This is a genomic window from Paraburkholderia sp. 32 (genome assembly GCF_050435345.1).
Taxonomy (GTDB): Bacteria; Pseudomonadota; Gammaproteobacteria; order Burkholderiales; family Burkholderiaceae; genus Paraburkholderia; species Paraburkholderia tuberum.
On sequence record NZ_JBNDKD010000003.1, the window covers coordinates 2,973,702 to 3,088,298 of the forward strand.

The window sequence follows — 114,597 nt, forward strand, 5'->3', positions numbered from 1 at the left end:
GGAGCGGTTTGCACGCCGTCGTGCTCGCCGATTATGAATTTGGCCGCGCGCTGATGGGTTTCGATGCGCGCCGGTCTTCTGAAACGCAGCGCGGCAATGCCACGCTGCGTTTTTTATTGTTCGAACGTTGTGCGAAGCTTTCGCGCGACGAGGTCGACGCATGGCTGACGGCGCGGGACAACGGCGCTCTCGAGCCGTCGGTCGCGGGCACCGCGGACGTGCGCGAGAGCGTCGATCGCGCCGAGTTCCACGCGGCGATCGACGCGATTCACGCCGCCCTGCGCGCGGGCGATTCCTATCAGGTCAACTACACGTACCGCCTCGGCTTCGACGTGTTCGGCTCGCCGCTCGCGTTCTATCGGCGGTTGCGCGCGCGCCAGCCCGTGTCGTTCGGCGCGCTGATCGCGTTGCCGGACGATGCGTGGGTGCTGTCGTGTTCGCCCGAACTGTTCGTCGAAAAGCACGGCCCGACGTTGCGCGCGCGGCCGATGAAGGGCACCGCGCCGCGCTCGCAAGATCCTGCCGTCGACCGGGGTAACGCCGAGTTCCTCGCGACCGATCCGAAGAACCGCGCCGAGAACGTCATGATCGTCGATCTGTTGCGCAACGATCTGTCGCGAGTCGCGCGGATCGGCTCGGTCAGCGTGCCGGCGTTGTTTTCGGTCGAGCCGTATGCGTCGGTGTGGCAGATGACGTCGACTGTCGAGGCGACGTTGCTCGACGGCACCTCGTTCGCGACGATCCTGCGCGCGCTGTTTCCCTGCGGCTCGATTACCGGTGCGCCGAAGCATCGCACGATGCAGTTGATCGACGAACTGGAAAGCACGCCGCGCGGGCTCTATACCGGCGCGATCGGCTGGCTCGATGCGCCGGGCGATGATCACGATTGCGGCGACTTTTGCATGTCGGTCGCGATTCGCACGTTGACGTTGACTGCGTCATCGGCCTCAGACGGTGGCACGAACGGTCTGCGCGGCAGCATGGGCATCGGCGCGGGCATCGTGCTCGATAGCGTGGCCGCCGACGAGCACGAGGAGTGTCGATTGAAAGCACGTTTTCTGATGGGCGCCGAGCCGGGTTTCGAACTGTTCGAAACGATGTTCGCGACGCGGGAAGACGGCGTACGGCACGTCGAGCGGCATCTGCGGCGCTTGTCGTCGAGCGCCGCGACGCTTGGCTTCGGGTTCGACGAAGCGCGCATTCGTGGGGAGATTTCAGCGCGGTGCGCCACGCTCCCGGCGCAGATGCCGCATCGAATGCGGCTTGCCTTGAGCAAGAGCGGGGTGACCCAGATCTCGGCCGCGATACTTGCGCCGTTGGCGGATGCGATCGTTGGTGTTCTGCTCGGCCCCGAAGCGCGGTTCGCGCCGACCCGCGCCGCCGATCCGCTGCTGCGCCACAAGACCACGCGCCGGGCAGACTACGACCGCGGCTGGCGCGACGCCGAAGCGAAGGGCGCCTTCGATACGCTGTTTTTCAACGAACGGGGCGAACTGACCGAAGGCGGCAGGTCGAACGTGTTCGTGAAGCTCGCGGGACAATGGTGGACGCCGCCGCTCGCGTCAGGCGTGCTGCCGGGTGTAATGCGAAGCGTGTTGCTCGACGACGCGTCGGGCTTGCGGGCAGGTGAAAAAGTGCTGACGCGGGCGGATGTGCTGAACGCCGAAGCGCTGCTCGTGTGCAACGCGTTGCGCGGCGCGGTGCCGGCACGGCTTGTTGGTTAGAGCACTGAAAAATACGGGAATGCCGCGCGCTCGCGCGGCAATGAAGCATCAGAACGTGTGCTCGGCACCGGGAAACGTGCCGTCCTTTACCGCCCGCACATACGCCTCGACGGCCGCCTGAATATTCGGCTGTCCCTGCATGAAATCCTTCACGAAGCGCGGTCGCTTGCCAGGAAAAATCCCGAGCATGTCGTGCAGCACCAGCACCTGACCCGAGCAGCCGAGGCCCGCGCCGATACCAATCGTCGGAATGCGCAGCTGCTGCGTGACCTCGCCCGCGAGTTGCGACGGGATCGCTTCCATCACGATCAATTGCGCGCCGGCTTCCTGCACGGCGAGCGAATCGCGCAGCAGCTGGCTTGCGCCCGCTTCGGTCCTGGCCTGCACCTTGAAGCCGCCGAACGCATGCACCGACTGCGGCGTGAGACCCACATGCGCGCACACCGGAATCGAGCGCTCGACCAGAAACCGCACCGTGTCGGCGAGCCATTCGCCGCCTTCGAGCTTGACCATCTGCGCGCCCGCGCGCATCAGTTCGACCGAGCTCCTGAATGCGTCTTCGCGCGTGCCGTAGGTGCCGAACGGCAGGTCCGCGACGATCAGCGCCGACGGCCGCGCGCGCGCGACGCTCGCCGTGTGATACGCGATGTCGGCAAGCGACACCGGCAGCGTGGTCGCCTGGCCTTGCAGGACGTTGCCGAGCGAGTCGCCGATCAGCAGCACGTCGACGCCCGCGCGATCGAGCAGCGCGGCGAAGCTCGCGTCGTAGCAGGTGAGCATGGCGATCTTTTCGCCAGCGTCGCGCATTGCCTGCAGTTTCGGCACGGTGATCGCGCTCCGGCTCGCTTCCTGCAAATAAGTCATGGTCAATCCAGTGAAGAAAATGAACTAGCCGCGCCGCTTACAGCGACGTGGCTTTGACAAAGAATTCCTTGCGGCCGCGCATCGTCTCGATGCGTTCGGCGAGCAGCGCAAGGTCCGCATCGGAGTCGAGCGGATTCAGGTGTTCGGCGTTGACCGTCAGCACGGGCGTGCGGTCGTAGTGGTAGAAGAATTCGTTGTACGCGTCGCACAGCGCGCGCAGATAGGCATCGGAAATCTGCAGCTCCATCGGCACCGCGCGCTTCTGGATGCGCGCGAACAGCACCTCCGGGCTCGCCTGCAGATAAACGACGAAGTCCGGCTCCGGCGCGCTGACGTCGAGCCGCACGGCAAGCGCGCGGTACAACTGCCACTCGTCTTCCTGCAAGGTCAGACGCGCGAAGATGTCGTTTCGCTGCGTGATGAAGTCGGCGATCAGCGGCGTGCCGCTCGCCTGCGCGGCGCTGACTTCCTGCGCCTGCTGCGCGCGTTGCAGCGCGAAGTGCAACTGCACCGGTAGCGCATAGCGCGTGGTGTCGCGATAGAAGCGTTCAAGAAACGGATTGTCTTGCGAGTGTTCGAACAGTTCGTGCATCGACCAGCGTTGCGCGAGGCGCCGCGCGAGTGAGGTTTTGCCGACGCCGATCGGCCCTTCGATCGCGATATAGCCGAACGGCGGGCGCAGTTGCGGCGCGGTGACCGTGAGCGGCGGCGAACTCATTCGCAACGGCCTTTTTCGGCGGAATTGCCGGTCAGCGCATTGAGCATCGGGCACTGGCAGGGCGAATTTACTTTCTCGATGCGCTGATCGCTCACGCTGTCGAGCAGCGCGGCGGCCCGGCCATGCAGCGGAATGACGATCGCCGCGTCGATCTCGACGAGCGGCACCAGCGCAAACGCGCGCTCGACGAGGCGTGGGTGCGGCACGATCAGATCGGCTTCGTCGATCGATTGATCGCCATACAGCAGGATGTCGAGATCGAGCGTGCGCGGCGCATTGCGGAACGGCCGCTCACGGCCGAACTGATGCTCGATCTTGTGGCACAGCGCGAGCAGATGCCGCACGGGGAGCGTCGTTTCCAGCTTCACGACGCAGTTGAAAAAGTCGTCGCCGCCCGCGTCGATCGGGGCAGTGCGATACAGGCTCGATTTGGCGAGCACGGTGATGGTGTGCTGTTGTGCGAGGCACACCACCGCGTCTTTCAGGGTCTGGCGCGCGTCCCCGAGATTCGCGCCGAGGCCAAGATAAGCAACCGTCATGGCATATCTTCCTGCAACTATCGTTTTGACGGCTTTTCCGCGAACGCCGCGTCAGTCTTCGTGCGAGCCTTCGAGGCCCGCGTCGTTGTCCGTGCGTTCGGCGGACGAGCCGCCCTCCACTCCGTCACCTGATTTGCGGCTTCTGGCGCCACCGCGCCGCCGTCGTTTTCTTGGGCTCCGGTCCTTCCCGCCTTGCGTGAGCAATGTCTCGCGCGCGGCGACGTCTCCTTCGATGAACTCCGTCCACCATGCACCGACCGACTCGTCGAGTTCGCCCGATGCGCAGCGCAACAGGAGGAAATCATACCCCGCTCTAAATCTTTGGTGTTCGAGCAGCTTCAGCGCGCTGCGCCCCGAGCGTTTTTCGAGGCGCAGCTGCAGGCCCCAGATCTCGCGCATGTCGGCCGAGAAGCGCTTGTGGATCGCGAGCTTTTCGGTCTGCATGTCGAGCACTTCGTCCATCGCGCGATGCAGCGCGGGCACCGGATACTCGCCTTCGGCCTCGAACTTCTGCCAGCGCTGCTGCACGTCGTGCCACAACAGCGTCGCGAACAGGAAGCCCGGCGACACCGGCTTGCCGGCGAGCACGCGTGCATCTGTGTTAGAGAGTGCCAGAGAAATGAATTTTTCGCCGGTCGGCTGCTCGAGCACGACGTCGAGCAGCGGCAACAGCCCGTGATGCAGGCCTTCCTGGCGCAGCCACTTCAGGCACGCGAGCGCGTGACCCGACAGCATCAGCTTCAGCATTTCGTCGAACAGACGCGCGGCGGGCACGTTGTTGATCAGATCGGCCATTTTCTCGATCGGCGCGCGCGTGGCGTCGTCGATGTCGAAGTCGAGCTTGGCGGCGAAGCGCACGACGCGCAGCATGCGCACCGGATCCTCGCGATAGCGCGTGACCGGGTCGCCGATCATGCGCAACAGGCGCGCGCGCATGTCGGCCATGCCGTTGTGGTAGTCCAGCACCGTTTGTGTGGCCGGATCGTAGTACATCGCGTTGATCGTGAAGTCGCGGCGCGTGGCGTCCTCGTGCTGTTCGCCCCACACGTTGTCGCGCAGCACGCGGCCGCTCGCATCGACCGCGTGGGTGCGGCGGTCGAGCTCGTCGCGCTTCAGACGCTTCGGCGGCGGCGCGTCGGCCGCGGGCGGATCGACCAGCGCGCGGAACGTCGAGGTTTCGATGATTTCCTGGCCGAACTGCACGTGCACGATCTGGAAGCGCCGGCCGATGATGCGCGCGCGGCGGAACAGCTTCTGCACCTGTTCGGGAGTCGCGTCGGTCGCGACGTCGAAGTCTTTCGGCTTGACGCCGAGCAGCAGATCGCGCACCGCGCCGCCGACGATGAACGCACGGAAGCCCGCCTGTTGCAGGCCCTCGGTCACGCGGATCGCATTGCGCGAGATCAGCGTGGGGTCGATGCCGTGCACGTCGTGCGGAATGATGACGGGTACGTCCGGCTCGCGCGGCGCTTGCGCGGCAGCAGCGGCACTTGCGGACTTGCGGCGCGGCCGCGCGGCCGTGCCGGAAGCGGTCGTGCCGGATACGGTCGTGCCGGATACGGACTTGCCGCGCGCCGGCGACTTGCCATTGGCATTGCCGTCGACGCTGGCGGCGGCGGAGAGCGTGTCGTCAGCGGTCGCCGTGTCCTGGCCGAATAGCTTGCGGATGAGTTTCTTGATCACGAGGGTTGGAAGAGTTCGAGGATGCGCCAGCCTTTGGCTTGCGCATGGGCGCGCAACGTGTCGTCCGGATTGGTCGCGATGGGATCGGTGACTTTTTCGAGCAGCGGGATGTCGTTGTGCGAATCGCTATAGAAATAGCTGTGCTCGAAGTCGCTCCAGCTCTTGCCGAGCGACGCGAGCCACATTTCGGTGCGCACGATCTTGCCTTCCTTGTAGCTCGGCGTGCCGGTGGGGCGACCGGTGTAGGCGCCGTGCGGCTCCCCGCCGACGGTCTCCGCCTCGCACGCGATCAGCGTGTCGACGCCGAACGCCTGCGCGATCGGCCGCGTGATGAACTCGTTGGTCGCGGTGACGACGCAGCACAGGTCGCCCGCTTCACGATGCTGTTTCACGAGTTCGAGCGCCACCGGCTGGATGGCCGGCGTGATGACCTCGTGCATGTACTGCGCGTGAAAGTCAGCGAGCTGCGCGCGTGTGTACTTCGCGAGCGGCGTCAGCATGGCGATCAGATAAGCGTGAATGTCGAGCTTGCCGGCCTTGTAGTCGGCGTAAAAGCGATCGTTTTCACGGGCGAAATTTTCGGCGTCGACCATGCCTTTTTTCACCATGAAGCGGCCCCATTCGTGGTCGCTGTCGGTGGGAATGAGCGTGTGGTCGAGATCGAAGAGTGCAAGGTTAGCCATGGGCGCCTATTTTACTTGAAGCGGGAAGAGCGGCGTGTGAACCCGGTGCGGCGGCGGGGTCGGGCGACGCGAGCATCGTGCGCAACAGCGGCAGCGTGACCGCGCGTTTCTGTTCGAGCGAGAAGCGGTCGAGCGCGTCGAGCAGCGCCATCAGGCTCGGCATGTCGCGGCGAAAGTGCGTGAGCAGGTAGGCGGGCACGTCGTCGGCCAGCATGATGCCGCGCTCGCGCGCCGCGCGTTTCAACACCGCGGCCTTCGCGTCGTCGGGCAACGGCGCAAGGTGAAACACCAGTCCCCAGCCGAGGCGCGTGCGCAAATCTTCGCGCACCGTCATGCCGATCGGCGCCGCGTTGCCCGCGGCGACGAGCGCGCTGGTCGGATGCGCGCGCACTTCGTTGAACAGGTTGAACACGGCGATCTGCTGCGCGGCCGACAGCGCGTCGCAGTCGTCGATTGCATAGAGCGCGACGCGCGGATCGAAGCCGAAGGCGGCGAGGCTGCTTTGCGGCCCGGCGAAGCGCGCATGCCCCGGCGGCGCTTCGTGCACGAGCGCCTGCAGCAGGTGCGTGCGGCCGCTGCCGGCTTCGCCCCAGATGTAGAAGGTGCGATCGGCGACCGGTCCGGAGGCGAGCGCGTCGTCGAGCTCACGCAGGCGCGTGACCAGCTCGGCGTTCGCGCCGGCGAAGAAATTGTCGAATGTCGATGGCGGCGGGGTGCCGAGATCGAGCGTCAGTTGACGAAGCACAGTAGGTTAATGCCGAAAATGAGGCTCAGGCCGCGAGTGGCCCGGACCTCGGGGCCTGGAAGGTTGCCAGGCGCTCAGTTGTCGTGAAGCGTGCTCGCCGGGTCGTGAGGCCGCGCGTCGCGAAGCACGGCTGGCGCAATTGCGCGGGTCGGCGGCGCCGGAATCGGGGTGTCGTGTTGCAATGTCGTTTCCAGGATATCGTCGGAACGCGTGAATTCCAGCCAGGGGGCCAGCATCGGGTAAAATCGCATTTTACCGACCTTCGAGCTTTTCCCCATGAATCAACCGAAATCCGCCGAGCATTCAACCGATTCGGCCCAAGGTTTGTCGTATCGCGACGCCGGCGTGGACATCGATGCGGGTGACGCCCTCGTCGACGCCATCAAGCCCTTTGCCAAGAAGACCCTGCGCGACGGCGTGCTGGGCGGCATCGGTGGATTCGGCGCGTTGTTCGAAGTGCCGAAGAAGTACAAGGAACCGGTGCTCGTGTCCGGCACCGACGGCGTCGGCACCAAGCTGCGTCTGGCGTTCCAGTTGAACAAGCACGACACGGTCGGCCAGGATCTGGTCGCGATGAGCGTCAACGACATCCTCGTGCAGGGCGCCGAGCCGCTGTTCTTCCTCGACTATTTCGCCTGCGGCAAGCTCGACGTCGGCACGGCGGCGACCGTCGTGAAGGGCATTGCGCACGGCTGCGAGCTGTCGGGTTGCGCGTTGATCGGCGGCGAAACCGCGGAAATGCCGGGCATGTACCCGGACGGCGAATACGACCTGGCTGGTTTCGCGGTCGGCGCGGTGGAAAAGAGCAAGATCATCGACGGCAGCAAGATCGCGTCGGGCGACGTGGTGCTCGGGCTCGCGTCGAGCGGTATCCATTCGAACGGCTTTTCGCTCGTGCGCAAGATCATCGAGCGTGCCAATCCCGATCTGAACGCGGACTTCGACGGCCGCACGCTCGCCGACGCGCTGATGGCGCCGACGCGCATCTACGTGAAGCCGCTGCTCGCGCTGATGCAGCAGATCGAGGTCAAGGGTATGGCGCACATCACGGGCGGCGGCCTCGTCGAGAACATTCCGCGCGTGCTGCGCGAAGGCCTGACGGCCGAGCTCGACCATAGCGCGTGGCCGCTGCCGCCGCTGTTCTCGTGGCTGCAGAAGCACGGCGGCGTCGCCGATGCGGAAATGCACCGCGTGTTCAACTGCGGTATCGGTATGGCGGTGATCGTGTCGGCCGCGGATGCCGAAGCGGCGATCGGTCTGCTGTCCGCGGCGGGCGAGCAGGTCTGGAAGATCGGCACGGTCCGTGAAAGCGCAGCGGGTGAAGCGCAGACGGTCGTGGTCTAAAGATTGACGCGGGCGGCGTGCCGCAATGGTGCGCCGCGCGGGCTTCGAATCCTTCTTCACATTTCCCGCTTCAAATTCCCGCTTTACGTCCCTCCGATTCCCCCACGCTGATCGGCGCCTCAAACCAGCGTTTCGATCAACTCCACCACCCGCGCCGTCGCGTGCGGATCGCAGCAATCCACCACCTGTCTTTCCGGCATGCTGCGCAGCCACGTGAGCTGCCGCTTGCAGAGTTGCCGCGTCGCGAAGACGCCCTTGTCGCGCATGGTCCGATAGTCGACCGCGCCATCGAGGTATTCCCACACCTGCCGATACCCGACGCAGCGCATCGACGGCATCTCGGGCAGCAGGTCGCCGCGCGCGCGCAGCTTCACCACTTCATCGACGAAACCGTGCGCGAGCATCGAATCGAAGCGCTGCTCGATGCGCGCGTGCAGCACGCCACGCTCGGACGGCTCCAGCGCGACCGGCACGAAGCGTGCCGATGCGGCGTCGTCGGTGCGCGCGGGCGCGGCGAGCAGCGTCGACATCGGCTGGCCGGTCAGCATGAACACTTCCAGCGCGCGCTGGATGCGCTGCGAATCGTTCGGCGCGAGACGCGCGGCCGTGACCGGATCGAGCGCGGCGAGCCGCGCGTGAAGCGCCGGCCAGCCGTCGCGGGCGGCGTCGGCGTCGAGCCTCGCGCGTACTTCGGCATCGGCGGCGGGCAGGTCGTTGAGGCCCTGCGTGAGCGCTTTGTAGTAAAGCATCGTGCCGCCGACCAGCAGCGGCAGCCGCCCGCGCGCATGAATTTCTCCGACGAGCCGCAGCGTATCGGCGCGAAACTGCGCGGCCGAGTACGAGTCGGCCGGATCGACGATATCGATCAGATGATGCGGCGCGACCGCGCGTTCTTCCGCGGTCGGCTTCGCGGTGCCGATGTCCATCTCGCGATAGACGAGCGCCGAGTCGACGCTGATGATTTCGAACGGCCGCCGCGCGGCGAGCGCGAGCGCGGCGGCGGTCTTGCCGGACGCGGTCGGGCCGAGCAGGCACGGGATGGGGGTAGGGTGTGACGTCATGGGCAAGCGGGCGCGCGGCGCAACGGTGTGATCGAAACGCAGCGCCGTTACTGCCCGCGCATGAACAGCCGATCGAGATCGGCCAGCGTCAGCTGATACCAGGTCGGACGCCCGTGGTTGCACTGATCGGCGCGCTCGGTCGCTTCCATCTGGCGCAACAGCGCGTTCATTTCGTCGAGCGTCAGACGCCGGTTCGCGCGCACCGCGTGATGGCACGCGAGCGTGCCGAGCAGTTCGTGCTGACGCTCGGTCAGCACGCGCGAGCCGCCGAATGCATGCAGGTCGGACAGCACCGCGCGCGCAAGCGCTTGCAGGTCGGCGTCCTTCAGCAACGCGGGGACCGCGCGGATCGCGAGCGTGGTCGGCGACAGCACCGCGAGGTCGAAGCCGAGCGCATCGAGCGTATCGCGCTCTTCCTCGACCGTGCCGATTTCGACCGGATCGGCCTGCATCGTCTGCGGGATCAGCAGCGGCTGCACGGCGATCGCGCGGTCGGCGAGCGCGCTCTTGAACTGCTCGTACAGGATGCGCTCGTGTGCCGCATGCATGTCGACGATCACGAGCCCATGGCGGTTCTGCGCGAGCACGTAGATGCCGTGGATCTGGCCGAGCGCGAAGCCGAGCGGCTGGTCGTCGGTGGCGTCGAATGCGGGGGAAGCCGGGCGCGGCGCGAACGGCGCTGCGTCGTATGGCGACGTCGCGTCGGTTGCGGAGTCGCGCGCTTCGAACAGCGACGCGCCTTCGACCCGGCCGGCAAGCGGATCCTTGCGGCCGAACAGCGCGTCGTAACCGGCGAGTGGTTGCGCGACCGGCAGCGTGCCTTGCGTCATGCGTGCCTGGCGCATCCACGTATTGCCAGGCTGCGAGGCGCCCGGGGCGCCGAAGCCGCTGCCGCCGCCAAGGACGCCGCGGTTTCCCGCGCCGAAGCCCGCGCCGCTCGAAAGACCGGCGCCCGCGCCAATGCCGTCGCCTACGCCGCTTGTGACACCCGGCGGCGTCGAACCAGATGAAGCCGGTCCACCGGCCGACGGTTCCAGGTGCGCCGCATGCCCGCCCGCCGTCGTTTCAGGCGACGCGCCCGCGTGCCGCGCGAGCGCGCGCTGCACCGCATGGAACACGAACTGGTGGATCGAGCGCGAATCGCGGAAACGCACCTCGATTTTCGACGGATGTACGTTCACGTCGACGCCTTCGGGCGGCAAATCGAGGAACAGCACGTACGACGGATAACGCTCACCGTGCAGCACGTCTTCATACGCGGCGCGCACCGCGTGCGTGAGCAGCTTGTCACGCACGAAGCGGCCGTTGACGAAGAAATACTGTTGATCGGCGCGACCGCGGCTCGCGGTCGGCAGACCGGCGCAGCCGTAGATCGCAAGCGGACCGGCGGATTCGCCGAGCGGCAGATGGGCGGTCGCGAACGTCTCGCCGAGAATCTTCGCAACCCGCGCGGGCGGCTCGCTCGCGTTCCAATGCTCGACGGCCTTGCCGTTGTGCAGCACCGAGATCGCGACGTCCGGCCGCGCGAGCGCGGCGCGGCGGATCTGTTCAAGACAGTGGCCGAGTTCGGTCTGTTCGCTTTTCAGGAATTTGCGGCGTGCCGGGGTGTTGAAGTACAGCTCGCGGACTTCGATCGTCGTGCCCTGGGTGCCAGCGGCGGGACTCAGCACGCCGGTTTCCGCGTCGATGCGCACCGCGTGCGGCACATCTGCGGTGCGGCTCGTGATGCTCATCTGCGCGACCGACGCGATCGACGCCAGCGCTTCGCCGCGGAACCCGAGCGTCGCGACCGCTTCGAGCTCGGCAAGCGAGCGGATCTTGCTGGTCGCATGGCGCGTCAGGGCGAGCACGAGTTCGTTCTCGGGGATGCCGCAGCCGTCGTCGGTGATCGAGATGCGTTTGACGCCGCCTTCGTCGAGCAGGATGCGCAGCGTCTGCGCGCCCGCGTCGAGCGCATTCTCGAGCAGCTCCTTGACTACCGACGCCGGCCGCTCGACCACTTCGCCTGCGGCGATCTGGCTGATCAATTGATCGGGGAGCGGCTGGATGGCGCGCAACGGACGCGGCACGGGCGCCGCGCGGGAGGCGTCGGAAGGTGCGGCCGCGGCCGCGGTGCCCGCAGGCGTTTCGGAGAATTCGGACATGGCGAAATTATAGCGACTTGGCGCACGCCGCCCGCGCAGACGCCCAACCAGCAGATTTTCATTCGACCCGAGGCACTTTCGGTATCATGTCGCGGTCAATTCGCAGCGGTCGGCCCGCCGCTCGCTGCGCCTGTTGCAGGGTCGCGCGGTGGCCGTTTTCCCTCTACGCATACACTGGTTTAAAAGGACGTTCCTTGGATACGCTGCTACATTTCGCCAATCTTGTCCTGCACATCGACAAGTTTCTCGGAGACTTCATTCAGGTGTACGGTGCCTGGGTCTACGCGGTGCTGTTCGCGATCGTGTTCGCTGAAACGGGGCTCGTGGTGCTGCCGTTTCTGCCGGGCGATTCGCTGCTGTTCATCGGCGGCGCGTTCTGCGCGACCGGGCAGATGCATCTCGGACTGCTGATCCTGTTGCTGCTGGTGGCGGCGGTCTCGGGCAATACGACCAACTATCTGATCGGCCGCGCGATCGGACCGCGCGTATTCAATACGCACATTCCGGTGCTCGAGCGCTTTCTCGATCGCGCCGCGCTGCAGAAGACTCACAACTTCTATGAGAAACACGGCGGCAAGACGATCGTGCTCGCGCGTTTCATCCCGGTCGTGCGGACGTTTGCGCCATTCGTCGCGGGCGCGTCGTCGATGACGTGGAGCCGCTTCCAGATGTTCAACGTCGTCGGCGCGCTGTTGTGGGTGCTGCTGCTGACACTGCTCGGTTATTTCTTCGGCAACATCCCGTTCATCCGTCAGTATCTGAACGTGATCGTGCTGGTCGGTATCGGCGCGGCGATCGTACCGATCGTGCTCGGCGCGCTGTGGAAGATGCTGCGCAAGAATGGCGCGAACGCGAGTACGCGTTGATGACGAGTTGTTTGCGGTATTTCGGGCCTTGAAAACACGAAAGGCGTTGCGAATCTCGCGACGCCTTTTTTCATGCCGCCATGCCGACGACCCGTGTCGGGTGCCCGCGGAGGTTCGATCAGATCAATCGCGCGTGATCGCTCGCGGTGCGAGTGGCGTTTCCGGCGTCGGATAGCCGGCTTCCTTGAAGGTCTGAACGATCGCGCGATTGGTGTCGAAGTAGACCTGCCAGTAGTTCTGGTTGGACGAGTAAGGGCGCACGCACAGCAGCGGTCCTTCTGGCGTGAAGCTCAAGACCTCGATATCCGGCGCGGGGTTTTCGGCCACGTTCGGAATCTTCGCGACGGCGGCTTTCAAACGCGCGATCGCATCGGTCGGATCGACGCCATTGGCGATCTTCGCGGTCAGCTCGACGCGCCGGAACGGCAGCACGCTGTAGTTCGAGATCGTGTCGGAGAAGATCTTGTTGTTGCCGATGATGGTCGTCACGTTGTCCGGCGTCACGATCGTGGTGCCGAACAGGCCCAACTCCGTGACGGTGCCGGTGACGCCCGCGGCCATGACGAAATCGCCGACCTTGAACGGCCGCAGCACCTGCATGAACACGCCGGCCGCGAAATGCGCGAGCAGGCCGCCCCACGCAGTACCGATCGCTAGGCCGAGACCGGCGAGCAACGCGGCGAACGACGTCGTCTGCACACCGAAGATTTCCAGGATCGCGAGGACGAGCAGCAGGTTCAGCAACCCGGCTAGAATCGACGCGAGGTAGTGGGCGAGTGTCGGGTCGACCCGGCCGTTGCGTGCGAGCAGCTTGCGCGACAGGTTGGAGATCAGCCCGATGATCCAGCGGCCGACGAGCCACAGCACGATCGCGCCGATGACCTTGGTGCCGATGTCGATGCCACGGGTCATGATGAATGCACGTACGGTTTCGATATCCAAGATGTTTCCTCGTCATAGGTTGCCATCAACGGATTGAACGACGGTGGTGCCATGACCCACAACGCGCGGTCTTCGGGAGTTATAGCCGACGGCGCCCGCATGCGCAAGGATTGTTCCTGCCCTGCTCGCGGCGGCAACACAGAGATGAAACATGGCGGGGCGTACGTGAAAGGCCGGTCGGGGCGTGCCGGGCTCACATGCGCAGCCGCGATTCGGAGTACGGTGACGTCTGGATGACAACCGCGTCGTCCGGGTCGCTTTTCACGGCGCGCCGGCGCCTCGACATCCGGTGCCACGAGAACGCGATCACGATCGCGAGCGCATACGCGCCAGCACGCTGAAGAAACGACGTCGGCAGGGCGAATTGTCCATAGCGGTTCTGCGCGTCGGCGAACACGACAAACGTCAACAAGCCGTCGAGCACGCACGCGGCCAGCGCGATCACGATGAAAATCGCAGGGCCGCTCAGCGCGGCACCCGACCCGAACCGGTTATACAGTCGACAGGCCATCGATACGATGGCGAACAAGGCGAGGTTCGACAGCAGATCGAACAGAAAGGTGGTCATTATCGGTTCAATGAAAAAGCAATGGGCCGTGGGGTTGCCGGAACGTATGCTGGCGCAAGGTTCAGACATGCTCCGCTGATTCGGCGGCGATCATTGCATATCTTTTCATCTCGATAAATAACCAGAAAAAGCGAAGGTCGTATCGCGCTTTCTTTCGTTTGTTTTTTTATGCAATCGGAATGTGAAAAGTCCTTTGCAAATTTATAGTACTGGGACGGATTCCGTGCGCTGCGCCTCAGAAGCGATAAGCAATGCCGACCTGCAACGTCGGATACCATCGATAAGGCGAGACCTTATCGCGCAGTTGCTGCAATCCGGTGTTGATGATCTGCTGACTCATCTGCGGTCCCGCGGCCTGCGACAATGCCGGCGACAGTGTGTACGAGGTCTTCGGAATGCCGTAGGCGACACCGAGATCCACCACGAGCCCCCAGCCTTTGGCTCTCGGGCGCAAGCCATAGCCGATGCCAAGGTAGGGCATCGCGGTCGGGTATCGGGCGGTCGCCGTCGCGTATTCGCCGGGAAAGGCCGGCGAGGCTTTGCCCTCGAATACGTACATGCCGTTGGTCGGAACCGAGTTGCCGCTGACTTCGTTGTCGGTCAGACGCAGGCCCGCTGTCGCGCGAAAGCCGGTGCCGGCCCACGGAAAGAAATCGCCGTAGAGACCGCCCTGACGCAGCCGTATGCCGTCTTCGTAGCGATTGCCCCCAACCTCGAAGTTGTGCGACAAATTGATCGCGTTGAAGTCCGCGTGCACGCCGAACCACGACGTGACGCTCCACGCCGCGCCAACCCCGATGCCCAGCGTGCCGCCTTGCAGATAGACCTCCTGCGCATGCGACGTTTCGATCAGACACGGCAAAGCCACTACCCAGATTACCTTTCCAGCTTTCATGGGTATCCCCCGAGCGGCGGGGCAGCCCGATCGTTGCGGGACGCGCTCGCCGTTTTGTCGTCTCTTCTTTATTGCTCTGTTTGTCGCGAACGCTCGAAGGCGTCGTGAAGCGATCATGCGAGCAGAGGGCGTAGACGGTCTGTGAGGTGGCGAACCATACGGTCAATGAATGGGGTTGGAGTGCGCGACGATGTCGCCGCGTCGCCATTCAGTTCGAGCGACGGCAGATGTCAATCGCGGAGCCTTGGCGAGGAGCGCCGCCTCGCTTTGGGAGTGGCCGGTCGGTAAGGAAGCTTAGGGAACTGCGCATCGCCGATGACGCTTGCCCACGCCTTCATCCAGCAGGTGGCGAGTGTCTTTTCAGCTTCCGACTCAGCGCGCATAAGGCGGCTCGTGGCAAGACGCAAACGAGCCAACGCATATTCCTTGCGTGTGGATTCCCGACGCAAAAGCGAATGATTCTTCTGCATGCCGGCTACCGAAAAGTCAGCGAGAAGCGTGGCAAATTAAATCGGGCCGCATTGCATCGTACCCGACGAACGACCGCGCGGCGCAAGCGACGGACTGCTGTCGAGTAAGGATTCGCTGGGGCGTTGCGTCGCAACACCTGCCACTGTGGTGAAAACGCCAAATCAACCTTGTTTAATTTTGACAAGTCGCGCCGTGCGTTTATCCGTGCGACGATGAAATCGTCAATGTTCCTGACATGAAGATCCAGTTACGGGGGCTCCATGAGTAGCATTCCGCTTATCTGGGCAGCGGTGCCGCACAACAGCGACGGTGTTGTCTTTCAGATCCGGCTTGGCCGCGGACTTCAGCGTTTTCATGTGTCGCGGCGCGTGCTCGAGGATGTGTTCGAGCTCCAACGAAAAGCGTCCGACGCGCGCCAACTCGAATTCTTCTATGTGCACGAGCAACGCATCCTCGCGCGCGCCAGCGCAAAGCGTGCGACGGCCTGCTCGGCCACCGTTTCACTACGGGCCGTGGATTTCGGCGTGTCGAACGACAGCGAGCGCTGGGCGATGCCGAGCGGCGTCGCGCACGGCCTCATCTAGGCGAACCGATGTTTGACGCGCCGCCGCGATCAACGGGCGGCCGTGCGTCGATGCCGCGCGTCAGCGTGCCTTGAGCTGCGCCTCGAGCACTTCGAACGTACCGGGGATGACCGTCGCGCGCGGATGAGAATTGGCAGCCGTGGCCGGGTCGGCCGCGCCGAACTTCGACGACACCAGATAGATCCGGTGCTGCTGTTCATCGAGCGCCATCGTTTTCGCGCCTTCCAGCGTTGGCATGTTCTGCGCGACCGTGTAATGGTCCGCATCGTCTTCATGCACGATCGTCAGCGTGCCGTCCGCGCCGTTCGAACTGAACGCGAGCTTCAAGGCCGGATCGAAAGCCGCCGCGTCGGGGTGACCCCCTATCAGCACCTCGGCCACGCGACGGCCCGACGTCGTATCGACGATCATCATGCGGTGATTGGCGCAAACCGAAAACAGGCGCTCGCTCGCCGGATCGATCGCGAGTCCGGTCGGCGACTCGCACCGTGCGAGTGGCCAATGCGCCAGCACCGTCGCGGACCGACCGTCCATCTCGACGATCTCGGCGCGATCTTCCACATTGACGAACACGTGCCCGTGGCTGTCCGCCGCGAGCGCCTCCGGCTTGCCGCCCACGCTCATCGTGGCGACCACCTTGCGCGTCGCGACGTCGATTGCGCTGACGCTGCCGTCGTGGCCATTGCTCACGAAGATGCGCCGCAAGGCCGGCACGTAGAGGATGCCGTCCGGGTCGGGGCCCGCGGCCTTGATGCTGTCGACGACCTTGAGGGTGTCGAGATCGACGACGCTCACCGTATTGGCGCGGCCGTTGGTGACGAAGCCGAGCTTGAGGTCCTCCACGAACGCGAAGCCGTGCACGCCGGCGGTGTTGGCGATCTCGCCGACCGGTTTGCCGGTGCGCGTATCGATCACCTGCACGTGCGTGTCGCGGCTGATGAAGAGGTGCTGGCGAACAGCGTCGTACGCCACGTAATCCCAACGCTCGCCGCCTTCGAGGCCATAGCGTTTCGCGATTTCGAATTGATCGGCGTTGGCGCCCGTCGCCGCATGGACGTTCGACAGCGCGAGCAGGGAAGCGACGCCGCCGGCGATCAGGGCGGACAGGATATTTTTCAGTTTCGCGTTGAGTAGATTCATATTAGTACTGCGGATGGATTGGGAAGAGGGACGCCATTCCGGTGGGCGGATGACGTCTCTCGTGCGGTTGGGCGTTAGCGGATCATCATTCGTGGTCGTCGAGTTTGAAGTCGACCCACAATTGCTCCGAGAGCGTTTTGCCCACGAATGCGGACTCGGGTTTCGGATAAGCGGCGTCGCGCACGGCTGCGAGCGCCGCGCGGTCCAGCAGTCCGATACCGCTCGACACCACGACGCTGAGGTCGGACACGACGCCGTCGCGATACCGGAACGCGACGCGTGTGCGGCCCGTCATGCCAGCCATGCGGGCCGACTCGGGATAGCGCAGCGCGGCCTGAATCGCCGCGCGCAGCGCACCCTCGAAGCTTGGCGTAGGCGCGGCTGCAACCGGCGCCGCAGCGGGTGCGGGCGGTTGCGCGGGCTGAGCTGGCGGTTGCGGCGCGGGCGCGGATGGCGGCTCGGTCGGTGTCGCCGCGGGCTGCACCGGCACCGGAGTCGGCACGCGCTTCGGCACCGCGGCCGTCACGGGCTTCGCGGGCGTGTGCGCAGCATGGCGCACGGGTACGACCGGCCGCGCGGGAGGCGGCACGGGCTTCGCAGGCGGCTGCGGCGGTTGCGGCGCGGGAGCCGGTGCCGCCAGCGTCAGCAGCGTTGGCGGCGCTTCATACGATACGGAAGACACCCGGGTCGTATGCGTGAGCAGCGCAATCGTCGCGCCGAGCACCAGCGCTTCTGCGACGAGCGCGATGGCGGCGGCCGGCAATAGGCGCGTTCGTTGCTGCACGATCCCGCAGGCGGGTACGGTTGCCATATCAGTTCGCCACGGGCTGCGCGGCGAGCGCGATTTGCGATACACCCGCGGCGCGGCACGCGTCCATCACCGAGACGAGGTGCTGGATCTGCGCCTGCTTCGAGCCGGCAATCGTCACGACCGTATGCGCGACGTCCGTGCGGGCGGCGAGCAGGGTGGTCAATTGCGCAAGGCTCAGCGTGCGGCCGTCGACCGACAGACTGCCGTCGGTCGCGAGCGTTACCGTGACCTGCGGCGGCGGCAGCGCTTGCGCCGTGGCGCTCGACGGCAGCTGCGAGCGCAGCCCCGCGTTCGGGATCATGTGCAGCGTGATCATGATGAAGAACACCAGTAGAAAGAACATGATGTCGATCATCGGGATGATCTCGATGCGCGCCTTTCGCGCCTCGAAATACTTCATCGTCAGACTCCCTGCGAGGCGAATTTGCCGACCACCGGGCGCGGCACTTCATGCACCGGCTTGAGCGACTCATGCGTTCTGGCCGCAAGCCGATTCACGAGCGCCGCCTTCAGGGTTTCGAGCTGATGGACGACGCCTCTTACGCGGTTGTGCAGACCGTTGAAGAACACGAGGCCGATCATCGCGACGAACAGACCCGAGGCCGTCGCGATCAGTGCCTCGGCCACGCCGCCCGTGACCTGGGTCGGTGCGTTGCCCGGATTCGACAGCACCTGGAACGCGTTGAACATACCGACGATCGTGCCGAACAGACCGAGCAACGGCGCGAGCGTGACGATCGTGTCGAGCACCCACAGGAAGCGGTCGATGTTCGGTGCTTCGCGCATGATCGCTTCGTCGAGACACGCATCGAGCTCATCGCGCGACGTCTGACCGGCAAGCCGGCCGGCGACCTTCAGCAGGCTCGCCATCGGCAGCGCCTGAAACGGTTCGGCGCATGCCGTCAGCGAGGCGGCGTTCAGTTGTTCGAGGCGGTCGACCTGGTCGAGCACCGCGCGGCTGCCGCTCGATGCGCGCTGCAGGAACCACGAGCGCTCGATGATGATCGTCAGGGCAACGAACAGCATGGCGGCAATCACATACAACACGCCACCGGAATTGTTCGCGAGGTGCAGCAGGTTATCGACAGTCATGAAAGAAGCTCCGTTCAGAAATCGGTGGACAGCGTCGCGACGAACGCGCGGCCCGGGATGGTCCAGTAAAGCGGTGTGTTGTCCGCGGCGGTGTAGCCGGCCAGCGCATTGATGCTGGTGCGGTCGAAAAGGTTGTCGATCTGGAAGCCGAGGCGCGTGTCATGCGTCCACGGTGCGAGTCGGGCAAACGTGTATGAGCTGGCGAAGTTGGTGATCGCATAGCCGCCGATCGGCTGGGTGTTGCCGGTATCGCCATACTGATGGCCGACGAACTTCATCAGCAACGAACCGTTGAGCGGCCCGCGTTCGTAGAGCACGCCGGCGGCGGCCGTCGATTGCGGCGCGTTGGGCATCCACGTATTGGTGCTCTTCTGTTTGGCCGAATTGAAGGTCAGATTGCCGTACAGACTGAAGCCGTCGCCGACCGACAAGGTCGCTTCGGTTTCGACGCCCTTGTAGGTCGCGCCACCCGCATTTGAGAAGATCACGTTGTTGCCGACCGTGCGGCTCGTCACCGCGTTGCGGAAGTTGATGTAGTACAGATCGGCGGCGACGGTCAGACGCCCCGTTTTGTACGTCGTGCCGATCTGGTAGTTGTCGGTCTGTTCCGGATCGGGTTGTCCCGAGACGGTCGGATCGTTGACATAGAACACATTCAGGTTCGGCGCGAGAAAGCCCTGCGCGTACTGCGCATACGCGCTCCATTGCGGGGTGATCTGCTGGTGCAGCGTCAACGACGGCAGCACCTTGCCCCACGTGTGGCTGAAATCGAGCGGCTCACCGGTCTTCTGGTTCATCGGCGTATCGATGCTGCGGTTGAACGACACGTACTTGAGTCCCGGCGTAATCGTCAAACCGTTCTGCAGTTGCCAGGCGTATTGCAGATACGGCTGAAACGTCAGCATCGTGTCGTTCATCGTGAAGTTCTGCGAGATGAACGCGAAGTTCAGGGACGAATCGACATTGAAGTTGTCGCGGAAGTTGGACTGGTGCGCGATCCACATGCCGGTCTGCAGCTTGCCGGGACCGAGCTGCCGCTCGAGCGCGAGGACGTCGCCAAACGCGCGGTAGTTGTTGTTCATTTCCTGGCCCGGCACGTTGTTCGGGCCGAAGATCGTGCCGTTTGGCGTTTCACCGTTCGGGTCGAGTCCGTTGAAGCCGTTGTGGTAGTAACCGTACGTATAGAGCTTGTTGTCGATCACCCACTCGGCGACCTTCGTTTTCACGCCGATGTATTCGAAGTCCGTGTTGATCTTGTCGAAGTTGTAGCCGGCATAGGCCTGACTCGTCGGGTCGGCGCCAAGACCGAAGTTGGGACCGAACTGCTGGATCTGCGCGGCCGTCGCGCCGAGCGGCACGTTCTGGTGGATGTTGTTGTAAGTCGCGAACAGCGTGAGCAGCGTGTTGTCGCCGATCGGCTTGTCGAGCTTGAAGTAGACGTTCTGACGGCGCTGGTCCGCGTTGGTCAGATAACCGTCGCTGCTGCTCTGCGCATAGCCGACCATTGCGCGCGCATCGCCCCATTGCTGCAGATAGCCGGTATTGAACTCGGCGCCGGCCTGCCATGTGTCGAAGCTGCCGTACGAGCCGAGCACCGAGAATGCCGGCGATGCCGACGGATCCCTCGACTGCAGGCTGATCGTTCCGCCGAAGGTGGCGAAGCCGATCTGCGAAGCGTCGCCTGGACCGCGGTCGACGACGATATTGCCGAGCACCCGGTTCGAGAAAAACGACGTCGAATGATGGGTGAAGTCGTTGGTATCGCCAAACGGGATGCCGTCGAATGTCACGTTGTACTGACCGTCCTGAAAGCCGCGAATGGACAGACTCTGCGATTCCATCAGGCCGGAGCCGTTCGGAGAAACATTCGACACGCTCGGCGCGATCTGCACGATCTCGCTGTAGTTCGCGGTCGGAGCGGTACTGTTTTCGATGTAGTGCCGGCTGATCACCGACTGCGGTTGGGTTGCGGTGAGCGAGCCTTGCGACGGCGCCTGTGCCGGTGCCGACTGCACGTTGGTGCTGGTGGCCGTGCCGCTGTTCGATGACGAGACGGCCGTGCTTTGCACGGAGCCGAGATCGCCCGAGGTCTGGGCATGCGAGATCTGCGCGCCGGCCGCGCACAGTGTGGCAAGAACGAATTGCGTCAGCGGCTTCTTTCTAAGGGGAAAACTAACCCGTTGCATGGTGCAGCATCCTTTCGCGAGTGGGGCGATGAACTGGTAGTCGAACGAGGCGGGATGCTATCAACCGTCCGTTAATGCGAAGTGATCGGTAACTTACGAATCTAAAGTTGCTATTACGGATGCCCCACAACAGCGCGATCCGCACTGACGCTACGCGATGCGCTCACGTTTGTAAGTTTGTGGACACCGCGCATTCATACGTGCGCACTAGCATCGGCAGCACCGTTCAGGCGGTGAATCACGCCTTTTCTCCTGGCGGCGATAGCGCCGTGCCGCTTCGCTGCAATCTCTCTTCATTTCTCGCACACGATGAAACGCTTGACCTACTTGCCGCTCGCGGCTTCCCTCTTCGTCGCTGCAAGTGCGGCGAGTTACGCCGCACCGTCCGCGGATGCGAGCTATCTCGACGCCCGTAAAATTCCGCTTGGCGTGCTGCTCGCGCCACCTGCCGCCGATGGTTCCGAGCGTCAGCAAGCCGATCTCGATGCCGTGCTGAACGCGCAGCGCAGCCGCACGCCGGAGCAGGTGGCGCGCGCGAAGGCGGACGCCACCAGGTCCGTGTTCCGTTTCGCGGATGTGCTCGGACCGGACTTCAACGAAGCCGGTCTGCCGAAAACCGCTGCGCTGTTCGAAGCCGTCGATCACGATGCCGAGCGGGTCGCAAAAGGCGGCAAGCATTTCTTTAGCCGCGCGCGGCCCTTCATCGTGAGCCGCGACGTGCAACCGATCGTGCCGAAGCGGCCCGGCGACGACTACCACTCGTACCCGAGCGGTCATGCGACCTTCGGCTATCTGTGCGCGATCCTGCTCGCGCAGATGGTCCCCGAGAAGCGCGATGCGCTATTCGCGCGTGGGCGCGAATTCGGCATGAACCGCGTCGTCGACGGCGTCCACTATCCGAGCGATGTCGAAGCGGGTCGCATCGACGGAACGCTCGTCGCGGCGGCGCTGATGGCCAATCCGGATTTTCAGCGCGACTTTGCCGATGCGAAGGCGGAAGTGCGCGCGGCACTGAAGCTCGACTAGTTGCACGTGTGAACGGTTTTCGGCTCCGCCCGGGACGCGTCATGAAGCAGCAACATGACCATGTCATACTCCGCGCCCGCATAGGCGGCCCCCGCTATTGACGTCGCCGTTCATGCGGCGACGCACGACCACAGGAAACGATGTCCTCTTGGAAAGCAGAGCAGCGATCAACTACCCTGCGGGGCGCAGACCCCGCATTCTCGTCGTCGAAGATGACGAGCGTGTGAGGCTCGAAGTGTCCACCGCGCTCGAGGACTACAACTTCGCGGTGGAAAGCGTGCCGAGCGGCCATGCCGGCCTGTTGCGCGCGCTCAACGGCGATTTCGACGCAGTCGTGCTCGACCGGATGCTGCCCGACGTGGATGGTCTGTCGATCCTCTCCACGCTGCGCAACGTCGGCAAAGAGACCCCGGTGCTGATACTGAGCGCGCTTTCGGCGGTCGACGAACGCGTACGCGGCCTGCGCGCCGGCGGCGATGATTACCTGACCAAACCATTCGACAGTCTCGAGCTGACCGCGCGCCTCAATGCGCTGCTGCGCCGCCGCTCTTCTTCGGAGCAACCGCTGGTGCTGAGCGTCGGCGATCTCGTGCTCGATATGGGCACGCATCAGGTCCAGCGCGCGGGCGAGTCGATCGAGTTGAAGCCTCGCGAGTACCAGTTGCTCAGATACCTGATGCTGCATACGGAGCAGCCTGTGACGCGCGCGATGCTGTTCGAGTCGGTCTGGAATTACCGCTTCAATGCGCAGACCAACGTGATCGACATGCATATCGGTCACCTGCGCCGCAAGATCAGTCTGAACGGACGGTTTTCGCTGATGATCCACACGGTTCGAAATGTCGGCTATGTCCTCCGTGCCGGCGACTAGGCGCTGGCTGCGCCTGCCGGCGAACAACGTCACATGGCTGCTGATGGTGTTCATCAGTTGCGCGGTCGTGCTGTTCGCGATGCTCTACTGGATGATGCACACGTATCTGCTGCACGAGGTCGATGAACGGCTGCGCGGAGAAGTGGCCGAGTTCAGCTCGATCGGCCGCGCCGAGGCGATCGCCAATATCGCGGCGCTGAGCCGGCGCGACATCGCGAGCAGCCGGCCCTATGGCGTGTTCGACGAAGAAGGCCGCTGGCTCGCCGGCAATATCCATGCGTTGCCGGCCGAGCGCGAGCGCCGGCCGTACTACTACACGCAAGCAATGGACGACGGGCCGCCGTCGCTGGCCAGTCATTTTCGCGGCATCATCGTGCCGACGCGTAGCGGTCTGCGGGTGGTCGTCGGTCACTCGATCGACGAGATCATTCATTTCGACCATACGCTCGTGAAGATCCTGTGCCTCGGGCTCATGCTGACGATTCTGCTTGCCGTTGGCTGCGGCGCCGCGCTTCACGCGATGTCGAACCGGCGTATCCGCTCGATGAGTCTGACGGCGCGCGAGATCATGGCGGGCCAACTGAACCGGCGTCTGTCGAATCGCGGCACGCATCACGATCTCGATCGTCTGGCGGAAATCGTCAACCTGATGCTCGATGAAATCGAGCGGCTGGTGGCCGAAGTGCGCGGCGTGTGCGCGGGCATCGCGCACGATCTGCGCACGCCGATGACGCATCTGCGCGCGGGCCTCGAACGCGCGCGGCGGCGCTCGCATACCGTCGACGACTACACGAGCGCCGTCGACACCGCGATCGCGCAATCGGACGTCGTGCTGAACCGTTTCACCGCGCTATTGAGGATCGCGGAGGTCGAAGCGGATGTCAGACGCGCGAGCTTCTGCGACGTGTCGCTGGACACCATCCTGCGCGACGTCGCGGAGTTGTACGAGCCGGTCGCGGAGAACCGTCGTTTGTCGGTCGCGGTGCTTGCGTCCGAACCAGTTTTCGCGCGCGGCGACGTGGATCTGCTGTTCGGCGCTATCGAGAATCTGCTCGATAACGCGCTGAAGTTCACGCCCGGTGGCGGCGCGGTGACGCTGCAAGCAACGCTTGAAGCGGGAAGGCCCGTCGTGCAGGTCGCGGATACTGGACCCGGAATCGAGGCAGGTGAGCGCGATGCAGTCCTGCGTCCGTTCTATCGCAGCAGAAACGGGCAGGAGGCGGCGACTTCGGGGCATGGCGTCGGCTTGAGTCTCGTGGCCGCGATCGCGCGGGTGCACGAGGCCGTCGTGGAGATTCACGACAACACGCCAGGCTGCAGGATCGTGTTGCGGTTCAATGCGGGACTGCCGGCGCGTTGAGGCGAGACGGCGATTGCTCGCGACGGATTTTACGTTGGAGCGTGCAAGAAAAAACGACCTGCCGGATGGCAGGTCGTTTCTTTTGAATCTACTAACCCGCTCAGGACTTCGGCACGAGTGCGACGCCGCGCAGCGCCTGGCCATACGGCGCGGTCTGCATCACGGTGAAGCCCTTCGCCGAGCTCACCGTCGAACCGTTGATGCTCACGGTGATCTTGACGAGCTGGTTCGAGTCGGCGCCCGCATCGAACGCGGTGCCGAGGCTGTTGCCGATCGTCGAGGTCACCGCGTAGATCGTGAACGAACCGTCGCTGTTGACCTGGCCCGTGATGTTGCGCAAGCCGTCAGGCGTCGTCGTATAGCTCGCGCCCTTCGTACCGTACGCGCCGGTCGTGTCCGTCACCGTGTAGGCCGTGCCGAGGTTCAGGCCGGTCGTCAGGTTGGCGAGCGGCTTCCACGTGCCGTTCTGGTTCTGATAGACCCACAGGCCGCCGCTGCCGCTCACCTGGTCGCCCGGCGTGCTGTCGCCTTCGTCAGCGACGAACATGATCGACGGATTCGACGCGGGGATCCACATCCCGAACGGATAGACCGTGCCGGTCACCTGGCTAGGCGACGTGAGCGCCGTCAGGTTGGTCGCGAGGGCCGTCGGGAAACCAGGCACGATCGTCGTCGCGGCGTTTTGCGGCAACTTGCCGCCATTGGCGAGCGCACCGGTCGCGCCGACCTGGTACACCGTGTTCACGCCGTTGCCGCCGCTGCCCTTGGAGACATACATCGTGCCGTCCGGGCCGACGAACAGGCCGCGGTAGTTGGCGTCCTTGCCGGTTTTGTCGGCGGCCGTCGCGGGCGTGGTCGGCAGACTCGCGATCGAGAAGCCGAACTGGTCGCCCGTCGAGCTACCGCCCGTGATCGAACCCATCGACGCCAGCGAGCACGCCGTTCCAGCCGGTGCGACCGCGTACGTGCCGGTGCCCGTGCCGGACTGGAATGCGCCGATCACTTGCGTGAACGCGCATTGGCTGCCCGGAGCGATGCTTTGCACGCCGGTGTTCATCGTCAGCATGTCGAGCTGGGCCGTCGTCGGCTTCGGATTCTTGCCCGAATTGCCGGCATTGCCGACGATGTAGTACATGCCGTTGGCGAGCACGGCCGCGCGGCTGTTGTTGCCGGCGTATGCGTTGGTGTTCGTGAACGACAGGCTGTTATCGGCGAAATTCAGCTGCGCGACGGTACGGTAGGTAGGCGTTGCGATGTCGGTATTCGTCGTGTCGACCACGCCCGGCGTATTCGTGTTTGAGATATCGAGCTGGTCGATCGACGCGTTGTAGCCGGTGAAGGTCAGCGATTTCTGATCCAGCGACACGTTCAGCGCGAGCTCCGACTTCGAGGCGAAGCTGGTGGCGAAATTCACGTTGCTTTTCGCGGCCAGCGCGGTGATGTCCAGCGTTTGCGACGGGCTCGTCGCGTTCGGTGCCCACTGGTCCAGATACGCTTCCGACGTCACGCCGAAGTTGGCGTCGTTCGAATCGTTGGTGAATACGTTCGGAAAGCCGCCGGGCGTGACGGCCGTCACGGGCGACGTATTGGTGGTCGTGGGCGTCGCGTTATAAGGCAGCGTGCCGCTCACGACGTACGCCGGATCATAGGCCGTGCGCGAGATCAGCAGGTTGCCAGCCGTGTAGTTGCTGGCGGAAGTCGAGGGCGTCGTCGTCGTGGCCGGGGTGCTGCTCGTGGTGCCTTGCGGCGCGCTCGTGCTCGACGGGTTTTGGGTGCTGCCGCCGCAGCCGTAGATGGCGGAGATCAGAACCGCGATCGGAAGCGCCTTCAGGGTGGTTTGCATTCTGTGTGTTTGAGTAGGGTGGGTGAAATTTTTTGAAAGTTGCAGCCGGTATTGCAAGTCGCGAGGCTACAAACCACCCGTGGCACAAACATGAATCGAAAATTACTAAAAAGATAAGAATGCGCTGGCGCGTTGGCGCGATGTCGTTGCGGGATGCCTGGTGTTTTTTGGCGGCGTTGGAGGGCGGAGGGCAGTGCCTGAACGGAAGGCTACGTTGAGGCGGACGGGAAGAGGCGGCTCGCTTGCCGCACGCGTACCTGTTTGCACACGCGGGCAAAGGAAAAAGAAAAGGGCCGACATGCTTTCGCATGTCAGCCCTCGAATCTTTTGGTAGGCCGTACGGGATTCGAACCTGTGACCAACGGATTAAAAGTCCGCTGCTCTACCAGCTGAGCTAACGACCCAAAAGAGAAGCGAAATTATATCGGCGCACCCATGCCCTGTCAACTCGGCAAGACCGTCGCCCAAAATGAAAAGCCCGGGCATCACTACCCGGGCTTTCCAGCGAGAGGCGCGCGTGGCTATCACTTCGGACACTGCGCGTTACCGCCAACTACATCAAAACGTGATCAATCCGACACCACGATCTACTTGATCTGCGACAGCTTGTTCTGCGCCGACTGCGCGACGTCCGAGCCGGCGTATTGCGCGACGATCTGCTCGAGCGTCTTTTTCGCCGCGGCCTTCTGGCCTTGTTCGAGCTGATTGTTCGCGATCGCGAGCAGCGCTTCCGGTGCACGCGGATGCTGCGGATAGTTCTTCACGACACCTTGCCAGACAGTCGTCGAACCCTTGTAGTCGCGCAGTGCATACAGCGCGTTGCCGAGCCAGTATTGCGCGGTCGGCTGATAGGGGCTGTTCGGATATTTGGAGATGAAGCTGCGGAACGATGCCGCCGCGTTCTTGAAGTCGCCGCTGCGGAATTGCTGTGAAGCCGCGTTGAACGCATCGGTTTCACCCGGCTGCACCTCGCCCTGGACGCCGTCCACCGTCTGTTGCTGCGGCTCGAATTTCTTCAGGCGCGTGTCGAGATCGGTGTAGTAGTCCTTCTGCTGCTTTTGCAGCGTCGTGAGCTGGTTCGCCATGTCCTCGTTCTGTCCGCGCAGCGTCGCGACCTGCTGGTTGAGCTGGTCGAGACGGTTGGACTGATCGAGGATCGTGCGTTGCGCCGCCGATAGCTGGCTCGACAGACTATCGGTCTTCGAGCGCAGATCGAGAATGGCCTGGCGGGCCTGATCGTCGTCGAACATGCCCGCATGGGCGGGCACGGCCATGAGGGCCGTGCCTGCGACGCAGGCCGCTGCGGCAAACCGCAGCCAGGAGAAACGATGCGTCATTCGGCTCACCACCCGTTGACTTACTGTTGATACGCGAGGTCGGCGCGGCGGTTCTGTGCCCACGACGCTTCGTCATGACCCGTTGCCAGCGGCTTTTCCTTGCCGAGGCTCACGGCCTCCATTTGCGAATCCGACACGCCCATCAGCGACAGCGAACGACGCACGGCTTCAGCACGCTTCTGGCCGAGTGCGAGGTTGTATTCGCTGGTGCCGCGCTCGTCGGTGTTGCCCTGGATCAGCACGTGACGCTGCGGGTGGCTCTTCAGATATTGCGCGTGTTGTTGCAGCAGCGGTTGATAGTCATCCTTCACCGAGTAGCTGTCGAAGTCGAAGTAGATGCTGCGCTTCGCGAGCGGGCTGTTCGGATCGTTCAGCGGGTCGACGTTGACCGTCGCGACGTCGTTCGGGTTCGGTTGGGCCGAGCCCGCGCCCTTGTTGGCGTTTTCGTCGAGCTTGACGCCCGAGTGACATGCGGCCAGTGCACCGACCATCACGACGGCGAATGCGAAACGAAGTTTGGACATCATTTGATTACTCTCCTTGTGTTATTGCATCAACGTTATTGCATAAACGGGCCCCAGGACGGCTCGCGTACGCTGCCCCCCTGAACGGACAGGACCTGCCGAGTGCGACCGTCGGTCGATACTGCGGCCAACACGCCACGGCCGTTCACCTGAGTGGCGTAAAGAATGTACTGACCGTTCGCCGCGAAGCTCGGCGATTCGTCATGTGTCGTGTCCGTCAGGCCCGTGGCGGATCCGCCTTGCAGGTCCTGGATGTACAGCTTGAATGCACCGCCGACGCGCGAGATGTAGGCAAGCTCCTTGCCGTCAGGACTCACACGCGGGCTGGTGTTGTAGCTGCCCGTAAACGTGACGCGTTGCGCGCCGCCCGCGCTTTCACCTTGCGCCGGCATCTTGTAGATCTGCGGTGCGCCGCCGCGGTCGCTCGTGAAATAGATCCACTGACCGTCAGGAGAGTAGGTCGGCTCGGTGTCGATCGAGCTGCCTTGCGTCAGACGACGCAGACCGCTGCCGTCCGCGTTGACCGCGAAAATCTGCGTATTGCCGGTACGCGACAGCGCGACGGCGAGCGTGCGGCCATCCGGCGACCACGCCGGCGCACTGTTGTTGCCCTTCTGGTCCGATACGACGATGCGCCGGCCCGTGGGCAGGTCGTGGATATAGACGATCGGCTTCTTCTTCTCGAACGACACGTAAGCGACCTTGGTGCCGTCGGGCGACCAGGCCGGCGAGATGATCGGCTCGGGGCTCGACAGCGCGATGTGCGCGTCCTGACCGTCCGAATCCGAGATCTGCAGCTGGTAGCGGTTGCCCGACTTGATCACATACGACAGGCGCGTGGCGAACACGCCGCGATTGCCCATCAGCTTGGCGTAAATGTAGTCCGCGACCTTGTGCGCGCTCATGCGCAGACCGCTTTCCGGGCTCACCAGCACGAGGCCGCCGAGGCTTTCGCCCTTGACCGTGTCGTACAGCTTGAAGCGCACTTCGTACTGGCCGTTCGGCAGGCGGTTCACGCTGCCCGCGACGAACGCGTTGGCGCCCTTCGCCTTCCATGCGCCGAGGTCGACGGAATCGGTCTCGGACACCGGCGCCGAGCCTGCGTCGATATTCGTGAATTTGCCGCTGCGTTGCAGATCCTGACGCACGATCGTGCTGACCTGCTGCGGGGAGTTCGCTTCATTGGCGAAATTCGCCGTTGCGATCGGAAACTGAGTGGATCCGACGCCCGTCACGAGGACGTTGAGTTGTGCGTTGGCGGCGCCGCCGACGGCGATCAGGCACGTTGCCACGAGTGTTCGCAGGCCTAGCTTGGTCATCAAACTCATGCTGTATGGGTTCCTCAAAACGGTTTTACTTAATACTCGAAGTCAGCAGACAGACCGGAAAACGGCTATTTCGTTCCCGCGCAACGCCGCGCCGGGTGGGGCGCGGCGTTGGCCGCTGGTCGGCTGTCAGCCTGCACATCAAGCCGCCGGACGCAGCGTGATAGTGAAGTAGTCCGGCGTCTTGCCATTGACGTCCCGAGGCATCGGATCGGAGGCTTTCACCGCCCGCAACGCGGCGGCGTCCCACGCGGCGTTGCCGCTGCTGTGGGTAATGTTTGCGCTCAGCTGATTGCCGTCCGGCGAACAACGCACGGCGATCACGGTCTCGAGACCTTCCGTTTCGCCGCCCCAGTTCACATGCTGAAGCACCAGCCGTCGTACCTTGTCCGCGTAACCCGGCGATGCCGCCGTGCCGCCCGAGCCGCTACCCGTTCCGCTCTTGCCCAGTCCGTTGCTGCTCGAACTGCTGCCGCCCACGCCGCCAGCCAGACCCTGCATCTGCGCAAGCCGCGCGCGACGTTCGTTGTCGAGCTGCTTTTTCGCCTGCGCGGCCGCATCGGCTTGCGCCTTGGCCTTCGCCGCTTTCTCCGCCTCAGCCTTCTTCTGCGCTTCTGCCTGAGCCTGCTTTTGCTGCTGCTCCTGCTGTTCTTTCAGTTGCTGTTGCTTCTGCTGCTCGGCGAGCTGCTGTTGCTTGAGCTTCTCGGCCTGCTGCTGTTGCTGCTGTTGCGCCTGCTGCTGCTTGAGCTTCGCGGCCTTCTGCGCCGCGAGTTGGGCCGCCTGTTCGGCCGCCAGCTGTTGCTGCCGCTTCGCTTCCGCTTCCTGCTGCTCTTTCAGCTTCAGCTGGCGCTGCTGTTCGGCCAGTTGGGCCGCGCGAGCCGCTTCCTGCTGCTGACGCTTCTTTTCCTGCAGCGCGATGTCGGCCTGTTCGTCGCGCACGGGCGGAGCAGGGGCGACCGGCGTGGGCGGCGGCGTGACGACGGGACGCGGAATCGCCGAATCCGGCACCTCTGTCCACAGTTCCGCCTGCTCGCCCTCGGGCGTGCTGTTCTGCCATTGGATGCCGCGATACAGGAAGAATCCGAGCAGCGCATGCATCACCAGCGCGAACAGAAAAGCTCGCCCGGTGCCGCGTTCACGCGGCGGCTGAAGCGGGTATTCGGAGTTCTTGCGGATCATTGCGATTTGACGAGCAATCCGACGCGCTTGACGCCCCGAGCCTTCAGATCGGACATCACGTTCATCACGACTTCGTATTTCACGGTTTTGTCGGCGGCGATCACGACGGGCTGATCGGGGTGCGATTGTGCCCGGTCGGCGATGAAACCGTTGAGGCCAGCCTTCGTCATGTCTTCCTGCTGCTGCGCGCCGGAGTCGTCCTTGTACTTGACGCTCATATTGCCGTCCGCGCGGATGTTGACGATGACGGGCGGCGTCTGCTGTTGGGGCGCCGCGCCGCCGACGGTCGGCAGATTGACGATCGACGGCGCGACGAGCGGCGCCGTGACCATGAAGATCACTAGCAGCACGAGCATCACGTCGATGTACGGCACGACGTTGATGTCGGCCATTGCGCGACGCGAGCGCGAGCCGCGCATGCTGGAGGAACGGGAGCCTGCCATCATGGCCTCCTCAGTGTGCCTGGCGCTGCAGGATGTTCGAGAACTCTTCGATGAAGGTTTCGAAACGGATCGCCAGACGGTCGATGTCGTGCGCGTAGCGGTTGTAGGCGACCACGGCCGGAATTGCGGCGAACAGGCCGATCGCGGTGGCGGTCAGGGCCTCGGCGATGCCCGGCGCGACGTTCGCGAGCGTGGCCTGCTGCACGTTGGCGAGGCCGCGGAACGCATTCATGATCCCCCACACCGTGCCGAACAGACCGATATATGGGCTGACCGAACCGACCGACGCGAGGAACGCCAGATTCGCTTCGAGAACGTCCATTTCGCGTTGGAACGCCGCGCGCATCGCGCGCCGGGCGCCGTCGAGAATCGCGCCCGAATCGTTCAGGCGCTTCTCTTTGCCCTTCAGGAATTCCCGCATGCCGGACTCGAAAATCCGCTCGAGCGCGCCGATCCTGTGACGGTTGTTCGCGGCGCTCTGATACAGCGCCTGCAGGTCGCCGCCCGACCAGAAATCACGCTCGAAGCGTTCAGTTTGCGCGCGCGCCCGGCGAATCGCAAACCACTTGCGGAAGATGAAAGTCCAGGAGAGTAGCGACAGCAACAGCAGCAGAGCCATGACGGCCTGGGCCAGCAGGCTCGCGTTGAGTACGAGTGAAACGATCGACAGATCTTGTGTAGTGTTCATAAAGGTTCGTTTTAACGTCCCGGGAAGGGGGCGTCCGGCTGCAAGGCCGCTTCAAGCTTGCCGTGGGCAAAACGGAAGCTTCGGCGGTATCGAAGCCGAACCATGCTTTGTGTTACCTGACCGGTATGAGTTCACTGGCCCCGTAACAACGAGGCTCAGGGATCGTCCGTTGACATGCCGCCGTCGTTCAGTCAGCGCTCTCGCTAGTGCCCGGCCCGTGCCGCAGCGCGGCGAGAACCGACGGCGGGATCGCGGCTGGCCGCAGCGTCGCGCGGTCCACACAGCCAATCCGGACCGAACCGGTGGCAAGCAGCGTGCCTTCGCGCCATGCTTCCTGCACGAAGTCTACCGAAGCTCGGCCAAGACGCTCGATCCGGCTGATAATTTTCACGATGTCGTCGAGTCTGGCCGGAGCCCGGTAATCGACCGCGGTACTGCGCACGATGAAAATCGTGTCGTTTTCTTCCGCAAGCCGGTGCTGGTCGACGCCGCACGCGCGCAGCCATTCGGTGCGAGCGCGTTCGAAAAACTTCAGGTAATTGGCGTAAAACACGATGCCGCCGGCGTCGGTATCTTCGTAGTACACGCGGATGGGCCACGTATAGCCGATTTCCGTGCCTGGCTGGCTGGTCGACATATTCATGCGGCGCATTCTACCGGAACGCACAACCCGGGGTCTGTTTCGAAGTGTGAGTTGCTTGTGGCGGGCGTCGGCGGCGATGGGAGCCGGCTTTGCCGGCCGCCCGCCTTCAAACTCAGCCGCGATGCACGGACAGACCGGCGAACGACTGCGCGACCGGCATCAGCTCGATCGTGTTGATGTTGACGTGGGCTGGGCGCGTGGCGATCCAGTAGATGGAATCGGCGATGTCTTCGGCCGTCAGCGGCTGCACGTTTTCGTAGACCTTGGCGGCCTTGTCGTCGTCGCCGCGATAACGCACGTTCGAGAATTCGGTGCCGCCGCACAGGCCCGGCTCGATGTCGGTCACGCGCAGCGCGGTGCCGGCGAGGTCGGCGCGCAGGTTCAGGCTGAACTGGCGCACGAACGCCTTGGTCGCGCCGTACACGTTGCCGCCCGCGTACGGCCAGCGGCCCGCCACCGAACCCAGATTGAAGATATGCCCGCGGTTGCGCTCGACCATGCCGGGCAACAGCGCATGCGTGACCTGCGCGAGGCCCGTGCAATTGGTCTCGATCATGGTGTTCCATTCATCGAGACTTGCCTTGTGAGCCGGCTCGGTGCCGAGCGCGAGGCCGGCGTTGTTGACGAGCACGTCGATCGCGGCGAAGTCCGCCGGCAGCGAGGCGGGCACGGCTTCGACGGCGGCGCGATCGCGCACGTCGAGCTCGTACGGCAGCAGCGCGTCGCCGAGCTCGTCGGCGAGTGCTTGCAGACGGTCCTTGCGGCGTGCAGTGGCGACGACACGATGGCCGCCCTTGACGAACGAGCGGGCGATGGCGGCGCCGAATCCGGCCGACGCTCCTGTGACAAACACGATCATTGCAGTTCCCTGGTCGGTAAGAGACAAAGGCCCAAAGCCTACTTCCAATGGCACGCTGCGGCAAGGATGCACGAGCCGGATCGGCGGCTGCCGCGGCGGCGCGCAACGGGTGCGCGGCGCGACCGGCGCGCTTTCCTCAGATGGTTGCGCAGCGGGGCCGCCAAACCGTCCGGAGGCCCCGCCAGCGGCCGCCGGAGCACCCGCAAGCCGGTTGCCTATTCGGGCCTCTTCCAATACACTAACGCGCTCGACCCTGCGTGACTGGCGATAGAACCGAGTCGTCCGACTCAGCCGATTCAACCAATCGGGTTCAAGGTGGAACAACCCACCGTGAAGCGCAGGGTGCCGTTTTGCCGTTCGCCTGGGCAGCCGTGAACCGCGCGCATTAATCTGCGCTGACGGTGGCTGGCTCGCCTCGCGTGTGCGGCGACTCTCCACTCGCCACGTCAGGGCAAGCCTCGCCGCCCAAAGCGCTGCGTACCCCGCTGTGTACCCTCTACGCAGGATTCGGCGCACGATCCGGTCAACCTGAAAACACTCAACGGAACCCGTATGTTTGACAGAGCCCAAAGCACCATCGCCAACGTCGATCCTGAACTCTGGAAGGTCATCGAGCAGGAAAACCGCCGTCAGGAAGAGCACATCGAACTGATCGCGTCGGAAAACTACACGAGCCCGGCCGTGATGGCCGCGCAAGGCTCGCAACTCACGAACAAGTACGCCGAAGGGTATCCGGGCAAGCGCTACTACGGCGGCTGTGAATACGTCGACGTTGCCGAGCAGCTGGCGATCGACCGCGTGAAGCAGCTGTTCGGCGCCGAAGCCGCGAACGTGCAGCCGAACTCGGGCTCGCAGGCGAACCAGGGCGTGTTCTTCGCGATGCTCAAGCCGGGCGACACGATCATGGGCATGAGCCTCGCGCACGGCGGCCACCTCACGCACGGCTCGCCGGTCAACATGTCGGGCAAGTGGTTCAATGTGGTCAGCTACGGCCTGAACGAAGCCGAAGACATCGACTACGACGCCGCCGAGAAGCTCGCGCAAGAACACAAGCCGAAGCTGATCGTAGCGGGCGCGTCCGCGTTCGCGCTGCGCATCGATTTCGAACGCATGTCGAAGATCGCGAAGTCGGTCGGCGCGTACTTCATGGTCGACATGGCGCACTACGCCGGTCTGGTCGCCGCGGGCGTTTATCCGAACCCGGTGCCGCACGCCGATTTCGTCACCACCACCACGCACAAGAGCCTGCGCGGCCCGCGCGGCGGCGTGATCCTGATGAAGGCCGAGTTCGAGAAGCCGATCAACTCGGCGATTTTCCCGGGCATCCAGGGCGGTCCGTTGATGCACGTGATCGCCGCGAAGGCCGTCGCGTTCAAGGAAGCGCTTTCGCCGGAATTCAAGGCGTATCAGCAGCAGGTCGTCGAGAACGCGCGTGTGCTTGCTGAAACGCTGGTCAAGCGCGGTCTGCGCATCGTGTCGGGTCGCACCGAAAGCCACGTGATGCTGGTCGACCTGCGCGCGAAGAAGATCACCGGCAAGGCTGCGGAAGCGGCACTCGGCGCGGCGCACATCACGGTCAACAAGAACGCGATCCCGAACGATCCGGAAAAGCCGTTCGTGACCTCGGGTATCCGCCTCGGTTCTCCGGCCATGACCACGCGCGGCTTCGGCGTGAAGGAAGCCGAGCAGGTCGGCAACCTGATCGCCGACGTGCTGGACAACCCGGAAGATGCCGCGACGATCGAGCGCGTGAAGGTTCAGGTCGCCGATCTGACCAAGCGCTTTCCGGTCTACGGCTAAACCATGCATTGCCCCTTCTGCCGCCATGCCGATACGCAAGTCGTCGACTCGCGCGTATCCGAAGACGGCGCGACGATCCGCCGGCGCCGCCGCTGCCCGGCCTGCGACAAGCGTTTCACGACGTATGAGCGGGTCGAGCTGGCGTTGCCGTCGGTCGTCAAGAAGGACGGCACGCGCACGGAATTCGATCGCCGCAAGATCGTCGCGAGCATGCAACTGGCGCTGCGCAAGCGCCCGGTTGCGGTGGACGCGATCGAAGCGGCTGTCGCCCGTATCGAGTATCAGCTGCTCGGCAGCGGCGAGCGCGAGGTGCGTAGCGAGCGCCTCGGCGAACTCGTGATGAACGAGTTGCGCGCGCTCGACACGATCGCTTACGTCCGTTTCGCTTCCGTGTACCGGCGCTTCGAAGACGTCTCCGAATTCGAGGACGTGATCGAGGAATTCCGCCGCGCCTCTTCCCCGCCCAAGCCTTCCCGCAAGCGCTGAGCGCACGCGTGTCGCAGCTGAGCTGCGGTCATTCGCATCCATCGCCTCGCGCATTTCGCGCTTTTTTTCACGCATCGCTTCTCCCGCCTCCGTGATCGATCTTCACGTGCATTGTTGCGCGCGCTAACGTCTGAATGCCACCTGGCCATTCGGACGATGGTCGGCGCGCTCGCAAATCGCTAGATTGGCTGCATCCGTTCGTAACGCTCAGGGATGCAGATGAAATTCCAGGGGATTTGCCGGCCATCGCGCGCCGGTTTCACACTCGTCGAAACGCTGGCGGTGATAGCGCTCGTGATGCTGATGGCCGTGATGGCGGTGCCGTCGTTCGCCGCATGGCATATGCGCGATCAGGTCGACGCGCGCTCGAAGGCGCTGCTGTCCACGTTCGCCTACGCGCGCAGCGAGGCGCTGCGGCGCGGTGCGCGCATCACGGTGTGCCGCGTCGATGCAGCGCGCGTCTGTCTCGCGTCGGGCCAAGCCTGCGCCGGCGGCATCGCCGACTGGGCCTGCGGCTGGGCCGTATTCGCCGAACGTGGCGGCAAGCCGTCGTTGTTGCGCGCGCAGCCGGCGCTCGCGGCGGTGAGCATCGCCGGCGTGCAGACGGATATGACGTTCACGCCGCCGGCTGGGCAACTGATCGGCGCGTTTCGAAGTTTTGATATCGCGCCGCGAAGCCCATCGAAATCGATGCAGGGGAACTCGTGGCGGCGCTGCATCAGTGTCGCTGCAGGAGGTCGCGCGCGGATCTCGGAGGGCGCGTGCGGAGCGACGTCATGAGACAGCCCGCATTCAAGACCGGTTTGCGTGTGCACGCATCGACATGTAATGGCAGCTCGTTGATCGAGGTGATGCTGGCGGTCGCGTTGGTCGCGGTGAGCGCGCTGGGTTTGATCGCGGTTCAGGTGTGGACCGCACGCGAAGCGCGCGCGATGACGCTGCGCGAGAGCGCCGCGTGGATAGCCGACTCGATTGCCGAAGCGACGCGCACGCCTTCCACGGGCGATGTCGCGCTCAATCAATGGCGCACCTGGGCGAGCGTTCTGCTGCCGCACGGCGACGCATCGATTGGCGAGAGCGGCGCGGTCGCGGCGGCGCGCGTGACGTGGGCGTCCGTGCGGGACCGGCCCGCTTTGGGCGATGCGAGCGCCCAGCCGACGGAGCCTTGCGGCGACGTCGATGCACCGGCTGGATCGTCGTGTGTCGCGTTGGCGTTCGCGAAATGAGGCGGCCGCATTGCCCACTCGGTCATACGCTAATCGAATTCCTGATCGCGATGGCGCTCGGGTTGCTCGTGATCGCGGGCGCCGTGTCCCTTTACACGACGCAGCGCAACGCCTTCGTGCAGGCGAGCAACGCGACCCGAATCCGCGAAGCGGGCTTGACCGCGCTGATGCTGATCGGCCAGCAATTGCAGATGGCCGGCTTCGTCCCTGCCGATGTCATTGGCTACAACGCGGCGCCTGCGCTATTCGGCTGCTCGGGCGGTCGTCCGACCGGCGCCGACGACAGCCTCGCTTGCACCGCCTTGAGCACCGGCTCGGATGGCGTCGCGATCCGTTACGTCGCAGACGTCGTATCGACATGGCCATCGTCGAGCGGTCAGGTCACCGACTGTGTCGGACAGGCCGTCAAAAGCAGCGACGCGGTCCTTGGCGATGAGGGCGCGCCGGTGGTCAATCGCTACTTCGCCAACGTCAGCGGCTCGACCGGCGAGCCGGAGCTTTACTGCGTGGGCAGCGGCAACGCGGGGTCCGCGCAGCCGCTGATCGAAGGCGTCGAGCGCGTACGGTTGCGCTACTGGCTGGACGGCGCGGCGGATGCGGTGAATGCGTCGGCCGTGGCGGCGGATCAATGGGCGAACGTCGTTGCGGTCGATGTCTGCGTGCTGGTGCGCGGCGCGGCGCAAGGACAGCGTTCGAAGTACATCGACTGCGATGGCGTGAGTACACTCGGTACCGACCTGCGGCCTCGACAGGTTTTTTCCCGCCGCGTTGCGCTGCGTAATCGCGCGGAGGTGTCGTCGTGATGGATCGCGGCACAGCAACGCAACGCGGCTGCGCGTACGACATATGCGGCGGGCCAGGCGGAACAGCGAAACACTTAGGTAGGCGAAATTGTCAGGGCGGTGCCCGACGGGCGCATCAACGCGGCGTCGTGCTAGCCATCGTGCTGTTGATCTCGGCCATGATGCTCGCCACGTCCGCGATATGGTTCGAAACATCGCTCGCGGCCGCTCGCGCGGCGACCAATGTGCGCGACTATCTGCAGGCTTTCCACGCGGCGGATTCGGCGCTGAGCTGGTGCGAGCGCAACGTGCTATCGGCAAGTGGCGACGCGCGCGATGCGCCGCTCACATCCGGCGAGCCGACTCAATGGAGGCTTGAAACCGCATTCGACGCAGGCGCCATCACGCCTGTGGCGCAATGGCCGGGATCATCGCGCGCGCCGCAATGCCTGATCGAGCCTTGGCGTCTCGCGAGTCGACCCAACGCCAGCGCTTATCTGCTGACCGCGCGCGGCTTCGGGCGGAGCAGCGAGTCGCAGATCTGGTTGCAGATGGAGGTCGTGACCGAAGATGGCGCGATCGAACGTCATTGGCGGCGCGTTGCAGCAAGACCATTCTGAGGAATGCACCGACTGGACACGTATGAAAAGGCCGAACACATCCGCATTCACGCTGCTCGAACTCGTGATCGCGCTCGCGATTGCCGCCACGCTCGCCGCGTTTGCGATCCCTTCGTATCGCAGCCACATTGCGCGCACGCATCGCATCGATGCGGCGTCGGCGTTATATCGGGCTGCGCAATTCGTCGAGGCCGCGGCGAGCGATGGCGTGCCGGCCTTGCCACCGGGTATCGATCAGGCGCCGCAGTTCGGCGCCCCGGTGTATCGCGTGCGCGTGCTGCCCGCGGACGACACGAACGGCGGCTATTCGATCGAAGCGGCGCCCGCGGAAGCGGGCCCGATGCGCGACGACCCGTGCGGCACGTTCACGCTGGATGCGACGGGTCAGCGAGGCAATAGAAACGATGCGAGCGGCGCGATGCCCACGAGCAGCGAATGCTGGAATACCAGTTAGCGGGTGATTGAAGTCCGACACGCGCAACCTTGCGAGCGGGAGGTCCGATAGATCGCTGCCACTCGCAGCGGCCACGACCTCAATAGCCGCTTCGCAACGAATCGTCCTGCGCAGCCGGCGACTGCGCCGTAGCGGAAGCCGCGGCGGCCGCCCGCGCCGCCGCCGACTCGTTCTTCATCTGTTGCCAGATCCGGAACGCTTCCCACGCGCCGAGCGCAAGGCTGCCCCACTTGAGCACGGGCTTAGCGCTCGCGACGACCCTCGCGCGCAGCGGTTTGGCGAGCAACAGCGAAGCGATCGAGCTGATGAACGGGTACTGCTTGAGCAACGCGCCGATCGTGCCCGCGTTGAGCACGCTCGCCTTTGGCCCTTTACCGACGCGCACGCCGCCAAAGCCGGGGATCACGAACCTGAGCCAGCTGAAATGCGCGACGGCCTGGCGCAGTTCGAAGGTGGCCCGTGCAAGCTCGACGCGCTCGACGTCCGCGCGCACGAGCAGCAATTCCTTGCGCAGCGCCCGCAGATGCGGCGCGCTCAGGTCCTTCGACGGATGGCGCTTGTTACGAAAGGCGGTATCAGGACGGGAAGGGCTCATGGCGTGTCGGCGGCAGTGAGGGTGAGGCGATGGATCGGATGCAGACGAACTTTCCCATCAGTCGCGGCTGCGAAACGCTTCGCGATCCTTTTCGAACTCCGCGATGGTCGCTTCGAATATCATCGGCGCGTTGCGCAAACCGCTGCGCGCCTTCAGCGCACAGGCGAGCCCGGCAATCGCGTAGACCGCGGTGATGCCGGCAAGCGCCTGCCATCGGTAGGTGTCCCAGAAGGCAATGGCGACGAGTGCGGTCAACGCGATCAAGGCCATCGTGGCGAGCATCGTCGCGGCAAGACCGAGAAACAGCACGCCGAGCAGGCGGTCTTTTTCCTCGGCGAGTTCGATGCCCACCAGTTCGAGCCGCGTCTGCAGGATCGCAAACACGGAACTGAGAATACGGCGCAACGGGCTGCGTTCTGCGCGCTGCGAGTGTGTTTCGGTCGTCATGGCTGTGGGCGTTGCGCGTGAGGGCCTGGCCGGCGCGTGCGCGCCAGCAGAAGGGGACCGGCGAGGCTCGCGCCGGTCCGCCCGTGTCGCCGGTGCGCCGGACATGCCTGCTCCGGCGGCCTCACCGGCCTTTACTTGCGATTGATCAGCAGACCGACCACCACGCCGATGCCCGCGGCGATGCCGATCGACGCCCACGGATGCTCGTGCACGTAGTCGTCGGTGGCGCGGGCGGCCTTCTTGCCTTTTTCGACGACCACGACCTGAACGTCGGCTGCCTTTTCTTTCGCCTGCTTCAGGCGCGTCAGCGCGGTTTCGCGCAGTTCCGACGCGCGTTCGCCGGTAGCGCTCGCGGCCTGTTTCAGCAGGTCTTCAGCGTCCGCGAGGACGGTTTTGATATCCGACATCAATCTCTCCTTGTTGACTTCCGACATTGACAGCTCCCTTTGTCTCACGCTACGCGTAAATCGTAACCAAAGAAACGGTCGCTGGCGAGCATAGTGCCGGTTGCATGCCGCCGCTGCACGATTCGTTCCCGCCAGCGCGTGGCGTCAAGACACCCGTTTGAGGGCACTCTGCTCCAGACCGGTATCTGGATTGAGTTGATCTGTCCCGCAAAGTTTCCGTCAAACGGGAGAAAATTACAAAAACACATAAAGTACTGACGCGATGTTGGTTCGCCATGTACCACCGCGGCCTTATGCTTTATCGTGACTGGCCGCCGCGGGCACACGCCCGCGACCTTATCCGGATACCTTCCGAAGACCTACAGGAGATGCACTATGAGTCTACGTCTTGGCGACATTGCGCCGGATTTCGAACAGGAGTCGAGCATTGGCCGCATCAGGTTTCACGAGTGGCTCGGCAATAGCTGGGGCGTGCTGTTCTCGCATCCGGCCGACTTCACGCCGGTCTGCACCACCGAGCTGGGCCTGACCGCGAAGCTCGCGGGCGAGTTCGAAAAGCGCAACGTGAAGACGATCGCGTTGTCGGTCGACAGCGCGGAGTCGCACAAGGAGTGGATCAAGGACATCAACGAGACGCAGGCTGCCAACGTCGGTTTTCCGATTCTCGCGGACGGCGATCGCAAGGTCTCCGGGCTGTACGACATGATTCACCCGAACGCGAACGAAACGTTCACGGTGCGCTCGCTGTTCGTCATCGATCCGAACCGGAAGGTGCGTCTGATCATCACGTACCCGGCGAGCACCGGCCGCAACTTCGACGAAGTGCTGCGCGTGATCGATTCGCTGCAACTGACCGACAGTCACTCGGTCGCGACGCCGGGCAACTGGCAGCAGGGCGATGACGTCGTGATCGTGCCGTCGCTGAAGGACGAGGAAGTCATCAAGCAGAAATTCCCGAAGGGCTACAAGGCGTTGCGTCCGTACCTGCGCCTGACGCCGCAGCCGAACCGGTAAGCGGCGCGGCATGAACCAGAAAGCCGGTTCGAAGGAACCGGCTTTTTTGCATTATCGATACACCAGCATCGGAATCAGAAGAACGCCTGAATACCGGTCTGCGCACGGCCGAGGATCAGCGCGTGAACGTCGTGGGTGCCTTCGTAGGTGTTGACGACCTCGAGGTTCACCAGATGACGCGCGACGCCGAACTCGTCCGAAATGCCGTTGCCGCCGAGCATGTCGCGCGCGAGGCGGGCGATGTCGAGCGCTTTGCCGCACGAATTGCGCTTCATGATCGAGGTGATTTCGACCGCGGCCGTGCCTTCGTCCTTCATGCGGCCGAGGCGCAGTACGCCTTGCAGCCCGAGCGTGATTTCGGTCTGCATGTCGGCGAGCTTCTTCTGGATCAGCTGGTTCGCGGCGAGCGGCCGGCCAAATTGCTTGCGATCGAGCACGTACTGACGCGCGATGTGCCAGCACGCTTCGGCCGCGCCGAGCGCGCCCCAGGCGATGCCGTAGCGCGCCGAGTTCAGACACGTGAACGGACCGCGCAGGCCGCTGACACCCGGCATGATGTTCTCTTCCGGCACGAACGCTTCGTCGAGCACGATTTCGCCGGTGATCGAAGCTCGCAGTCCCACCTTGCCGTGGATCGCCGGTGCCGACAGACCCTTCCAGCCCTTCTCGAGAATGAAGCCGCGGATGTTGTCCTCGCCGTCTTCCTCGAGCTTCGCCCACACGACGAAGACGTCGGCGATCGGCGAATTGGTGATCCACATCTTCGAGCCCGACAACGAGTAGCCGCCATCGACCTTCTTCGCGCGCGTGACCATGCCGCCCGGATCGGAGCCGTGGTTCGGCTCGGTCAGGCCGAAGCAGCCGATCCACTCGCCGCGCGCGAGCTTCGGCAGATATTTTTCCTTCTGCGCGTCCGAGCCGAATTCGTAGATCGGCACCATCACCAGTGACGACTGCACCGACATCATCGAGCGATAGCCGGAGTCGACGCGTTCCACTTCACGCGCGATCAGCCCGTACGCGACATAGTTCAGACCGGGGCCGCCGTACTGTTCGGGAATCGTCGGACCGAGCAGGCCAAGCTCGCCCATTTCGCGAAAGATCCCGATATCGGTCTTTTCGTGGCGGAACGCCTCCAGCACGCGCGGCAGCAGCTTGTCCTGCGAGTAAGCCGCAGCGGCATCGCGCACCATACGTTCGTCTTCGGTGAGTTGCTGATCCAGCAGCAACGGGTCTTCCCAGTGAAACTGCGCGGCTACGGCCATGACGTATCTCCTGATTTCTCGCTCAGAACCCGCTTGACTAGAGTTCCGCTTTGCGAAACAATGTTTTGCAAATGACGCCCGAGTGTATCACCCTATGACGCCGCCATCCACTTTCTCCGCTTCGCTCGACGAACGCAAATTCGTCGTCGCCCTTGCTCGCGGGCTGGACCTGTTGCGCGTGTTCCGGCCAGGCGAGACGATGCTCGGCAATCGGGATTTCGTCGAACGCACGGGTTTGCCGAAGGCAACCGTGAACCGGCTCGCCTACACGCTGACCGTGCTCGGCTATCTGCGGCTGGACGAAAGACACGGCAAATATGCGCTCGACGCGGGCGTGCTGTCGCTCGGTTTCGCGCTGCTGTCGGGCACCGACATGCTCGAACTGGCACGCCCGCACCTGCGCAGCCTGGCGCGCGAGGTCGGCGCGGCGGTCTCGCTCGGGTGCCGGGACGGGCTCGACATGGTGTATCTGGAGACGATTCGCAGCGAAACCGCATTGACGCTCGGCCTGGCATCCGGCTCGAAACTGTCGATGCTGACGAGCTCGATGGGCCGCGCCTATCTCGCCGTGCAGCCGCCCGACGCGCGTACCGCGTTACTCGCGGAACTGAAAAAAGCGGCTGGCAGAGTGGGGGCGATGCTCGTCGCCGAAGCCGAACAGGAGATCGCCGCGTTCGCGACCGAGCGATGCTGCTACTCGTTTCGTGCGTGGCATGACGACGTGAACGCAGTCGCGGTGCCGTTTCGCGAGCCGCGCGAAAACCGCTGGCTCGTGCTCAGCTGCAGCGGGCCGGCGTCGTCGATGGGGGAGGAAGTGTTTCGCGAGAATGTCGCGCCGCGCCTGAAGGCGCTCGCGGCGCGGCTGGGGGAGCCGGGCTGAGGTAATGCCGGGGCGCCCCGGCTAACCGGGCCCCCACCGTGTCACGCCGCCCGGTCGTGATAATGCGCGTTGAATAATGGCCCTTGCACGAACCGCACGTCGTACTGCTGTAGCGCGGAGAATTGCGCCTCATCCATCACGCGATTGAAAATCAGCGGCACCCGCAGCCGGCCCGCGTAGCCGACGAGCGGCTTCACGGTCGCGTCGCGCAATGCGGCCGCCGCATCCATCTTGATGAAGTCGAGCCGCGCGGTTTCGGATACCGACAGGATCTGCCCCGCGTTCGACAGATTGCCCGCCACCTTGAACCCATAGTGCTGATAGCTGCGCGTCAGATAGCCCAGGAACGTCTTGTGTGCGACCGCCGCCGCCGGCAACTCGATCACGATGCGCGTCGGACTCAAATTGAACGAGGTCAGCACGCTCGAAAAATGCCGGCCGTGGTCGTACTTCACGCTCTTCAACAGCCTCTCGTGCACCCGCAAAAACAGCAACCCATGCCGCTGCGGGCCGAAGAAGTTGATTGCGTGCAGCGCGCGCGACATGCGGTCTAGCGCGACCAGCTGCTGATCGTCGGCGATGTTGTCGAACGGATCGAACACCTCGAATGGCGGCGCGTCGAGCCGGTGCGTGACCGCCTGAAAGCCGAGTTCATCACCGAAGCGGTCGACCCCTTCCGCGCCGCATGACAGCGACTGCGCAAGCCCGTGCACGCTGATGTCGAAGATCGGCTCGTAGGCACTCGTGAGCTCGATGCCATCGAAATGTGCGAGCGCGATGCCGGCGTGCCCGCCTTGTCCCATTGCCAGATGCTCGCCGAGAAACGGGTGATGAGCGGCGCGGGCGATCAGATCGGGGATGGTCGGCGAAATCATGAAGGCAAATGAAAGGCGACGATGAACGCGCACCGGGCGCGTGGCAGCGCGACGCGATGGCCGCATTCACTGATGGTAGCAGTACGCGCCCTGCGCAGATTAACAAAATGCTCATATCGTTATTGGCCTCACGCTTATCGGCCGGGGCTGAGCGCGGAATGACGAGGTTCGCCGGCGTGTTTCCAAGGGTATACGTTAGTTTCACTATTCATAATTCGTTTTACTATTCGTAAAACACAATTTTAGCCAGCCTGAGGGGACGACCCAATGCTGATCGCGTTGAACTGGTCGAATGCCGCGCTGTTTCATGCGGCGGCGCTGCCGGTGCTGTGCTCGGCGCTGCTGGTGGTCGTGCTCGCCGGTGCGACGCGGCAACCCAGCCGCGCGTCCGAAGCGGAGCCGGCCTGAGCCTGACTGCAAAGATCACGTATCAACCGGGAAAGAATCGGGCAACTCGCGGAGAACCTTGTATGGATACCTCAACACGTACGCCGGCCGACGAACGCCTGCGTCCTGAAATCGAGCCCGGCTATCAGTCGGGTTTCGCGAATGAATTCGCGACCGAGGCATTGCCGGGCGCGCTGCCGACCGGCCGCAATTCGCCGCAACGCGCGGCCTATGGTTTGTATGCCGAACAGATTTCGGGCACGGCGTTTACGGCGCCACGCGGTCACAACCGTCGCTCGTGGCTGTACCGGATTCGTCCGGCGGCCATGCACAAGCCGTTCACGTCGATGCCGTCGGAGCGGCTCGTCGCGAACTTCGCCGAGGTGCCGCCGACGCCGCCGAACCAGCTGCGCTGGGACCCCCTGCCGATGCCCAGCGAACCGACCGATTTCATCGACGGCTGGGTCACGATGGCGGGCAACGGCTCGGCCGAAGCGATGAGCGGTTGCGCGATCCATCTGTACGCGGCGAACCGCTCGATGCACGATCGCTTCTTCTACAGCGCCGACGGCGAACTGCTGATCGTGCCGCAACAGGGGCGCTTGCATATCGCGACCGAAATGGGCCGAGTCGATGTCGAGCCGTTCGAGATCGCGGTGATTCCGCGCGGCGTGCGCTTCGCGGTCAGCCTGCCGGACAGCAGCGCGCGCGGGTATATCTGCGAGAACTTCGGTGCGCTGCTGCGTCTGCCGGAACTGGGGCCGATCGGCTCCAACGGTCTCGCGAATCCGCGCGATTTCCTGACGCCGCACGCCGCATACGAAGACCGCGAAGGCGCATTCGAACTCGTCGCGAAGATGAACGGCAATCTGTGGCGCGCGGACATCGGCCATTCGCCGCTCGACGTGGTCGCATGGCACGGCAACTATGCGCCGTACAAATACGACCTGCGCCGCTTCAACACGATCGGCTCGATCAGCTTCGACCATCCGGATCCGTCGATCTTCCTCGTGCTGCAATCGCAAAGCGACACGCCGGGCGTCGATACGATCGACTTCGTGATCTTCCCGCCGCGCTGGCTCGCCGCCGAAGATACGTTCCGGCCGCCCTGGTTCCATCGCAACGTCGCGAGCGAGTTCATGGGCCTCGTGCATGGCGTCTACGACGCGAAGGCCGAGGGCTTCGTGCCCGGCGGCGCGAGCCTGCACAACTGCATGACGGGCCACGGCCCGGACGCGGACACGTTCGAGAAGGCGTCGCATCTCGATACCTCGGTGCCGAAGAAGGTCGACGACACGATGGCCTTCATGTTCGAGACCCGCACGCTGATCAAGCCGACGCGCTTCGCGCTCGAAACCGCGCAACTGCAGGCGCATTACTACGAGTGCTGGCAAGGCCTCAAGAAACACTTCAATCCGGAGCAACGATGAACGCGGTGAACGATCTCCAGGCGACGCTCGATGCGTCGCGCAAGAGCTGGATCGAGTCGGCCAACGACCCGGCTGGCGACTTCCCGATCCAGAACCTGCCGTTCGGCATTTTCAGCGACCGTGGCAACGACGCGCGTCGCGTGGGCGTCGCGATCGGCGATCGGATCGTCGATCTCGCCGGATTGCAGGCCGCGGGTCTGCTGAACGTGCCGGCGCACAACGTGTTCGCGCGCGATGCGCTGAACGATTTCATCGCGCTTGGCCGCGACGTGTGGCGCAGCGTGCGTATCCAGCTGAGCCAACTGCTCGCGCGCGACACCGCGACGCTGCGCGACGATGCCGCGTTGCGCGCGAAGGTGCTCGTGCGCGCGGCCGATGCGCGTCTGCATCTGCCGGTGCAGATTCCGGGCTACACGGATTTCTATTCATCGAAGGAACACGCGACCAATGTCGGCGCGATGTTCCGCGATCCGAAGAATGCGCTGCTGCCGAACTGGTCGGAGATGCCGATCGGCTACAACGGACGGGCATCGTCGGTGGTCGTGAGCGGGACGCCGGTGCGTCGTCCGAATGGTCAGCTGAAGTTGCCCGACCAGGAGCGTCCGGTGTTCGGCGCGAGCCGCAAGCTCGATATCGAACTGGAGACGGGTTTCATCATCGGCGGCGGCAATGCGCTGGGCGAGCCGATCGCGTGCGAGGACGCGGAGGCGCACATTTTCGGCATGGTGCTGCTGAACGACTGGAGCGCGCGCGACATCCAGCAATGGGAATACGTGCCGCTCGGCCCATTCAATGCGAAGACCTTCGCGACGACGATCTCACCGTGGGTCGTCACGCTCGACGCGCTCGAACCCTTCCGCGTCGCGCAGCCGGTGCAGGAGCCAGAGCCGCTCGCCTATCTGCGGCATCGAGGAAAGCATGCGTTCGACATTCACCTCGAAGTGACATTGCGTGCGCGACCCGCGCGGCAAGCGAGCACGATCGCGCGGACCAACTTCAAATACATGTACTGGACGATGGCGCAGCAGCTCGCGCATCACACGGTGACGGGCTGCAATACGCGGGTGGGCGACCTGATGGGCTCGGGGACGATCAGCGGGCCGACCGAGGATTCGTACGGCAGCCTGCTGGAGCTGACGTGGAACGGCAAGAAGCCGCTGGCGTTGAAGGAGGGCGGCACGCGCACGTTCATCGAGGACGGCGATGAGTTGACGCTCGTCGGCTGGTGCCAGGGCGACGGGTATCGCGTGGGGTTCGGCGCGTGTGCCGCAGAGATTCTGCCGGCGCGAGGGTGAGCGCGCGGCAGTCACGATGAGAGAGGGCCGGCGCGGTATGCCGGCCCTCGTCGTTTGTGCGAGACCTTGGGCATACCGTGTCGCAATGAATCGGCGCGTCGGCCGCTTCACCCACCCAGCAACCCGAATACGGCCACCCCATTCGTCGTGCCGACATACACCTTGCCGTTTGCGATCAATGGTGTGATGAACTTGTTGCCCGTGCCGAACTGATCGCGCGTGCCCATCTGGTTGCTGTTGTACAGCTCGTTGAGCGTGATGGGGTCGAACGCATGCAAGGCCGCGACGGTGCCGTTTTCGGCGGCCCACACGATGCCGTTCGTGGTGCCGTTCGCCGAGATGCTCGGCGTCGTCCCGGGATAGGCGAACGTCATCGCGCTTTGCGCGGTCGGTGTGATCGACAGCTTCGCGTTGGTCACGGTGAACGCCTTCAGATGATCGCCGACCGAGCCGAAATACACGCGCCCGTTGAAATAGGCGGGCATGCCGAACTCGCCGCCGGCCAGCTGCGCGGGAATCTCCTGATAGATGTTGTCGGCCGCCGGGTTGAACTTGCCCATCGAGTCGCGATTCAGCACGTAGATGGTGCTGTCCTTGCCCGCGCCGAGCGTCAGATGCTGTAGGGTGCCACCCGCGTCGGTCAGGTCCGGCAGCACCAGTGCGCCGCCGGAGCCGAGGTCGATGTCGTCGTTGGCCTCCTGCACGACGTTCGTCATCGCGAAGTAGTCGGCCACCGACAGGCCTCCCGCCGTGCCGAGCTTCAGGAACGTATTGCCGAAATCCTTGTTGGCGGGGAAGCCGCTCGACGTCATCGTCGTATCGAACGTGCCGTTGGCATCGAGCAGATAGATCGACGAGCCGTCCGACGCCGGTCCCGCGCCGCTCATCCAGATCGCGCCGCCGATGCCGTTAGGCGTCAGGTTGAGCACGGTGGTCTGCTGCAACGTGTCGGCGCCGTAGCCCATGATCCAGCCCGTATAGCCGCCGTCGTCGCAGTGCGAGGTCCACGTCGTGTAGACCGTGTTGCCGAGCAATAGCAGCCCCGCACGCTCCGCGTACAACGACGTGGTGAACGGCACGACGCCGTTCGTATTACCCGCGCCGCTGCCTGGGTAAGAGGCGGCGACTTCGGCGGGACCGTTCAGCAGCTCGGCGCCGGTCGCGAGGTCGAGCGCGTGAATGCGATGATGGTAGCCGCCGGCCGCGTCCTTCGACATCGCGACGACGTAGATCGTACCGTGCGTGCCGCGCGAACGGTCGATCACCGGTGTCGAGGTGATGCCGATGGTGTTCACGATCTGGCTGCAGCCGAGGTCGTCGCTCGGGGTTTCGCCGGTGCCGAATGTGCGCACCTGCCACAGGGTCGCGCCGGTGTCGGCATCGAATGCGTACACACTGTCGTTCTCGGTCGCGACGTACAGCACGTTGTGCGTGCCGCCCGCGATCGCCAGCGCAGCGACGAATAGCGGCTGCGCGTCGACCTTGCCGTCGACGCTAAAGAAGCCGACCTTGCCGAACGTCGAAGCCGCCACGTTGGCGGGCGTCAGCGTGGTTTCGCCGAGGTTCTGGCCGGTGCGCGCGATGTCGTCGTGATAGGTGAGCACGTCGCGCACGGCTGCCGCCGATGTGCCGCCCATCGAGGTGCCCGAGCCGCTGCCCGAGCCGCCGGTGCTACCGCCGCTCGTGGTGCCACCGCTGGTGGTGCTGCCGCCGCTCGCTGCGGCCGGGGCCGATACGCCGGATGCGCCGCTGCCGCCGGCGCCGACGCTCGCGCCCGTCGGGGCACTGCTGTTTCCGCCTCCGCCGCCTCCACAGTTCGCCGCGACGATCGCGGCTACCGCGATCGCCGTGCCCAACAGGCTGGCACGGAGCAACAGGCGCATCGAGACCATGGCGGACTCCCCGTTGCTTGCGGCGGCGCCACGAAATATGGGCCGTTCGTCGAGTGTCCGCGCAACGTGGGTTGAGATTATCACCCTGCGTATAGATCGTAAAAGCCAGCAATTAGCGTCTATTCGTCAACTCGGCGCCCGCAGCGCGATCCGCCGACGCTCCCACCACGGCGCCGCCAGAAACGCGAGCGCCGCGCAGCCGGATCTGCGTGAGGCGCTTGTCCTCATCGACGCCGATCGCGAGCGCTGACGCAATACCGTACCAGTGAGATACGGTACCCCACGACAGATAAAGGGTGCCGTCGCGAGGCTCGTAACAGACCTCTGGCGCTCCCATGTCGTGCGCATGTCCGTGCGCGTCGAATTCTGACTCGATGCGCGGAGTTTCGTCGGTTGGGTCTGCGAGTTCGGACGTGCGGACGGTCCATCGCTCGGGATTCGTGTAAAAGTCCAATCCGATCAACCGGCGATGCTGATCGACAAGCATCGACAACGTGCCCGCCGTGAGGACATAAGAGGGCGCGCCAATGCGGAAACGCGCATCCAGCAAGTCGCTGAGATTGTTTTGCGGTTCCGGCAGCGAAGCCAAAGGTGGATATTTGACCTCACAGGTCAGCGTGGAGCTTTGTTCATCCCACCGCACGATGGCCGAAACGCCGGTGGCAGGGGGAGTCGTGTAGACGGTGGGATGCTTCATCGAAGAGGTTTATAGGCAAAGTGCAGAACGGTGTAATCGCTCTCTCGAACCATGACTTCGAGCCGGCCAGCTCATCCCGCCACCGCCACCCGCCGCTCGATCGACACCGACCACAACGTCAGCAACAGCGCGCCGAGCGCGGTCGCGACGCCGACCCACGGCAGCGTCGTCAGCGGTGCGCCGGCGCCGATCGCCATGCCGCCGAGCCATGCGCCGGTCGCGTTGCCGAGGTTGAACGCCCCCTGATTCAGCGTCGACGCCAGATTCGGCGCGTGGCTCGCCCGATCGACGATCAGCATCTGCAGCGGCGGCACGATCGCGAATGCGAGCACCCCCCACACGAACACGGTCAGCATCGCCGGAGTGCGCGCGTGCATCGTGCCCGCGAACACGCACAGGATCACGACGATCGCCATCAGGAACGCGACCAGCGAGGGCATCAGCCGCCAGTCCGCGAGCTTGCCGCCGAGCGTGCTGCCGACCGTCAGGCCGAGGCCGAACAAGAGCAGCACCAGGGTGACCGCGTGCGGCGTGAAGCCGGTCACGTCTTCGAGAATCGGCGTGATGTAGGTGAAGGTCGAAAACAGGCTCGCCGACGCGAACACGCTGATACCGAGCACCATCAGCACCTGCGGGTTCTTCAGCACGCTGAATTCGCGCACGAGGCTCGCCTTGTGCATCTCGATCTTCGCGGGCAGGCACACCGCGAGCGCGGCCGCCGCCAGCACGCCGATGCCGGTCACGGCCCAGAAAGTAGCGCGCCAGCCGACCGCCTGGCCGAGCGCGGTGCCGAGCGGCACGCCGAGCACGTTGGCGAGCGTGAGGCCGGTGAACATCAGCGCGATTGCCTGCGCGCGGCGATTCGGCGCGACGAGCCCGGCCGCGACCACCGAGCCGATGCCGAAAAACGCGCCGTGGCAGAACGCGGTGACGATGCGCGCGGCCATCAGCACCGCGTAGCCGGGCGCGATCGCGCACAGCAGATTGCCGACGATGAACACGCCGATCAGGCTCATCAGCGCCTTCTTGCGCGGCATGTTGGCAACCGCGATCGCGACGATCGGCGCGCCGATCGTGACGCCGAGCGCATACGCGGACACCAGCATGCCAGCCGCTGGAATCGACACGGACAGATCGCGCGCGACATCGGGCAACAGGCCCATGATGACGAACTCGGTGGTACCGATTCCAAACGCGGCAACGGCAAGGGCAAGCAGAGGCAATGGCATGGCGATGATGGGGTGTGACGCGTGAAGCGGCGCGAACAACGGGCGCCGGGCGGGCGATTCCGAAGGCGGAAACGCTGTCGCCGGCTAGGGAAAAACAGTAGGGGATTCTACCTAAGTCAAATCTGGCTTGCCGGCTGTCCGGAAAGCTGTTGTTTTTTGTGGAACGCGGCGGCGGGAGCCCGCGCCGCCGGGCGGCGTTCAGCGCCGCGCGAGGTTGCGCCCGAGTGCCGCGCAGCCCGCATCCGTCAGCGCTTCGACCACGTTGCTGCGATCGTCGGGCTTGAAGTCGGCGATCCAGATCACGCGGCAATGTGCGGACGTGTCGGCCACGACCTGCAGCGTCGCATGATGATGCTCGAAGCGCCCGCCGCCCACCGAGTAGGCGAGCCGCATGTGGGCATCGTCGACGGCAATCACGCGTTCCTCGACCACGGTGCCGTCGGCGAAGGTGACCCAGCGCAGGTCGCCTTCCATGCGCGCCGCGATCAGCACGCCCGCGAATACGCGGGCGACCCCGGCGGGATCGCGCAGCGCGGCCCATGCATCGGCCGCGGTGGTTGCCACGGCGATTTCCCGGTAGATCGTCGCCATCGCATTTCATCCTGTTCCGTTTCGGGTAACCCAGGTCTCGTGCGCGCGGGGGTGTCGCGACCGGCGATTGCAAACCTGTCACCGATCGCGCGGCGCCGTTTTATCCGCGATCCGCGTCGAACGTGTCGCCATGACGGCCCGCGCCGGACACAAAGCGCGCCGCGCCCGCCACGCCCTCGGCGAAGACCGCCGCGTAGCCGCCCGCGCCTTCGCGCCGCAATGCCTCGGCGAGATCGTTCAGCGTGCTGTTCTCGAGCGCGGAGCGACGATCGGCGAGCAGCGCCGCCTGCGGAAACGCGGCGAGCTCCGCGGCCAGTTGCTCGGCAGCCGCGCGCGCTTCGCCCTTCGGCACCACGCGGTTGGCGAGCCCGAAGGAAAGCGCCTCGCGCGCATCGACCGCGCGGCCGGTCAGGATCAGATCGAGCGCACGCGACAGACCGATCAGTCGCGGTAGCCGGATCGTGCCGCCGTCGATCAGCGGAATGCCGACACGCCGGCAGAACACGCCGAGCACCGCATCTTCCTCGACGACGCGCAGGTCGCACATCGCGGCAAGCTCGAGCCCACCCGCCACCGCATAGCCGGCGATCGCGGCGATCACCGGCTTGCTGAAATGCATGCGCGTCGGTCCCATTGGACCGGGGCCGCTGCCGTCCGCATGCAACTCGTTGCGGCGCGCGTCGTCGGCAAGCGCGCTGAGGTCCGCACCCGCGCAAAACGTGTCGCCCGCGCCGAACAGCACGGCCGCGCGCCACGCGGGCTCCGCCTCGAAGCGGCTGAACGCGGCGCTCAACGCATCGGCCACCTGGCGATCGACCGCGTTGCGCTGCGCGGGCCTCTCCAGCACGATCGTAGCGACGCCGTTGCCGTCATTCGACTCGATTCGCACATGGTTATTGAAATATTGGTTGGCTATCATCGTTATGTACTTAAGGGTACCTGAAGGTCGCTGCTGGCCTGTTGATCCGGCAGTGTTGCAGCACGCTCATGCAGCGTAATTAATCCGGTGAGTTGTCATGTTTCCATCACATCCGGCTCGTAGCGTTAGCGCTCTATTGATGCGCTGGCGTCCTGTCGCCAGCTTGCCGAGCCTACCTTTGTCCTTGCCTTTGCCCAATTCATCGCCGGCCGCCGCGCCAGCCTGCGCCGGAACGGTGTGGGTCGTGCCGTTGCAGGACCACTCGTGGTACGACCATGTGCGCCTGAAGCGCGTCTTCGTCGCCGACGGCACACGTCACCAGGTCGTGCTCGTCGATCTGCGCAAGCTGCTCGTGTGCGCGGATCGCGACAACACCGATTACGTGCTGAAGCCAGTCGCCGAATGGCACTCGGGTAAGGTCCGCGGCATTCGCGAGTTTCTCGATCCCGACAGCCCGCGCATTCCGCAGATGCCGTACGTGACGATCTCCACGCGTCGCGCGCCGGGATTGCTCGGCTGGGTCGGCATCGAGCGCGAGGGGGTGGTGGCGTTTCGCAACGGCCAGCATCGCGCGCGCTATCTGGCCGAGGCGGGCGCGCGCTGGTGTCCGGTCGAAGTGCACGAGCGCGAGGCGGGATTGCTGCGTGAGCTGTGCGGCGCGGCCGATGATGCCCGCACCGCGATTCGCGCGACCCAATTGGGCAGCGACAGCGACGTCTAACTTTCGTGGTCCGCGGCAATTCGCGTACGCCACGGTTATCACGGCTACCCCGCCTGCACGACGTTGCGCGGCGTGCCCGCCTGCCACGCCGCGATGTTCGCGAGCGTGGTCTGCGCGATCTCGGTCATCGCCTCGCGCGTGAAGAACGCCTGGTGCGCGGTGACGATCACGTTCGGAAACATCAACAGACGCGCGAGCACGTCGTCCTGTAGCGGCAGATTCGAATGATCCTCGAAGAAGATGCCGCCTTCTTCCTCGTACACGTCGAGCCCGAGATGGCCGAGCTGGCCGTCCTTCAACGCGCCGATCAGTGCGTTCGCCTCGACGAGCCCGCCGCGCCCGGTGTTGATCAGCATCGCGCCGCGCTTCATCTTCGCCAGCGCGGCGCGGTCGATCAGGTGATAGGTGTCGGGCAACAGCGGGCAATGCAGACTGACGACGTCCGATTCGGCGAGCAAGGTATCGAGCGGCACGTAGCGCGCGCCGAGCGCGAGCAGTTCGTCGGCCGGCGGCCCCGGATCGTAGGCGAGCACCTGCATGCCGAAGCCCGCCATGATGCGCGCGAACACCCGGCCGATGATGCCCGCGCCGATCACGCCGACCGTCTTGCCATGCAGGTCGAAGCCGAGCAGCCCATGCAGCGAGAAGTCGCCTTCGCGCGTGCGCGCGACCGCGCGCGGCAGGCGCCGGTTCAGCGCGAGAATCAGCCCGGCCGCATGTTCGGCGACCGCGTACGGCGAGTAGGCCGGCACGCGTGCGACCGGCATGCCGAGCCGCTCGGCCGCCGCGAGGTCGACGTGATTGAAGCCCGCCGAGCGCAGCGCGATCATGCGCGTGCCGCCCGCATGAAGCCGTTCGAGCGTGGCGGCGTCGACGCTGTCGTTGACGAACGGGCAGACCACGTCGTAGCCATGCGCGAGGATCGCGGTCTCGCTGTCGAGAGGGGATTCCTGGAAATGCAGTTCATAGCCATGCGCGGCATTGGCCTCGGTGAATGTATCGACGTCGTATTGACGACTGCTGAACAGGATCGTGCGCATATCGGGCTCCTAAGAAGCGTGCTTTAGACGTGTTTTGGAAAGTCGGTTTCTCGCAAAAAATAACATTGACAGGGGTGCCGAACTGCAATATTAAATAACGAGCATTCCGAACAAAGCATGTACAAACATGCTGCAAGAAACTGGCCAGACAGCAGATTATCCTTTTCACGATGTTAGGCGACTTCGCGATGAAAGAGTAACTGTCGAGCGTTCGGGAAATCGTTTCACCGCCGGTATCGCCAGGCGGTGCGTGCGTGCGGGCGGGCGTCCTGGTGCCCCGCTGTGCGGCTCTTCCGGCACCCATCGCGTGGTTCTCCTTTCATAGCTGTGTTTTTCTGCTTCCCGCTATCGGCCATTTGATGTGCCGTGCATCGAGCTTGTTGCGCGCGCGACGTCACCATTGCGTCACCTTCTGTCAGACGGTTTGATTCGGTTTTCGAGCGGTTGGTGTTCTGTTTTTCTTTAATCAACCTGTAAATCGGCGAGCCAACATGATCGGTGAATTGCTGAGATCGCAACCCGAAATCGCGCTTTTCGCGTGTCTCGCCATTGGCTATTTCATTGGCTCGTTTCGTATTGGCCCGATTCAGCTCGGCGGCGTGTGCGGCACGCTGATCGTCGCGCTCGTGCTCGGGCAGAGCGGCGCGCGGATCGCGCCCGATCTGAAGAACATCGCGTTCGCGCTGTTCATCTTCGCGCTCGGCTTTACCGGCGGTCCGCAGTTCTTCGCGAACATCGGGCGCGGCTGGCGCTATGGGGTGCTGTCGCTGATCGAAATCGTCTCGGTGCTGGTGCTGATCATGATCGCGGTCCGCGTGATGCGGCTCGATGTCGGCACCGCGGCCGGGCTGCTCGCCGGCGCGGCGACCGAGTCGGCGGTGATCGGCACCGCGTCCGAGGCGATCGCGAGGCTCGGTCTCGGCGACGCGGCCACGCAGCGTCTGCAGGCCAATATCGTGACCGCTTACAGCGTCAGCTACCTGTTCGGCCTGATCACGATCGTACTGTTTACGAGCCAGTTCGCACCGCTGATGCTGCGCGTCGATCTGCGCGAAGAAGCCGAGCGCGTGTGGCGCAAGCTCGGCGGCGAGGGCGCGTTCAGCGAAGGGCAGAGGGCGGCCGCGCCGGCACTCGTCGGCCGGGCGTTTCGCATCGGCGACGCCGCTGGCCTGACGGTGCGGGGGCTCGAGGAGCAATACGGCTACAACCTGACCGTCGAGCAGATCGAGCGCCACGGCGCGGACCTGCCGGTCGCCATGGAGACGCGGCTCGCGGCCGGCGATGTCGTGCTAGTCGCCGGGCGGCGCGCCGCGGTCGTCGCGGCGTCAGCGAGCCTCGGCGAAGAGGTGCTTGGCGCCGATTTCGGCCAGGTGTTCGCGCAACGGCTCAACGTGGTGCTGACGCGGCCCGACGTCAGCGGGATGACGGTCGCGCAGCTGCGCGCACAGGCGAAGCCGGAAAACGCGCGCGGCGTTTATGTCGCCGCGATCACGCGGCTCGAATCGACGATTCCCGCGCTGCCCGGCACCGAGCTGCATCGCGGCGACGTGCTGACGCTGGTCGGCGCGAAAGCCGACGTCGAGCGCGGTGCGAAGCGGCTCGGCTACGTATTGCCGCCGACCCAGAAGACCGACTTCGTCTATCTCGGCCTCGGCGTGCTGGTCGGTATGGCGATCGGGCGGCTCGGCGGCACGATCGGCGGCGTGACGCTCGCGCTCGGCACGGGCGGCGGCTGTCTGCTGTCGGGGCTGCTGTTCGGCTGGGTGCGCTCGCGCCATCCGCTCGTCGGCTCGCTGCCGTCGGCGGCCGCGCAGATCATCAAGGATTTCGGACTCGCGACGTTCATCGCAGCGGTCGGGCTGTCGGCCGGGCCCGACGCGATCAAGCTCGTGCGCGAATACGGACTCGCGCTGCCGCTCGCCGGCATCCTGATGGTGCTCGTGCCGGGCCTGCTGTCGCTATGGATCGGGCATGCGCTGCTGAAGCTCGAAGCGCCGATGCTGCTTGGCGCGATCGCGGGCCAGCAGTGCAGTACGCCGGCGATCAGCGCGCTCGTTGGCGTGGCCGGCAATTCGACGCCGGTGATCGGCTACACGATCACCTACGCGCTCTCCAACATCCTGTTGCCTTTGATGGGTCCCGTGGTGGTGGGCCTGGCCGGCAAGCTCGGCTAGCCGGACTTGCCGAAGCCGCATGCCGCGCAGCGCTTCGAACCGCGCGGCAAATCAGGCGCTCGCGCGGCACAGGCGCGCGCCGTACTCGTACCGGGTCTCGCCAACGAACCCGGCAACTACTCAGCGAGGGCACGATGGACTGGCTACACAACATCTTTCACAAGTCACCGGAGATGGCGCTGTTCCTATCGCTCGCGGTCGGCTATTTCATCGGGCAGATCAACTTCGGCAAGTTCCAGCTGGGCGGCGTGGGCGGCTCGCTGCTGGCGGCAGTCGTGATCAGCCAGGCGGGCGTGACGGTCGACAACGGTGTGAAGGCGGTGATGTTCGCGGTGTTCATCTACGCGGTCGGCTACGACTCCGGGCCCGGTTTCTTCAATTCACTGAACCGCAAGACGCTGCGTGAGATCGCGATGGCCGTGTTTCTCGCGGTCAGCGCGCTGATCACGGTGGTGGTGTGCGCGAAGCTGTTCCATCTGAACAAGGGGCTCGCGGCCGGGCTCGCGGGCGGCGCGCTCACGCAGTCGGCGATCATCGGCACGGCGGGCGACGCGATCGCGCGGCTCGGCCTGCCCGCCGATCAGGTCAAATCGCTGCAGTCGGACGTCGCGATCGCGTACGCGGTCACCTACGTGTTCGGTTCGCTAGGCGCGATCATCGTATGCGTGAACATCCTGCCGAAGTTCATGGGACAGGGCTTGCGCGAAGCGTCGATCGAGGCGGAGCGCGAGCTGTCGTCGGGTGCGCCGACGCGCGGGCCGGGGCAAGTGTCCGCGCTGCCCGAACTGATCGGGCGCGCGTACCGGATCGACTTCAGCGCCGGCAAGAGCGTGCAGGCGGTCGAGTCGCTGCACGGGGAAGGCCTGACGATCGAGCGCATCAAGCGCGGCGGCCAGCAGATCGAGCCGAAGCCCGACTTCGTGCTGCAACCCGGCGACATCGTGCTCGTCGTGGGCCGACGCGAGGCGGTCGTCGCGTTCGGCGCGAAAGGCAACGAGGTCGGCGAAGCCGAGGACATCGGCGTGGTGATGCAAACGCGCGAGGGCGTGTTCACGCGCAAGGGCATGAATCACACGACGATCGCGGCCGCGCGCCAACTGATCGATCGCGACACGCGGCACGGCGTCTACGTCCAGAGCATCTCGCGCGCCGGGCAGCCGCTGCCGGTGCTGCCCGAAACCGAACTGCAGCACGGCGACGTGATCACCTTCTACGGCTCGCCGAAAGACACCAGGCGCGCGGTCGAAGCCGCCGGCTACGAACTGCCATACAGCAACAAGACCGACTTCATTTACATGGGCGTCGGCCTCGTGATCGGTCTGCTGATCGGGCTGATCGTCGTCAAGGTGGGCGGCGTGCCGCTCACGCTCGGCTCGGGCGGCGGTTGTCTGCTGGCGGGCCTGCTGTTCGGCTGGATGCGCGGCAAGCATCCGATGTACGGCGTGATGCCGTCGGCCGCCTCGCAACTGCTGAAGGACTTCGGGCTCGCCGCGTTCGTCGCGGTGGTCGGTCTGAATTCGGGTCTGCAGGCGGTCGTCACGGTCAAGCAGAGCGGCGTGACCATCTTCCTGCTCGGCGTATTCGTCACGCTGTTCCCGCTGCTGCTGACGATGCTGTTCGGCCGCTACGTACTGCGCTACAACAACGCGGCGCTTCTGGCCGGCGCTCTGTCCGGCTCGCGCAGCGCCAACCCGGCGTTCGGCGGCGTGCTCGACAAGGCCGAAAGCGCGGTGCCGACCGTACCGTTCGCGATCACCTATGCGATCGCGAACGTCGCGCTGACGCTGCTCGGGCCGCTGGTGGTCGGGCTCGTGTAGTGGCTGATTGCACGTTTAGCGCACGTTTGCCGCACTGTTATCGAACGCAGTTCGGTATCGATCTCTATAGCCGGCCGCAACCGGGATCCCTCGCCACGCCGGCGTGTTTCACCTCTTCACTGGAGAACGCATCATGGCAAAAGAGAAGGGCGACAAGAAACGCTCGAGCGTGGACGCGGGTCTTGCCGCGCTGAGCCCGTTCGAACTGAAGGACGAACTGATCAAGGCCGCCGGCGGCGGCGCGGTCGAGCGGGCCGCCAACCTCGCGATGCTGAACGCGGGCCGCGGCAACCCGAACTTTCTCGCGACGATCCCCCGCCACGGCTTCTGGCAACTCGGCCTGTTCGCGATGCGCGAGTCCGAGCGCTCGTTCGCGTACATGCCGGAAGGCGTCGGCGGTTTTCCGCGCCGCGACGGACTCGCAGAGCGCTTCGACCTGTTTCTGCGCGAGAACCGGGGCGTCCCCGGCATCGACTTTCTGCGCGGCGCGGTGTCGTACGTGCGCGATCAGCTCGGGCTGTCCGGGACCGACTTTCTGTATGAGATGTGCGAGGGCATTCTCGCGTCGAATTACCCGGTGCCGGACCGGATGCTGAAGCTGTCGGAAATCATCGTCGGCCAGTATCTGCGCCGCGAGATGATCGGCAAGCATCCGTTCATCGGCGAGTTCGACGTCTTCGCGGTCGAAGGCGGCACCGCGGCGATGACCTACATCTTCAACACGATGCGCGAGAATCACCTGATCAAGGCGGGCGACACGATCGCGCTCGGCATGCCGATCTTCACGCCGTACATTGAGATTCCGCGGCTCAACGACTATCAGCTGAACGTGGTCAATCTCGAAGCCGACGTCGCGAGCGGCTGGCAATACTCGAAGAAGGAGCTCGACAAGCTGCGTGATCCGAAAGTGAAGGCGTTCTTCCTCGTCAATCCGAGCAACCCGCCGTCGGTGAAGATCGACGACGCGAGCCTCGAGCACATCGCCAGCATCGTCAAGGATCGGCCCGATCTGATCCTGCTGACCGACGACGTATACGGCACGTTCGCCGACAACTTCGTTTCGCTGTTCGCGCTCGCGCCAAAGAATACGATCCTCGTCTACTCGTACTCGAAGTATTTCGGCGCGACCGGCTGGCGTCTCGGCGCGGTCGCGACGCATCGCGACAACGTGCTCGACAAGCTGATCGGCGAACTGCCGGCGGACGTGAAGAAGGAGTTGCACCATCGTTACGAGTCGATCACGACCGAGCCCGACAAGCTGAAGTTCATCGACCGGCTCGTGGCCGATAGCCGCACAGTCGCGCTCAATCACACGGCCGGGCTGTCGACACCCCAGCAGGTGCAGATGGTGCTGTTCTCGCTGTTCTCGCTGATGGACACGCCCGACGCGTACAAGAACGCGCTGAAGCGCCTGATCCGTAAGCGCAAGCAGGCTCTGTACGAGGAAGTGGGCATCGCGTTCGAGGACGACGATCCGAACAAGGTCGACTACTACACGATCGTGGACATCGAATTCCTCGGTGAAAGAGCCTTCGGGCGCGAGTTCGTCGACTGGCTGCTGAAGAACACCGAGCCGTCCGAGCTGCTGTTCCGGCTCGCGCGCGAGGCGCGCGTGGTGCTGCTGCCGGGCCGCGGCTTCGGCACGCAGCATCCGTCGGGGCGTGTGTCGCTCGCCAACCTGAACGAGTCGGACTATCGCAAGATCGGTCGCGCGATGCGCAGGCTGATCGAGGACTATGTCGAGCGCTACAACGCGGCAACCGGCAGCAAGCTCGACAAGACAAAGGTGATGAAGTGACTCACGCGCGACCGGCCACGGGCGCCGGTCGCGCTTCGCGGCCCCTACGCTGGCCAAAAAACTTGCGCGATCGCGCGGTTCGGTGAATGATCGGACGAACGGCCTCGAGCGGCGTGCCTGCCGCGAGGCCGTTCGTTCCTTTGCGCTTCACATTCATATACCGATCATGCCGACTTCAACCTCCACTACCGTTGCTTCGTCCGTCCCCTGTCCGATTGTCGAATCGCTCGACGCCATCCTTCCCGAAGAACCGCTGCTGATGATGGGCGCCGGCCCCGTGCCGATTCCCGCCGCGGTCGCGAAGGCCAATGCGATCGTGATCAACCATCTGGGCGGCACGATGGCGAAGGTGGTGAACCAGGTGAAAACGATGGCGCGCTACGTGTTCCAGACGCAGTCGAAGTGGGTGCTCGGCGTCGCGGGACCGGGATCGGGCGCGATGGAGATGGCGATCTCCAATCTCGCGTGGGAAGGCACGCGCATGCTGTGCATCAAGAACGGCTTCTTCAGCGACCGCATGGGCGAAATGGGCCGGCGCGTCGGCGCGCGCGTGAGCATGCTCGAAGTCGCGGACCGCACGGTCGCGAGTCTCGACCAGATCGCCGACGCGCTGCGCCGCGAGCGTCCCGAGGTCGTCACGGTCGTGCAGGGCGAGACCTCGAACACCGTGTGGAATCATCATCTGAAAGACATCGCCGCGCTTGCGAAGGAAGCGGGCGCGCTCGTGATCGTCGACGCGGTCTGCACGCTGAGCACGATGCCGCTCGAAATGGATACCTGGGGCATCGACGCGGTGATCACCGGCGGCCAGAAGGGCTTGTCATCGATTCCGGGCGTGTCGCTGATTGCGTTTTCAGACGCGGCCTGGGCGCGCGTCAAAGGCCGCACGGCGCCCAATACGCACTGGTGCCTCGATGCGTCGCTGGCGGAAAACTTCTGGCACAACGCCGGGTATCACTACACGGCGCCGGTGTCGGGCGTGCTCGCGCTGCACGAGGCGCTGCGGCTCGTCTGCGCGGAGACGCTGGAGAAGCGCTTCGCGCGCCATCTGAAATGCTCGCTCGCGTTGCAACAAGGCGTCACCGCGATGGGCCTGCAACTGTATGCGCCGGAGAATTGCCGCCTGAATTCGGTGGTCGGCATCGACGTGCCGGACGGCCTCAGTCCCGCCGACGTCTGCGCGCATATCTCGCGGCAGCATCAGGTGGAAATCTCCGGCTCGTTCGGTCTGCCGATCGTGCGTATCGGCCAGATGGGCGAACAGTGCCGCGAGCACAACCTGTTTCGCACCGTGCATGCGCTGGGCCGCACGATGGTCGATCTCGGCGTCAACGTCGATCTGCCGGCGGGTGTCGCGGCGCTCGAGCGCGGCTTGAGCGAAGGTAAATAAGCATTTTTCCGATGCGCTACGAATAGCATTCGCAGCGCATATCTTTTGTGCGATCCAGCACTTTATAGTCGCATTAGAAAGTTTTTTCCCGCCATTATTGCGTTGCAATAAATTAATGCTTCGCAACCTTTTTACATAACAATGGCGAAATCTCCGAAACCCTTACGGAATAAGGCTCTGCGCCTTTCTAAAGGGTTTTCTTCCTTTCTTACTTTCTATTGTTCTCTGTGCGCCGGCGCACGTATCGAGATCAGGCCGAAACGTAAAGTAGGTCAAGGCAAGAGCAGCGCAATGCTCACGCTGCGGTAAATCGCAAGACCATGATTCGACACACGGCGCGTGCCAGGACGTGCCTGCCGCGCTCATGCATGCATGCCGCCGGAACCAAGCTTTAACGCCAAAGCGCCCCCGCGAGGCGACAAAAAAGGATTTCTATCCGATTCGATAATTCGATCGCGTGGAGTCTCGAAGACTGTCTTCGAGGGTCCACGCACGTACGAAGCAAGGATATCGACACTATGGCGAGCGCATACGACTCAGGTCAATCGGCAGGGGTTATCGTTGGAGCAGAGTTGAACGGACTGGGGGTGGCGCGATCGCTCGCGCAGGCCCGCGTTCCGGTTATCGCAGTCGATACGAGGACCCGCGCGGCGACGTGGTGCCGACACGTTCATGCGCATCAGGTAAAGAGTTTTGTCGGGAAAATATTCGTTGATGAAATGATCGAACTCGGCAAGCGGTTCGATCGTCTGCCAGTTCTGATTCTGACCGACGAAGACGCGGTGCATGCGGTGTCGGAAAATCGGGCGGCTTTGTCGCACTGGTATCGGTTCCGCCTGCCGGCCGACGACACCGTCAAGATGTTGTCGAGCAAGGCGCGCTTTCACGAATTCGCGCAGCGGCATGGCTTTCCGGTGCCGCGCTCGGTCGTGCTCGACAAGCTTGCCGACATCGAAAGGCTGGCCGAATTGCGCTACCCGTGCGTGCTGAAACCGGACGACAAGCGCAACGTGCTGCGCGGCGAGAAAGAACGCGCGGTGCGCGTCGACATGCTGCAGCATGCACGCGATCGCGCTATCGCGATGCTCGCGACGCCGGGCGGCATCATCGCGCAGGAGTGGATCGAGGGGCCTGACAGCAACATCCACTTCACGCTGTTCTATCGCGGCGCCGACGGCAACATGGTCAGCATGTTCACCGGCCGCAAGGTGTTGAGCTCGCCGCCGGGCGTCGGCAATACCGCGATCTGCGTGGCCGCGCCCGAAGCGCGCGGGACGCTCGAACCGCTGACGCGGCGCTTCGCCGAGCTGGCCGGTTTCGACGGCATGGGCAGCATCGAGTACAAGTGGGACGACAACTACAACGAGTTCGTGATGGTCGAGCCCACGGTCGGCCGCACGGACTGGCAGGAGGAGATCGCGACGCTGTGCGGCGTCAACATTCCGCTTGCCGCGTACCGCCATGAACTCGGCCTGCCATTGCCCGTCGAGCGCCTGAGCCGGCAACCGGTCGCGTGGCGCGCGACGTTTTCCGACCGGCCGCCGCCCGAATTGCTGAGCGAGCGCACGAAAATTTTCGATGGCTATTTCCGCTGGAACGATCCGTTCCCAGCGTTGCAGCACTATGTCGTGATGAATCCGCTGCGACGCATGAAGCGCAGCTGGAAAAAAGCGATCAGGGCGCCCGAGTCGCGTCAGGCCAAAGCCTGACGCTGGCAACGAAGCCGTTCCCCTGGAGACCAGCATGTCTTTGACCGATACCATCATCATTGGCGCGGGGCCCTACGGGTCATCTCTTGCCGCGCATCTGAAGGCCGCCGGCGTGGATCACCAGATCCTCGGGGAACCGATGGGAGCGTGGCGCAACTACATGCCGCCCGGCATGCTGCTGCGCTCCGAGGCTTTCGCGTCGAGCCTGCACGCGCCGCGCAGCGGCTTTACCGTCGAAGACTACTGCCGCCTGAAAGGGCTGCCTTACCAACCGCTCGGCATGGCGCTGACGCTCGAAACCTTCGTCGAGTACGGGCTGTGGTTCCAGTCGAATCTGGTCGGCGAAATCCAGCCGGTCGACGTGCTCGCATTGCGACGCGTCGGCGATCAGTTCCAGCTGTCGCTGAGCGACGGCCGCTCGCTCGCCGCGCGCAGAGTCGTGATCGCGCTCGGCCTGAAGGGCTTCGCGCAAACCCCGCCGGCGCTGCGGGACTTGCCGGCGCAATATGCGTCGCATTCGGAGCTGTATGGGAACCTCGAGTGGGCGCGCGGCAAGGACATTGCGATCGTCGGCGGCGGGCAGTCGGCGCTCGGGCTGTCCGCGCTGCTCAACGAGCTCGGCGCGCGCGCCCATGTGCTGATGCGCGAGAGCAGCGTGGTGTGGCATGAGCGGCCGCACGGCGGTCGCAACATCCTGTCGCGCATCAAGGGGCCCGACGCGGGACTGGGGCGCGGCTGGCGCTCGCTGTTCCTGTCCGAGTTTCCCGGCGTGTTCCACATGCTCGACCCGCGACGCCGCAAGCAGATCATGGAGCACACGTACGGCGCGTCCGGCGCGTGGTGGCTGCACGATCGCGTGGTCGGCAAGGTGCAGATCTCGCATCGCACCGTGGTGCGCTCCGCGGCGGTCGAAAACGACCGCGTCGTACTGAACGTGCTGAGCGATGGCAAGCAAGCGCGGGTGAGCGCCGATCACGTGATCGCCGCGACCGGTTTCAAAACCGACATGCGGCAGCACGCGTTCCTGTCCAAAGATCTGGCCGACGCGATTTCGAATCAGGGCGGCATGCCCGACCTGACGTCGCACTACGAAACGCACGTGCGCGGCCTCTATGTGATCGGACCCGCGTGCGCGCACAGCTTCGGGCCCGTGATGCGCTTCGTCTATGGAACCAAGCACGCGTCGCCGACCGTGGCGCGGCACATTATCGGTTCGTTGAAAGCGGGTGCGCGGCAACGCACGTGGCCCGTCGCCCATGCACCCATGCCGGAGCGCTCAGGTGAATAAGACCCAAGCAACGGGCGCGTCTGCGCGCTCGCACCTGTCCGGCAGCTACCGCGGGCGCCGCATGAAGCGCTACAAGACGCTCGTGAAGGAGATGCTCGCGGGCTTCGTCCTGATTTCGGGTCTCGCGTGGTTCACGCGCAAGGTGCTGTGGCGCGATCGCGTGGCCGTGCTGCTTTATCACGATCCCGATCCGGACACGCTCGACCGTCACCTGACTTATCTCGGCAAGCTGTGCGAGTTCGTGCCGTTGACCGACGTCAGCGCGCCCGGCCGCGGCCGGCCACGCGTGGCGATCACGCTCGACGACGGCCACGCGGGCAACGCGAAGCTGTTGCCGGTGTTCATCAAGCACAACGTGCGCCCGACGATCTTCCTGTGCAGCCGCATCGTCGGACGGTCGCGCAGTCACTGGTGGCTGCATCCGGGCTCGCTGCGCGTCGGCCATGAACGTCTGAAGCGGATGACGAACGACGAGCGCCTCGCCGCGCTGGCGGCCCAAGGCTACCAGCAGGACGGCGATGACCGGCCGACCGGCCTGTCGATCGAAGCGATGCAGGCGATGCGCGAGCACATCGACTTCCAGGCGCATACGCGCTTCCATCCGATCCTCACGCATTGCAGCGACGCTGAAAGCGAGGCCGAAATCCGCGACAGCCGCCATGAGATCGCGGCGCTGCTGCAACAACCGTGCGAGCACTTCGCGTATCCGAACGGCAATTACGGCGAACGCGAAGTGGAGTTCGTGCGGGCCGCCGGCTTCAAAACCGCGCGCACCTGCGACATCGGCTGGAACGATCAGCACACCGATCCGTATCGGCTGCGCACGATCATCATCGACGATGCGGCATCGACGCTGCGCTTCGCGGCGCAATTGAGCGGCATTGCGCTGTTTCTGCGCTATCTGCGCGAGGGTGGAGGCTGGCGCGGCAAGTTTCCGCAGTTTTGAACAGAGGGAGCGCCTGGACGAAGCGATTCGTCCGGGCAACGCCGTCCGGGTTTTTCGCGAGACGGCACGAGGGGCATACGACAGGAGGGGACATGCAGCGCTGCAGGGTACTGGTGATCAACGATTACGCGCACATGGGCGGCGCGGAAGTGGTCTATCAACAATCGGCCGAGCTGTTGGGCACGCTGCCCGGCGTCGAGGTCGAGCGTTTCGACGATAGCCAGTTTTCCGCGCGCTCGACGATGCTGTCGCGCTCCTGGAACACGACCGCCGCGCGCGCGCTCGAAAGGGCGCTGCATCGTTTCCGGCCGCATCGGCTGATGGTGCACAACTACCACAACGTGCTGTCGCCTTCGATTCTCAGCGTGATCGCGCGGCACGAGCGTCAGTTCGGTTATCGCGCGTATCACACCTGCCACGACTATCACCTCGTCTACTACAACCCGTCGCTGCAGTACTTCGACAAGGATAAGCGTCCGATCATTCTGCCGCTCGACGTGCTGCGCACACGCGCGGTCTTCACGTTGCGGCCGACGCCGAAGGGCCTCGTGCACGATCTGATGACGAAGGCGTGGTGGCACGCGGTGCGCGCGGCCTATCAGCCCGCGCGCGTGTTCGACAGGATCTTGTGCCCGAGCCTGTTCATGCAGCAGGCGCTGCATCGCGTCGGCATCGAGAATACGGTCATCGTGCACAATCCGTCGGCGGTGCCGAGCGCGATGCCAATCGTCACGGTGCGTGACAAGGAGCGCTTCAACATCGCGTTCGTCGGACGGATCTCGCCGGAGAAAGGCCTGCTGCAATTTCTGACGCTCTGCGAGGCGACGGGCTTCGAGCGCATCAATTGCATCGGCGTGTACGGCGACGGCCCGGACCGCGCGGCGATCGAGCAGCGCTACGCGTCGCTGATCGCACAGCGCAAGCTGATCCTGTTCGGCACGATGCCGCAGCAGCAGTTGTTTCCCGCCATGCGCGAGTTCGCCGATGCGGTGGTCGTGCCGTCGGTGGGCGCGGAGAACGCGCCCCTTGTCGTGATCGAGGCGGCGATGCTCGGTCTGCCGGTGCTGGTTCGCGACGGCGGCAGCATGGCGGTGACCGCGGAATCGGTCGGCAACAAGATCAAGTTCAAGTTCGAACCGGGCAGCCTGAAACAGGCGCTCGGCGAACTCGCCATTCATCTGGCCGATGAGCACAGAAAGTACGACGTCGAAGAATATCTGCCCGAGCATTACGCGCGGCGTCTGGCTGAAATCATGCACATCGGCGAAAGTTCGACGCACGTCGCGCCGTCGCGCCGTCGCGCGCGCTATGCGGATAATCCGCGTCCGGCGCCCTGAAAATAGTCGGCGCTGATTGTGGCAAACGGCGTGTATATCCGTGCCGTTATCGTCGCTTTAAACACGTGTTTTTTATCGCGTGATTTGTCTGAAGCAATCCTGTAGCAATCGGCTTTTGTGTGCGCTGCCGAACGTTGTAAGGACGGGCTCTCTGAATATTATGATCGCCAAGGAAAGGCATTTTATCGAGCGCTGAAGCGCGTGGCTCGACAGAGTAAACGAAGCCGCGGTGACGGCGCGGAGTTGGCGATGATCGGCTCAATCGGTCGGCGAAAAAGCCAGACTCATCAGAACAAAAGCATGTGCATGTCGTGAGCGTTTGCGTGGAAAAACGGCGGACGAGACGCGGCTAATCGGGGAATCTTCGCGACCGGGCCCGGCAGTCAGTTCAAACCAAACAGGAATGTGGCCGCAAGCGGCCACATCGGCGATACGGGGGGTCCAGACGGTGATGCGCTACAGCTCAGCGCACGCTGTACGGATCGGCGGTCTCGGGAGACGCGTAGGTCTGGTCTGAATTCCACAAATCGCTGCCGTAGGGGTCCGCTGAGTTCTTGCCGCGGACAGGCTGTGCAACGCTTGTACGTTTCTGCTTCGGAAGGCTGTTTTTGGTTTGGGTGTACACGTTGGGCGCGACATAGCGGTTCTTTTTAGCGTACGCGAAATCCGACGAGGAGCCGTAGAGCGTGGTGGAACTGGCCGCATGAGGCGTCATCGCGTCGAGTTGCGAGTGTTTGGCGACATAACTCGGCGCATAAGCCGAAGAGGCGGCGGACACGATGCTCTGGGCGTAACCCACCTGGGCGCTCAGCAAGACGGGCATGACGGCGGCAAGAAGTTTTTTCATTTCGGGATCCGTAAGAAAGCATGTGGTGCGATGTTAGGGAAAAGAGCCGACCTCGCATAGGCGCTGTTACACACAAAGGTAGCCGATGTGGCGTCAATCAGCTACCCCCGTCCGATCGAGGCAGTCAGCTCGCTGGACACAGGCGTGACTGGATGCGGCGAGGTGCCGGTCCCGGCGCCGGGAACAAGTGGCAATCCGTAGAGACTTTGGGAGAACTCGCATGAACCAAAGCAGTGCACCATTCGATAGCCGCAACAACAACAGCGAACATGCGCCGGCAGGCTTCGCGAATTATCTGGATGCGCTGTACGACAATCGCAAGCTGATTGCGATCACGACGGCCATCGCGGTCGCGCTCGGCATCGCTTATTCGGTGTTCTCCCAACCCGTGTATCGCGCGGACATTCTGGTGCAGGTCGAGGAGAACGCGGGTACCTCGTCCAGGAGCGTGATCGGCGACGTGTCCGCGATGTTCGACGTGAAGACCGCGACGTCAGGCGAGGCACAGGTGATCGGCTCGCGCATGGTGGTGGGCCGCGCGGTCGACAAGCTCAATCTCGACATCGAAGCGGCGCCGCGCTACTTCCCGCTGTTCGGCCGCTGGCTCGGCCGTCATTCCGATCATCTGTCGACGCCGGGACCGCATGGCTACGTGTACGGCAACGAGCGCATCACGGTGTCGAAATTCGACGTCCCCGAAGAGCTATTCGACCGTCCGTTCGTGCTGAAGATGGGCGAGGGATCGAGCTACGAGCTGCAATACGGCAAGCTGAAGCTCGAAGGCACGGTCGGCCAACCGCTGAGCGCGACGACCAACTACGGGCCGCTCACGCTCGTCGTCGACCGGATCGAGGCGAATCCCGGCGCGACCTTCGAAGTGCGGCGCCAGTCCGCGCTGACGACGACCGAAAAGCTGCGCAAGGAACTGACGATCTCGGAAAAAGGCAAGGAATCGGACATCCTCGGCGTGTCGCTCGAAGGCAGCGATCCGAAGAAGATCAGCGCGATTCTCGCGACCATCGCTGGCGAATACGTGAGCCAGAACCTGAAGCGCAAATCCGAGGAAGCGGAGCGTTCGATCCGTTTCCTCGAAATACAGCTTCCGGAAATGCGCCAGCAGCTTTCCGCTTCGGAAACGCGCTTCAACGACTTCCGCGCGAAGCATGGCACCGTCGATCTCGGCGAGGAAGCGACCAACCTGCTGCAGCTGTCGGTTCAGGCGCAGACGCGGCTCGCGGAACTTCAACAGAAGCGCAATGAACTGCTGACGCGCTTCACCGACCAGCATCCGGCCGTGCAGTCGGTCAACGCGCAGTTGCATGCGGCGCAACAGGAAGCGAAAGATCTCGCGAGCCGGACGCAATCGCTGCCGCCGCTCGAACAGAACGTGCTGCGCCTGCAGCGCGACGTGCAGGTCGGCACCGAGCTCGATACGTCGCTGCGCAATACGCTCGAACAGCTGAAGCTGATCAAGGCGGGTAAGTCCGGCAACGTGCGCATCGTCGATGGCGCCGTCGCGCCCGATACGCCGGTGCGGCCCAAGCCGCTGCTGATCATCATCGGCGCGCTGATGCTGGGCGTGTTCGTCGGCTCGGTGATCGCGCTCGTGCGTCAGCGTCTGTTCGACGCGATCGACGATCCGTACGAAGTCGAGCTGCGCACCGGTTTGCCGGTCTACGCGAGCGTGCCGTTCAGCCGTCAGGAAGAGCGGTTCGCGCACAGCCGTCGCCGTCCGGAATCGAAGGCGCTCGTGCTTGCGGGCGAAGCGGTGATCGATCCGGCCATCGAAAGTCTGCGTGGCTTTCGCACCGCGCTCGAATTCACGATGACCAAGGCGCGCAACCATATCGTGCTGATCACGGGCCCGACGCCGGGCATCGGCAAGTCGTTCGTGTCGCTGAATCTCGCCGCGGTAATCGGTGCGACCGGCAAGCGCGTCCTGCTGATCGACGGCGACCTGCGTCGCGGCTTCCTGCATCGGCATCTCGGCGGCGATCGCGGTCCTGGCCTCACCGATCTGATCCAGGGCGCGTACCGTCCCGAGGAGCTGATTCGCGCGACCCGTTTCCAGGGTGTCGACTTCATCGCGAGCGGCCGCCAGGTGGCGAGCCCGAGCGACGTGCTGTCGAACACACGGCTCGAAGCGGTGCTGCGCCAGGTCGCGACCGGCTACGACGTCGTGCTGCTCGACGGACCGCCGGTGCTGCTCGCCGCGGATGCGGTCCGGCTCGCCTGCGTGGCAGGTACGACGTTCTTCGTCGCGCGTCAGGGTGTCACGGGCATCGGCGAGCTGCGTGAGTCGGTCCGCCAGATGCAGAAGGTCGGCCTGCCGGTGCGCGGCGTGATCATGAACGGACTGCGGATGCGGCCGGGACGCTACAGCTACGGCTACGGACGCTATCGCTACGCGGCCTACATCTACAAACCGTACGACAGATAAGCCCGGGCGCCTGGTTCGCGACGCGCCCGCGGTGCGGGGCGTAGCGCCCGACTGGACCGATCAGAACACCAACATGGCAATGCGAAGGGATCTTACGGCCGCGCCTGCCGAGCGCATACCGTACAGGCAAGGGACTACCCGGATGAAACAGCTATTTGTCACGCCTTTTCTGCCTCAGAAAAACGCGCCGCAAGCTGGCCACCGTTTGGCCTACGACTACCTGATCAAACTGAGCGCGGAGTCGGAGCTCGACGTGCTGATCGTGTCGCGCGTGCCGGTCGACGAAAAAGCCATCGAGTTCCGCGCGAACGTGCGCAACGTGTACATCCAGTACGTGAGCCGGTTCGACCTGATTCCGTCGTTCCTCGCGAATCCGCTGACTTTTTCACCGCGCCTGTTCTCGCGCTATAAGCCCGCGGTCGGCAAGTTCCTCTGCGAGCTCGTCGACAGGAACCGATACGACACCGTGCGGCTCGAGTTTTCGCAATGCTTTGCGTATGCCCAGAATCTGCGCGAGCGTTTCCACGACCGCGTGAAGATCGTGATGTGCGCGCATGACTTGCAGATCCAGGTCATCTTGCGCGTCAAGTCCATCGAAGGATGGCTGTTCACCCGGCAGACCTTCATGCTCGAGCAGCGTCTGCTGAAGCTGGCCGACAAGGTGCTCGTGCTGTCCAGCAAGGACGCGCAGCTGATCAACGGCCTGTACCCCGGGGTCGGCACGTTGCAGGTCGTGCCGATCTCACTGCCGGCGTTTCTGACGGAAGTGCGGCGCTCGAAAGACACGGTCGAGAAAGGCAATATCCTGTTCTGGGGGGCGATGCAACGCCGTGAAAACGAAGAGGCGCTGCTCAATTTCGTCGACACGATTTTTCTGCCGCTGCGCCGGCGCGGTCTGCAACTGAAGCTGTTCGTGGTCGGCTCCGATCCGAGCGACCGCGTAAAGCGCCTGAATGGCGACGATATTTGCGTGACCGGCTTCGTCGAAAATCCGGGCAAGTACTTCGAGTCCGCCGATATCGGCGTGGTGCCGCTGCTGTCGGGCGCCGGCGTCAAGCTCAAGACGCTCGAAATGCTCGCGGCGAAACTGCCGGTCGTCTCGACGCCGCTCGGCGCGGAAGGCGTCGAGCACGACGGCACCTTGCTCAACGTCTGCGAAATCGATGAGTTCCAGGACGTGATCGAGCGCATCTACCGCGGTGATCCGGTCAACGTCAACGCCTCCGTGGCGTATCAGGCCTGACACCATGATCGCAACCATCGCCTATCTGCTGGCCGTCGTACTGTGTGCCTCGCGCGGCGTGCTCGAGTATCTGATCGGCAAGGACGCCGCCTATCTGATCCAGGTCGGCGGCATCGTCGGGCTGCTCGTGTGGTACATCTCGCCGACGGCGATCGCCGCTTACTTCCGCGACGAAGGACGCCTGTCGTTCGGCTTCCTCGTGGGCATGCTGTTCTCGACCGGGCTGTCGATCGTCGCGACGCTCGCGCTCACCGGTGAGTTCGGGCCGTCCTATCTGTTCGTCTTCATCTTCACGCTGTTCATCTACTTCTACGCGATCTCGAACTATCAGAGGCGCTTCGTGCAGCCGCGGGTCGCCTATGCGGGGCTCGTGCTGATCGCGCTGATCGAGGCGGGTGTCGCGCTCGCGCAGCAGCAGAACGTCTTCCCGATCGATCTGCCCGGCGCGACGTACGGCTTCGACAATCTGCGCGCGCCGTCGCTGACCGGCAGCTATCTGCACTACCCGCTGTTCGTCGCGATTGCCGCGTCGCTGTGCGGCGTCGACTATCTGGTGCGCAAGAACGTGCTGTCGGGCCTCGCGTGCGCGGTGCTCAGCTTCGCGATTTTCTCGGCGCTGTCGCGCAGCGGCATGCTGATCATTCTCGGCACGTTCGGGCTCGCGTTCGTGCAGGCGCCGATCCAGTTCATCACGAGAAACGCGAAACTGATCGTTGCCACCGTGTTCGCGACGATGGCAATCATGATCTTCGGCGTTGCGGTGAGCAGTCAGAACGATAGTGTCGTCAACGTCGGCACCGAACGGATCATAGGCGCGACCGATCTGCAATCGGACGGCAACGACGGCCGCACCGAAGCATGGGAAAAGGCCAAGTCGCTCGTATTGCCGGTCAACGTGATCGCCGGCACGTACTTTGGGCTCGTCACGAACTCGGCACCCGAGCCGGTGAAACAGGAGTTCGGCGTCGTCGAATCGAGCGTGCTGCAGCAGATTCTGAATATCGGCCTGATGGGCGCGATCTTCTATTACGGCGTGCTGATATCGGTGACGAAACTCGCGAGCAGCGCGAGCCGGATTTCGTTGTGCATGTGGGCCGCTTTATTTCAAACGCTCTTCTATCAATCGATCGAAGTGATTCCGTTTGTCTTCATCCTGATGACATTGCCAGTGTTCGATTACGTGGGCGGACCGCGTCCAGACAGCACGTAGCGAACCAGAAGGCAGTGCGCTCCAGATCGTCTGCATCGCGCGGACGAGCAGTGGGTAGTCGGTAGTGCGCGCGAACAGCGCGAAGCAAGGTGCAAGAACCAGAAAGCCGTGTTTGGGGGTAATTCCACGAACACCTGATGTAAAGCAGGAGGTGGGGATGAACCTGAAGGGAATGTTTAGCGTGGTGATCGTCAATTACAACACGCCAAAACTGGTCGGAAATTGCGTGCGCTCCGTGCTAGAACTTTCGATTGCGGATAAGGAGGACATCGTCGTGGTGGACAACGCTTCGCCCGACAATTCGTTTTCCTATCTGAGGGAGACGCTTCCGACGGGAGTGAGGCTCGTCAAAACGTCGATCAATCGCGGCTTCGGAGCCGGCGTCAATTTCGGCATGGTCGGTTGTCTGCGCGAACTCGTGCTCGTGCTGAACCCGGACACCTATTTCGTCGATACATCGCTCGAAAACGCGGTGCAGTTGTTCAGAACGGAGAAGGATGTCGGCCTCGTCGGTCTCGATCTGGTCTATCCGGATGGCGAGCGGCAGTTTTCCGCGCGGCGCTTTTATTCGGTGCTCGACATACTCGGCCGGCGTTCGCCGCTCGGGCGGCTCGGCGCGTTCAAGCGCCGCATCGACAACCACATGATGCGCGAAGCGTGGGCCGCGGGCACGCCGTTCGAGGCCGACTGGGTGCTGGGCACGGGCTTTATCGTGCGGCGCGCGCTATTCGGCGAACTCGGCGGCATGGACGAGCACTTCTTTCTCTATATGGAGGACGTCGATTTTTGCGCGCGCATCTGGCAGGCGGGCTACCGCGTGCTGTGCGTGCCGGGTGCGCGACTCACGCACGAGCATCAGCGTGCGTCGGCGGCGGGCTTCCTGAGCAAGGCGGGGCGCCGGCATATGAACAGCTTGTGGCGTTTCAGCCGCAAGTATCGTGTGCCGCTGTTCAGACCGCCAGGCGTGCAGGGCCTGAGTCGCAGCGCGAAGGCGCGTGCGGTGCCGGTGCCCATGACCGTGGGCGCGCGTCCGGCGGCCGCCGAGCAGGGGCAAAGCATCACGGTGGACTGATGCCTGTCGATGTCTCGACGTGAAAAAGGAACGGAGTAACGCAATGGGGGAAGGCTAGATGAAAACCCGGCGACAGGCGCTCAAGACGTTCCTGCTCGGCGGCCTGGCCGGGGCCAGTGCAAGCACAGCCGATTTGGGCATCGCGCGCGCGACGGGGCACGCGCTGCGCGAGCGCGGCGCGTTCGCGAGTATGGGCAACGGCGCGGGCGACGGCGCCGGCGGCATCCTGCGCGTCGCCGCGTCCGTGCCCGAGCGTGCCGCATCGGAACCGGTTGCACCGAGCTATCTGAAGACGCTCAGCGATATCGTCGCGGGACTCGAGGTCAGCGTCGCGCGCTTCGTCGATCCGCACCGGCTGGCGGCGATCCAGCGCGGCGCGTCCGGTTACGACTGCGGCGCTGAACTCAGGGAAGCGTTCGCGAGCGGTGCGCGCGGGTTGTATCTGCCGCGCGGCATCTGGCGTTACACCGGCGACCTGGCCACCGCGAACGGCTCGAGACTGCGCGGCGACGGCGGCGGCGAATACGTGGTGATCACCGACATCGCGATGGGGGCGACCGTGCTGGAGAGACAGGACTCGGGCGGCCCGAGGTCGGCGGCGCTGACGCTGGGCGACTCGGCGTTCGTCGAGCATGTGCAGGTGCGGCCCGCGCATTACGACAAGGTCATCTACTACCTCGCCAACTATCCGGCGCACACCGGCAACACGGCGATCGGCATCCACTTCGGTACGTCGGCCGGGGCTAGTCGTTGCACGGCGATCGGTTTTTCGCGCGCGGGATACGAACTCGGCGTCACCTCGACGCTCGAGCGCTGCTATGCGTACATGTGCGAGCGCGGCTTCTACGCGACCGAGCACACCGACGGCTCGCTGATCAATTGCATCGGCATGTTCTGCCATACGGCCGGCGCCGATATCGTCGACAACTTCTGGCAGGTGATCGGCGGACGCTGGGAATGGAACGCGCGACACGGCGTGATTCTCGGCGCGGAGTCGCTGATCGTCGGCGCGGTGTTCGATCGCAATGGCTTTGCCGGCGTCTATATGAAGAGCGGCAACTGGGGCAAGGTGGTGAACGGCAATTACTTCTCGCGCAACGGTTGCGGCGGCGACGGCAAGATCGGCCGCTGGAAATTCTCGACGCGCGGCCATCCGTCGTACCTCGATGTGCCGCCCGGTCAGAGTTGCCACATCCAGATCGATTACCAGCAGGCGGCGACGATCGTCGGCAATCGCTACCGTCCCGGCCAGGACGACGAGAACGCCGGCTGCGACGGCCCGCAGTTCGTGTACGGCAGTTCGACCGCGCCGGGCAGCACACCGCTCGACGGCATCACGATTCAGGGCAATTTCGGCGATCGCGCGGGTGACACGATCGTCGGTTACGCCAAGGCGTATCCGGGCGGCGGCGCGATCGCGGGCGGCAAGGACGCGAGCCTCGCGCATGCGCTGAATCTCGGCGTCGGCTACGAACGCGGCGGCGTCGCGGCGGCGCTGCATTGCGGAAACCAGACCGTGTCGCAGGAGACGACGCGCATCGCGATCAACGTGCTGCGCTCGACCTCGGGTCGCGTGGTGTTGCGCGCGGCCACACGCGGCCATGCTCTACTCGCCGAAATCCTGTTCGCAACCGACGCAACCGATGCCAACTACAAGACCGTGGTAAGCAATCTGATCGGCAATGCGGTGAAGAGCGCGGTGTTGAACGCAAATGGCGAAGACGATCGCTACAACAAGATCGATATCGCACTAAGTGAACCTGCTTTCGTGTCGTACTCTGTTTTTTCGACCTGAGTTTTAACCGCCTACTGCAAACAGGACGATTGTGTCGACGAGAAACGTCATCATCGCGCTGTATTCGGTGTACGCACTGAACTACTTGCTGCCGCTCGTTACGTTGCCGTATCTGTCGCACGTACTTGGGCCGGCCGGGTTGGGCGTGATCGGTTACGCGCAATCGATTTCGCAGATTCTTCTCGTCATCGTCGACTTCGGCTTCGGCCTGTCGAGCGCGCGCAAGGTGGCGGTGCACATCGATAACCCGGAGGTCGTGAACCGCATCTACTGGTCGACCACGATCGGCCGCGCGATTCTCGCGTTGCTGTGCTCGCTGGTGCTGGTCGGCTGGGCCTTCGCCGCGCACATGTCGCCGCAGGAGCGCGGTGCGACGCTGCTGGGCTCGCTCGTGATCTGGGGCGGCGTGCTGACGCCCGGCTGCTTCTACGAAGGCACGCAGCGCCTGCCGGTGCTCGCGGGCACGCTGCTCGCGACGCGCGTGGGTCTGCTGATTCCGCTGTTCCTGTTCGTGAGGACTCGCGACGACGTGATGCTCGCGGCCGCTTTGCAATATGCGCCGACCTTCGTGTGCGGCGTGATCCTGATGGGCGCGCTGATCTGGAAGCGCGAGATCCTGCTGAGCGTGCGGGTCAGTTGGGCCGACGTGATGGCCGAGGCGAAAGAGGCGTATCACATCTTTCTCGGTTCGGCGCTGACGTCCGTGTACATGTACGCGAACGTGATCATGCTGCGCATGATCAGCGGCCCGGGCGCGGTCGGCTATTACGTGGCGGCCGAGCGACTCACCAACGCGCTACGCGCGTGCACGGCGCCGGCCATCCAGGCGTTCTTTCCGAAGATCTGCGTCGCTTACGAGCGCAACGACATCGCCTATATCCACAAGGTCAACCGCGGCTTCATGGTCGCGTTCGCGGCGTCGGCGGTGCTGATTCTGGTTGGCTTTACGGTGCTCGGCGAATGGTTCGTCGGACGTTTTCTCGGCGAGGCATTCGGCGAGACGTTCCGCATTTTGCGCATTCTCGTGTTCGTGCCGGCGATCGTCGGCATGACGACGACCCAGGTGATGCTGACGATCATCGCGTCGGGCAATCAGTCGTTGCTGAAGCGGATCTATATCTACGGCGCGCTGTTCCATCTGGTGCAGGCACCGATCAGCATCTACTTCTGGGGCGGTGTCGGCACCGCGTGCTCGGTGGCCGCCACCGAGCTGTTCATGCTGATCGGCGTGTACAACGTGTCGAGCCGAATCAATCACGGCCAGATCGCGGTGCGCGCGCAGACGACGATCAAGCAGGAGATGGCGGCGGAGAGAGATTAGCCGCGAGGATGGACAGCGGGATCGAATGGCCGCGGCGCGCGTCGTGAAGACTTTGCGCGTCGCGGCCTTGTTGCGTCAGCGCCGCGCGTTCGTTGCGCGCGTTCACTGCGAGTGCTTACTGCGAGTGCTTACTGCGAGTGCTTACTGCGCGGTGGACAGACTGGTTACTTTCGCGTTGCGCAGATACAGCACCGTCGACAGCACGACCGCCGCGGCAGCCGCGATCGCGGCAAACAGGAACACCGAGCCGTAACCGAACTCGCCGGCGATATACCCCGCCAGCGGCCCGGTAATGCCGAGCGACAGATCGAGAAACACCGAGTACGCGGACAGCGCTGCGCCGCGGCTCGCCGGCGGCACGAGCCCGACCGCCTCGACGCCGAGCGCCGGAAACACCAGCGCGAAGCCAAAGCCGGTCAGCGCGGCGCCCGCGAGCGCGATATGCGGCTCGGGCGCGAGCCACAGCATCAACAGACCCGCGCATTCGAACGAGAACGACGCGATTGCCACACGAAAGCCGCCGTAGGTCTTGATCGTGTTCGCGAACAGCAGGCGCGCGCCGATGAACAGCGTGCCGAACAGCGTCAGCGACAGCGCCGCATTCGGCCAGTGCTTCGCCGCATAGAACAGCGTGATGAAGGTCGCGATCGAACCGAAGCCGGCCGAGCCGAGCGCGAGACCCATACCGTGCGGCAGCACGCGCGTCAACACGCTGCGATACGACATCCGCTCGCCGTGCACGACCGGCACCGGCGCGATCAGACGCGCGAGGTAATAGCCGAGCCCCGCGAGCGCGATCACCAGAATGCCGAGCGCGGTAAAGCCGATCGAGCGCGAGATCATCACGCCGAGCGGTGCGCCGATCGCGAGTGCGCCGTAGGTCGCGATGCCGTTCCACGAAATCACGCGGGCGTTGTTGGAGGTGCCGACCCGGCCGATTCCCCACAGAATCGCGCCGGTGCCGCACAGACTTTCGCCGAAACCGAGCACGAGCCGGCTGCACACGAGCAGTGCGAGGCTCAGCCCCGGCCAGCGACCGGTCAGCGCGGCGAGCAACAGCAGCACACCGCTCGCGCCGCAGCCGAGCAGACCGATCGACACCGTGCGCTTCGGCCCGAGCGTATCGGCCGAGCGGCCCGCGAGCGGCCGCGACGCGAGCGTCGCGAGGTACTGCACGCTGATCGCCGCGCCGGCCAGCACCGCGCTGTAGCCGAGGTCGCCGTGCACATAACCGGGCAGCACCGCGAGCGGAATACCGATCGCGAGGTAGCAAAGAAAGGTGAAAAAGACGACCGGAATGATCTGCAGGGTCGTCGCAAATTCGCTGCGGGCGGACGCGGAGTCGGTGGACATCGGGAAAACCAGACTTGAATTCGGCGGGAAGGCGTGATTCTCCCATGGAACCGATTCCCTTGCAGGGTTTGCTTAAAAAATGGGGCGAATCAATGGCGGGTTGTGACGTGATAAAGGTCGGTTTTCACGCCGCTAGCGCGAGATTGTTCGGCGAGGCGAGGGGCATGCCAAAATCTGGCATGTCCGCTAAACCGGCAAAAATCGATAAAAACGGCAAAAGCGTCAGATCAACATAAGCGCTGCCGTACGCAAATCCACCTCGATATCGCGCGAACAATATGTCCCCCATGCGATTCGAGCTATGGGTTGCGTTTATTGACGGTGATAGCTTTCAAACCATCGACGCGGCGTGTCCGCGCAAACACGGAACAGACGAGAGCACCGAGACATGACCGAGCCGATTCGTTTCTATCACCGCAACGCGATCCGCGAAATCGAGGACGCGCCCGTCACCCGCACGGTGCTGCAGTATCTGCGCGAGGACGCGCATTGCACCGGCACCAAGGAGGGCTGCGCCGAAGGCGACTGCGGCGCCTGCACGGTCGTGATCGGCGAGCGCAATCCGGCGGGCGGCGTCGAGTTCAAGGCGGTCAACGCCTGCATCCAGTTCGTGCCGACCCTCGACGGCCGCGCGCTCTTCACGGTCGAAGACCTGCGCCAGCCGGACGGCTCGCTGCATCCGGCGCAGCAGGCGATGGTGGACTGCCACGGCTCGCAGTGCGGCTTCTGCACGCCGGGCTTCATCATGTCGATGTGGGCGCTCTACGAGAAGCACGGCCACGAGCATGGCTGCGCGAACCGCACGGTGCCGTCGCGCGAGGCGATCGGCAATGCGCTGACCGGCAACCTGTGCCGCTGCACCGGCTACCGGCCGATCGTCGACGCGGCCGAGCGCATGTTCGACGCGCCCGCGCCGCAAGCGCCAGTCGACGTAAAGGCGCTCGCCGACACGCTCGCGACGCTCGAACGCCGCGACACGTTTCAGTACGAGCACGCGGGCCAGCGCTTCGCCGCGCCGCGCACGGTCGCGGCGCTCGCGCGGATCAAACAGCAGGAACCGGCCGCGCGCCTGCTCGCGGGCAGCACCGACATCGGCCTGTGGGTCACCAAGCAGATGCGCGAGCTCGGCGACCTCGTCTACGTCGGACAGATCGCCGAGCTGCAAAAGCTCGAAACCAATGACGACTGGATCGAGATCGGCGCCGGCGTCAGCGTCGAAAAAGCGTATGCCGAGATCGCGAAGCAGTACCCGGAGCTGACCGAAATGTGGCAGCGCTTCGCGTCGCTGCCGATCCGCAACGCCGGCACGCTCGGCGGCAACATCGCGAACGGCTCGCCGATCGGCGATTCGATGCCGGGGCTGATCGCGCTCGGCGCGCGCGTGATCGTGCGGGGCGGCGACATCGAGCGCGAGATGCCGCTCGAAGACCTGTACCTCGCGTATCAGCAGAAGGACATGGCCGGGCACGAGTTCGTCGTCGGCCTGAAGGTGCCCGCGCGCGGCGGTGCGCGCGCGAACCTGCGGTTTCGTACCTACAAGTTGTCGAAGCGCTTCGATTCGGATATCTCGGCCGTCTGCGCGGCGTTCTCGTTCATCGCCGACGGCGACGCGATCCGCGAGCCGCGCATCGCGTTCGGCGGTATGGCCGCGACGCCGAAGCGCGCGCTCCAGGCCGAAGCCGTGCTGCGCGACGCCGAATGGCACGAGGCGACCGCGCAGGCCGCGATGCTCGCGCTGGGCACCGACTACGCGCCGCTCACCGACATGCGCGCGAGCAGCGACTACCGCCTCGAAGCGGCGAAGAACACGCTGTACCGCTTCTGGCTCGAAACGCGTGCGCATCAGCCGCTGCCGAAGAGCGCGCTCGACGTGCGCGCGGTCGCGCCGGCCGGCGCGAGCGCCTGAGCGCCGCGCGTCCCCGAGGATACGGAGAACACAACCATGAACCAGCAAGCCGAACCGTTCCTGAAAGAGGTCCAGGAACTCGACGACTTCACCCAGGTGCACGTGTCGCGTCCGCACGAGTCCGCGCATCTGCACGTAAGCGGCCGCGCGACCTACACCGACGACATTCCCGAGCTGGCCGGCACGCTGCACGCGGCGCTGGGGCTGTCGTCGAAGGCGCACGCGAAGATCGTCTCGATCGCGCTCGACAAGGTGCGCGCGACGCCCGGCGTCGTCGCGGTCTTCACCGCCGACGACATCCCCGGCGTCAACGACGTCGGCCCGATCGTTCATGGCGACGATCCGATCCTCGCCGACGGCGTCGTGCAATACGTCGGCCAGCCGATGCTGATCGTGGTCGCGACGTCGCACGAGGCGGCGCGGCTCGGCGCACGGCGCGCCGAGGTGGTCTACGAGGAACTGCCGGCGGTGCTGAGCGCGCAGCAGGCGCGCGCCGCGAACCAGTTCGTGCTGCCGCCGATGAAGCTCGCGCGCGGCGACGCCGGCACGAAGATGGCGCGTGCCGCGCATCGCGAGGCCGGTGAGATGTGGCTCGGCGGCCAGGAGCAGTTCTATCTGGAAGGGCAGATCTCGTACGCGGTGCCGAAGGACGACGACGGCATGCACGTCTACTGCTCGACCCAGCATCCGACCGAAATGCAGCACCTCGTCGCGCACACGTTGGGCGTTGCATCGCATAACGTATTGATCGAATGCCGGCGCATGGGTGGCGGTTTCGGCGGCAAGGAATCGCAGTCGGCGCTGTTCGCGTGCTGCGCCGCGCTCGCCGCGTGGAAGCTGCTGTGCCCGGTCAAGCTGCGCCCGGATCGCGACGACGACATGATGGTGACCGGCAAGCGCCACGATTTCCACTACACGTACGAAGTCGGCTACGACGCAGAGGGCGTGATCGAAGGCGTCGCGGTCGACATGACCTCGCGCTGCGGCTTTTCCGCCGACCTGTCGGGTCCGGTGATGACGCGCGCGCTGTGCCACTTCGACAACGCGTACTGGCTGTCGGACGTCTCGATCGACGGCTTCTGCGGCAAGACCAACACGCAGTCGAACACGGCGTTTCGCGGCTTCGGCGGCCCGCAGGGCGCGTTCGCGATCGAGTACATCCTCGACAACGTCGCGCGCTCGTGCGGCATCGATGCGCTCGACGTGCGCCGCCGCAATCTCTACGGCAAGACCGAACGCAACCAGACGCCGTACGGCCAGGTGGTCGAAGACAACGTGATTCACGAGCTGATCGACGAGCTCGAAGCGACCAGCGACTATCGCGCGCGCCGCGAGGAGATCGACGCATTCAACGCGAACAACGAGATCCTGAAGAAGGGCCTGGCACTCACGCCGGTCAAGTTCGGCATCGCGTTCAACGTCACGCACTTCAACCAGGCCGGCGCGCTCGTGCATATCTACACCGACGGCTCGGTGCTCGTGAACCACGGCGGCACCGAAATGGGCCAGGGGCTGAACACGAAGGTCGCGCAGGTCGTCGCGCATGAACTCGGCGTCGGCTTCAACCGGATTCGGGTGACCGCGACCGATACCAGCAAGGTCGCCAATACGTCTGCGACGGCCGCGTCGACCGGGTCCGACCTGAACGGCAAAGCCGCGCAGGACGCCGCGCGCCAGTTGCGCGAGCGGCTCGCCGCGTTCGCGGCCGAGCGCTTCGGCGCGGGCAGCGTGAATCCGCGGGACGTGCGCTTCGCGCATGATCGCGTGATGGTCGGCGAGGTCGCCGTGCGATTCGAGGAAGTGGTCGCGAAGGCTTATCTCGCGCGCATCCAGTTGTGGTCCGACGGCTTCTACGCGACACCGAAGCTCTACTGGGATCAGTCGAAGCTGCAAGGACGGCCGTTCTACTACTACTCGTACGGCGCGGCGGTATCGGAAGTCGTGATCGATACGCTGACCGGCGAAATGCGCGTGCTGCGCGCCGATGCGCTGCACGACGTGGGCGCTTCGCTGAATCCGGCGCTCGACATCGGCCAGGTGGAAGGCGCGTTCATTCAGGGCATGGGCTGGCTCACCACCGAGGAGCTGTGGTGGGACGCGGGCGGCAAGCTGATGACGCACGCGCCCTCGACGTACAAGATCCCGACCGTCAACGACGTGCCGCCGGTTTTTAATGTCAGGCTGTTCAGGAACCGTAACGCGGAGGACAGCATCCATCGTTCGAAGGCGACCGGCGAGCCGCCGCTGCTGCTGCCGTTCTCGGTGTTCTTCGCGGTGCGCGACGCGGTGTCGGCGGTCGGCGGCCATCAGGTCAATCCGCCGCTCAATGCACCCGCGACCAGCGAGGAAATCCTGAAGGCGGTCGGCGCGGTGCGGGCCGCGACGGCGGCCGCGCGGCAGGCGTGATGGCGAGTGGCAAACGAGTTGGGAGCGCAATATGGAAGCACGCCTGAATTATTGTCCGGGCGGGACCGGGTCCGAGCTTGCACCGCGGCCGGCGCCGATGCACATCGTGCTGTTCGGCGCGGGACACGTCGGCCATGCGCTCGCGCATCTGCTTGGCAGCCTGCCGTGCGTGGTCCAGTGGGTCGACGAACGCGACGAGCTGTTCCCCGACGAAACGCCGCCCAACATGCAGGTCGAAGCGACCGACACGCCCGAGGCGATCGTCGACGCGGCGCCGCCCGGCGCGTGGTTTCTGGTGATGACGCACAACCATGCGCTCGATTTTTCGCTGGCCTCGCGCATCATGCGACGGCGTGATTTCAGCTACTTCGGCATGATCGGCTCGAACACGAAGCGCGTGAAGTTCGAGCGGCGACTGCTCGAACGAGGCGTGGAGTTGGAGCGGCTCGCGGAGATGACCTGCCCGATCGGCGTCGAAGGGATCATCGACAAGGCGCCCGCCGCGATCGCGATTGCGGTGTGCGCGCAACTGCTGCGACTGAGGACACGGCAGGCCGCGACGGTTCATGCGTTGGGGCAGGCCGCGAACCACGTCCGCGCAACGAAGCAGATCACGGTTTAGGCCATACGGCGCAACGGGGGCTTGCGCGCGACCAGCTCACCCGACACCTCGGACATCAACGTCCTCAGCCAGCCGATATCGCTCGGCCGATCCGGCTGCGGATGCCACAACTGATAGCAGCGGATGCGCGGAAACGCGATCGGCACGTCGACGACCGCGAGCGGCAACATGCTCGCGTAGTGCATCGCGAAACGCCGCGTCGTCGTGAAGATCAGATCCGATTGCAGAAGCGTCTGCGCGACGAGGCCGAAGTAGGGCAGCGTCGCGACGATGCGCCGGCTCGCCTTCGCCCGCGCGAAGCCGGTATCGATCGCGCCGCCGCGCGCGCCGCTGTAGGGTGTCGGCGCGAGATGCGGCGCGGCCAGATAGGCTTCGCGGGTGAGCGGCTCGTGTGTCAGCGGATGGTCCGCGCGCATCATGCACACGACGGTATCGGCGAACAGGTCGCTGCGCTCGAAGCGCGGATCGGGCTTCGGCCAGTTGCCGATCACCAGATCGAGTTCGCCGGCGTCGAGCGCGGCCGAATGATCGAGCAGCGGCCCCAGCGATTCGATTTCGAGCCGCGCATGCGGCGCCGCTTCGCGAAACCGCGCGATCACGGTCGGCATGAAGAAGTCGTTCAGATAGTCGGGCGCGGCGACGCGAAAAGTGCGGCGCGAGCGGCCCGGGTCGAAATCGCCATGCGGCGTCGCGACGAAATCGACATCGCGCAACACGCGCTGCGCGGCCGCGAGCAGCGACTCGCCGTATTCGGTCGGCACCATGCCCGACTTGCCGCGCACCAGAATCGGATCGCCGAGCGTGTCGCGCAGCTTGCGCAGCGCGGTGCTGATCGCGGGCTGGGTCTGGTTCAGCCGCAACGCGGTCTGCGTGACGCTGCGCTCGACGAGCAGCGTGCGCAGCACGCGCACGAGCCAGATATCGAGTGAGGCGGCGGTGTCGTCCATGATCGAAGCGTGGTGGCGCGGGCGCTGCCGATGAGCTCGCCGCGCGGCGCGCGCGTGGGGTGCGAAAGCTTAACCTTAGGCGCGTTTGCGCTTCGGCGGCATAGCGGGCACGGTATGGCCGGCATCAGCGCGACGCCTGCCGGCGTCGATTCGTTCGGGCCGAAGCCGCAACCAGGGCGCGGCCCGCTGCGGCCGCCGCGTTATGCCGGTGTTGGTTTGTCCGGCAGCCCCCATGGCAGCGAACTGATCCGTTTCACCTCGCGCGATTCGAGCCAGTTCGGCGTGCGCGCGCAGTACAGCACCATCGGCAGCGCGTCCTCGCCCCAGAACAGCTGATCGTTCAGACGAAACGTCGGCACGCCATAGACGCCGAGTTCGACCGCATCGGCGGTATTGCGCTGCAATTGCGCCTGCACGGCTTCGTCCTGGATCAGTTCCGGGCCGTCCGGCTTGCCGACGCGCTCGCACAGCTCGGCGAACGCTTCGTCGCTCGACGGATCGCGCCCCTCGCGCCAGATGAAGCGGAAAATCTCGCGCACGAATTGCACGTCGCCGTTCGCGGCGGTCGCGAGCAGCAGCGGCTTCATCGAATCGAACGGATGGGCGGGCGGCATTTTGTACGGGATACCGAGCTGCTCCGCGCGAAACAGCGCGTGCCGGTACATGAAGGTGCGCTTGGCGGGCACGCTGTACGCGGAGCGCTGGCCCCAGTGGCGATACAGATCGTTCAGCACGACCGGCGTGAACGCGAAGTCGAAGCCGGGCCATTTGTCGTATTGCTCGAGCAACAGGTAGGTGAACGGCGAGACGAAATCGTAAAACCACTGCCGCTGTTGGGCGTCGATGCCAACGGTCATAAATGTCTCCCGGATTGCCTGTGTCGGACGATGCGGACGGTGCGTCCGTTACCTCATCAAAATTGTAGCGATCTTACGCGGTGCGGTCCCGGCTTGCACCGGTCGATATCCCCTGGTGGCGGCCGGTGGGCGTAGGTTCCGGCGGTGTCGTCAGGGGCGCTCAGCCTTTGACTTTATCGGCCGCCTGCTCGTCGGCCTCGTCCAGCCCGCCCCGCGTGTCGCGGCTTTCCGTGAGCCGCCGCCGCACGAAGCCGATGTGCTCGCGCAGCACGTAGAACTGGTCCGCGTACGCGAGCGGCATCTTCATGCCGTTGACCGAGTCTTCGATCGTGTCGAGCCGCTCGATCAGCGACGCGCATTCGGCCGACGCATGTTCGCTGAGCGCGCTGCGCTCGATCGCGATCAGAGAGCCGTACCAGCGATAGATGCGCGATTTGACGCGCCACGCGTACAACCCGGGCACGATGCGCAGCGCCGGCACCAGCAGCACGATCAGCGGCACGATGATCACCAGCAGGCGGTCCGCGAGACTCGCGATCCAGAACGGCAGCGTCCGGTACAGGAAGCTCTTGCCCGACTTGTAGTAGCGCGCGGCGTCGTCGGAAAGCGGGAAGTCGTGCGCGAGCGGGGCGGGGAATTCGCCGGCGCGCTGCATCGTCGTCGCGCCGCCATGCACCTCGCGCGCGGCTTCGATCAGCAGATCGGACAGCGCCGGATGCAGCGAATCGCGCGCGATCAGCTCGGCGGTCGGCGCGACGATGCTGATCGAGTTCGCCGGCAGGTTCTTGCCGAGGTCGAAGGCGCCCATCGGCACCTTCAGCTGCGTCAGGTACGGAAAGCGGCGCGTGTACGCGTCGGCCTGCGAAAAATCGTAGAAGCGCACGTTCTGCGTGCGGTAGAGCTTGCCCATCACGGCCGGCTGCGCCGAGTCGCCCGCGAGGAAGGTCGCGTCGATCGTGCCGTCGATCAGCGCGTCGGCGGCTGCGTCGCCCGTTAGCGGCAGCAGTTGGGTCGGACCGCCCGGCACGATGCCGTTGGCCTTCAGCAGCGCGAGCGCGAGCTCGCGCGTGCCGCTGCCCTCGGGGCCGATCGCGAGGCGTTCGCCCTTGAACCCGGACAGCCAGTCGACGGGGGCGCCGCGGTAGAAGATCGCGAGCGGCACGTAAGCGACGCTGCCGAGCGACATCAGGCTTTTGTCCTTGTCGAGCCCGGCGGGCGCGATGCCGCTCTGCACGAAGCCGACGTCGACGTCCGCGTTCGGGGCCAACAGCCGCTTCAGATTTTCCTGCGAGCCCTGCGAGGCCAGCACGTTCAGCGTAATGCGATTGCGCGCAAGGATCGTCTTGTACTTCTGCGCGGCGATCCAGAAGGTGCTGCCGACGGGACCGGCGCTAATCGTCAGCGTATTCGGCGGGGCGGGTTGGATCAGCCGCACGGCGGCCCAGATTGCGACGATCACGAGCAGCACGAGCGGGCCGAACGAGACCGCCAGGTCGCGCCACGAGATCGCGACAAAACGGGCGACGAGATGGGTAGGGCGGGTGCGGCCGGTGTCAGGCTTCATCGGATCATCTGAAAGCGGCGGTCGATCGGGCTCGAATGCGCGAAGGCGGCTTGGGCGGCGCGCGCCAGCACGCGTCGCGCCGATGGTACCTGAGATTGGCGCGGCCGCGAAACGCGTAGCCGCCCGTCACGCCGACAAACGCGTAACAAATGGTGAGCACCGCGGTGAACGCCGGCATGAGCGCTGGCATGATGCCCGTGCAAATTCTTGCGCGACCACGGAGCGTGTCTGCTCTCTCCGGCACGCATGACGCACCCGCTGTCGGCGCGCCACGCCGCGCGCTAAATCCTTTGCGCTTCTGTGCCGGCTAGATTAAATTGTGCATCGCTACCGCGATCCAACGTTTGCGGCGCGACCCCGGCAAGACGGACAAGAACCGGGTGCGTCGGCGGACGTCGCGGTTTGCCGGTTACCGGTTGCCGGTAATCAGCCTCTCTCGCCTCTTGCACATCGTGTCACAGCCGTTGATGGCCGTCGCTCACGCGCGCGTTCGCGCGATGACGGCCGCCCGTAGTCGTAACAATGCCGCTTGTTCATGCGGTCCAATGTGAAGCCAAGGAGAAGAGAGCTATGAAGACGGTCGGTTTTCTGAAAGCACTGGGTCCGGTGGTGGCGATGGTGGTGGCGTGCAACGTCTACGCCCAAAACGCTCCGGCAACCGATACGGCGTCGGCGGCAGCCGCCGTCAAGGCCGGCAAGGCAGCGAATCACGAACTTGGCCGTAAGGTGCGCCACGCGCTGACGAAGACCCAGGGTCTCGACGTGTCGCACATCGCCGTGCGCGCGCGCGGCGGCGCAGTGACGCTGACCGGCTCGGTGCCGACCCAGGGACAGATCGATGCGGCCGGCGAAGCCGCCAAGGGTGTCGACGGCGTAATGTCAGTGTCGAACAAGCTCAAAGTGGTGCAGCAGTAAGCGGTACGCGTGCGCGCGGCGCCGCAAGGCCCGCGTCGCGCGGTGGTGCGCAGCGGCTTGGGGCATGGGCGCCGTCACCGTCGTCGCGTAGACGGTTTGACGCCGCGCTTGCGTCGCGTCGCGAGGTCTATCTATCAACCTGGAGGCTCTGGCATGATCGCCGGAGCTTTTTTTTTCGCCGCCGGTTTTATGGCGTGGCACTCGCGAGGTTTGCGGGACCGCAGCAATGCGGCTTGCCGCACGCACAGGTCCTGATGGAGGCGCGGCCGTCGCGGATTCGTGCGCTGCGACACATTACCGACGCATCGCGAGGCGTACTGTGATCAAGAGGGAAGGGGGAGCCAAGGTCATGGAAACCACGCTGTTTCGCTATATCGATCTGCCGATCGGCGATCGCGCGGCATTCGAACTGGTGTGCGCGCGACACGGTTTCGCGCCCGCGCATTTCGACATCAGCGCGAGCGTGGCACCCGGTGAGCCGGCGCACGAGCGGGTCGTCACCGTGCGGCGCGGCAGCTGGTCACAGTCGTATTACGACCGCCACGGTCAGTGGGTCAGGCAGTTCGAGGCGGATCTGACCTGCCGGTTTTTCAAATAGACACGGGCTACGGCGTGCGCGCTTGACGCGTCTTCAGCGCCTCACGACAACACCAGCCGCACGCCGACCAGCGTCAGCGTCGCGGCGAGCAGATTGCGCAGCAGCGCGTCCGGCGCGCGCGAGGCCAGATAGCTGCCGATCGCGATGCCGGGCAGCGATCCCACCAGCAGCGACAGCAGCATCGACCAGTCGATCGAGCCGAGCAGCCAATGTCCGGCGCCCGCGAGCAAAGTCAGCGGCACCGCGTGCGCGATGTCGGAGCCGACGATGCGCGTCGTCGGCAGCATCGGATACAGCAGCATCAACACCGTCACGCCAATCGCACCCGCGCCCACCGACGTCAGCGACACCAGCACGCCGAGGGTCGCGCCGGTCAGCATGGTCAGCGCGAGCGTGCGTGCCTGGCTCGGCGCGCGTTGCTTGCGCGCGCCGAGCGCCGCGAGCTGCGGACGGAACACCAGCGCGATCGCGGTAATCAGCAGCGCCGCGCCGAGCACGACCTGGATCAGCCGGCCCGCGCCAGGCGTATCCATTCCATAGCGATGCAGCAGGATCAGCGTGACGGTTGCCGCGGGCACGCTGCCGGCCGCGAGGCGCAGCGTGACCTGCCAGTCGACCGAGCCCTTCAGTCCGTGCACCAGCGTGCCGGTCGCCTTGGTGGCGGCCGCGTACAGCAGGTCGGTGCCGACCGCGGTGGCAGGGTGCACCTTGAACAGCAGGACGAGGATCGGCGTCATCAGCGAGCCGCCGCCGACGCCCGTCAGCCCGACCAGAAAGCCGACGAACAGGCCGGAGACGGAGTACAGCAGATCGATGTGGGGTAGAGCCATTGAACGGAAAGCTGACGCAGCGCGGGTGAAGGGTTGGGGCGGCAAGGCCGGCGTAGGCGCCGGGGCGGATGGGTGCGGCGGCGTGCGGTGCGCTGCACGGCCGCGTCGGCCGGCGCCTCAGCGGCGAAAGGCGCTATTGTCGCAAAACTGCCGCGCCAGCGTGCGGCACTTGTTCAGGGGGGAGCGCGTCGCGGCTGGCAGCGGGCTGCGTTCGGCGTGTACGGCGCTGATGTGCCGCGTGGCGTGTGAGGTGCCGCTCAGAGCGCGCGGCGGATTTCGACGACGCCGAACGCCGCGAGCGTGAAGCCGACCACGCGATCGATCGCGACGCGTAGTCTGCTGCCGATCGCATGACGCGCGAGCGACACCATGGTCACCAGACAGCACCACCACGCGATCGAGCCGGCGAACACACCGCCGACCGTCGTCAGCGCGATGGCCGGCGAGAACGCGCCGCGCGGTGCGAGCGTCGTGAATAGCGCCGCGAACATGATGACGGTCTGCGGATTGGTCAGCGTCAACAGCAGCGCGCTCGCGTACGCACGCAGCGCGCCGGCGCGGCCGATCTGCGCGAGCTTGCCGTTGCCATTGCCATTGCCGTCGGCGGTTTCAGCGGGCGGCTTCTGCAGCAGCGCGCGCACGCCGAGATACAGCAGGAACAGGCCCGCGAGCAGATGCAGCGGGCGGTCGTACGCGAGCATGAACTGCGAAATGCCGACGAGGCCGAGCGCCGCGATCAGCCCGTAGGCCGCGTCGCCGCTGGCGATGCCGAAGCCGATCGCGAGTCCCGCGCGCGGACCGCCGCTCAGCGTTCGGCGGATGCACAACATGCCCATCGGGCCGACCGGCGCGGCAATCGCGAGGCCGACGCCGGCGGCCGTGAAAAACAGACTGGTGGTGGACATGGGCAGGTTCTCGAGCGTTGTTCTGGTTGGGGCGGTCGCCTGCGGGCAGCCGGCGCACCCGCCAGCATAGCCATCCCGAAAATCGCGGGCAAGGGCGGGGATGGGTGAGACTCGACGCGCGATGACTCGCTTCAGCGCATCGGCCGGCATGGCGATGAAAGCTGACATCGCCGCGCTCGCTTACCACGGCTCTTTTGTCAGAAAAACAAAAATGCCGCTCAGTTGCTTAACTGAACGGCATTGCGGCTCAATGCCGCTTTTTTTGTTTGGCCGTGATATCGGGAAAATTCGCCTAAAAATGAGATGGCCAGAGCAATCGTTAATATCTGTCAATGAAGTTTTGTCTCAAATTAAAATCATTGACCGTGCCCCCGTTTAGATGCTTAATTTGCCGGGTGTTTTCTGGAAAATCAAAAGAGGTCGAATGGGACAACAGAAACAGGCAGGTGCCGTGGGCGAGGAAGAGTGCCAAGTTTGTCGTGTCACCTATTCAATATACTCAAACTTCCCGCCAATGCCGTCTGCAATGGCGATGAACGTCGAAACTGGCGAATGGTTTCCGCAGGATAGGCTTCGGTCGTATTCGAACGGTTACGAAATGGCCGACGCCCTGGGTTATGCATGGGCGTGCGATTGCCGCGGTCGCACGGCGGCCTCAGCGCTGACGTCGAAAATTCGCACTCACGACGAGTATTACGTGCTCAAAAAAAGCGATGGCCAACCCCTCGCCAACGTGCGTTACAGAATTGTCGTTGACGGTAAACGGGTGATAACGGGAACCACAAGCCAGAGCGGACACACGGCAGTCTCAAGAGTCAAGTGCAACGTTTAGCTAATCCAGCCTTCTCTAACTCTTTAGCCATTGCTTCCTCGGGGGAGTCCCAGCCGAGCGTCTGGCGAGGCCGCCCGTTAAGCAATTTGGCGATGTCATTGAGTTGGGTCTGCGAGAGCGTCGAAAGGTCTGTGCCCTTTGGCAGAAACTGACGCAGCAAGCCGTTGGTGTTCTCATTGCTGCCGCGCTGCCAGGGCGCATGCGGATCAGCAAACCAGATATCGATATTGAGCCGCCTGGAGAGCTCGACATGGCAGGCCATTTCCGTTCCCCGATCGTAGGTCAGGCTCTCGCGAAGAAAGGCCGGCAACTTCTTCATTTGCCGCGAGAAGCCTTCCAGCGCATTCCTGGCCGTACAGCCATCCATGCGGCACAGAATCACGAAGCGCGTCTTGCGTTCGACCAGCGTGCCCACGGCGGAACGATTAAACGCACCCTTGATGAAGTCGCCCTCCCAGTGCCCCGGCAACAGCCGTTGCTCGATCTGCTCGGGGCGATATTGGATGCGCAAATCCTCGGGAACATAGCTGCCGCCAGCAAGCGTCGTGCGCCGATTTCCGCGCGCCGGTTTTTCTTGGCGCAAGGCTGCGATCATGGCTGGTTTCAGCGAGCCACGTGCATACGTGTAAATGGCAGCATAGACCGTCTCGTGGCTGACGTGCTGACTTGGGTCGTCTGGATACATGGCCCGCAGTTTGGCAGCGATTTGCTGCGGCGACCAGCGCCAGTAGACCAGGTGATCATGCACATGCCGATAAAGCGCGCTGCCTTCGATCAACTTGCGCGGCCGTACGCAGCGCCGACGACGCAGCCGATAGGCCGAGGCCGCCTGCGTCGCACAGTAGCGCGGCGCGTCCACGCTGCAATTACGCGCCAGTTCGCGCGACACCGTCGAAGCGCTGCGCCCCAGCAGCCCCGCAATAGTTCTTATGCTGCCGCCCTTTTGATGTTCGATCATGATCGCCGCGCGTTCTTCCGCACTCAAATGCTTGTAGTTCTTCTTCATCGCAACACCCTACCTCATTCAAGGTGTTGCACTTGGAACTAGAGACTAAGCACTGTGCGCGTAGTTACTCGCGGAACGGCAAGCCTCAAACTTCAATTGGAGAAATAGGAATGCCGGAAAGTCCGGATTGGCTAACGGTTCACGACACCGCGTGTACGAACACAAACCCGGACTCGTGCGTTGAAGTTCGGATTGCAGCGAACCTGTTGTCGTGGAATATTCCAGACAACAGTTACGGTGACAAGTTGCCTATCATTCCCTCATCCTCGCGTGTGATGCACGGAAAGATTCTGTACCGTCTGGCTATCCAGGCCGCAGTGAAAAGTCGTCGAGGAGATTCGGTTTTCGGGCGTGCCCTATCGATCAGGAGCAGCCGTCCGGGCGACACAATACGGATTTCAGGTCCGACCGATTTAGACGGTTGCGCGACGGTTATTCTCGAATCGCGCGAACCCGGGGATTTGACACTCACCGTAGCTGATGAAGATATAACCTCGGTCCCACTGCGTTTGAGGTTCAAGGACGCATGGTACGAGAGCACGTTTCTTATTACGGGGTATCACGTTTGCTTCGAACAGGATTTTACAGGTGAAGTTGTGATTGCTCGCGGAACCAACGATCAACACAAGCGCGATTTTCTCTATGGCGCGCGAGGCGTTGTCATGCAGGGAACCGGTAAAGCATCTAACGGGCGCTATATTCGACCAATACAGGTGAATTCAGGTTGGCATAGAAATAGTCACGGCAATCGCGACTATCTCAACAACCCGGATGGCGTAGCCTTCGCTTACACGGATTCAGTGCAAGGCGCATTCGGACCGGTTACGGAGAATCGTTCGATAGCGGTCGATCCTAACGTCATACCGAAGCACGCTCAAGTCGAAATAGAGATCGTCGGCAGACGCTTCGCCGATGATACTGGCAGCGCGATTACCGGCCATCACATCGACAATTTCGTCGGTGCGGGCGCCGTTGTCCAGTCCGCTTGGGAGCATGGGGCGGTAAACAATACGCAGCGCAAAGTTAAGTATATTGGATGACCGTCGAGGAATAGAGTTATGAGTAAACAACGCTTAGCACATAGACTCAGCGCCGGGTTGTTTTGTACGTTGCTTGTTCCGACTGTCTACGCTGACGGGTCGATTAGCTTCAACGATTACATCGTGCCGATGCTGAAGGATCGCCCCCAATTTAAGGAATTTATACTGCAATCGTTTTCGGTTACGGATACGGGATGGGGGATCCGAATAAATAGTCCGACAATGCCCCATATGGGCGGCGCGCGAATGGGACCATACAGATTCCAGGCTATCTGGCATAGTCCGCGTGGCGACACTCCTGTTACTCTTGTAATTGATACTAAAACGGAGTTTTTTGATCGCCACCGACGGCAAATAACCGGTAGCGATCTACGCGGAACCACTTCGATTACGGAAACGCTGGACTCTATTGAAGTCGAGCCAGCCCAAACACAATAGCTTGCGCATCCTATGACCGCAATCGTTGGCCCGCTTTGTGGGACCTTCCATCTTGTCTTGCCGGAAGACAATCTGCACCTTGGGCAGAGCAGTATCAGTCAACACGCCAGAGAGTTTTTGAAAGGACTTGAGGCGAACAGAACGCGCCATCAATGCAAAAGTGCACGTACCGTTGTTTCAGTACGTGTACGATGCATTGGTGAGTGTTTCTTTTAATGCTGTAGCAGACCATGCTGCGGACGAATTGACGCATCGCGAAAATCAGGTGACTGCCGAAATATTCCGAATTACATAAAAAAGATTTCGCTGTTCATCGAGCTTGCGTCAACGCCGGGAAACGGAGGCTGGAGTGTTCTCTGAAGGTGTATATGATGCGTCCCACTAGAATGCTTGCTGTGCGGCTTATCATGGTTTCGATGTTTAATTTTCTTGATTCAACTGCGCTGAGCAAAACAATTTACTCGGTGCAGTTCGACTACAAAAAAGCAGCGCCATCATCGGTTTATTTTTCTGGAAAATTGCGCGAGGAAATTGACCGTCTTTGCAAGACCGGTGAGCACGCGGCAACCGCCGATATCGCTGCGTGCAGCCACAGGAATTTCGAACAAATTTACGCAGAATTGAATTCCACGATTAAATCGTTGGAAACTGAGTTGAGGAAAGGCGATGTTGATTTGAAGGTCGATAACAATCCTGTTGCATTGCCTTACTTTGAGAAAGGACAAAGGGCATGGGTCGAGTATCGCGACAACCAGTGTTACGCTGAGAGCTATTCATTAGGCGAAGCGTCGGTGCGTTATATGACGTTTTGGGATTGCATGGCGCGCATAACGAAAGGGCGGATAAGCGATCTGAAGAGCACGGAAGACTAACGGAAGGCAACCGCGCCTCAAACAAGTCGCCCCGCTTTGCGGGCTTTCCATTCGAGCGTCAACGTGCTTGTTTCTGCACTGCTTTGCACGGCAAGCCGTGGTTCGAGCCGCACCGCAAGCGACAGAAATCCTCCACGGCCTTCCACGATCAACCATAATTCCCCCCACCCCCAACCCACAAATCCGCTGCGCCGATGTGGCAAATCGATCAGGTGACGCTGCGCTTGTTCATCGCCGTGTGCGAGGAAGGCACGATCGCGCGCGCGGCCGAGCGTGAGTTCATCGCGCCGTCGGCGGTCAGCAAGCGGCTCGCCGATCTCGAAGCGCTCGTCGATGTCGCGTTGCTGTCGCGCAGCCAGCGCGGCGTGCGCGCGACCGCCGCCGGCGAAGCGCTGTTGCGCCACGCGCGGCTCATCATGCGCGGCCACGAACGCCTGCAGGCCGAGCTTAGCGAGTACGCGGCCGGCGCGCGTGGGCATGTGCGCGTGCTCGCCAACGTGTCGTCGATGGTGGAGTTTTTGCCCGAGGCGTTGTCGGCGTTTCTGCAGGCGAATCCGGCGATTCGCGTCGACGTCGAGGAGCGCGTCAGCGCGGACATCGTGCGCGGACTCGAAGAGGGTGTGGCCGATCTGGGCATCTGCCGCGACACGGTGCCGCTCGGCAGTCTCGACACGCTGCCGTATCGCGCCGACCATCTCGCGCTGATCGTGCCGCGCGCGCATCCGCTCGCGGGCGAGGCGCAGATCGGCTTCGAGCAGACGCTCGGGTTCGATCATCTGGGGCTCGCATCGAATGCGTCGGTCAATGCGCTGATGCAGCGCATCGCGCTGGAGAAGGGCAGCGAGTTGAATTACCGCACCTATGTATCGACGTTCGACGCCGCCTATCGCTTCATCCAGGCGGGTCTCGCGGTCGCGATCCTGCCGCGCGAGGCGCTGCCGCGCCATGCGGCCGACGAGTACGGCATCGTCGCCGTGCCGTTGCGCGAGGCTTGGGCCGCGCGGCGCTTCGTGATCTGCATGCGGGATCGCGCGGCGTTGACGCTGGCGGCCGCGCGATTGCTCGAGCATCTGCTGAGCGCCAGATAAGACGGGCGACACGCCTCGTCACCCGCGCCTTCGCCACCTCCCCAGACAAACCCCTAAGCATTTCACCCAGGCGAGCGCCAAAGCCCGCCCCATTGGCCTGAGCGGCCATCGCGAGCGGCGATGGTGTGCTTCGCCAAAGCAGACTTTGCCGCGCGTCGTCACGCGGGCACGCTGTGACCCAGTCAGCGCATCACTTCCATCCAACGGCCTCTGAAGCCCGCGTCCACGACCAGGATTCCAACCAATGAATGAAACCCGCGAGCGCGTCGTCGTGACCGAGGTCGGTCTGCGCGACGGTCTGCAAAGCATTGCCCGCATCATGTCCACCGACGACAAGCGGCGCTGGATCGACGCCGCCTACGCGGCCGGCGTGCGCCACATGGAAGTCGCGTCGTTCGTGCCGGCGAAGCTGCTGCCGCAAATGGCGGACGCCGCCGACGTAGTCGCCCACGCCCGTAGCTACGACGATCTCAGCGTGAGCGCGCTCGTGCCGAACCTGAAGGGCGCGCAGCACGCGCTCGAGGCTGGCGTAGAGCGCATCGTCGCGCCGATTTCGGTGAGCGCCGCGCATAGCGCCGCGAACGTGCGCAAGACACCCGCCGAGATGATCGACGCGTTCGCCGCGATGCGCGAGCTGATCGATGGCGCGCCCCCGGCAGGTGGGCGCCGCGTCGAGTTGATCGCCGGTTTGTCGACGGTGTTCGGCTGCACGCTGCAGGGCGCCGTGCCGTACGCGGATATCGCCGCGATCGCGCGCGCCGCGGTGCAGGCCGGCGCCGACGTGATCGCGCTCGGCGATACGACCGGCGAAGCGACGCCGCGTCAGGTCGGCGAGGTCATCGAGCTGGTGCGCGACGTCGCGGGCGACAGGCTGCGCTCGCTGCATTTCCACGACACGCGCGGCCTCGGGCTCGCCAACACGCTGGTCGCGCTGCAGCACGGGATCCGCGAGTTCGACGCGTCGCTGGCTGGTCTCGGCGGCTGTCCGCATGCGCCGGGCGCAACCGGCAACGTCAATACCGAAGACCTCGTGTTCATGCTTCACAGCATGGGCTACGACACCGGTATCGACATCGCGCGGCTACTCGCATCGCGCGCGGTGCTGGCGCAAGCGCTGCCGGGCGAGCCGCTGTACGGCTATCTCGCGCGAGCGGGATTACCGAAACAGTTCGCGCACGCGCAAGCGGTCGCGCGCGACTCCGCCAGCTACGCCGAATCTTTGCATTGTCTCCATTCTTCCGTTCCGCAGGTGCCGCAATGACTCCGCTTTCCTCCGCTACTTCAGCTTCGTCGTCGACGTCTACGCCGCGGCCGGGCACCTTGCCGCTCGCGGGCATCCGCGTGATCGAGTTGTCGCATATGGTGATGGGTCCGACCTGCGGCATGATTCTCGGCGACCTCGGCGCCGAAGTGATCAAGGTCGAGCCGCCGCGCGGCGACAGCACGCGCCGGCTGCTCGGCACCGGCGCGGGCTTTTTTCGCACCTTCAATCGCAACAAGAAGAGCGTCGCGCTCGATCTCGACAGTGAAGCCGGTCTCGCCGCGCTGAAGCAACTCGTCGATAGCGCCGACGTCTTCGTCGAAAACTTCAAACCCGGCCGCATGGCGAGTCTCGGCCTCGATTACGCGACGCTGCGCGAGCGCAATCCGCGGCTGATTTACGTGTCCCACAAGGGCTTTCTCAATGGTCCGTACGAACATCGTCTGGCGCTCGACGAAGTCGTGCAGATGATGGCGGGCCTCGCGTACATGACCGGTCCGGTGGGCCGTCCGCTACGCGCGGGCAGCTCGGTCAACGACATCATGGGCGGCATGTTCGGCGCGATCGGTGTGCTGGCGGCGCTGCACGAGCGGCACGCGAGCGGCCGCGGCAAGGAGGTGCAGAGCGCGCTGTTCGAGAACTGCGTGCTGCTCTCGGCGCAGCACATGCAGCAGTTCGCGGCGACCGGCATGGCCGCCGCGCCGATGCCCGAGCGCATCAGCGCCTGGGCCGTCTACGACGTGTTTACGCTCGCGCACGGCGAGCAGATGTTCATCGCCGCGACCGGCGACGCGCAGTGGCGCGCGCTGTGCGCGATTCTCGAACGCGACGATCTGCTCGCCGATGCGCGCCTCGCGACCAACAACGACCGCGTGCTCGCGCGCGGCTGGCTGCTGCAGACGCTCGGCGAAAGCCTGAGCCGTCTCGACGGCGCGACGCTCGTGCCGCTGTTCGAGCGCAATCACATTCCGTTCGCGTCGATCACGAAGCCCGAGGAGTTGTTCGACGATCCGCACCTGAACGCGAGCGGCGGCCTGGTGCCGCTGACGCTCGACGACGGCAGCGAAACCGCGATGCCGTTGCTGCCGATTTCGCTCGACGGTGCGCGTCTCGGGCCGCGTCGGCCGATCGCGAAGATCGGCGAGCACACCGTCGAGGTGCTGCGCGAACTCGGGTTCGACGACGCGCGGATCGCGGAGCTCGGCGGTGGCGTGCAATCGCGGGCGCCGCGCGCGGCTGCGTGAGCGTCGTGCCGCGCTTGACCCGCTGCAGCGAGCAATAGACCAATAATTCTGGAGACAGACGATGAAATCGTCGAATCAGGCGATGTACTCAACGGCGCTCGGCGATGCCGGCGCGCTCGACGGCTCACCCACGGACGCGGGCGCAGATGCGGCAGGCTCGGACCGCGCCGGCGCGATCGCGCTCGACGGCGCGCGCATTTCCGCGCGGCTCGACCGGCTACCCGCGACCCGCACGATCTGGCAGCTCGTGATGCTGCTGAGCTTCGGCATGTTCTTCGAACTCTACGACCTGATGTACTCCGGCTATATTGCGCCGGGACTCGTGCACAGCGGCCTGCTGACGGCCACGACGCGCGGCCTGTTCGGCACGAGCGGCGTCGCGAGTTTCATCGCCGCGCTGTTCGCGGGCCTGTTCATCGGCACGGCGGCCTGCGGCTTTCTCGCCGACCGCTTCGGCCGGCGCGCGATCTTCACCTGGTCGCTGCTGTGGTACACGGCGGCCAACGTCGTGATGGCGTTCCAGCACACGGCGCTCGGATTGAACTGCTGGCGCTTTATCGCGGGAGTCGGCATCGGCGTCGAGATCGTCACGATCGGCACATATATTTCCGAACTCGTGCCGAAGCACATTCGCGGGCGCGCTTCGGCGTGCTCGCAGGCGGTCGGCTTCTGCGCGGTGCCGATCGTCGCGTTCCTGTCGTATCTGCTGGTGCCGCAACGCCTGTTCGGCCTCGACGGCTGGCGTGTGGTCGTGCTGATCGGCGCGATTGGCGCGATCGTGGTGTGGTGGATTCGCCGCGGCTTGCCGGAGAGCCCGCGCTGGCTCGCGCAAAAAGGCCGCCTCGACGAAGCCGACGCGGTGATGACGCGTCTCGAAGCACGCGTCGCGCGCGAGTATCGGCGCCAATGCGGCCTGCCGTTGCCCGAGCCCGCGCTGCCCGAACCGGTGCGCGCGCGGGCGGCGTTTCGTGATCTGCTGGTGCCGCCGTATCGTAAGCGCACGCTGATGCTGATCATCTTTCACGTGTTCCAGACGATGGGCTACTACGGCTTCGCGAACTGGATTCCGACGCTGCTGATGAAGCAGGGCATCACGGTGACGACGAGTCTGATGTACGCGAGCATCATCGCGATCGCGGCGCCGCTCGGGCCGTTGCTGGGGCTGCTGATCGCCGATCGCTTCGAGCGCAAGACCGTCATCGTCTGCATGGCGGCGGTCAACGTCGTGTGCGGACTCGCGTTCAGCCAGGCGCGCGAGACGGTGCTGCTCGTGAGCCTCGGCGTGTGCCTCGTGCTCGCGGGCAACATCATTTCATACAGCTATCACGCGTACCAGGCCGAACTGTTTCCGACCGGCATCCGCGCGCGCGCGGTCGGCTTCGTTTACTCATGGAGCCGGATTTCGGCGATGTTCTCGGCGTTCGTGATCGCCGCCTGCCTCGGTCGCTTCGGCGTGAACGGCGTGTTCGTGTTCATCTCGGGGGCAATGGCGATCGTCATGGTCGCGATCGGTACGCTGGGACCGAAGACGCGCGATGTCGCGCTCGAGGATCTTTCGAAGTAGCTAGGGCCTGTTCACGCTAATAACGGGCTTGCGAACGTGCCTTTGCGCGCGTAGTGCAAGGAGAGAGGAGCGCCGTTTGGCCGAGCCAAACAAGCGACGACCGACGCCGCAATACGAGCGGAAAGGCACGTTCCCCTGTATTAAAAAAAGCTTCAAGGGGCTGGCCGCCAGAAGGGCCGATCGCCGCGTCATGCTTCTTGCGAATACGTCGAGTATTCGTTGCCTCGCATTCCTTGCGCTCGGCCCTTCTGGCGGCCAGCGCAAGCCCGTTATTAGCGTGAACAGGCCCTATGAGTCCTGGCGAGTCTCGTCGTTGCTCGACAGCCGGTCCGATACGTTGCCGAGCAGCAGCGCGAGCAGCACCACGCCGATCATTGCGAACAGGAACCCGCCGATCATCGTGGCAAGTATCAGCGTGATCCATGAAATGCCGTCCATGTGTGCGGTTCCAGCGCGTTTGTCGGGGGCATCGTAACCCGTTCAGAACCACTTTTATGTGCGCTTGCCCGCCGTAAACCTGTCAGGCGACGCCGAACTATCGTCGCGTCGTGCCATTACGCGGCGCGTTCTCGACGGGTGTCACAATCGTTGCGTAGGGATGGCGGACTTCGTTCGCTGTCCCCAACCCCCTTTGCGGAAACCTCGTAGTCCATTTCCGCAATCGGTTGGCGGAAATGCACCCGCTCGCACCCGACTTATTCCGCCATTGGCCCATCTATTGCGGGGGCGCTAAAGTCGTCCGATATCCTTGTTTCAGGTTTGAAACGTTAATCGCCACGTTAATATTCCCGTCATCAATAAAAAATAGATTAAATAATCTGTTCTGGCGCGTTGAGTGCTTGCATTGGACGGGCGAAGGGTCGGTTGCACGGCGCTTGCGCGGATCGTCAGGGGAAGTTGTCGATGCAGCCGGACCCGCTTGGTAGGGCCGGGGGTTTTCACTCATCGATAGCCAATTCCGGCAAAAAATCTCTTTTAAAATGCCGCCTCGGTGGGTACATAAGGCGGGACACGCCGTTTTTCGAGTAGCCGCGCAGTGTGCGCTGGCGTACGCATTCATTTTTTAAATTGCATTAAGATTTGCGAGTGCATATTCAACCATATGCGGTTAGACGATTAATCCAGTGAAAAGACGGTCGTTTCGGTATTGTGCCGAATTGCACTGGCCGATCACGTATTCATAGTGCCAATATGTCTGCACTTTCGGACATGACGGCAGAGCGCCGGAGGCCGTCGCTATGATGCACTGCGCGGAGTTCGCATTGTGCGTGATCGTAAAAGGTGTAGTAGATCGTTTTCTGTCGAGAGGATGACTATGACCTGCGCGAGTCTCGAGTCTGCAATGCTGCGCTGGGTGCATGCTCCGAACAAGGGCGTGCGTCGTGTCGCGATTCTGTTGTTCAACGACTGCTCGCTGCAAGGGGCGGGCGTGATCGCCGAGGTGTTCCAGGCTGCCAACGAACTCGCCACTTCCGGTTCGGGCGCGTGGCTGTACGACGTATCGTTCTTGTCCGCCGGCGGCGGCATGGTGATTTCGTCGTCGGGTTTGCGCGTCTGGACCGACGGACTCGACGCGCGCCATTACGGCGGCTTCGACGCGCTCTATGTGGCGGGCGGCAAGGGCGCGGCGTCGGCGGCGCGCGATGAGCGTCTGCTTGGATGGCTGCGGCGCGTGCGTCGCAACACCTCGATGATCCGGCCGATCGCCGAAGGGCGCGCGGTGCTCGACGCGGCGGCCCTGCCCGAGGACAAGGACGGGAGCGACCCGCACCAGCCGGCCGTGGCCAGAATTGGCGCGGGCTCGGCGGAGCAGGGCGTCGTCGACCTTAACGACCGGCTGGAATCGATGCGCAGCGCGCTCGCGATGATCAAGCGCGATCTGGGCAACGCGACCGCGCGCTCGGCTGCCGAGCGGCTGCTGTCCGACTCGTGCACGAACCTCGCGCCGCTGCTCGGCGAGGACGGCGGCATGAGTCCCGGCGACAAGGTTCGCGCGGCGGCGCGCTGGCTGCAGGAAAACTGCCAGCAGGCGATTTCGATTGCGGATGCCGCGCAGTTCGCGGCGATGAGCGAGCGCAACTTTCTGCGCCGCTTCAAGATGGAAATGGGGATCACGCCGTCGAGTTTCCTGTTGCACGAGCGCCTCGCGGTGACGTGCAGCCTGTTGACCGAATCGGAATTGCCGGTCGACAAGATCGCCCGGCGCACCGGGATGGGCAACGGCGACCGGCTAGCGAAAGTGTTTCGCAAGCGGATGAGGATTTCGCCGACCGAGTTCAGGATTCAAAGCCGCCGCATGGCAGGCGAGTAGCACCGACGGAGCCAGCCCGGTAACCGCGCGTGACAGGCGGGGACGGGTCCGTTGTTCGTCGTACCTTGCAGATCGAAAAGGATATCCCGATATGTTGACGCAGGCAGGTGTGAGCGCCCGATCCGTCGAGCCGAACGGCGCAAGCGCCGGGGTTGCTGGCGCGCGCTGCGCGCACATCGTCCCGGTCATTCTCGCGGGCGGCTCGGGCACGCGGCTTTGGCCGGTGTCGCGCGAAAACTTTCCGAAGCAGCTGATCGACGTGGTCGGCTCCGACTCGCTGCTGCAGGCGACCGCGCGGCGGCTCGAGAGCTTCCCGGCGGGCTGGAGCGTCGACGCTTCGCCGATCGTCGTGTGCGGCGAGGAGCATCGCTTCGTGATCGCCGAACAGTTGCATGAAAACGGCGTCGACGCGCGTCTGATCGTCGAGCCCGCGCGCCGCGACACGGCGCCCGCGCTGACGCTCGCGGCATCGCTCGCGTGCGCGGCCGGCGACGACGCGATCCTGATCGTGATGCCGGCCGACCACGCGATCGCGGACGTGCCTGCCCTGCAGCGCGCGCTAGCGTGCGCGGCGCACCACGCGAGCGAGGGCGCGATTGCGACGCTCGGTGTGCCGCCGACGCGTGCCGACACCGGCTTCGGCTATATCCGGATCGGCGCGGCATTGGCCGCTGGCGGCCACGCGATCGACGGTTTCGTCGAGAAGCCCGCCGAGGAACTCGCGAGGCAATACCTGGCGGCCGGCACCTACTGGTGGAATAGCGGCATCTTCATCGTGCGTGCGCGCGTGTGGCTCGACACGCTCGCGGCGCTGCGGCCCGACATGCATGCGCCGTGCGCAACCGCGTTCGCGAGCGGCAAGCAGGACGGCGACGTATTCCGGCCATCGCACGACGCGTTCCTCGACGTGCCCGCCGATTCGATCGACTATGCGGTGATGGAGCGTTTGACCGAACCGGCGCCGGCGCAAGACGACAGCGCGAGCAACGTCGAAGCGCAAGGCGCGGCACAGGACGATATGCAAGCTCAAAGTCGAGCCGCGGTCATTCCCCCCGGCGTCGTGATCCCGCTCGAAGCCGGCTGGTCCGACCTCGGCTCATGGGACGCGGTATGGGCCGCGATGGAGAAGGACCCGAACGGCAACGCCGGGCGCGGCCGCGTGGCGTTCGAAGGCGCGGTGTCCTGCTATGCGCATTCGGAAGGGCGGCTCGTCGCGTGCGTCGGCACCGCGAACGTCGTCGTGGTCGAGACCGCGGACGCGGTGCTCGTGGTGGATCGCTCGCATGTGCAGGACGTCAAGGGGCTCGTGTCGCGCATCAAGGCGCAGCACGCGCCGGAGGCCGACGCGCATCGCAAGGTGCGGCGCCCCTGGGGCTTCTACGACTCGATCGATCGCGGAGAGCGCTTCCAGGTCAAGCGCATCGTCGTGACGCCCGGCGCAAAGCTGTCGCTGCAACTCCATCATCATCGCGCTGAGCATTGGGTGGTCGTGCGCGGCACCGCGCTCGTCACGCGCGGCGAAGAGCAGTTCCTGCTCAGCGAAAACGAATCGACCTACATTCCGCTCGGCACGCGTCACCGGCTCGAAAACCCCGGCAGGGTGCCGCTCGAAATCATCGAAATCCAGTCGGGTACCTATCTCGGCGAAGACGACATCGTGAGGTTTGACGACAACTACGGCCGCTGCCCGTAGGCAGCCCATACACGCCCCTTTTTGCGTACAGGAACGGCAGAACGAGGTAAGTAAAATGCGCAAGTTTCAGGATCTGCTCGCGCGGATTTTCGATGTCGCTCTGGTATTGGCGGGTGCGACCGTGGCGTCGCGGATCCGCTTCGATTATCTCGGCCAGTCGGGTTTCTACTGGGCGCTGGTGATGTTTTCGGCTGCGTTCGCGCTCGCGATCTTCCCCGCGTTCGGCGTCTACGAATCATGGCGCGGCCGCTCGAAGCTCGGGCTCGCCGGTCAGGTGTCGCTCGCGTGGCTGATCGTGCAGGCCTGCGCGCTCGTGCTGATGTACTCGCTGCATCGCATCGATATCGTGTCGCGGCTGTGGTTCTCGTACTGGACCGCGACGACGGGTGGCCTGCTGATCGCGAATCGGGTGATCGCGCACGCGGTGCTCGCGCGGGCGCGCGGCGCGGGTATGAACCTGCATCAGGTGGCGATCGTCGGCAGCGGTTCGCAGTGCGATGCGCTCCTGCGCCGCATCGAGTCGGCGCCGACCGCGGGCTTTCGCGCGACCGCCGTCTACAACACGCGCCCGGACGACTCCGGCGTGACGGATCCGCGCGTGCCGGTGTTCGATCGCGTCGATCTGCTGGCCGACTACATCCGCACCAACGACGTGCACGAGCTATGGCTGATGCTGTCGCTGTCCGAGGAGCCGCTGATCTGCGCGCTGATCGACGAGTTCCGCGACGACCTCGTGAATATCCGCTTCATGCCGGACGTGCGCAGCCATGCGCTGTTCGAAGGCAGTGGCGTGGTCGATCTGCTCGGCGTGCCGGCGATCAATCTGGTCGCCTCGCCGCTGTCGGCCAACGCGATGCTGAAAAAGGAAGTCTTCGACCGGCTGTTCGCCGCGGCCGCGATCGTTGCCCTCGCGCCGCTGCTGCTTGGCATCGCGATCGCGGTCAAGCTGTCCTCGCGCGGACCGGTGCTGTTCAAACAGAAGCGCAAGGGTGCGGACGGCCGAGTGTTCACGATCTACAAGTTCCGCTCGATGCGCGTGCATACCGAAGCGAAGGGCACCTTGAGCCAGGCGACGCGCGACGACAAGCGCGTGACGAAAGTGGGCGCGTTTCTGCGCCGCACGAGCCTCGACGAGCTGCCGCAATTTTTCAACGTGTTGCGTGGCGACATGTCGGTCGTAGGACCGCGTCCCCATGCGCTCGAGCACGACGACCTCTATCAGAAGGTGGTCGCGGGCTATATCAATCGCTACCGGATCAAACCGGGAATCACGGGCTGGGCGCAAATCAACGGCTTCCGTGGCGAAACCGACCGCATCGAGAAGATGGAGCGTCGCGTCGAACATGACCTGTACTACCTGGGTCACTGGTCGTTCGCACTCGACATGCGGATCATCGGCGCGACGATTGTCGCCGGACTGGTGCATCGAAACGCTTACTAGAAAGTCGATAACAACGCCTCGGGGCGAAGGAGTAAAGATCATGAGCTCACTTGGTTTTCGCACAGGAAGTCTTGTGGTTTTCGCAAGCGCAGCATTGCTTTCCGGATGTCAGATCGTACCGGGACAACGGATGGTCACGCCGGCCACGATTCAGGACACGGGTGGCGAATTCAGTACCGAAGCCTCGCAGCAGAAGCAGATTCCGATCACCGATATCAATCTGGAACTGCTGAAGAAGCTGAATGCCGACCAGACTGCCGCGGTGTTGCCGCCGACGACGACGGGTCTGTTCGGCAAGCCGGCCGTCTACAGGGTCGGCCCCGGAGACGTGCTGCAGATCGTCGTGTGGGATCATCCGGAACTCGCGGCCGCGCTGGGACAGCCGCCGACGACCTCGCGCCCTTCCGATGCAAGTCCGGGCTTCCTGATCGACGAGAACGGCGACATCCAGTTTCCGTACGCGGGCAACCTGCACGTCGCCGGCAAGGACGTCGCGACGATCCAGCGCGAGCTGTATTCGCGGCTGAGCAAGGTCTATCAGAAGCCCGAGGTGACGGTGCGCGTCGCGTCGTTCCGTAACGCGACGGTATATATCGACGGCGAAGTGCGCACACCGGGCACGCAATCGATCAACGACATTCCGATGTCGCTGACGAACGCGATCGGCCTGAGCGGCGGCTTCAACACGACCGCGGATCGCAGCCGGGTCGATCTGATCCGCGACGGCAAGACCTATAGGCTGAACATCGACGACCTCATCAAGCACGGCCGCAATCCGTCGGATATCTATCTGCAGCCGGGCGATACCGTGCGCGTGAACGCGCGCGAAGACAGCGGCGTCTACGTGATGGGCGAAGTCAACAAGCCGGCCACGGTGCTGCCGTTGCGCAACGGCTCGCTGACGCTGTCGCAGGCGATCTCCGACGGCGGCAGCTTCGACTCGAATACGGCCTCGGGGCAGCAGCTGTTCGTGATCCGCAATTCGACCAGCGACTCGCCGCAGATCTATCACCTCGATGCGACCTCGCCGGTGGCGATGCTGCTCGCGAACCAGTTCGAGCTGCAGCCGAAGGACATCGTGTACGTCGGTCAGGGCGGTCTGGTTCGCTTCAACCGTGTGTTGAACCTGCTGTTGCCCGCGATCAACGCGGCGGTGACGGGAGTCGTCGTGTCGAAGTGACGCATGCGTGACGCGATATCTGAACCGGCAGGCCTTGTTGGGTGAAAACATGGCAATCAATTACGAAAACCGTTACGCCGGCGTGTATGAACCGGGGCAGTTGCATCTGTCGGACTACGTGCGCACGATCGTGCGCGGTTGGCGCACGATCCTCACCGTGACGCTGATCGCGCTCGCGCTCGGTTGCGCGTACGCGTTCCTCACGCCGCCGGTCTATCGTTCGGACGTGCTGTTTCACGTCCAGGACAGGACGGCGAATGCGGTCAACGTCAATGCGAACGGCCGGGACGCGGCGGCGCCGCTTCCCGGCGCGTACGATTCGAAGCCGTCGACCGCGGCGCAGATCGAGCTTTTGAAGTCGCGTCTCGTCACCGAGGAGGCGGTCCGCGCGCTGCACCTCGACATCACGGCGAAGCCGCGTTATCTGCCGGTGATCGGCAGCAAGATCGCCGGACTCGTGAACGGGCACTGGTGGTTCCGGCTGCCGTCGTTCGTCAACCTGCGCGGGTTCGCGTGGGGCAACGAGAGCATCGCGGTGTCGCGCTTCGACACGTCGAAGGACTTGTATGGCGAGACCTTCACGCTAGTCGCGGGCGCCGGCAACACCTTCATGCTGCGCGATCCTCACGGCAGCGCGATCCTGTCGGGGCGCGTCGGCGAGACCGTGCAAACCGATACCGCGATCGGCCCGGTCACGCTGCACGTCGACACACTGGTCGGCGCGCCCGGCTCGCGTTTCGAGCTGACGCGCGCGTCGACGCTCGGCACGGTGGAGCGTCTGGCGAAGACGATGGTCGTGCAGGAAACGGCGGAGGACTCCGGCGTGATCCGCGTGAGTCTCGAAGGCGCCGATCCGGCGCTGACCGCGGCGATCGTCAACAACGTGGCGCGCCAGTTCGTGCGGCAGGATCTCGCGAGCCATTCGACCGAATCCGACCACACGCTCGCGTATCTCGAACAGCAACTGCCCGACGCGCGCAAGGCGCTCGACGACGCAGAAGAGCGCTACGGCAAGTTCCGCAATACACATGGCGCCGTCGATCTCGGTGAAGAAAGCAAGCTGCTGCTGCAGCAGATCGTCGACAACAAGACGAAGCTGCTCGATCTGCAGCAGCAGCGCGCGGAGCTGTTGCAGCGTTTTACGCCGAATCATCCGATGGTCGCCGCGCTCGATGCGCAGATCGCCGCGTTGCAGGGCGCGCAGAGCACGATGAACCACAGCGTCTCGACGATGCCCGACACCGAGCAGACCGCGCTGCGTCTGCAGCGCGACGTGCACGTGAACACCGATCTGTACATGAACCTGCTCAACAGCGTGCAGCGACTGCGGGTCGCGCAGGCGGGGCAGGTGAGCGGCGTGCGCGTGGTGGACTTCGCCGAAACGCCCGACGATCCGGTGTGGCCGAAGCGCATGCTGGTGATCCTGATCTCGCTCGGCGGCGGCCTCGCGCTCGGCTTGCTGCTGGTCTTCTTGCGGCGCGCGATGCGCGGCGGCGTGGAGCGCCCGGACGAACTCGAGGGGATGCTCGGCGTGCCGGTATTCGCGGTGGTGCCGCGCAGCCAGACGCAATTGCGCCTGCAGGAAAAGGTGTCGCTGCGCCAGCGCGGGCAGCATGTGCTGGCGCAACAGGCGCCCGAAGATATCGCGGTGGAAGGGGTGCGCAATCTGCGCACCTCGCTGCAGCTGTCGCTCGATCATGCGGCCAACAACGTCGTGATGATCACCGGTTCGCGGCCCGATGCGGGCAAGTCGTTCCTGTCGGTGAATCTGGCGACGCTGGTCGCGTCGGCGAACAAGCGCGTGCTGATCATCGACGGCGACATGCGACGCGGCGACGTGCATTCGCATTTCGGCGTCAGCCATCGGCCGGGACTGTCCGACGTGCTGTGCGGCGGCGATCTCAACGCGATGATCCAGCGCGACGTGCTGCCCAACCTCGACGTGCTCGCGAAAGGCACGCTGCCCTCGCACCCGGCCGAGCTGCTGATGAGCAAACGCTTCGAAGCGATGCTCGAGGTGTTGAAGCCGCAATACGACGTCGTGATCATCGACACGCCGCCGGTGCTCGCCGTGACCGACTCGACGCTGATCGGCAAATACGCGGCGACGACGCTGCTCGTCGTGCGGCATGGGCGTCAACCGCTGCATGAGATCATCGAAACCACCAAACGCCTGCGTAACGGTGGCGTCGGTCTGCGCGGCGTGCTGCTCACCGACGTTCCGCAGGAAGCGGCGTTTCTCGGCTCGGGGTATCAGGGCGGCTATTACGGCTACGACAGCATCGCCGGCTGACACTGCTGCCCGCGCGCGCGTCTTTCGGGGCGCCGCGCGGGCGGGCGTGATCGACTGCACGCCCGTGCCGCCGTCCCGCGAGATACCTCGCAATCCTTAGTGGTGACGCAGCAGATCGCGCAATGCGCGCGACTCTTCCGCCGTCGGTTGCATGGTTTGCCACGCCGACTCGTGCGACGCGAGCGCGACGAGCCGTTGCGCGGCCTTGCTGCTCGAATCGATCCGCAACGCTTCGTTGGCGTTGTGCGACGCGCACTCCCAATGTCCCACGTTGCTGCAGCCGCGCGCGAGGCTCAGCAACGCGTCGCGTTGCTGCTCTAGCGTGCTCACCTGGGCGCGCATGCTGCGCGCGCCGCGATTGTCGGGCTGCGCGGTGATTACGGCGGCGAGGCGTGCTCTGGTCGCCGCCAGATTGCCTCGTTGCAGATAGCCGTGCGCGGCTTTCAGATTGCGCTCGGCGTCGGCGCGCTGTTTGTCGGCTTGCGTGAGCGGGGCGGCCATCGTGTCGGTGTTGGTGCTGGTCGACGCGAGCGCCGTGCCACGCGGCGTGGGCGCGGAGATGGCCGCGCTCGATGTCTTCGTTGACGCTACGGCGCGCGCGGTCGTGACAACGGGCGGTGTCGGTCGCGCTGCGGTCGGCGTGGTCGCAACGACGGGCGTTGACGGTCGCGCTGGGGCGGGCGCGGTCGCCACGACGGGTGGAGCCGATCGCGCCACGGCAGGCGCGGTCGCAACGACCGGCGGTGACGATGGCGCGATGGTCGGTGCGGTCGCCACGATGGGCGGGCTCGATCGCGCTACGGCGGGCGCGGTCGCAACGACCGGCGGTGACGATGGCGCGATGGTCGGTGCGGTCGCCACGATGGGCGGGCTCGATCGCGCTACGGCGGGCGCGGTCGCAACGACCGGCGGTGACGATGGCGCAACGGTCGGTGCGGTCGCCACGACGGGCGGTGACGGTGGCGCGACGAGGGCCGCGTGCACGTTCGCCGGTTGCTGCCGCGCGACGACAACGGGACGCGGCCGTTGCGCGACGATCGACGCCGGCTTCGGCGCCGCGGCAACCGACGGCGCCGCATTCTGCGCAACGTTCTGTGCAGGGGCTTGGCCAGGGTTGTCCGGGCGCACCGTGCCGAAGACCGTGACCGGCGTGTCGACGCTCGCATCGTCGTCGTTGAGTAGAACGAAGGCGACGTATACGACGCCGAGCGTCGCGAGCGCGGCTGCGGCAAGCGCGAGCGGATGCCGCCGTCGACGCCCGCCCGGCTCGAACGTCGCTTCGTCGATCAGATCGTAGGGGCTCATCTTCGTTTGCGCGGAGCGTCGCGACGAACGGTCCGCGGGCAAGCTCGCGGCCGCTGGCAGCGGTTCGAGTTGCGTGCGCGATGCGCTCAGCGCCCGGGATCGCGCGGAGCGCTCGCCGGGCTTGTCGTCCGTATCGAACGAATCGATCGGCAGCGCATGGCATGCGGGACACGGCGAAAAGCGGCCCGACAGCGGCACGCCGCAGTATGCGCAGTGATGGAAAAACGGCTGGTCGGAGGTCGTGTCGCGCGGCATGGCCGTGTCGCTCCACTGGCGCCGAAGGGCGGCGCCATCAAAAAGAATGAATGCAACGACGCCCGCAAGCGGCGTCGGCCGGACTACTGGACGACGTAACCGCGCGCCTGCATGCACGCGCCGTAGGCGGCCCAATAGCGGGTCATCGGCGGCTCGGGCGCGGGCAGCGGCGGCAGCTTCACGTTCGACGCCGCGTTGGCCTGCAGCGAAGCGGCCGCCCCATCCGACGCGCCGGGTGCCGCGGTCGCACTGGGGCCCGTTGCCGCTGCCGATGCGTTCGGCGGTGCATTCGCCGCCGCGGTGGCCGGCGCGCCTGGCGCGCTGGCGCCGGCCGCGGCTTCGTTCACCGGTTTCGCCGACGATGCACCGCCAGGCGCTTGCGCCTCAGCCAACGGCGCGCTCGCGGCTTCGGGCGCGCTCGCGCTCCACGGCAGCGGCGTGGCTGAGAAGGAACTAGGCGGAAGCGGCGGCTTCGACGGTACGCCGGTCGACGCACCTTTGGCCGCGGGCGGCTGACGCGGCGGAATCTGCGACTCGTGGGCCATGTTGACCCCGGTCACGCGGTTCGCCTCGGCGTAGCACATCGCGTTGTCGATGCTGCGCTCGTAAGGGCTCTGACTTCGGATCGGATAGGTGACAGGCCGCCACGCGAACGCGGCAGTGCTCGTCACCAACAGCGTCAGTACGGTATATGTTCTAAATGCCATCGCAGTCACTCCCGCAGCGATGTCTCGCCTTTTTGTGTTTGATTTCGTGTCGTGCTTTCGTTCTGTGCTCGTTGCGCGTCGTGTTCGAGCTCGTTCTCATGCCTGGCGCTCGTGCTTCTGTCGCGGCTTGCCGATAGGCCGTGGCGTTGCGGTGCTTGGCGCCACGGCTCCCCGGAACGGGCACGTCGCGAATGCCGCTTTAACGAGCGTAGCACCGCGGTTTGGCCACGCGATGCATCGGATAGCGCGCGAAAACGCCATCGTGCAGTGCAATCAGGACACAATCGGCGAGGCGGCGTTGAAGATCGGGACAATCCCTGGTCACCACGAAGGATCGTCAGGAGTCGAAGATGAAAAACCTATCGTATCGCTATCGGCCGCTTTGCGCAGCGTTCTGTCTGTCGGTGCTGTCGCTCGCCGCGCCGCTCGCGAGCGGCGCGAGCGACGCCAACATGAGCGCGGAGACGGCGGGTGAGCGCGCAAGCTTCGCGCAGGCGTTTTGCGACGTGTCGCCAGAGCGGATCGGCGCCTATAAGGAGCGGCTCCGAAAGGTCCTGACCGGTGCGACCGATTTCGATCAGCACTGGGACACGGGCTGGCACCGCGCCGACATCACCAATAGCCAGATGAACGCACTGCGCGAGCGAGATCCGAAGGAATTCGCGGCGCGCATCAAGGTCAATTGCGAACGGCTCAAGTGGATGGCGGGTAATGCGTTGCACCGGCCTGCGCAGAAGTGAAGTGAAACGAGCGCGCTGTCGGGCGACCGAAACTGGCGGATCGTGGCCTCATGCAGAAGGCTTCGGCGGGCTGAATCTCGCGCGGCTGTATTCCGTGACATGCGAACCGACTGGAACCGGAAGCTTTTTGCATCACTCGACGGTTTCGGCCAAAAATACACATTATTATGACTTTCGATTAATGTTCGGCTAACCGTCGAGTAGTCTGCAGATGTAACTCTCAACGACTTTTCGAGCATGTAACTAATTCGCGAATATCGTTTTGTCCGTACTGCGGCACATTTGCGGCGGTAATGAGGCCTGCTATGTGAATATTAGCTAACGTAATGCCGGACCGACCTTCTGCTGGGCAAGTTTCCAGATCAAACGCTGTTTGACCTTTTGCCGTTATCGTTTCGAAGTGAGGAGCGATTATGTTGAACCCGAAGACGTTCGGACACTTCCTTTGGCTCGTCCGCAAGACGTGGATAACACGCGGGCCGCGTTTGTACTACTCGCAGTTTGGAGAGGACGCGGTGTTGCGCGAGATAATCAGTCCCCGGTGCAATAAGGGTGTTTATGTCGACGTTGGTGCATACCACCCTGTCAAGTTCTCGAACACACATGCGCTTTACAAGCGTGGTTGGCGCGGCATCAACATAGACATGGATCCAGTGAAAATTGAAACGTTTTCTCTTGCGCGGTCTGGTGATGTCAATGTATGTGCGGCCGTCTCGAACGAGAAACAGCTCAAGGAAGTCTATAATTTTTCAAATTATGGGTTGACTTCGACCATAGATCCCATAGTGGCTGCGGCCGAAGTCCAGAAGCCTATCTCCGTCCGGACCGTTGAAACTACCACATTGAACGACGTTCTCGAGCACACCCCGTACGCCGGTCAGGAAATCGATCTGCTTTCCATCGACGTGGAAGGTCACGATTACGAAGTCTTGCGATCGATTGATATCAGCAGGTATAAACCAAAGATCATTATTGTGGAGTCTACGCTGACTTCGATAAGGGAAGTAATAGATTCCGCCATATTTCGCTATCTGGAGGAGCGCAATTACCGACTGGTCAGTTGGACATATTTGTCGCTGATCTTCAGAGTGGAAAGATCTCAAATCTTTCGCACTCAGTTATAGCGTTACGGTTCTGCACGTATCGTCCTTGCAGCTGCTATCAATTTCACAATCCCACTATCAACGGCCGCTGCAACGGTCCAGATATACCTGGACCGACTGGTGCCTCAGCCGTGAAGCACATTCATGAGCCCCCTCGACTTGCCTGAAGGCTGACTATCGTAACGGCCCGCGCTTATGGGGGATTTCCCTGGGTTTGACGTTTCGAGCGGGCTCTCCCCTCCGAAGTCGCTGCCTCGTCATGGTTCGCCTCTTCCTTCACGAAGGGCCGAATCTCAATGCGACACGTCGGTAAATCATTGTTTTATTAGAGAAAATGCCGAACGGCAGACGTTCCGCACAGGGCGGGGTTCAAGCCCGAGCGAATCACGTTTCAGGGTAGTGAACTTCGACCGCGTTCCCCCCTTCTTGAATTTGTCACTGCCCGTCCATATAATTAGCACTCGCTGCACGAGAGTGCTAACAACATCTCCGGTTGGCTCGGCCAGCCGGGTTTTTCTCAGCGTTCTTCAGTCTCAATCAGAGAGGAGTATGTATGAACCTTCGTCCTTTGCATGATCGCGTGATCGTCAAACGTCTGGATCAGGAAACCAAGACCGCGTCGGGCATCGTGATCCCCGAAGCCGCAGCGGAAAAGCCGGATCAAGGTGAAATCCTCGCAGTCGGCCCGGGCAAGCGCGACGACAAGGGCGCAGCCATTGCGCTCGACGTGAAGGTCGGCGACCGCGTCCTGTTCGGCAAGTACGCAGGCCAGACCGTCAAGGTCGACGGCAACGAACTGCTCGTGATGCGCGAAGAAGACATCATGGCCGTGGTGCAGAAGTAAGCGCAAGGTCGCTACTTCACCGGTTATATCCAAAGTATTCAAGGAGTTAGAAGATGGCAGCTAAAGACGTCGTATTCGGTGATTCCGCCCGTGCCAAGATGGTCGAAGGCGTGAATATTCTCGCCAACGCCGTGAAGGTCACGCTGGGTCCGAAGGGCCGCAACGTGGTTCTCGAGCGCAGCTTCGGCGGCCCGACGGTCACCAAGGACGGTGTGTCGGTCGCGAAAGAGATCGAACTGAAAGACAAGCTCCAGAACATGGGCGCGCAAATGGTCAAGGAAGTCGCTTCCAAGACCAGCGACAACGCAGGCGACGGCACGACGACCGCTACGGTTCTCGCGCAATCGATCGTCCGCGAAGGCATGAAGTACGTCGCATCGGGCATGAACCCGATGGACCTGAAGCGCGGTATCGACAAGGCCGTTACAGCCGCAATCGAAGAACTGCGCAAGATCAGCAAGCCGTGCACGACCAACAAGGAAATCGCCCAGGTTGGCGCGATCTCGGCGAACAGCGATTCGTCGATCGGTGAGCGCATCGCTGAAGCAATGGACAAGGTCGGCAAGGAAGGCGTGATCACCGTCGAAGACGGCAAGTCGCTGCAAGACGAGCTGGACGTCGTCGAAGGTATGCAATTCGACCGCGGCTACCTGTCGCCGTATTTCATCAACAACCCGGACAAGCAAGTCGCCGTGCTCGAGAACCCGTTCGTGCTGCTGCACGACAAGAAGGTGTCGAACATCCGTGACCTGCTGCCGGTGCTCGAGCAAGTCGCGAAGGCTGGCCGTCCGCTGCTGATCATCGCTGAAGACGTCGAAGGCGAAGCGCTCGCAACGCTGGTCGTCAACAACATCCGCGGCATCCTGAAGACCGTTGCCGTCAAGGCTCCGGGCTTCGGCGATCGTCGTAAGGCGATGCTGGAAGACATCGCGATCCTGACCGGCGGTCAGGTCATCGCTGAAGAAACCGGCCTCACGCTCGAGAAGGCAACGCTGGCTGAACTGGGCCAGGCGAAGCGCATCGAAGTGGGCAAGGAAAACACCACGATCATCGACGGCGCTGGCGAAGCAGCGAACATCGAAGCTCGCGTCAAGCAAGTGCGCACGCAGATCGAAGAAGCGACCTCGGACTACGACCGTGAAAAGCTGCAAGAACGCGTCGCCAAGCTGGCAGGCGGCGTTGCAGTGATCAAGGTCGGTGCTGCGACCGAAGTCGAAATGAAGGAAAAGAAGGCACGTGTCGAAGACGCACTGCACGCAACGCGCGCGGCTGTGGAAGAAGGCATCGTGGCGGGTGGCGGCGTCGCGCTGATCCGTGCACGTACGGCAATCGCTGGCCTGAAGGGCGCTAACGCCGATCAGGACGCAGGTATCAAGATCGTTCTGCGCGCCATGGAAGAGCCGCTGCGCCAGATCGTCGCCAACGGTGGCGAAGAAGCGAGCGTCGTCGTGGCAGCGGTTGCTGCTGGCAAGGGCAACTACGGCTACAACGCAGCGACCGGCGAGTACGTCGACCTGGTCGACGCAGGTGTCGTGGACCCGACGAAGGTGACGCGCACGGCGCTGCAAAACGCAGCTTCGGTTGCTGGCCTGCTGCTGACGACCGACGCAGCTGTCTGCGAACTGCCGAAGGAAGATGCTCCGATGCCTGGCGGCATGCCCGGCGGCATGGGCGGCATGGGCATGGACATGTAATTCCGCTCGGGCCTCGTGGTCCGGCCGCGTGGTTGAACTGCCGCGCGTCTGGATCACGGCCGAGGCCCGGCTGGAAGTCCATGTGGGGAGTGCGCCGCGAGGCGTTTCCCCAAACGAAAAAACCCGCTTATGCGGGTTTTTTTTCGGTTGGGGCCGGCGTTGATGTGCTTGCTGGCGAGCGCTTCC

104 protein-coding genes, 1 tRNA gene and 1 riboswitch (1 of these 106 cut by a window edge) are annotated in these 114,597 nt (G+C 64.1%); of the genes, 57 read left to right on the top strand and 48 right to left on the bottom strand.

The window, feature by feature from the left end:
• Positions 1-1,724 carry the 3' portion of an aminodeoxychorismate synthase component I gene (pabB, locus tag OKW26_RS36565; protein ID WP_429356623.1) on the top strand. The gene continues 163 nt to the left of window position 1, outside the view, so 1,724 of the gene's 1,887 nt are visible here — the last part of the coding sequence; its start codon lies off the left edge, out of view; it ends in the stop codon at positions 1,722-1,724.
• Positions 1,725-1,772: 48 nt separating this feature from the next.
• On the opposite strand, the gene panB is transcribed toward pabB, so the two are convergent.
• Genes panB through hda form a run of 6 tightly spaced genes read right to left on the bottom strand, consistent with a single transcriptional unit; the run spans position 1,773 to position 6,956 of the window.
• The gene (gene panB / locus OKW26_RS36570) at positions 1,773-2,588 is read right to left on the bottom strand and encodes a 3-methyl-2-oxobutanoate hydroxymethyltransferase (protein ID WP_090803121.1); all 816 of its coding nucleotides are present in this window, start codon (positions 2,586-2,588) and stop codon (positions 1,773-1,775) included.
• A 37-nt stretch (positions 2,589-2,625) separates the two neighbouring features.
• On the bottom strand, positions 2,626-3,306 hold the full coding sequence (locus OKW26_RS36575; protein WP_429356624.1) for a deoxynucleoside kinase: 681 nt from the start codon (positions 3,304-3,306) through the stop codon (positions 2,626-2,628).
• Positions 3,303-3,845 (bottom strand): 2-amino-4-hydroxy-6-hydroxymethyldihydropteridine diphosphokinase, encoded by a 543-nt coding sequence (folK, locus tag OKW26_RS36580; RefSeq protein WP_184062288.1) that lies wholly within the window; start codon positions 3,843-3,845, stop codon positions 3,303-3,305. Before folK ends, OKW26_RS36575 begins: the two co-directional genes overlap by 4 nt.
• A 51-nt stretch (positions 3,846-3,896) precedes the next feature.
• Complete coding sequence (gene pcnB / locus OKW26_RS36585; protein WP_429356625.1) at positions 3,897-5,528, bottom strand: polynucleotide adenylyltransferase PcnB; 1,632 nt, start codon at positions 5,526-5,528, stop codon at positions 3,897-3,899.
• Entirely contained in the window at positions 5,525-6,211 is a 687-nt protein-coding gene (locus OKW26_RS36590) for an HAD family hydrolase (RefSeq protein ID WP_018419490.1), read from the bottom strand. Before OKW26_RS36590 ends, pcnB begins: the two co-directional genes overlap by 4 nt.
• Entirely contained in the window at positions 6,204-6,956 is a 753-nt protein-coding gene (gene hda, locus OKW26_RS36595) for a DnaA regulatory inactivator Hda (RefSeq protein WP_090803130.1), read from the bottom strand. Before hda ends, OKW26_RS36590 begins: the two co-directional genes overlap by 8 nt.
• 276 nt (positions 6,957-7,232) lie before the next feature.
• Between hda and purM the strand changes: the two genes are divergently transcribed.
• On the top strand, positions 7,233-8,300 hold the full coding sequence (gene purM / locus OKW26_RS36600; protein ID WP_429356626.1) for a phosphoribosylformylglycinamidine cyclo-ligase: 1,068 nt from the start codon (positions 7,233-7,235) through the stop codon (positions 8,298-8,300).
• A gap of 119 nt (positions 8,301-8,419) precedes the next feature.
• On the opposite strand, the gene miaA is transcribed toward purM, so the two are convergent.
• Both miaA and mutL read right to left on the bottom strand, forming a co-directional pair.
• Entirely contained in the window at positions 8,420-9,361 is a 942-nt protein-coding gene (miaA, locus tag OKW26_RS36605; RefSeq protein WP_429356627.1) for a tRNA (adenosine(37)-N6)-dimethylallyltransferase MiaA, read from the bottom strand.
• Between the two features lie 47 nt (positions 9,362-9,408).
• On the bottom strand, positions 9,409-11,505 hold the full coding sequence (gene mutL / locus OKW26_RS36610; RefSeq protein ID WP_429356628.1) for a DNA mismatch repair endonuclease MutL: 2,097 nt from the start codon (positions 11,503-11,505) through the stop codon (positions 9,409-9,411).
• Between the two features lie 194 nt (positions 11,506-11,699).
• Between mutL and OKW26_RS36615 the strand changes: the two genes are divergently transcribed.
• Positions 11,700-12,371, top strand: a complete 672-nt coding sequence (locus OKW26_RS36615) for a VTT domain-containing protein (RefSeq protein WP_176078921.1) — start codon at positions 11,700-11,702, stop codon at positions 12,369-12,371.
• 123 nt (positions 12,372-12,494) lie between these two features.
• Here OKW26_RS36615 and OKW26_RS36620 read toward each other — a convergent pair whose 3' ends face one another.
• From OKW26_RS36620 to OKW26_RS36630, 3 genes are all read right to left on the bottom strand, one after another.
• Positions 12,495-13,313 (bottom strand): mechanosensitive ion channel family protein, encoded by an 819-nt coding sequence (locus tag OKW26_RS36620; protein ID WP_184067338.1) that lies wholly within the window; start codon positions 13,311-13,313, stop codon positions 12,495-12,497.
• Positions 13,314-13,506: 193 nt separating this feature from the next.
• Complete coding sequence (locus tag OKW26_RS36625; protein WP_429356629.1) at positions 13,507-13,881, bottom strand: hypothetical protein; 375 nt, start codon at positions 13,879-13,881, stop codon at positions 13,507-13,509.
• A gap of 235 nt (positions 13,882-14,116) precedes the next feature.
• The gene (locus OKW26_RS36630; protein WP_429356630.1) at positions 14,117-14,776 is read right to left on the bottom strand and encodes a hypothetical protein; all 660 of its coding nucleotides are present in this window, start codon (positions 14,774-14,776) and stop codon (positions 14,117-14,119) included.
• Between the two features lie 731 nt (positions 14,777-15,507).
• On the opposite strand from OKW26_RS36630, the gene OKW26_RS36635 reads away from it, so the two are divergent.
• Complete coding sequence (locus OKW26_RS36635) at positions 15,508-15,831, top strand: hypothetical protein (RefSeq protein WP_429356631.1); 324 nt, start codon at positions 15,508-15,510, stop codon at positions 15,829-15,831.
• 60 nt (positions 15,832-15,891) lie between these two features.
• Here OKW26_RS36635 and OKW26_RS36640 read toward each other — a convergent pair whose 3' ends face one another.
• From OKW26_RS36640 to OKW26_RS36660, 5 genes are all read right to left on the bottom strand, one after another.
• A complete protein-coding gene (locus tag OKW26_RS36640) occupies positions 15,892-16,971 on the bottom strand; it encodes a hypothetical protein (protein ID WP_429356632.1) in 1,080 nt (359 codons plus the stop codon).
• 85 nt (positions 16,972-17,056) lie between these two features.
• On the bottom strand, positions 17,057-17,782 hold the full coding sequence (locus OKW26_RS36645; RefSeq protein ID WP_429356633.1) for a TonB family protein: 726 nt from the start codon (positions 17,780-17,782) through the stop codon (positions 17,057-17,059).
• 1 nt (position 17,783) lies between these two features.
• Positions 17,784-18,182, bottom strand: a complete 399-nt coding sequence (locus tag OKW26_RS36650) for an ExbD/TolR family protein (RefSeq protein ID WP_090803146.1) — start codon at positions 18,180-18,182, stop codon at positions 17,784-17,786.
• 2 nt (positions 18,183-18,184) lie between these two features.
• Complete coding sequence (locus tag OKW26_RS36655) at positions 18,185-18,874, bottom strand: MotA/TolQ/ExbB proton channel family protein (protein ID WP_184062266.1); 690 nt, start codon at positions 18,872-18,874, stop codon at positions 18,185-18,187.
• 14 nt (positions 18,875-18,888) lie between these two features.
• Complete coding sequence (locus OKW26_RS36660; protein WP_429356634.1) at positions 18,889-21,060, bottom strand: TonB-dependent receptor; 2,172 nt, start codon at positions 21,058-21,060, stop codon at positions 18,889-18,891.
• 309 nt (positions 21,061-21,369) lie between these two features.
• Here OKW26_RS36660 and OKW26_RS36665 point away from each other — a divergent pair, with 309 nt between their 5' ends.
• The 3 genes from OKW26_RS36665 to OKW26_RS36675 all read left to right on the top strand — a co-directional run bounded on the left by OKW26_RS36665 (position 21,370) and on the right by OKW26_RS36675 (position 24,317).
• The gene (locus tag OKW26_RS36665) at positions 21,370-22,086 is read left to right on the top strand and encodes an acid phosphatase (RefSeq protein WP_429356635.1); all 717 of its coding nucleotides are present in this window, start codon (positions 21,370-21,372) and stop codon (positions 22,084-22,086) included.
• A gap of 148 nt (positions 22,087-22,234) precedes the next feature.
• The gene (locus tag OKW26_RS36670; RefSeq protein WP_429356636.1) at positions 22,235-22,957 is read left to right on the top strand and encodes a response regulator transcription factor; all 723 of its coding nucleotides are present in this window, start codon (positions 22,235-22,237) and stop codon (positions 22,955-22,957) included.
• Positions 22,935-24,317, top strand: a complete 1,383-nt coding sequence (locus OKW26_RS36675; protein ID WP_429356637.1) for a sensor histidine kinase — start codon at positions 22,935-22,937, stop codon at positions 24,315-24,317. Before OKW26_RS36670 ends, OKW26_RS36675 begins: the two co-directional genes overlap by 23 nt.
• A 100-nt stretch (positions 24,318-24,417) precedes the next feature.
• Here OKW26_RS36675 and OKW26_RS36680 read toward each other — a convergent pair whose 3' ends face one another.
• The 10 genes from OKW26_RS36680 to ydfG all read right to left on the bottom strand — a co-directional run bounded on the left by OKW26_RS36680 (position 24,418) and on the right by ydfG (position 33,158).
• Positions 24,418-26,160, bottom strand: a complete 1,743-nt coding sequence (locus tag OKW26_RS36680) for a hypothetical protein (RefSeq protein WP_429356638.1) — start codon at positions 26,158-26,160, stop codon at positions 24,418-24,420.
• A 328-nt stretch (positions 26,161-26,488) separates the two neighbouring features.
• A tRNA-Lys gene (locus OKW26_RS36685) sits at positions 26,489-26,564 on the bottom strand.
• A 183-nt stretch (positions 26,565-26,747) separates the two neighbouring features.
• The gene (ybgF, locus tag OKW26_RS36690; RefSeq protein WP_429356639.1) at positions 26,748-27,497 is read right to left on the bottom strand and encodes a tol-pal system protein YbgF; all 750 of its coding nucleotides are present in this window, start codon (positions 27,495-27,497) and stop codon (positions 26,748-26,750) included.
• A gap of 20 nt (positions 27,498-27,517) precedes the next feature.
• Positions 27,518-28,024, bottom strand: a complete 507-nt coding sequence (gene pal, locus OKW26_RS36695) for a peptidoglycan-associated lipoprotein Pal (protein WP_018419502.1) — start codon at positions 28,022-28,024, stop codon at positions 27,518-27,520.
• A 32-nt stretch (positions 28,025-28,056) separates the two neighbouring features.
• Entirely contained in the window at positions 28,057-29,349 is a 1,293-nt protein-coding gene (tolB, locus tag OKW26_RS36700; protein ID WP_429356640.1) for a Tol-Pal system beta propeller repeat protein TolB, read from the bottom strand.
• A 138-nt stretch (positions 29,350-29,487) separates the two neighbouring features.
• Positions 29,488-30,525, bottom strand: a complete 1,038-nt coding sequence (gene tolA / locus OKW26_RS36705; RefSeq protein WP_429356641.1) for a cell envelope integrity protein TolA — start codon at positions 30,523-30,525, stop codon at positions 29,488-29,490.
• Complete coding sequence (tolR, locus tag OKW26_RS36710) at positions 30,522-30,968, bottom strand: protein TolR (RefSeq protein WP_184062426.1); 447 nt, start codon at positions 30,966-30,968, stop codon at positions 30,522-30,524. The genes tolA and tolR overlap by 4 nt, the downstream gene beginning before the upstream one ends.
• Positions 30,969-30,978: 10 nt before the next feature.
• Complete coding sequence (tolQ, locus tag OKW26_RS36715; RefSeq protein WP_090803171.1) at positions 30,979-31,656, bottom strand: protein TolQ; 678 nt, start codon at positions 31,654-31,656, stop codon at positions 30,979-30,981.
• A gap of 187 nt (positions 31,657-31,843) precedes the next feature.
• Positions 31,844-32,308, bottom strand: coding sequence for a tol-pal system-associated acyl-CoA thioesterase (gene ybgC, locus OKW26_RS36720; RefSeq protein WP_184062254.1), 465 nt, complete (start codon positions 32,306-32,308; stop codon positions 31,844-31,846).
• Between the two features lie 103 nt (positions 32,309-32,411).
• A complete protein-coding gene (gene ydfG, locus OKW26_RS36725) occupies positions 32,412-33,158 on the bottom strand; it encodes a bifunctional NADP-dependent 3-hydroxy acid dehydrogenase/3-hydroxypropionate dehydrogenase YdfG (protein ID WP_090803174.1) in 747 nt (248 codons plus the stop codon).
• A 247-nt stretch (positions 33,159-33,405) separates the two neighbouring features.
• Positions 33,406-33,532: riboswitch (ZMP/ZTP riboswitch) on the top strand.
• Positions 33,533-33,710: 178 nt separating this feature from the next.
• On the opposite strand from ydfG, the gene glyA reads away from it, so the two are divergent.
• The 7 genes from glyA to OKW26_RS36760 all read left to right on the top strand — a co-directional run bounded on the left by glyA (position 33,711) and on the right by OKW26_RS36760 (position 38,526).
• The gene (gene glyA, locus OKW26_RS36730; RefSeq protein ID WP_090803175.1) at positions 33,711-34,958 is read left to right on the top strand and encodes a serine hydroxymethyltransferase; all 1,248 of its coding nucleotides are present in this window, start codon (positions 33,711-33,713) and stop codon (positions 34,956-34,958) included.
• A 3-nt stretch (positions 34,959-34,961) separates the two neighbouring features.
• Entirely contained in the window at positions 34,962-35,444 is a 483-nt protein-coding gene (gene nrdR, locus OKW26_RS36735) for a transcriptional regulator NrdR (RefSeq protein ID WP_008919734.1), read from the top strand.
• A 213-nt stretch (positions 35,445-35,657) separates the two neighbouring features.
• Positions 35,658-36,224: a GspH/FimT family pseudopilin gene (locus tag OKW26_RS36740; RefSeq protein WP_184062252.1), complete on the top strand. Its 567-nt coding sequence runs from the start codon at positions 35,658-35,660 to the stop codon at positions 36,222-36,224.
• Complete coding sequence (locus OKW26_RS36745; protein ID WP_429356642.1) at positions 36,221-36,670, top strand: type IV pilus modification PilV family protein; 450 nt, start codon at positions 36,221-36,223, stop codon at positions 36,668-36,670. Before OKW26_RS36740 ends, OKW26_RS36745 begins: the two co-directional genes overlap by 4 nt.
• A complete protein-coding gene (locus OKW26_RS36750) occupies positions 36,667-37,473 on the top strand; it encodes a PilW family protein (protein ID WP_429356643.1) in 807 nt (268 codons plus the stop codon). The genes OKW26_RS36745 and OKW26_RS36750 overlap by 4 nt, the downstream gene beginning before the upstream one ends.
• Before the next feature lie 128 nt (positions 37,474-37,601).
• Positions 37,602-38,072 carry a pilus assembly PilX family protein gene (locus tag OKW26_RS36755; RefSeq protein ID WP_187617853.1) on the top strand — a complete coding sequence of 157 codons (471 nt, stop codon included), beginning with the start codon at positions 37,602-37,604 and terminating at the stop codon, positions 38,070-38,072.
• Between the two features lie 22 nt (positions 38,073-38,094).
• Positions 38,095-38,526: a type IV pilin protein gene (locus OKW26_RS36760; RefSeq protein ID WP_184062244.1), complete on the top strand. Its 432-nt coding sequence runs from the start codon at positions 38,095-38,097 to the stop codon at positions 38,524-38,526.
• A 79-nt stretch (positions 38,527-38,605) separates the two neighbouring features.
• Here OKW26_RS36760 and OKW26_RS36765 read toward each other — a convergent pair whose 3' ends face one another.
• From OKW26_RS36765 to OKW26_RS36775, 3 genes are all read right to left on the bottom strand, one after another.
• Positions 38,606-39,121, bottom strand: a complete 516-nt coding sequence (locus tag OKW26_RS36765; RefSeq protein ID WP_184055431.1) for a DUF3318 domain-containing protein — start codon at positions 39,119-39,121, stop codon at positions 38,606-38,608.
• A 57-nt stretch (positions 39,122-39,178) separates the two neighbouring features.
• Positions 39,179-39,568 (bottom strand): phage holin family protein, encoded by a 390-nt coding sequence (locus tag OKW26_RS36770; protein WP_429356644.1) that lies wholly within the window; start codon positions 39,566-39,568, stop codon positions 39,179-39,181.
• A 131-nt stretch (positions 39,569-39,699) separates the two neighbouring features.
• Positions 39,700-40,002, bottom strand: coding sequence for a DUF883 family protein (locus OKW26_RS36775; RefSeq protein WP_026225611.1), 303 nt, complete (start codon positions 40,000-40,002; stop codon positions 39,700-39,702).
• Positions 40,003-40,350: 348 nt separating this feature from the next.
• Here OKW26_RS36775 and OKW26_RS36780 point away from each other — a divergent pair, with 348 nt between their 5' ends.
• Positions 40,351-40,989 (top strand): peroxiredoxin, encoded by a 639-nt coding sequence (locus OKW26_RS36780; protein ID WP_429356645.1) that lies wholly within the window; start codon positions 40,351-40,353, stop codon positions 40,987-40,989.
• 74 nt (positions 40,990-41,063) lie between these two features.
• On the opposite strand, the gene OKW26_RS36785 is transcribed toward OKW26_RS36780, so the two are convergent.
• Positions 41,064-42,254 carry an acyl-CoA dehydrogenase gene (locus tag OKW26_RS36785; protein ID WP_429356646.1) on the bottom strand — a complete coding sequence of 397 codons (1,191 nt, stop codon included), beginning with the start codon at positions 42,252-42,254 and terminating at the stop codon, positions 41,064-41,066.
• A gap of 94 nt (positions 42,255-42,348) precedes the next feature.
• Between OKW26_RS36785 and OKW26_RS36790 the strand changes: the two genes are divergently transcribed.
• Positions 42,349-43,134 carry an IclR family transcriptional regulator gene (locus tag OKW26_RS36790; RefSeq protein WP_429356647.1) on the top strand — a complete coding sequence of 262 codons (786 nt, stop codon included), beginning with the start codon at positions 42,349-42,351 and terminating at the stop codon, positions 43,132-43,134.
• Positions 43,135-43,175: 41 nt separating this feature from the next.
• Here the strand turns inward: OKW26_RS36790 and OKW26_RS36795 are convergent, their stop codons facing one another.
• Positions 43,176-44,009 carry an EAL domain-containing protein gene (locus OKW26_RS36795; RefSeq protein WP_184062236.1) on the bottom strand — a complete coding sequence of 278 codons (834 nt, stop codon included), beginning with the start codon at positions 44,007-44,009 and terminating at the stop codon, positions 43,176-43,178.
• A 267-nt stretch (positions 44,010-44,276) separates the two neighbouring features.
• Between OKW26_RS36795 and OKW26_RS36800 the strand changes: the two genes are divergently transcribed.
• The 3 genes from OKW26_RS36800 (at position 44,277) to fahA (ending at position 47,121) form a co-directional block, all read left to right on the top strand.
• Complete coding sequence (locus OKW26_RS36800) at positions 44,277-44,417, top strand: hypothetical protein (protein WP_429357189.1); 141 nt, start codon at positions 44,277-44,279, stop codon at positions 44,415-44,417.
• A 62-nt stretch (positions 44,418-44,479) separates the two neighbouring features.
• Positions 44,480-45,826, top strand: coding sequence for a homogentisate 1,2-dioxygenase (gene hmgA / locus OKW26_RS36805; RefSeq protein WP_429356648.1), 1,347 nt, complete (start codon positions 44,480-44,482; stop codon positions 45,824-45,826).
• On the top strand, positions 45,823-47,121 hold the full coding sequence (gene fahA, locus OKW26_RS36810; RefSeq protein ID WP_429356649.1) for a fumarylacetoacetase: 1,299 nt from the start codon (positions 45,823-45,825) through the stop codon (positions 47,119-47,121). Before hmgA ends, fahA begins: the two co-directional genes overlap by 4 nt.
• A 107-nt stretch (positions 47,122-47,228) precedes the next feature.
• Here fahA and OKW26_RS36815 read toward each other — a convergent pair whose 3' ends face one another.
• From OKW26_RS36815 to OKW26_RS36835, 5 genes are all read right to left on the bottom strand, one after another.
• Complete coding sequence (locus OKW26_RS36815) at positions 47,229-49,013, bottom strand: PQQ-binding-like beta-propeller repeat protein (protein WP_429356650.1); 1,785 nt, start codon at positions 49,011-49,013, stop codon at positions 47,229-47,231.
• Positions 49,014-49,125: 112 nt separating this feature from the next.
• Complete coding sequence (locus OKW26_RS36820) at positions 49,126-49,710, bottom strand: hypothetical protein (protein WP_429356651.1); 585 nt, start codon at positions 49,708-49,710, stop codon at positions 49,126-49,128.
• Between the two features lie 71 nt (positions 49,711-49,781).
• Positions 49,782-50,939 (bottom strand): MFS transporter, encoded by a 1,158-nt coding sequence (locus OKW26_RS36825; protein WP_090805596.1) that lies wholly within the window; start codon positions 50,937-50,939, stop codon positions 49,782-49,784.
• Positions 50,940-51,137: 198 nt separating this feature from the next.
• Complete coding sequence (locus tag OKW26_RS36830) at positions 51,138-51,530, bottom strand: SRPBCC family protein (protein ID WP_090803201.1); 393 nt, start codon at positions 51,528-51,530, stop codon at positions 51,138-51,140.
• 100 nt (positions 51,531-51,630) lie between these two features.
• Positions 51,631-52,449: a crotonase/enoyl-CoA hydratase family protein gene (locus OKW26_RS36835; RefSeq protein ID WP_429356652.1), complete on the bottom strand. Its 819-nt coding sequence runs from the start codon at positions 52,447-52,449 to the stop codon at positions 51,631-51,633.
• Positions 52,450-52,588: 139 nt separating this feature from the next.
• Between OKW26_RS36835 and OKW26_RS36840 the strand changes: the two genes are divergently transcribed.
• Complete coding sequence (locus OKW26_RS36840) at positions 52,589-53,170, top strand: plasmid fertility inhibition factor family protein (RefSeq protein WP_429356653.1); 582 nt, start codon at positions 52,589-52,591, stop codon at positions 53,168-53,170.
• A 44-nt stretch (positions 53,171-53,214) separates the two neighbouring features.
• Here OKW26_RS36840 and OKW26_RS36845 read toward each other — a convergent pair whose 3' ends face one another.
• Positions 53,215-54,210 carry a 2-hydroxyacid dehydrogenase gene (locus tag OKW26_RS36845; protein WP_018419530.1) on the bottom strand — a complete coding sequence of 332 codons (996 nt, stop codon included), beginning with the start codon at positions 54,208-54,210 and terminating at the stop codon, positions 53,215-53,217.
• Positions 54,211-54,701: 491 nt separating this feature from the next.
• Between OKW26_RS36845 and aspT (OKW26_RS36850) the strand changes: the two genes are divergently transcribed.
• From aspT (OKW26_RS36850) to OKW26_RS36885, 8 genes are all read left to right on the top strand, one after another.
• Positions 54,702-56,384, top strand: a complete 1,683-nt coding sequence (aspT, locus tag OKW26_RS36850) for an aspartate-alanine antiporter (protein WP_429356654.1) — start codon at positions 54,702-54,704, stop codon at positions 56,382-56,384.
• A gap of 134 nt (positions 56,385-56,518) precedes the next feature.
• Positions 56,519-58,201 carry an aspartate-alanine antiporter gene (gene aspT, locus OKW26_RS36855; RefSeq protein WP_429356655.1) on the top strand — a complete coding sequence of 561 codons (1,683 nt, stop codon included), beginning with the start codon at positions 56,519-56,521 and terminating at the stop codon, positions 58,199-58,201.
• 133 nt (positions 58,202-58,334) lie between these two features.
• Positions 58,335-59,999: a bifunctional aspartate transaminase/aspartate 4-decarboxylase gene (locus OKW26_RS36860; RefSeq protein WP_187627350.1), complete on the top strand. Its 1,665-nt coding sequence runs from the start codon at positions 58,335-58,337 to the stop codon at positions 59,997-59,999.
• A 166-nt stretch (positions 60,000-60,165) separates the two neighbouring features.
• Positions 60,166-61,389: a pyridoxal-phosphate-dependent aminotransferase family protein gene (locus OKW26_RS36865; protein WP_184062225.1), complete on the top strand. Its 1,224-nt coding sequence runs from the start codon at positions 60,166-60,168 to the stop codon at positions 61,387-61,389.
• 719 nt (positions 61,390-62,108) lie between these two features.
• The gene (locus OKW26_RS36870; protein WP_260330580.1) at positions 62,109-63,098 is read left to right on the top strand and encodes a carboxylate--amine ligase; all 990 of its coding nucleotides are present in this window, start codon (positions 62,109-62,111) and stop codon (positions 63,096-63,098) included.
• Positions 63,099-63,132: 34 nt separating this feature from the next.
• Positions 63,133-64,386, top strand: a complete 1,254-nt coding sequence (locus OKW26_RS36875) for an NAD(P)-binding domain-containing protein (protein WP_429356656.1) — start codon at positions 63,133-63,135, stop codon at positions 64,384-64,386.
• Positions 64,387-64,447: 61 nt separating this feature from the next.
• Positions 64,448-65,332 (top strand): polysaccharide deacetylase family protein, encoded by an 885-nt coding sequence (locus OKW26_RS36880; RefSeq protein ID WP_429357161.1) that lies wholly within the window; start codon positions 64,448-64,450, stop codon positions 65,330-65,332.
• A gap of 92 nt (positions 65,333-65,424) precedes the next feature.
• Entirely contained in the window at positions 65,425-66,669 is a 1,245-nt protein-coding gene (locus OKW26_RS36885) for a glycosyltransferase (protein WP_429356657.1), read from the top strand.
• A gap of 463 nt (positions 66,670-67,132) precedes the next feature.
• Here the strand turns inward: OKW26_RS36885 and OKW26_RS36890 are convergent, their stop codons facing one another.
• On the bottom strand, positions 67,133-67,516 hold the full coding sequence (locus tag OKW26_RS36890; protein WP_090803213.1) for a hypothetical protein: 384 nt from the start codon (positions 67,514-67,516) through the stop codon (positions 67,133-67,135).
• A 220-nt stretch (positions 67,517-67,736) separates the two neighbouring features.
• On the opposite strand from OKW26_RS36890, the gene OKW26_RS36895 reads away from it, so the two are divergent.
• The 6 genes from OKW26_RS36895 (at position 67,737) to OKW26_RS36920 (ending at position 76,597) form a co-directional block, all read left to right on the top strand.
• Positions 67,737-69,956, top strand: coding sequence for a GNVR domain-containing protein (locus tag OKW26_RS36895; protein WP_429356658.1), 2,220 nt, complete (start codon positions 67,737-67,739; stop codon positions 69,954-69,956).
• A gap of 142 nt (positions 69,957-70,098) precedes the next feature.
• Positions 70,099-71,199 carry a glycosyltransferase gene (locus OKW26_RS36900; RefSeq protein WP_429356659.1) on the top strand — a complete coding sequence of 367 codons (1,101 nt, stop codon included), beginning with the start codon at positions 70,099-70,101 and terminating at the stop codon, positions 71,197-71,199.
• 4 nt (positions 71,200-71,203) lie between these two features.
• Positions 71,204-72,409 carry a hypothetical protein gene (locus tag OKW26_RS36905; RefSeq protein ID WP_184062219.1) on the top strand — a complete coding sequence of 402 codons (1,206 nt, stop codon included), beginning with the start codon at positions 71,204-71,206 and terminating at the stop codon, positions 72,407-72,409.
• Between the two features lie 157 nt (positions 72,410-72,566).
• Positions 72,567-73,481 carry a glycosyltransferase family 2 protein gene (locus OKW26_RS36910; protein ID WP_429356660.1) on the top strand — a complete coding sequence of 305 codons (915 nt, stop codon included), beginning with the start codon at positions 72,567-72,569 and terminating at the stop codon, positions 73,479-73,481.
• Between the two features lie 58 nt (positions 73,482-73,539).
• Positions 73,540-75,276 carry a hypothetical protein gene (locus OKW26_RS36915; RefSeq protein WP_429356661.1) on the top strand — a complete coding sequence of 579 codons (1,737 nt, stop codon included), beginning with the start codon at positions 73,540-73,542 and terminating at the stop codon, positions 75,274-75,276.
• A gap of 31 nt (positions 75,277-75,307) precedes the next feature.
• A complete protein-coding gene (locus OKW26_RS36920) occupies positions 75,308-76,597 on the top strand; it encodes an oligosaccharide flippase family protein (protein WP_429356662.1) in 1,290 nt (429 codons plus the stop codon).
• A gap of 141 nt (positions 76,598-76,738) precedes the next feature.
• On the opposite strand, the gene OKW26_RS36925 is transcribed toward OKW26_RS36920, so the two are convergent.
• Positions 76,739-77,950: an MFS transporter gene (locus tag OKW26_RS36925; protein WP_184055477.1), complete on the bottom strand. Its 1,212-nt coding sequence runs from the start codon at positions 77,948-77,950 to the stop codon at positions 76,739-76,741.
• A 44-nt stretch (positions 77,951-77,994) separates the two neighbouring features.
• On the opposite strand from OKW26_RS36925, the gene OKW26_RS36930 reads away from it, so the two are divergent.
• The 4 genes from OKW26_RS36930 to xdhC all read left to right on the top strand — a co-directional run bounded on the left by OKW26_RS36930 (position 77,995) and on the right by xdhC (position 82,884).
• The gene (locus OKW26_RS36930; protein WP_429356663.1) at positions 77,995-78,186 is read left to right on the top strand and encodes a hypothetical protein; all 192 of its coding nucleotides are present in this window, start codon (positions 77,995-77,997) and stop codon (positions 78,184-78,186) included.
• A gap of 152 nt (positions 78,187-78,338) precedes the next feature.
• Complete coding sequence (gene xdhA, locus OKW26_RS36935; RefSeq protein ID WP_429356664.1) at positions 78,339-79,856, top strand: xanthine dehydrogenase small subunit; 1,518 nt, start codon at positions 78,339-78,341, stop codon at positions 79,854-79,856.
• A gap of 36 nt (positions 79,857-79,892) precedes the next feature.
• Positions 79,893-82,262: a xanthine dehydrogenase molybdopterin binding subunit gene (xdhB, locus tag OKW26_RS36940; protein ID WP_429356665.1), complete on the top strand. Its 2,370-nt coding sequence runs from the start codon at positions 79,893-79,895 to the stop codon at positions 82,260-82,262.
• Positions 82,263-82,293: 31 nt separating this feature from the next.
• Positions 82,294-82,884: a xanthine dehydrogenase accessory protein XdhC gene (gene xdhC / locus OKW26_RS36945; RefSeq protein ID WP_429356666.1), complete on the top strand. Its 591-nt coding sequence runs from the start codon at positions 82,294-82,296 to the stop codon at positions 82,882-82,884.
• On the opposite strand, the gene OKW26_RS36950 is transcribed toward xdhC, so the two are convergent.
• The 3 genes from OKW26_RS36950 to OKW26_RS36960 all read right to left on the bottom strand — a co-directional run bounded on the left by OKW26_RS36950 (position 82,881) and on the right by OKW26_RS36960 (position 86,252).
• Positions 82,881-83,831, bottom strand: a complete 951-nt coding sequence (locus OKW26_RS36950) for a LysR substrate-binding domain-containing protein (RefSeq protein WP_090803229.1) — start codon at positions 83,829-83,831, stop codon at positions 82,881-82,883. The two genes, xdhC and OKW26_RS36950, sit on opposite strands and share 4 nt — an antisense overlap.
• Before the next feature lie 200 nt (positions 83,832-84,031).
• Positions 84,032-84,688, bottom strand: coding sequence for a 2-hydroxychromene-2-carboxylate isomerase (locus tag OKW26_RS36955; protein ID WP_187617873.1), 657 nt, complete (start codon positions 84,686-84,688; stop codon positions 84,032-84,034).
• Between the two features lie 160 nt (positions 84,689-84,848).
• Positions 84,849-86,252: a TAXI family TRAP transporter solute-binding subunit gene (locus OKW26_RS36960; RefSeq protein WP_429356667.1), complete on the bottom strand. Its 1,404-nt coding sequence runs from the start codon at positions 86,250-86,252 to the stop codon at positions 84,849-84,851.
• Positions 86,253-86,822: 570 nt separating this feature from the next.
• Here OKW26_RS36960 and OKW26_RS36965 point away from each other — a divergent pair.
• Positions 86,823-87,167 carry a BON domain-containing protein gene (locus OKW26_RS36965; RefSeq protein ID WP_184055489.1) on the top strand — a complete coding sequence of 115 codons (345 nt, stop codon included), beginning with the start codon at positions 86,823-86,825 and terminating at the stop codon, positions 87,165-87,167.
• A 349-nt stretch (positions 87,168-87,516) separates the two neighbouring features.
• Entirely contained in the window at positions 87,517-87,765 is a 249-nt protein-coding gene (locus tag OKW26_RS36970; RefSeq protein ID WP_184055491.1) for a hypothetical protein, read from the top strand.
• A 41-nt stretch (positions 87,766-87,806) separates the two neighbouring features.
• Here OKW26_RS36970 and OKW26_RS36975 read toward each other — a convergent pair whose 3' ends face one another.
• Together OKW26_RS36975 and OKW26_RS36980 are read right to left on the bottom strand one after the other, a co-directional pair.
• Entirely contained in the window at positions 87,807-88,595 is a 789-nt protein-coding gene (locus tag OKW26_RS36975; protein ID WP_090803240.1) for a sulfite exporter TauE/SafE family protein, read from the bottom strand.
• Positions 88,596-88,852: 257 nt separating this feature from the next.
• The gene (locus OKW26_RS36980; protein WP_184062202.1) at positions 88,853-89,500 is read right to left on the bottom strand and encodes a LysE family translocator; all 648 of its coding nucleotides are present in this window, start codon (positions 89,498-89,500) and stop codon (positions 88,853-88,855) included.
• 121 nt (positions 89,501-89,621) lie between these two features.
• Between OKW26_RS36980 and OKW26_RS36985 the strand changes: the two genes are divergently transcribed.
• Positions 89,622-89,879: a hypothetical protein gene (locus OKW26_RS36985; RefSeq protein WP_429356668.1), complete on the top strand. Its 258-nt coding sequence runs from the start codon at positions 89,622-89,624 to the stop codon at positions 89,877-89,879.
• A 436-nt stretch (positions 89,880-90,315) separates the two neighbouring features.
• On the opposite strand, the gene OKW26_RS36990 is transcribed toward OKW26_RS36985, so the two are convergent.
• Complete coding sequence (locus OKW26_RS36990; RefSeq protein WP_429352295.1) at positions 90,316-91,338, bottom strand: IS30 family transposase; 1,023 nt, start codon at positions 91,336-91,338, stop codon at positions 90,316-90,318.
• A 110-nt stretch (positions 91,339-91,448) separates the two neighbouring features.
• On the opposite strand from OKW26_RS36990, the gene OKW26_RS36995 reads away from it, so the two are divergent.
• The 7 genes from OKW26_RS36995 (at position 91,449) to OKW26_RS37025 (ending at position 98,845) form a co-directional block, all read left to right on the top strand.
• Positions 91,449-92,378 carry a 3D domain-containing protein gene (locus OKW26_RS36995; protein WP_429356669.1) on the top strand — a complete coding sequence of 310 codons (930 nt, stop codon included), beginning with the start codon at positions 91,449-91,451 and terminating at the stop codon, positions 92,376-92,378.
• Positions 92,379-92,943: 565 nt separating this feature from the next.
• On the top strand, positions 92,944-93,111 hold the full coding sequence (locus OKW26_RS37000) for a glycoside hydrolase family protein (RefSeq protein WP_409259510.1): 168 nt from the start codon (positions 92,944-92,946) through the stop codon (positions 93,109-93,111).
• 73 nt (positions 93,112-93,184) lie between these two features.
• Positions 93,185-93,688, top strand: a complete 504-nt coding sequence (locus OKW26_RS37005; RefSeq protein ID WP_429356670.1) for a lysozyme inhibitor LprI family protein — start codon at positions 93,185-93,187, stop codon at positions 93,686-93,688.
• 194 nt (positions 93,689-93,882) lie between these two features.
• Entirely contained in the window at positions 93,883-94,776 is an 894-nt protein-coding gene (locus OKW26_RS37010) for a LysR family transcriptional regulator (protein ID WP_429356671.1), read from the top strand.
• Positions 94,777-95,020: 244 nt separating this feature from the next.
• Positions 95,021-96,037, top strand: a complete 1,017-nt coding sequence (locus OKW26_RS37015) for a hydroxymethylglutaryl-CoA lyase (protein WP_429356672.1) — start codon at positions 95,021-95,023, stop codon at positions 96,035-96,037.
• Complete coding sequence (locus OKW26_RS37020) at positions 96,034-97,281, top strand: CaiB/BaiF CoA transferase family protein (protein WP_429356673.1); 1,248 nt, start codon at positions 96,034-96,036, stop codon at positions 97,279-97,281. Before OKW26_RS37015 ends, OKW26_RS37020 begins: the two co-directional genes overlap by 4 nt.
• Before the next feature lie 61 nt (positions 97,282-97,342).
• Positions 97,343-98,845, top strand: a complete 1,503-nt coding sequence (locus tag OKW26_RS37025; RefSeq protein WP_090803252.1) for an MFS transporter — start codon at positions 97,343-97,345, stop codon at positions 98,843-98,845.
• A gap of 288 nt (positions 98,846-99,133) precedes the next feature.
• Here the strand turns inward: OKW26_RS37025 and OKW26_RS37030 are convergent, their stop codons facing one another.
• Entirely contained in the window at positions 99,134-99,283 is a 150-nt protein-coding gene (locus tag OKW26_RS37030) for a hypothetical protein (protein WP_167368625.1), read from the bottom strand.
• An 877-nt stretch (positions 99,284-100,160) separates the two neighbouring features.
• Here OKW26_RS37030 and OKW26_RS37035 point away from each other — a divergent pair.
• From OKW26_RS37035 to OKW26_RS37055, 5 genes are all read left to right on the top strand, one after another.
• Positions 100,161-101,156, top strand: coding sequence for a helix-turn-helix domain-containing protein (locus OKW26_RS37035; protein ID WP_429357162.1), 996 nt, complete (start codon positions 100,161-100,163; stop codon positions 101,154-101,156).
• A gap of 91 nt (positions 101,157-101,247) precedes the next feature.
• Complete coding sequence (locus tag OKW26_RS37040) at positions 101,248-102,849, top strand: sugar phosphate nucleotidyltransferase (RefSeq protein WP_184062193.1); 1,602 nt, start codon at positions 101,248-101,250, stop codon at positions 102,847-102,849.
• A gap of 55 nt (positions 102,850-102,904) precedes the next feature.
• Positions 102,905-104,290: an undecaprenyl-phosphate glucose phosphotransferase gene (locus OKW26_RS37045; RefSeq protein ID WP_429356674.1), complete on the top strand. Its 1,386-nt coding sequence runs from the start codon at positions 102,905-102,907 to the stop codon at positions 104,288-104,290.
• Between the two features lie 40 nt (positions 104,291-104,330).
• On the top strand, positions 104,331-105,470 hold the full coding sequence (locus OKW26_RS37050) for a polysaccharide biosynthesis/export family protein (RefSeq protein WP_187615911.1): 1,140 nt from the start codon (positions 104,331-104,333) through the stop codon (positions 105,468-105,470).
• A gap of 49 nt (positions 105,471-105,519) precedes the next feature.
• Complete coding sequence (locus OKW26_RS37055; protein ID WP_429356675.1) at positions 105,520-107,763, top strand: polysaccharide biosynthesis tyrosine autokinase; 2,244 nt, start codon at positions 105,520-105,522, stop codon at positions 107,761-107,763.
• Between the two features lie 96 nt (positions 107,764-107,859).
• Here the strand turns inward: OKW26_RS37055 and OKW26_RS37060 are convergent, their stop codons facing one another.
• Together OKW26_RS37060 and OKW26_RS37065 are read right to left on the bottom strand one after the other, a co-directional pair.
• On the bottom strand, positions 107,860-109,323 hold the full coding sequence (locus OKW26_RS37060; protein WP_429356676.1) for a hypothetical protein: 1,464 nt from the start codon (positions 109,321-109,323) through the stop codon (positions 107,860-107,862).
• Between the two features lie 83 nt (positions 109,324-109,406).
• Complete coding sequence (locus tag OKW26_RS37065) at positions 109,407-110,030, bottom strand: hypothetical protein (RefSeq protein ID WP_429356677.1); 624 nt, start codon at positions 110,028-110,030, stop codon at positions 109,407-109,409.
• Between the two features lie 350 nt (positions 110,031-110,380).
• Here OKW26_RS37065 and OKW26_RS37070 point away from each other — a divergent pair, with 350 nt between their 5' ends.
• The 4 genes from OKW26_RS37070 to groL all read left to right on the top strand — a co-directional run bounded on the left by OKW26_RS37070 (position 110,381) and on the right by groL (position 114,411).
• Entirely contained in the window at positions 110,381-110,770 is a 390-nt protein-coding gene (locus tag OKW26_RS37070) for a hypothetical protein (protein ID WP_187627379.1), read from the top strand.
• 413 nt (positions 110,771-111,183) lie between these two features.
• A complete protein-coding gene (locus tag OKW26_RS37075) occupies positions 111,184-111,894 on the top strand; it encodes an FkbM family methyltransferase (protein WP_260330644.1) in 711 nt (236 codons plus the stop codon).
• Positions 111,895-112,426: 532 nt separating this feature from the next.
• Positions 112,427-112,717: a co-chaperone GroES gene (groES, locus tag OKW26_RS37080; RefSeq protein WP_008923887.1), complete on the top strand. Its 291-nt coding sequence runs from the start codon at positions 112,427-112,429 to the stop codon at positions 112,715-112,717.
• A 53-nt stretch (positions 112,718-112,770) separates the two neighbouring features.
• On the top strand, positions 112,771-114,411 hold the full coding sequence (gene groL, locus OKW26_RS37085) for a chaperonin GroEL (protein WP_184062186.1): 1,641 nt from the start codon (positions 112,771-112,773) through the stop codon (positions 114,409-114,411).
• Positions 114,412-114,597 lie beyond the last annotated feature (186 nt).

Coding starts and splice junctions, on each gene's coding strand:
- panB (WP_090803121.1), bottom strand. CDS start 2,588: ATGACTTATTTGCAGGAAGCGAGCCGGAGCGCGATCACCGTGCCGAAA.
- OKW26_RS36575 (WP_429356624.1), bottom strand. CDS start 3,306: ATGAGTTCGCCGCCGCTCACGGTCACCGCGCCGCAACTGCGCCCGCCG.
- folK (WP_184062288.1), bottom strand. CDS start 3,845: ATGACGGTTGCTTATCTTGGCCTCGGCGCGAATCTCGGGGACGCGCGC.
- OKW26_RS36590 (WP_018419490.1), bottom strand. CDS start 6,211: ATGGCTAACCTTGCACTCTTCGATCTCGACCACACGCTCATTCCCACC.
- purM (WP_429356626.1), top strand. CDS start 7,233: ATGAATCAACCGAAATCCGCCGAGCATTCAACCGATTCGGCCCAAGGT.
- miaA (WP_429356627.1), bottom strand. CDS start 9,361: ATGACGTCACACCCTACCCCCATCCCGTGCCTGCTCGGCCCGACCGCG.
- mutL (WP_429356628.1), bottom strand. CDS start 11,505: ATGTCCGAATTCTCCGAAACGCCTGCGGGCACCGCGGCCGCGGCCGCA.
- OKW26_RS36625 (WP_429356629.1), bottom strand. CDS start 13,881: ATGACCACCTTTCTGTTCGATCTGCTGTCGAACCTCGCCTTGTTCGCC.
- OKW26_RS36630 (WP_429356630.1), bottom strand. CDS start 14,776: ATGAAAGCTGGAAAGGTAATCTGGGTAGTGGCTTTGCCGTGTCTGATC.
- OKW26_RS36635 (WP_429356631.1), top strand. CDS start 15,508: ATGAGTAGCATTCCGCTTATCTGGGCAGCGGTGCCGCACAACAGCGAC.
- OKW26_RS36640 (WP_429356632.1), bottom strand. CDS start 16,971: ATGAATCTACTCAACGCGAAACTGAAAAATATCCTGTCCGCCCTGATC.
- OKW26_RS36645 (WP_429356633.1), bottom strand. CDS start 17,782: ATGGCAACCGTACCCGCCTGCGGGATCGTGCAGCAACGAACGCGCCTA.
- OKW26_RS36650 (WP_090803146.1), bottom strand. CDS start 18,182: ATGAAGTATTTCGAGGCGCGAAAGGCGCGCATCGAGATCATCCCGATG.
- OKW26_RS36655 (WP_184062266.1), bottom strand. CDS start 18,874: ATGACTGTCGATAACCTGCTGCACCTCGCGAACAATTCCGGTGGCGTG.
- OKW26_RS36660 (WP_429356634.1), bottom strand. CDS start 21,060: ATGCAACGGGTTAGTTTTCCCCTTAGAAAGAAGCCGCTGACGCAATTC.
- OKW26_RS36665 (WP_429356635.1), top strand. CDS start 21,370: ATGAAACGCTTGACCTACTTGCCGCTCGCGGCTTCCCTCTTCGTCGCT.
- OKW26_RS36675 (WP_429356637.1), top strand. CDS start 22,935: ATGTCCTCCGTGCCGGCGACTAGGCGCTGGCTGCGCCTGCCGGCGAAC.
- OKW26_RS36680 (WP_429356638.1), bottom strand. CDS start 26,160: ATGCAAACCACCCTGAAGGCGCTTCCGATCGCGGTTCTGATCTCCGCC.
- ybgF (WP_429356639.1), bottom strand. CDS start 27,497: ATGACGCATCGTTTCTCCTGGCTGCGGTTTGCCGCAGCGGCCTGCGTC.
- pal (WP_018419502.1), bottom strand. CDS start 28,024: ATGATGTCCAAACTTCGTTTCGCATTCGCCGTCGTGATGGTCGGTGCA.
- tolB (WP_429356640.1), bottom strand. CDS start 29,349: ATGAGTTTGATGACCAAGCTAGGCCTGCGAACACTCGTGGCAACGTGC.
- tolA (WP_429356641.1), bottom strand. CDS start 30,525: ATGATCCGCAAGAACTCCGAATACCCGCTTCAGCCGCCGCGTGAACGC.
- tolR (WP_184062426.1), bottom strand. CDS start 30,968: ATGGCAGGCTCCCGTTCCTCCAGCATGCGCGGCTCGCGCTCGCGTCGC.
- tolQ (WP_090803171.1), bottom strand. CDS start 31,656: ATGAACACTACACAAGATCTGTCGATCGTTTCACTCGTACTCAACGCG.
- ybgC (WP_184062254.1), bottom strand. CDS start 32,308: ATGCGCCGCATGAATATGTCGACCAGCCAGCCAGGCACGGAAATCGGC.
- ydfG (WP_090803174.1), bottom strand. CDS start 33,158: ATGATCGTGTTTGTCACAGGAGCGTCGGCCGGATTCGGCGCCGCCATC.
- glyA (WP_090803175.1), top strand. CDS start 33,711: ATGTTTGACAGAGCCCAAAGCACCATCGCCAACGTCGATCCTGAACTC.
- nrdR (WP_008919734.1), top strand. CDS start 34,962: ATGCATTGCCCCTTCTGCCGCCATGCCGATACGCAAGTCGTCGACTCG.
- OKW26_RS36740 (WP_184062252.1), top strand. CDS start 35,658: ATGCAGATGAAATTCCAGGGGATTTGCCGGCCATCGCGCGCCGGTTTC.
- OKW26_RS36745 (WP_429356642.1), top strand. CDS start 36,221: ATGAGACAGCCCGCATTCAAGACCGGTTTGCGTGTGCACGCATCGACA.
- OKW26_RS36750 (WP_429356643.1), top strand. CDS start 36,667: ATGAGGCGGCCGCATTGCCCACTCGGTCATACGCTAATCGAATTCCTG.
- OKW26_RS36760 (WP_184062244.1), top strand. CDS start 38,095: ATGAAAAGGCCGAACACATCCGCATTCACGCTGCTCGAACTCGTGATC.
- OKW26_RS36765 (WP_184055431.1), bottom strand. CDS start 39,121: ATGAGCCCTTCCCGTCCTGATACCGCCTTTCGTAACAAGCGCCATCCG.
- OKW26_RS36770 (WP_429356644.1), bottom strand. CDS start 39,568: ATGACGACCGAAACACACTCGCAGCGCGCAGAACGCAGCCCGTTGCGC.
- OKW26_RS36775 (WP_026225611.1), bottom strand. CDS start 40,002: ATGTCGGAAGTCAACAAGGAGAGATTGATGTCGGATATCAAAACCGTC.
- OKW26_RS36780 (WP_429356645.1), top strand. CDS start 40,351: ATGAGTCTACGTCTTGGCGACATTGCGCCGGATTTCGAACAGGAGTCG.
- OKW26_RS36785 (WP_429356646.1), bottom strand. CDS start 42,254: ATGGCCGTAGCCGCGCAGTTTCACTGGGAAGACCCGTTGCTGCTGGAT.
- OKW26_RS36790 (WP_429356647.1), top strand. CDS start 42,349: ATGACGCCGCCATCCACTTTCTCCGCTTCGCTCGACGAACGCAAATTC.
- OKW26_RS36795 (WP_184062236.1), bottom strand. CDS start 44,009: ATGATTTCGCCGACCATCCCCGATCTGATCGCCCGCGCCGCTCATCAC.
- OKW26_RS36800 (WP_429357189.1), top strand. CDS start 44,277: ATGCTGATCGCGTTGAACTGGTCGAATGCCGCGCTGTTTCATGCGGCG.
- hmgA (WP_429356648.1), top strand. CDS start 44,480: ATGGATACCTCAACACGTACGCCGGCCGACGAACGCCTGCGTCCTGAA.
- fahA (WP_429356649.1), top strand. CDS start 45,823: ATGAACGCGGTGAACGATCTCCAGGCGACGCTCGATGCGTCGCGCAAG.
- OKW26_RS36815 (WP_429356650.1), bottom strand. CDS start 49,013: ATGGTCTCGATGCGCCTGTTGCTCCGTGCCAGCCTGTTGGGCACGGCG.
- OKW26_RS36820 (WP_429356651.1), bottom strand. CDS start 49,710: ATGAAGCATCCCACCGTCTACACGACTCCCCCTGCCACCGGCGTTTCG.
- OKW26_RS36825 (WP_090805596.1), bottom strand. CDS start 50,939: ATGCCATTGCCTCTGCTTGCCCTTGCCGTTGCCGCGTTTGGAATCGGT.
- OKW26_RS36830 (WP_090803201.1), bottom strand. CDS start 51,530: ATGGCGACGATCTACCGGGAAATCGCCGTGGCAACCACCGCGGCCGAT.
- OKW26_RS36835 (WP_429356652.1), bottom strand. CDS start 52,449: ATGATAGCCAACCAATATTTCAATAACCATGTGCGAATCGAGTCGAAT.
- OKW26_RS36840 (WP_429356653.1), top strand. CDS start 52,589: ATGCGCTGGCGTCCTGTCGCCAGCTTGCCGAGCCTACCTTTGTCCTTG.
- OKW26_RS36845 (WP_018419530.1), bottom strand. CDS start 54,210: ATGCGCACGATCCTGTTCAGCAGTCGTCAATACGACGTCGATACATTC.
- aspT (WP_429356654.1), top strand. CDS start 54,702: ATGATCGGTGAATTGCTGAGATCGCAACCCGAAATCGCGCTTTTCGCG.
- aspT (WP_429356655.1), top strand. CDS start 56,519: ATGGACTGGCTACACAACATCTTTCACAAGTCACCGGAGATGGCGCTG.
- OKW26_RS36860 (WP_187627350.1), top strand. CDS start 58,335: ATGGCAAAAGAGAAGGGCGACAAGAAACGCTCGAGCGTGGACGCGGGT.
- OKW26_RS36865 (WP_184062225.1), top strand. CDS start 60,166: ATGCCGACTTCAACCTCCACTACCGTTGCTTCGTCCGTCCCCTGTCCG.
- OKW26_RS36870 (WP_260330580.1), top strand. CDS start 62,109: ATGATCGAACTCGGCAAGCGGTTCGATCGTCTGCCAGTTCTGATTCTG.
- OKW26_RS36875 (WP_429356656.1), top strand. CDS start 63,133: ATGTCTTTGACCGATACCATCATCATTGGCGCGGGGCCCTACGGGTCA.
- OKW26_RS36880 (WP_429357161.1), top strand. CDS start 64,448: ATGAAGCGCTACAAGACGCTCGTGAAGGAGATGCTCGCGGGCTTCGTC.
- OKW26_RS36885 (WP_429356657.1), top strand. CDS start 65,425: ATGCAGCGCTGCAGGGTACTGGTGATCAACGATTACGCGCACATGGGC.
- OKW26_RS36890 (WP_090803213.1), bottom strand. CDS start 67,516: ATGAAAAAACTTCTTGCCGCCGTCATGCCCGTCTTGCTGAGCGCCCAG.
- OKW26_RS36895 (WP_429356658.1), top strand. CDS start 67,737: ATGAACCAAAGCAGTGCACCATTCGATAGCCGCAACAACAACAGCGAA.
- OKW26_RS36900 (WP_429356659.1), top strand. CDS start 70,099: ATGAAACAGCTATTTGTCACGCCTTTTCTGCCTCAGAAAAACGCGCCG.
- OKW26_RS36905 (WP_184062219.1), top strand. CDS start 71,204: ATGATCGCAACCATCGCCTATCTGCTGGCCGTCGTACTGTGTGCCTCG.
- OKW26_RS36910 (WP_429356660.1), top strand. CDS start 72,567: ATGAACCTGAAGGGAATGTTTAGCGTGGTGATCGTCAATTACAACACG.
- OKW26_RS36915 (WP_429356661.1), top strand. CDS start 73,540: ATGAAAACCCGGCGACAGGCGCTCAAGACGTTCCTGCTCGGCGGCCTG.
- OKW26_RS36925 (WP_184055477.1), bottom strand. CDS start 77,950: ATGTCCACCGACTCCGCGTCCGCCCGCAGCGAATTTGCGACGACCCTG.
- OKW26_RS36930 (WP_429356663.1), top strand. CDS start 77,995: ATGGAACCGATTCCCTTGCAGGGTTTGCTTAAAAAATGGGGCGAATCA.
- xdhA (WP_429356664.1), top strand. CDS start 78,339: ATGACCGAGCCGATTCGTTTCTATCACCGCAACGCGATCCGCGAAATC.
- xdhB (WP_429356665.1), top strand. CDS start 79,893: ATGAACCAGCAAGCCGAACCGTTCCTGAAAGAGGTCCAGGAACTCGAC.
- xdhC (WP_429356666.1), top strand. CDS start 82,294: ATGGAAGCACGCCTGAATTATTGTCCGGGCGGGACCGGGTCCGAGCTT.
- OKW26_RS36950 (WP_090803229.1), bottom strand. CDS start 83,831: ATGGACGACACCGCCGCCTCACTCGATATCTGGCTCGTGCGCGTGCTG.
- OKW26_RS36955 (WP_187617873.1), bottom strand. CDS start 84,688: ATGACCGTTGGCATCGACGCCCAACAGCGGCAGTGGTTTTACGATTTC.
- OKW26_RS36960 (WP_429356667.1), bottom strand. CDS start 86,252: ATGAAGCCTGACACCGGCCGCACCCGCCCTACCCATCTCGTCGCCCGT.
- OKW26_RS36965 (WP_184055489.1), top strand. CDS start 86,823: ATGAAGACGGTCGGTTTTCTGAAAGCACTGGGTCCGGTGGTGGCGATG.
- OKW26_RS36970 (WP_184055491.1), top strand. CDS start 87,517: ATGGAAACCACGCTGTTTCGCTATATCGATCTGCCGATCGGCGATCGC.
- OKW26_RS36975 (WP_090803240.1), bottom strand. CDS start 88,595: ATGGCTCTACCCCACATCGATCTGCTGTACTCCGTCTCCGGCCTGTTC.
- OKW26_RS36980 (WP_184062202.1), bottom strand. CDS start 89,500: ATGTCCACCACCAGTCTGTTTTTCACGGCCGCCGGCGTCGGCCTCGCG.
- OKW26_RS36985 (WP_429356668.1), top strand. CDS start 89,622: ATGACTCGCTTCAGCGCATCGGCCGGCATGGCGATGAAAGCTGACATC.
- OKW26_RS36990 (WP_429352295.1), bottom strand. CDS start 91,338: ATGAAGAAGAACTACAAGCATTTGAGTGCGGAAGAACGCGCGGCGATC.
- OKW26_RS36995 (WP_429356669.1), top strand. CDS start 91,449: ATGCCGGAAAGTCCGGATTGGCTAACGGTTCACGACACCGCGTGTACG.
- OKW26_RS37005 (WP_429356670.1), top strand. CDS start 93,185: ATGATGCGTCCCACTAGAATGCTTGCTGTGCGGCTTATCATGGTTTCG.
- OKW26_RS37010 (WP_429356671.1), top strand. CDS start 93,883: ATGTGGCAAATCGATCAGGTGACGCTGCGCTTGTTCATCGCCGTGTGC.
- OKW26_RS37015 (WP_429356672.1), top strand. CDS start 95,021: ATGAATGAAACCCGCGAGCGCGTCGTCGTGACCGAGGTCGGTCTGCGC.
- OKW26_RS37020 (WP_429356673.1), top strand. CDS start 96,034: ATGACTCCGCTTTCCTCCGCTACTTCAGCTTCGTCGTCGACGTCTACG.
- OKW26_RS37025 (WP_090803252.1), top strand. CDS start 97,343: ATGAAATCGTCGAATCAGGCGATGTACTCAACGGCGCTCGGCGATGCC.
- OKW26_RS37030 (WP_167368625.1), bottom strand. CDS start 99,283: ATGGACGGCATTTCATGGATCACGCTGATACTTGCCACGATGATCGGC.
- OKW26_RS37035 (WP_429357162.1), top strand. CDS start 100,161: ATGACCTGCGCGAGTCTCGAGTCTGCAATGCTGCGCTGGGTGCATGCT.
- OKW26_RS37040 (WP_184062193.1), top strand. CDS start 101,248: ATGTTGACGCAGGCAGGTGTGAGCGCCCGATCCGTCGAGCCGAACGGC.
- OKW26_RS37045 (WP_429356674.1), top strand. CDS start 102,905: ATGCGCAAGTTTCAGGATCTGCTCGCGCGGATTTTCGATGTCGCTCTG.
- OKW26_RS37050 (WP_187615911.1), top strand. CDS start 104,331: ATGAGCTCACTTGGTTTTCGCACAGGAAGTCTTGTGGTTTTCGCAAGC.
- OKW26_RS37055 (WP_429356675.1), top strand. CDS start 105,520: ATGGCAATCAATTACGAAAACCGTTACGCCGGCGTGTATGAACCGGGG.
- OKW26_RS37060 (WP_429356676.1), bottom strand. CDS start 109,323: ATGCCGCGCGACACGACCTCCGACCAGCCGTTTTTCCATCACTGCGCA.
- OKW26_RS37065 (WP_429356677.1), bottom strand. CDS start 110,030: ATGGCATTTAGAACATATACCGTACTGACGCTGTTGGTGACGAGCACT.
- OKW26_RS37070 (WP_187627379.1), top strand. CDS start 110,381: ATGAAAAACCTATCGTATCGCTATCGGCCGCTTTGCGCAGCGTTCTGT.
- OKW26_RS37075 (WP_260330644.1), top strand. CDS start 111,184: ATGTTGAACCCGAAGACGTTCGGACACTTCCTTTGGCTCGTCCGCAAG.
- groES (WP_008923887.1), top strand. CDS start 112,427: ATGAACCTTCGTCCTTTGCATGATCGCGTGATCGTCAAACGTCTGGAT.
- groL (WP_184062186.1), top strand. CDS start 112,771: ATGGCAGCTAAAGACGTCGTATTCGGTGATTCCGCCCGTGCCAAGATG.